This is a genomic window from Paenibacillus oenotherae (assembly GCF_019443105.1).
In the GTDB taxonomy this organism is placed as follows: Bacteria; Bacillota; Bacilli; order Paenibacillales; family Paenibacillaceae; genus Paenibacillus_Z; species Paenibacillus_Z oenotherae.
In genome coordinates, this window is sequence record NZ_JAHZIJ010000001.1 from 57,672 (window position 1) to 173,014 (window position 115,343).

A 115,343-nucleotide genomic window follows, 5' to 3' on the forward strand; every position below is an offset into this window, starting at 1 on the left:
CAGCTCAACAATAGCGTCATAGTCAAACGGATCATCCAGCATGACATCATTAATCATGATGGTTGGTGTTTGTTTTACTTTGAAATTGCGAACCAGGTCCTCGTCAATGGTAACCTGAGGTTGCGTTGCTAAAGTTTCAATATCGCTTTTCAGCTTAGCCATATCGATGCCTGGTTGGATTGTTTGTGCGACCTCCAGCATCTTGTTCACAGTTACCCAATTGCTTTCCACATCAGGCTGGGCTCTGAACAAAGCTTCGTGGAACGGCCAAAAAGCTTCAGGATTTTGCGCAAGCACCGATTCCGCAGCAAGCGAGCTCATTCTCGACTCTTCACCGTGGAACAACACATTAATGAAAGAAAAATTAGCTTTACCAGTATCTACATAATCCTTCACAAGCTTAGGATAAATTTGCTCGCCCCAGTATTTGCAGGATGGGCACTTGTAATCTCCGAACTCGTATATTGTAACCTTTGCATCCTTGTTGCCAAGGAGCGGTTGACCCGTGAGCTCAGGCGCATTATCAAAAGATTGATACTTACCCGCTTCTTTCGACATCTGATTCAATACGAACAATGTGACGATCAGTGCAATAACAATAAGTGTAAAAATAACTAAATTGCGCGATTTGGCTTGTTTTTTTGCCATTAAGTACCTCTCCTATTTGATATTGTTGTCATGCGATGAAAGCCTGATACTTGTGTGGGGGGATATTTCGCCATCTTGCACAGACATTTTATCACAAAATCGATCACAATGTGTGAATGTATGATGACAAACTGCTAATTCTTGCACTTTCTTTCCCCGTTCACACAATCAGGTGCTGTTAGTATCCGGATATATGTCGGCTATTTTTTCTTTTGGCCATTATCCCTTTCGCTCAGAATCATATTTTTCACTTCTTTTCAGCAAAGAGGTTCGTACAAACCTGAGAATCACCCATTTCACCGGAGGTCTCACAACGCTCGTTCTAATTTGTTGGAACGGTTCGAAGCTTGAACGGGGATCGTACAGTTGAACATTGTAAAATGATGGTTGACGTTAATTTTTTTGGGCGAAGGCTTGATCAGAGAACATATGTTTGGTAAAATACAAATAGGAACACACGTTCTTTTCGGTTCTGGTTTAATAGCGGGGCAAACGAACCATCAATTCTCGTAACACGAGATTTATGCGTGAAGGGGCGAGTATGAGAATGACACAACTGAACTTTGAGGAGTTTTGTAATCATTTTCATAACGAGAAGGCATGCTTTGAGGTATTATACAGGGCCAAGTGGCCCAGTGGATTCTGCTGCGTACGATGCGGACATCGGAATGCCTCTTTAATTTGCACTCGCAGATTGCCTCTTTACGAATGCCTTGGCTGCGGCTATCAGGCTTCACTTATCACAGGAACTATTATGGAGGGCAGCCGCACACCTCTGCATAAGTGGTTTCAGGCCATATTTCTTCTTGCATCGCCGGATGCCTCTACTAACGCAGTCAAACTCTCTTCCATTATTAAAGTTACCTACAAAACTGCCTGGTTGATTATGCATAAAATACGTTTCGCCATGAGCCAGGCCACTGCACATGAATTGCTGACTGGAATCGTGCGAGTGAACGCAGCTGTTTATGGTAAACCCTACAACCCGACCGTTAATCGCCATCCTCAGGAGCATCCTCTCCTAGTCGGCGCATCCATTAGTCCGCATGGTGAAATAACCCATGTAAAAATGATGCAGCTTCAATCCGCGCATCTTTCGCCTAATGGTATTCTTCGTTCTGGCACTGCCCATTTTGTGGAGCGCCATGTGGAGGCTTCATCTGACGTAACTGTCGAGACCAAGCGTTATAATCTTCGGGGCCATCAACCATTGATACAATGGTGCAGAAGAGCAAGCAATTGGATGAAAGACGTCTACCACGGCATCGGCCCGAAACACCTTCAAGTATATTTGGATGAGTTTTGTTACCGTTTGAACCATACACTGCGACACGAATCAGCTTTTGAGCCTCTATTCAAACAATGTGCGACAACTGCTCCCATCACATACGCCCGGTTAACTCGCAACCATTCATGTCCGCGCCGGATTCAACTTTCTGCAGTGGCGGCGTGATTTTTAACGGCATACCAGAAATTCAAAAATACTTATCACTTCACTACAAGTGCACTACAAGCGCACCACAAGCACTAATGCTATGCAAGTTGCGCAGCCATAATATAACTGCATTCGCTCAATCTGAGTCAAGGGGATAATGGACAAAGGCCACAAAAAACTGCTATCCCCCACCCGCTCAGGTATAAAAAGAGCCTCCTTCCGACCATCCTAAATAAGAGGAGGGGGGGTGAACAATATGGCTAAAGATGTGTTATGTGAAGTAAACTCATGCAAGTATTGGGCGGCAGGTAATAACTGCAACGCTTCCTCGATCTATGTCGTCAGCAACCGAGGAAAGCAAGCAAGCCACTCTGAAGAAACAGATTGTAAAACATTCGAATCAAAAATTTAATTAACCGTTTGCGCTCGCCAACTTTAGCTTAATTGTACTGCTGACGAGCTGTCTTTTCCCGAAGACAGCTCGTCCCTTCTTTTATGTAGTATAACCAGGAGTGATAATTATTATCAGTGAGAATGATGGGAGGTGTACGAATTGAGCGACACACATGAATTTGTGGAGAAGGTAAAGGATACACAGAAGAAAGATCAGAAGAACCGGGAGCACTATGGCAAAGGAACTCCTTCCTCGAAGCTCCCTTCCAAACAGCATAGCAACAACCCCTAAGTTACAATCTGCCACTATAGATCGCGTAATGCTTTCTTGGTGGCTTCCTTCACTACACACAGAAAGTAATCATGGAGTCCTGCCTCGTGATACAATGTATAGTAGCTTCAAATTCAATAGGGGGTATGATCATGGGTCTCATTATTAAGAGATTAGTGACCTCTCAGCAACTGATTGATTGGAAGGAGTCTTTCGTTGATCATAGCGTTCAGAGAACAGAACAATATTACGAAGGCTGTTTTAATGAAAATAGTAGCGGAGCACGATTAACTTTATTAGCTTATTGGAATATGACGATTGCAGGCTGCGCACATGTTATGTTTGATACAGATTACCCTTTTTTTCAGAGCAATCACATTCCTGAGATTAATGATCTGCTTGTATTCCCCGAATATCGCAAACAAGGAATTGCTAATGAGCTTCTGGAGCAGTTAGAGAACCACGTCGCAAGAAGCCATCAACGAGTCGGTATTGGAGTCGGTCTCAATAAGGATTATGGTGCAGCGCAAAGGATCTATTGCAGAAGAGGCTACATACCTGATGGCCATGGGGTCATCTATCAGAATGAAGAAGTCAATGCAGGCGCAACTGTTACGGTCAGCGATGAACTCATCTTCTATATGGTGAAAGAACTCAATTAAACAAGAGCGCCAGAAAATTCCCCGACGCTCTCGCTTTACTCCTGTTAAACCCCCACTTTCCAGGAGGTATACCAATCCTGAATCTCTGCCGTTGGCTGATAGCCGAGCTCCTCAGACATGATTCTGTGCAGCTGCTCGTACTGCTTTTCAACTAATGCTATATCTCCCAGTTTCATATATAGCTTCATCAAAGCAAAATGAATTTGCTCCGCATGAGGAAAATTGTCCACAATTCGGCTGTAGAGGATGATCGCTTCTGACAGCCGGTTCGCGGCGCTTAACCAATCCGCAATTTCTTTGACATGCTTGTGCCAGATAATCCTCATGCGGAGACGTTCGCTCTCTGCCCATGCATAATCATAGTCAGCCAAATAATCACCTGCGTACATCTCCGCCAGCTTAAGATGCGAATCAATGGTGGCAGCCGAGATCGGCGGCGCTTCTTCGATTCCCCGCTCCCACAGCTCCGTATCCAATCTAAGGTTCGGAATCTCCATCTTATATCCATTTTCATTGCTCGTAATGATACATTTTATGCCGATAGAGGTTATTGTCTTCCGAATTTGATAGATAGCCGTATACAGCTGCGTATATCCCCGCTTGTAATCAACCTCCGGCCACAGCGTCTCCAGCAAAATATCTTTGCGTATGAGCTGACCATGCCGCAACAGCAGCAATGCAAACAGCTCCTGCGCTTTATTCGTGCGCCATCGGATCGGTTCCCATTTGCCCCCCTCATATTCCAGCTCCATTCGCTGAAAACAATGAAATAATGGCGCTTCTGGAATCTTCAACCCATCGGATGCCGTAAATCGGGATTTCACCAGCCGGTGCCTTAGCGATATTTGCTCGCTTACCCTCTCTACTGTCCGCGTAAGCCTCTCTAACGCCACCGGTTTCAATAAGTAATCGATCGCGTTCAGCTCGAATGCTTTAATCGCATATTCATCATATCCGGTTACAAACACAATTTGAACCTCTGGCTGCACACTCTGGATAGCCTCCGCCAACGCAATTCCGTTCTGTCCAGGCATCTCAATGTCGAGAAAAACAACATCCACAACCTGTCTCGATACCGCTTGCAGCGCTGACTCCGCATTCATCAACTCCAGAACGATATCAATGCCGCCAACTTTCTCCAGCTGTCTACTTAGTATGCTAAGCGCCAGCTTCTCGTCATCAACTAGCATGGCTCTCACCCTCGTCCACCTCATCTTTATATGGGATTCCGACTCCATTATGCTCGTCCAGGTATTTCCTTCTTTACTTTTCGGCACATGTCCGCATTTTTATGAATTCAAACAACAGAAAAATTGAAAACCATTAACATTATAAGACATATTTTGTTTATTTCGAACTTTATTTTCATAACATGGCGGGAAAATTTCAGAAATTGTTCAGATCTGAATGATACCATGGTCACGCTCCGCGTCTGATTGTCACAGTTGTGCCCAAGGGAGGTGGATCATTCGCACAGAAAGGCAATTTGGATGCGCACGAATCTATTAGTTTATGGAGGAAAAGTATGAGACGAAAGTGGTTTGCGGGGTTCATTGCATTTACAGTATTTCTTCAACTGGTATCTCAGATGCTGAGCAATCCTGTCTTGGCCGCAGGAGAACACAAGTTCACGGGAGCGTTAAGTTTTTCTTTCGCTACGGACAATAAGGAGCTGGCAGTTAATCAATCTGTTGACGCCGTTCTCGGTAAAAAAACTGTGCTTGATGTCACGGTTACGAATAACGATGCAAGCCAGTGGGCCTATAATGTAGGCATTGAACTGACATTGCCGGACGGACTGGAGGTTAGTGACGATAATGCTATTAAGCCTTCAAGCATTACGGCCGATTCCGTAGAGGTGCAGAAAGCCTACTGGCGGGATCTAAAGGATCTCGCACCCGGAGAATCCTATACATTCCCCGTTATGATTCATGCACGGGAGCAATACCGGTATTTGAGCGGCAAAGGCAACGTGCCTTTCGGCATTCAGCCTGAAGTAGGCGTAGCGGCATACGCAAGTGATGATGCCCGTCAGCTTTATGAGCCAGTCGAGACAGCCAATGCCAGCGGACTGGTCAAATACCGCATCGTACCGTTTACGGTCAAGATTGAGGATGCAGGCAAGCATGTGAAAGGTGCTGGGCCGGATGCTGCTCCTCCCGGAAGTGGAGACGAATACGGCAAGTTCGATTGGACAATCACTATCGACAACAACACTCGGACTGCCTCTGCCTTCTCCACGTTCCGGAATGAGGTTAGCGGCTCCTTGGAGGCATACGATTACGATCTTGTACCAACCTCCGAAACCTTTGTATCAGGTAAGCGCAACGCCGCTTGGACAGGCTTGTCGGTCGGTGCAGGCGCAACGGAGGAAATCACCTTCAAAGCTGCTTTTCTCGAGAATACACCGGCCGGAACGTTGCTTGTTGATGGGACTACCGTAACCAGCTCCGTCATCTTTACCGCTGTTGTGGAAGGGTTCTCCCTAAGCGGAAGCACGGAGTATGCGGCAACGGCCAAGGACATCATCGTCATTAAGTCAGTCGATGTCGCGAACGCGGGGTACGGAGATACATTGACTTACAGTCTCGAAGTTGTAGCCAATGAATATTACGATGTCACCGATGTCCTTGTTACCGATACGATCGGTGACGGGCAGCTGTTCGGCAGCTATATCGGAATGGCCGGAGCTCCTGTCTCTCCTACCCGAAACCCGGATGGGACAACCAGTATCAGTTGGAATCTTGGTACGGTTGAGAAAGGAACATCCGTGTCTCTCGGTTATACGACCGATGTTGAATTGAACTGGGATACTGCCTATTCCAACGGACCTGTTTACGCCGGAGACTCTTTGCTCAATCATGTTGAAGTAACGGGTACAACCATTGGTAAATCAGGAAATGTGAGCGACAGCGATGAGACCGAGGTCGAAGTCAACACACCAAAAATTTCGGAACGCATCGTGCAAATCAACGGTACATCAGGGTTGGATTTGGATGAAGCCGATGTTACTGTCGGGGATACGCTTACTTTCGAGGTTAAGTATGATGCAGCCGGCATCAACGCGGATCAGCATGATGTAGTCGTATACAACTTCCTCCCGCTTGGCACTATGCCCGATTACGATGGGGACGGCGATGTCGATGCAGCCGATCTTGACCAGTACAAGCTTGGCGGCCTGGCCCCCAGCTATGATCCGGACAAGCTATTGCTAATATGGGATCTGGGCGAGCTCGATGATACCACGACAACACTTACAACCAATATCAAAGTGGTTGTTCTGGACAGCACTGACTATGTGGCGGCCGATAAGGGCGCAGAGAATCTGGTCAATCTCTCCTATCGCAACTCACCGTCGCAAATTGCCAGTGTACGCGCAGATGTGAAATTGCATTTCGTTGAGCCAGAGCTGTCTATTGAACGCTGGGTAGATTCAACGCCTGTCCCTGTCGGTGTTAATCCTCCTGTGACTGTCCATGGAGGCCAACAAGTCACCATAAAGGTAACGCTGACCAACAGCGGCGGATCGGATGCGTACAATGTAAGCTTCAAGGATCAGCTACCTTTGGAGTTGACTAATTTCAACCTGACATCAGGAACCGGCTGTTCGATCGCCGGAATGGAAATTATATGCAATCCAGCATCTCCGATTGCTACGGGCGGTTCTTTCACGCTTGTCTATACCGCGGATGTTATCGATCCTATCGGTTCTGCCCGGGAGATCCAGGAAGGCTCCGCAGTGACCTATGACGGGCAGCCAATCACTACCGGTATCTATCGGACTTATGAGACAATCGAGGATCTCCATACAACAATGCGGGGTTCCAAGGCTGCTATCACGAAAGCCTGGATTGACTCTGCTACAGGCAATCAGAATGATGTTCGTATCGGTGACTGGATCATCTATAAGATTGACGTCACAATTCCAGCGGATGTTGAAGCATACGACGGTCTTCTCACCGATAACCTTCCAACCAATCAGTCATTGGTCACCGTATTCGCTAATTACAATACCGGCACGAATACCGGTACAGAACTTGTTCCGGGTACAGGCATCGGCGAATATGACAATACAACGCCAGCATCCGTGAAGATTAAGTTCCCGGCTATTGCGGTGGAAAATACGACGTACACGTACTTCGTTAAAACGAAAGTCAACAAGATTACAACAGGCAATGAGGAAGTTCAGCAATCGAAGGCGCGGTTCAAATGGTTCGATAAGGCGACATCTGGGGAGCAGCAATATATCGACTCCTCCAATGCTTCTGTCACCGTTAAAAAGCCGAATCTTACTTCCTATGTAAAGGAGACTTCCAGCCCCTCCGATACTCCTGCTGCCATAACGATGGGCAAGGATGACATTACAGCGCTTACCTATAAGATTGTGAACAACGGTCTTAACGCGGCCTTTGACTTCACACCATCGGTGACGCTGAAGCCGGGCTTCGAGTTCGTAGATGCAGGAGGCAATCCTGATCCTGCAGGTGTTACCGGCGATATCAATTCCGGCTATACCAAGACCTACACGAAGCTCGACCTGAATGGCGGAGGCACAGCACAGTCCTATCATTTCCATGTGCGGCTCGTCGATTTGAAGGGTTCCGGCTCCTCTCATCCTGTGATAGGCAGAACTGGCGCGTATTATGCGACTCATGATGCCTACACCAATGATGTGGATGGGGACCCGGGCAATAACCCGACTGCTTTCGAGAAATTCGTTCAGCATCAAGCTCAAGGCATTGTAACAACACCTGCCGTCACGCTTGCGAATGTAATCGAAGCTACAAGCAACGGCAGCAGCCTCACCCAGATCCGTCCGGGAGATACGCTTGATTATACGTTGACCTTGACAGTACCGGAAGGTACGCAAGCCTACAACGTAACGGTCAGCGATCTTTTCCAGGCTGCTGACAACTTCGAGATTATTGGCTATACGGTTGATCCAAACGGAATGGCCACGCCGGATTCCGGCAACTGGAATGCTGGATTGTTCACTTATACGATAGGAGATGTGGATGCTTCAAGCAGCCAGCAGGTATTCAACATCACATTCCATATGCGGGCGAAGTCCGATGCTGACAAGCCTGCTCTTGGCAGCTACAGTACAACTGCGAAGGCTGAATGGTCCATAGACGACAGCAATCCATCCTTGACGGAAGCAACGGCGGATCAAACCACTACAATTGAAGTGATTGAACCAAGCGTCAGCATTGCGCCTAACCCGATCATTGATTCTGTCTTCTCGAATACGAATGAAATGATCGCTGTAAGCTTTACTTTAACGAACGCTGGCGATAGTGCGGCTTATGCTACTAAAGTTGAACTTCCAATCCCTGCTGGCCTGTCGATTGTAAATACAGCGGTTCATCCGATCTCGGACAGCGGTACGATTACAGGGGGTTCCATCTTCTGGGAAGGCTTAACCATCCCGGCAGGCGGCACCGAGATCATCAACTTCTATGCACAGCCGGGCACTCTGGGCGCCAGCACAGCAGATATTGAACTCGTGGCAACCCTTCTACAGTTCCAATCTACCCCTGCTGATCAGCCCGACCAGAATACGACTGTATTCGAACCGAACATGCCGGCAGAGCAGCATTTGTCGATTGCAGCGGTAGAGCTTGAGCATGTGCTGACCGCAACAACAAGCGGCGACCAAGGCAGCGTGCGTCCCGGAGATGAGCTGACCTATGAGCTGACGGTCGATATTCCTGGCGACAGTCCGGCTTATAACGTTATCCTTCGCAATACCGGACTAATCGAACAGACGATAAAGAACGTCACTGTCAACGGAACGGTCATAACGGCCGATGCCAACGGTGATTATCCGCTCGGCGATCTTGCCGTCGATACGATTGTGACAATTGTCACTCGTACGGCAACGAATACAAGCATCTCGCAAAATCCGTATGCAGCATCGCTGGAGCCCGCTATCACATATACGTCGGCGCCGGATAGTGTTGTGACGCATGATGTGACAGGAAGTGCCATTAGTACGGATGTCATCCAGCCGGACCTGTCCATTCTGCTTGACGCTGATGCAACGGCATTCACGGCAGTCGGCGACACGATCACCCTTTCAGTAGTGGTGGACAATGTGTACGGACTCAGCACAGCTTACAATTCAATCGTCAAAATCACAGTACCGGACGGCATTTCCATCCAGTCCGTTGGCAACAGCGGCAATCCGGCGGATACCGTTGCTTCTGACGACCAGAACGTGACTTGGACGATCGCCCCAATTCAAGTGAACGGGTCTCGCGTGATCACCTTCACGGTGACGGCTGATAACGAAACCGCGGTCGGCTCCGCATTTGATATTGAAGCGGCGATCATGCAGTACAATTCATTGCCGGACGGAAACGGCAAGTCGTATGGACCCGTGACGACGAATGAAATTGGCGTCGTTGTTCTCGGAAGCCACGTGCTGACAGGCCATGAAGCGGTATCGCTGACTGCCGGCAAGAGCAAGCAATTCGCCCATACGTTGAAAAATACAGGAGCAGGCAGCGACGAATTTGTCCTTACAGTCAATAGTCCCTTCCCTGCGGATCTGTATGCCGGGAATATCAAAATCGCCTCGGGCTCCCGTATTAACGGCGTTTGGGTATGGAGCAGCATTGCCAGCGGCTATGCAAGCAGCGGCCAAGTGCTTATCCCTGCGCAAGCGGGTCAAGCTCAGCCGCTAACGCTCGATGTTCATGTGCCGGAATCAACTCCATACGATAACAATACGGCACAACTCATTACAATGACTGCGGCAGCAGTCCATACCGCTTTGATCAGCTCTGTCCAGGATGAACTGACAGTTACAGGCATTCCGCTTGATGGATGGAGCGGTCATCAAAAGCGCGAGGACTGGGTCCTCCCTGTCTACGGACATGGCGACGGCGCCAAGCTTCAAGCGGTAACTGCTGTTGATGCAGCCGCAGTTACAGCCTACTATGCGAACGGCGAGATCAATAATGAGATCCAGCTTCATGTTACGAACTCGTCGAGCTATCTGGAGGACGGCTACAAGCAATGGAGCGGCATTACGATTCTGCCTGACAATATCGCTGCCGGGAGCAGAACCGTGACCTTCGTCACTTACAGCCATATCGGAGAGCGGTTGGAAAGCGACACACCGGAAGGGCCTGTCGGCAGCAATAATCCGTTTGTTGTCCAGGCTGATCTGAATGTCGATGGCCATATTACAGATGCTGTTACGAATAGCCCTCTGGCTGGAGTAATGGTCACATTGTATGATCCGCTCAACAAAGTTGCAGTAGCAACAACAACAGCAGATGAGAACGGCTATTACACCTTTGCTGATGTTGCGGTCAACGACTATGAAATTCGGGTGCAGGCAGTCGGCTATGCGGATTCTGCTATCGCTTTCTATGCACTGGCGGACAACGGCGCAGCAACAACTGTAACCGTTGATGTGGCTATGTCACCGTTCTACATTACACTAGAAGCGATACCAAGCACGCTGCTGGGCGATGGAATCGCTCGAACGAGCCTGATCGCAACAATCCGGGACAAGGACGGGAATCCGGTCGCTAATGCGCCCGTTACATTCGCTTCACCGCAAAATCGAGGCTCATTCCCCGATGGTGCGACCACAACGACAGATGCCAATGGACGCGCAGCATTGCCGTTCCAATCTGAAGCGATTACCGGCGCAGATTCCGTACGCTTCCCTGTCATCGTGACGGTGAACGATCCGCAGCGCGGTCTAAAAGCATCTGATCAGATCGTCATAACCTTTGATCCGGGAGCTGTATCCGGCATCGTTACCGAAATGATCGACGGTGTATCTGTACCTGTCAGCGGCGCCTTGATCAGTATTACCAAGGACTTCGACAATGACGGCAAGCTGGATTTCTCCGCGACTGCGGTAACGGGAGCAGACGGCAAATATTTGATCGCCGTACCGCGCGGTAATACCGTCTATGATTTGAGCGTTACGAAGCCCGTTAAGATTGGCGACAGCATGCAGCCTATCTCATTCCCTCAGACAGCGACAGTAGGTGTTGTCTCTGCGGCAGGCTATGAAGTCTTCCCGTCCAACGAGGCCATCAGCGGTGTTCTGCTCGCAGGCTCCAAAGAACGTGGAACTTCACAATTCGATCCCTCTCTATACAGCAAAATGATTGGTTATCTGCTGGATGAGAACGGCAATGTTGTGAAGGATGGAACTGGCAGCAGACTGCAATTCCCGATCAGCAGCAAAGGTGCATTTACAGCACAGAATTTGCCTGATGGCAAGTATAAGCTGGTCATTGCTTATGTATTCGATAGCAATAATGAAATCATTATCAATCAGAATGCCCTCGGCGGCTATCCGCCACTGGAAATTTCACGCAACGGCGAGATGAACATCACGCTGGAGCTGATTGATCCATACGGTACAGTCACCGATGCAGTTACCGGCCTGCCGATTGAAGGCGCGCATGTGGAGTTGTATTATGCCAATACACCGCGTAATATGGCTCATCCAGACGGACATAAGCCTAACACATTGGTTATGCTGCCGATTCTGGTCGGGTTCGCGCCTAACAACAATATCAATCCGCAGGATACGGACAGCAAGGGCGACTACGCCTACATGGTATACAGTGAGACAGATTATTATCTCGTCGTCACGAAGCCAGGTTATTACACGTATACAAGTCCGATGATTTCTGTCGAATTTGCCATCGTCCGCCACGACCTGCAAATGCAGCCGGTACCGGCGCCTGGTGCCATCCCGGCGTCCGTAACACCGATTGTTGTACCGCCTGCAGAACCGGGTGAGGCTAACCTTGCTGTAGAGCTGTATGCTGACCGGCCCTCCTATGCAGAGGGAGCGGCAATTACCTACACGATCGAATACTTGAACCGTACCAATGCTGCCGTCAAGGGCGCCTTCATTGAAGCGCAAATTCCTGCACATACCGTCATCAAGGATGCCATGGGCGGCAAAGTGACCGGAAATGTCATTCGCTTCGAGCTTGGCGATCTGGAGCCCGCTGCAAGCGGGAAGCTGTCATATAAGGTGACAGCTGCGACAGATCTGTCACAAGCTGAAGTATTGACAGACAATACGGCCATCATCGGAGCGGCAGCGAAGCTCGTTGAGCCCGAGGATGACCGTTCATCCATCAGGATTATGCTCTTCTCCTCCCGCTTCGGAGAGCAGCTGCACAAACGTTACACCAAAGGATATCCAAGCGGGAATTGGCTGCCTAACCGTTCCATTACCAGGGCGGAAATCGCAGCAATATTCGCAAGGATTATGAATCTCGAAGATACGGTGAAAGGAACCTCCTTCTATTCGGACGTTAAGTCCGGCTTCTGGGCTGCCGAATATATAGAAGCCGTATCTCGCGCAGGCCTGTTCAGCGGATATGCGAACAATGCCTTTAAGCCCGATCAGCCGATAACACGCGCTGAGCTTAGTGCCGTTATTTTCCGTTACTTGAAGCTGCAGGAAAGCGCACCTATCCAAACGCACTTCAAGGATACAGAAAGCAATTGGGCCAGCAATATGATCGAAGCGATCTATCGTCACCACATCATTACCGGCTATAAGGACGGCACGTTCAAGCCTAATGCCCTTATGATTCGCACAGAAGCCGTAACGATGATCAATCGTTTGCTGCATCGCGGCCCGCTGGCGAATGTCGAACAATCATTCCCGGATGTGCCTGAAACGCACTGGGCATTCGGACATGTGCAAGAAAGTGCAGTCACCCATCAATTCAACCGTCTTGCTGACGGCTCAGAATCGATGACCAAGCTTATCCCAGAGCCATTGTGGTAATCTCAGTCCACGGCAATACCAGCACGTAAAAAGCGCACGCTCTAAAACGATCCTCGATCGCTTTTAGAACGTGCGCTTTCTCTATTGCCGTCTGGCCGTATGTTCGCCGCAGCAGCTGTCTGATTATCGCTCAGAATGGCGGTTCATCATCACTGGATTCCGTCTCTTCCTGTTTCTTCCTTCCCACCTGCTCCAATACTTCCAGCAAATCCGGCGGCTGAAGCAGCTCGACCGGCGACATGCTGCGGTCAAATTGAAAGGCATCCCCTTCGATCAACGCAATATACCGCCCCTTATACACGGCAAAATGAATGGACTGGCCGAACTCTGACAACGGCCCTTTGACCGACACGCTGTCCAGCTTGAAGGCAACACTTAGATCCGGCTGGTGCTCCACTAGCCTCTCTGCCGCCGCAACGACCTGCTCCTGTGACCATTGCTCCTGCAGCTCCCGCTTCTCGCTGGCAGCCCATACCTCATAGCGGCCTGCCTCCTGCTCCCGCTCCTCGCCTTCCTGTCCTTGCCACTTGTCCTCCATATATTCATGAACCATCGTGAGAACCTGTTCGCTCATCAGCTCCGGCATCGCCTTCTCATAGCTGACGAATCGCAGAAAATCCTCGAAATACCGGGCATGAGACGCTTGGTGGATTTTGAGCTCCCAAGGCTCCAGCATGCCTTCCTCCGGCATAAGCGGGTATTGGATCGACTTCATATTGCGGGCGCTGATAGCCATCTCAACATGAGAGATCAGCTTCTTCTCATCGGCGATGCGGGCGATCTTGGGTTCAAAATCACACTTGAGCATGAACAGCAGCGGTTCGTCCGTATACTTATTGGGTGTTGCCTTCACAACAATGAATGCTCCGCCGCGAACAGCGGCTGCATCCATATATAACCGCACAAGCTCATCGGCAAAATCATGAAATTCATTGTTCGAATCAGCCTGGCGCAGACGCTGCAGCAAATTATAATTTGGATTGCTGTCCAGATCATACCCGGGTTCAACAATAAACCGTCCGATCTTCGTAGGCGCAGCTTCTGTGCTGGGATGACGCTCGGCCTTCCGCTTGCAGATCCGCTGAAATTCGCCATCGAGGAACGACTTGAGCTCACTCTCGGCATATTCTGATTGATCCAGCGTCTGAAAATGCTTGAACCCTTTGCCCGCTCCCTCTGCTCCATCCGCCTGTACAACGAAGAATGATAAATGATGCACGATAAAATCCATCTGTTCGCTTCCCCTTCACTACTTGGAAAATGACTTGCTGCACACGAGCCGGACAATGAGCCCCTATTCTCATACAAGGTCACGTCTTGCGGCCGGAGTCACTAGCATAGCATATTTACCGTTCATCCGGCGACTGCAGCTAAGCCTGCTGCTCCCATATGGCCAGCCGTTCCATAATTCTGCGTTTGCGGTACAGCATTGTGGCGGCCTCTGCAACATCCTTCAGCGTGCCGCGGTTAATAAAGGCCCCGAACAGCATGCCGGCTACCGGAATGAGCTGAAACAGCTTCTTCCAGCCGAAATTATCTCTATACGTCGCTACAACCTCCCGCCAGCCTTGAAGCTGGGAAGCCATCTGTCCATGCGTATCTGGCTTGCCGAACAGAGCGAGCTGCTCCAGTATCGCTTTCTTCCCGACGATATCGGAGGAGGCGAACTGCAGGCATTTAATAACAAACACACGCTCCTCCTTCAATTTGGGATTGTAGCCATAGCTGATTGCCACCTCTTGAATAACCTTCAAGGAGAGACCGAGAACAGCAGGAATATCGATGGCAAGCGTGAAAATCCCGCCGATCCCCGTTGTTGCCCCCTGCATAGTCGCCAAATTCGCGTTGCTTTGTCCATAATCATCTGCAGCCTTATTCATAACCGCAATCGGCAGCCGCGAAGCCTCATCCAGCGACTCTGCACCCAGCTTGCGCAGAACTGCCCCTTCCGAGATCAAATATTGTCCGCCTGTCTGCATATAACTGCCGATTTCATCAACCGCCTGGCCAATCTTTTGCTGAAGGATACGGGGGGTCAGCTTGTCCAGCAGCAGGAACGGCAGCCTGCCGAGCTTCTCCCAGAACCATAGATCCTTCTGCTCCCGCTCCCATTTGTCGATAACCTGCCAGGCCGCTTGCAGCTCACCCTTGGTCTCCGGCGGTGTCCACAGGACAACATCATTCGTATCGTTCGGAGCCTGCTCGTCCTGAGCCGTCGTACGCTCTATATCACGGTCAAAAAGATCCGGATTATGGTCGTTCCTATTGTTTGCCATATCCAATACCACTCCTTCTATTCATCTGCAGCTGCCATTTCAGAGGCTTCTCTTCGTTGTACGCATCGATCAAGCTTTGGACTCAATTATTTACACCTGCCCTGGCAACTGATCCCCTTCCAGCCGCAACAAAGGAGGCCCCCTGGTCATCATCACTGATAACCAGAAGGCCTCCTCTTATTGCCTATACGCCATATTATGGTCTAAGGCTGCCAAGTTACATTCACAGTGCCCGTTCCGCTAGATGGTGACGTGTACGTGTGATTAGCGCCGCCTTCCCATGTCGTAGTAGTGCTGTTCTTCTTGATGAACTTGTATTGCAGCGCTGTTCCCGCCGGCACACTGACATCGAAGTACCAGTTCGGATAGGCTTGAATGACCTGATTGAACATAGGGCCAATAGCTTTGGCTGGATCCCAGCCGCCGATCTCAGCAACATTGCCGACCAAGTAGACATTTTGGCCCAGGCTTGTTGTCGCATTATTCACGATGAAGCGGACAGTGACCTGCGCACCGCTCAAAACATTGTAATTATTGTAGATGTTGCTGTCCACGGATGAAGAATTGCGCACCTTCACATTATATTTGCCTGCGGCAACGGACGGCACCACCACTCTGATCTCCGTATCCTCCCATGAGGTGATGCTTCCGCCAGTGACCGCTGTTGCTCCGAAATAAACCGTTCCCTTCGTGGAACCGAACGCCCGCCCATTAATTGTAACCGTATCTCCCGGCTTGCCCATAGTCGGTCCGACGTGGCCGATAACCGGCGTCGTTTGGGTCGCGGCATAATGCCATACGCCGACTCCGCCTGCAGGCAGACTGAACGTCGTTACAGCCCCGCCGCTGCCTACCGTAATATTGCCGCTGTTCAGAATGCCGCCAAGCTGATCCGTATACGTGCCTGCTGGCAAGGAGGTAATAAGTCCGCTAATAGAAGCTGCGGTTGACAAGCTGCGGTTAATGGCAACGACTGCCACACTGCTGCCGAATTTGCGCTCGAAGACATAGACATCGTTATTAATCCAACGCTGCTGTGTGGAGCCGTAAGCCATAGCCGGATTCGATTTGCGAAGCGGCGCGAGCTTTTTAATGACATTAAATGCTGTGCTTGATGTAGAGAACGAAGGCATCTTCGCACGGTTGTCCGGATCGGCATTGCCTGTCAAATAATGCTCAGAGCCGTAATAAATCGCAGGCACACCGCGGGATGTCAGCGTGAGCGCCAGTGCCTGCTCCAGCTTCCGGTTATTCGCCCCGGAGACCTGGAAGCGCGGCAGGTCATGATTATCGATGAAGGTAACCTGGTCGTTAATATGCGTATACTGGGTCGCCGTGCTGGACAGCATGCTGTCCAGTCCATACATATTGTCAGTACCGTCACGCAATACTTCGCGCACTTTCTGCCCGAACTGGAAGTCCAGCAGACTCATGCCGGAGTCATTGGCAAACGCGATGTTATTCGGATCGGCGTCATTCGTACCGAGGAACCATTCACCGAACGTGAAGACCGGCTTATAGCCATAGATCGAGGCCATCCAGTTCTTCTGCCAGCCTGACGGCATATGCTTGACCGCATCGACGCGGATGCCATCGATTCCCAGATCAAGCCAGACCTTGATCGCATCCTTGAAATACGTATCCATCGTGCTGTTGTTATGATTAATATCAGCAAGATCATACAGATTTTTGTAGATGCCGTTCTCCAGCGAGGAGAAGTCCGTACCGAGATTATGGTGGAAATAACCGTTCGTATCATTCGTATAGCCGCCAAGCAGAGTCCCGTTGTCATACAGCTTGCCGTTCTCTGCAAACGCCGGCTGCGACTCGGACGCCGGTGACGTGTGGTTAGGCGCAAAGTCGATGACGATCTTGATGTCCTTCGCATGGGCGGCACTGATCAAATTCTGGAAATCGGTGATCGTGCCATAATACGGATTTGTTTTCTTGAAATCCCTGCCCCAATAGCCGTGATAGGAGGTATTATCGACACCGGAATAAGTGATGACCGAATAAATATTCTCGACAGGCTGCGAAATCCATAGAGCGGTAATACCCATATCCGTAAAATAATTGGCATTGATCTTGTCGATAATCCCCTGCCAATCCCCGCCGCAGTACAGCTTCGTGCTCACACAAGTCGAAGAGAAAGCTGAGCCGGATGGATTGTTGGAGGGATTGCCGTCATGGAACCGATCCGTAAATATTTGGTAAATGACATCTGTAGAAAAGTTTTGCTTGTTCAGGACCGAAGTATCCGGTGAAGCGTAAGCGGTTTCAAAATTGCCGACAGGAAGTAAAGTCCCTGCTGTGAGGGATACTGTTAGCGTGAACGCAACGAGAAGGTTCTTCAATTTGGATTTCATCAATTTAGCCACCTTTCGAATTTAGAATCGTTTCGTACTGCGTTGCACTCGATCCATTGAGCCGCTTGCTCCACCTCCATACAGGGCTTCCCAAATGCAAACAACCCCGGAAATCTCGTACATGAGATCCCGGGGTTGCTTCTAAACCTTCCGGTTTAAAAAGGCAGCGCCCTCAGATTAGTTTGTTATTCATGCTGATGTCAAATCCGATTCACAACATGCAGCAAAGTGCTGCACTTGAGGTCATGAACCTGATTCTCCTACATTGTAGATGCCTTTTTCTTCAATCGTAAATAGGTCGAACGGAGTGATTATTCTGACAACTAAACCATTTATTTCGTTCGAATTTCCTAATCTCTATATTCAGTCCCATTCAAAAGCATTCCTGCCTAAAGCAGCCCGGTCAACGGCCCGCAGTGAAGCAGCTCCAGCTTGTGAAGTGCCCGTGTACAGCCAACATACAGCAGCTTGGCATCATTGGAGCTGTAGCTTTCAGCATCCGCATCGGCGATCAGCACAGCGTCGAATTCAAGGCCTTTGGCCAGATAGACGGGAACGATCGTAAGACCGCCGCCATAAGTGGGCTGTCTGCGCTCAACAAGCGAAGCTTCAATGCCTGCTTTGGCCAGATGCCCGGCAATGATATCACAGGAGCTCGCAGTCCGTCCCAGAATCGCAATCGTTTTGTAGCTGCCCTCCTGCTGCCACTCCCGGACAATGTCTGCAATCCGCTGCAGCCGATCAGCCTCCGTAGCAGCTGATCTCACTATAACAGGCTCGCCACTGCGAAATACAGGAACGGCAGGCTTTACCCCTGCCCCCATACTGCCAAGAACCCGATTGGCAAAATCGATTATTTCCATCGTCGAGCGGTAGCTGCGGTCCAGCTCATAATATCCGGTATCATCCGCATTGAATAAAGCCGTTAATTCCGTCCAGCTATGAATGCCTGCATAGCCGTGAATACCCTGCTGCAAATCGCCAAGAACCGTCATCGACGGCTGCCGTTGGCACAGTTTGAGCGTTTCTAGCTGGAAGGGGGAGTAATCCTGTGCCTCATCGATCACAACATGATCATAACGGGATTGCTCCAAGCCATACAATCGCAGCTGGATGTAGACGAGCGGAGCCAAATCCTCCGGCTGGGCTAAGCCTGATTGAATCCGCTTGACCGTTGCCGCTCTTTCTTTTGCAGACAGCATCTGAGCCTTCCCGGAACCTTTGAGCAATGCCAGATACAGCTGTGGCGCGGTGAAAGCAGCGATCTTCTTGCCATATGCGTTCAGCTTGGCGTTCGCCTTGCTCTTAAGCTTGCTGTCCGTATAACGGCGCGTCTTCCACTCCGATTCGAACCAACGTTTTATACGGCTTACAAGACGCTCGCGGCGGCGCATAACAGGCTCTTCTTTATCATCGGTGGCGAGCCATTCCTTCATCGTATGGGGATAAAGAACCATGCCCTCTACCGGCTCAAAGGGAGCTGCAGGCAGCAGCGCTGCTTCGGTTTCGGCTATTATAAGGTCAATAGCTTGCTTGAAGGCCAAGCCTCCCTTGATCCGGGGAACTGCTTGTTCAATCTCCTCTGCGGTACGCGGCTGCTCGAACCAATACTCCATCGCATCCACGGTATCATCCAGTCTAATCGTGTGCTGAAGCTGGTCAAGCGCCCATTCCACATAGGTTGTTTGCACAATATCGCCTACACCGAGCTCAGGCAGCACGCCTGAAATATAGTCGAGAAACATCCGGTTCGGCGCAAAAATAACCATTCGTTCAGCATGGATGCGTCCTGCATAGCGGTACAGCAAATAAGCAAGCCGGTGAAGGGCTACCGTTGTCTTGCCGCTTCCGGCCACACCTTGAATAAATACGGCTCTGTTCTTCTCTGTTCGAATAATGAGATCCTGCTCCTGCTGAATCGTGGAGACGATATCTCTTAGCTTGTTGTCCTTGCTCTCGCCAAGGCGGTACAGCAGAAACTCGTCCGTAACCGTCTCATCCGCCTGCCCGCGGACATAGCTGTCCACAATGCGTTCAAGCTTGCTCTGCCGAACCATCAGGTTGCGCTTCAGATGCACGGTTCCATCAATCTCGCCCTCTGGCGATTCATAGGATACCGGAGCTTCCCCGCCGCTGAAGGCATAGTACAAGCTGGCAACAGGGGCTCGCCAATCGACGACAAGCAGTTGATTCGTCGCTTCATGTGCTACACCGGCTTTACCGATGTACAACGGGCTCGGAGCTTCCTGGGCAGTCTCTTGGAAATCCAGCCGCCCGAAATAAGGCTCGCGCTCTGCAACCTCCAATCTCTGCTTGCGCTGCTCGCGCTGCAGATCCAGCATCTGTTCCGTAAAATCATCGCCTGTGTAACGCGGGCCTATAGCGCGAAGCTGGTTCTGAATGTGCTGAAGCACGTCGTCCAGCCGCTTCGCTTCGTCTTGAAAGGCACTTTGAGTAGTCAAATCAGTTACCTCCCTCTGCGACTGCAAGACGCATGGAATCAAGCGGCATTCGTAGGCTGAGAGTAGAAAAACAGCCAGCGAAAGCCGCATTCTCATGCGGCTTGGTCGGATGATATGAATAATGGCAGTTCGTGCAGCTTACCAGCACGGATGAACAATATATCATACCGGGATGGGGCAGTCAATGCATGCCAGCTGTTACAATATTGCGGCCGCTCCGTCATCCCCTAAGATGATCTAATTCATAGACTTGAACAAAATGTAAAGGATGCCGATATGGAGCAGCAGCATGACGGGCAGCCCGAGCGCGAATGCGGCATGCTTCGTCTTATGGCGCAGCAGCCGAAGAGCAAGCCATCCGCCCAGAGCCCCGCCTGCGGCGCTCCATCCAAGCAGCTTTCTCTCCGGAATACGGCGTCCCCTGCCGCGTTTTGCCCGGTCTTTATCGCTGCGCATCATTAGAAATACTGCCGCATTGACCAGAATTAAGTAGCATGCGGCGAGCACCGTAATCGCATTATCAGGCACATCTATTCCTCCGATCATGGATGGGATTGTGAATAAACCAGTACATCTTCTAAGCTAAGATCCGAAGGGTCCTCCCTATACTCGCGGCTTTGCGCGGTTGGTCGGTGCCGCCTCCAGCGGGTTATCCGGCCAATAATGTTTGGGATATCGGCCTTTTAGATCCTTTTTAACCTCAAAGTAAGTCTGCTGCCAGAAGTTGGCCAAATCCTTGGTCACCTGAACCGGACGATGTGCAGGCGAGAGCAGATGAATCGTCAAGGGCAGCCTGCCCCCCGCAATTCTCGGCGTCTGCTGCAGCCCGAACAGCTCCTGAAGTCGGACGGCAAGCACAGGGGCTTCCGGGTCACTGTAATCCAGCGGAATACGGGAGCCGCTAGGCACTGTCCAATGAGTCGGCACCTCTTCATCAAGCTGCTGCCGCTGCTGCCAAGTAAGTCTGCTCGTTACAATATCGATCATGTTCAATCGGCCAAGATCATTGCGGCTTCTCATCCCGCCAATAAAGGGCGCCAGCCAGTCCGGCATCGTCGCAAGCAGCGTATCCTCGGACAAGTCGGGCCAATCCCCGGGATGATGCGCGTGCATGAGCCCGATGCGCTCCTGCAGCTGCCTGGATTGCCGCGACCAAGGAAGTATATCGAGACCTTGCTCGGCGATGCCTTCCATAAGCGCTTCTCTGATGGAATCCGGATCGGCCTCCGTCATATGCCCTTCCTTTACAATCAAGGAGCCAAGACGCAATCTGCGGCGAGCCCGCACCGATTGAGCCGTCCGTTCCCATCTCACATCCGATTCCCATTGGAGCTGATCGGAACAATATTGTTCGAGCTCGGCAAGGGTGATCGGCGCAGCCAGCACAATGCGGCTGTCAGCTCCCGTATCCTCAAGGTCCGCCGCCACAACGTACGGCTCCCCCGATAACGGCTGCAGCTCCGGCACAATCGCGCCGCGGCCGCTCCGCAGCAGGAACCTCCCGTCCCCGCGCCTCTGCGCGATCCGGTCGGGATAAGCCAGCGCCAGCAAAATGCCGCAGCACCCGGCATCCCGCTTCGCGCCTCCGTCCGGCCGAATGCCGGCCGCACGCATCCACTCCCGGGCTTCGGCAGCTATCCGCCTGCCTGCCGCCTCATCGAGCTCCGCTCCCGGCGCGCGGCCATGCAGCGCGTTGAGCCGCAGCCGCATGTCAACGCTGCGGCTGCTGCGCAGCGGGTCGCGGTCGCTCAGCAGCGCCGCCAGCTCGCAGGCGGCGGCGCCAAAGCCAAGCCCATCCGCGGCCAGCACCATATGGGCAAGCCGCGGGTGCATGCCAAGCGCCGCCATCGCCGTGCCATGGGGCGTCGGCTTGCCTTCCGCCTCCAGAGCGCCCAGCGCGCGCAGCAGCTCGCGCGCCTGCGCATAGGCTCCTGCGGGCGGCGCAATCAGCCATGCCAGCTCCGCAGGATCGACAATGCCCCAGATTGCCAGCTCCAGAGCCAGCGGAGCCAGATCCGCGCCAAGCAGTTCCGGATCGCTAGCCGGCTGCAGCTGCCGATGCTCGTCCTCCGTCCATAGCCGGTAGCAGACGCCGGGCGCTTCTCTTCCGGCGCGGCCGCGCCGCTGATCGGCGGATGCGATGGACACGGCCACTGTTTCAAGCCGTGCCATGCCCGTGCGCGGAGAGAATCGCGGCACCCGGCTCAGGCCGCAGTCCACGACAATCCGCACCCCTCGAACGGTGACGCTGGACTCCGCTATCGAGGTAGCGAGCACAACTTTCCGCTCTCCAGGGGCTCCGGCGGCAACGGCCATATCCTGCGCCTCCGCCGTTAACCCGCCATAGAGCGGAACAACGCGAATACCGCCGCCCTTGAGCGCGGCGGCATTCCCCAGCAACCCCTGCAAGCGGCGAATCTCCCCCGCCCCTGGCAGAAATACAAGGATATCGCCCTCATTCCGGCCGATTGCCTCTATAACGGTTTGTACCGCCCTCTCCTCCAGGCGGCCTGCCGCTCTTTTCGCCGCATAGATGGTCTCGACGGGATAGGCCTTCCCTTCACAGGCGATAATGGGCGCATCCCCCAGCAATTCCGACACAGGCTCCGCTTCCAGTGTTGCAGACATGACCAGCAGGCGCAGATCCTCCCTGAGCACGGACTGTGCCTGCAAGCACAGCGCCAGGCCCAGATCGGAGTGCAGATGCCGTTCATGAAACTCATCAAATATTACAATTCCGACCCCTTCCAAAGCCGGATCACTTTGCAGCATACGGGTCAATACACCCTCAGTAACAACTTCAATGCGCGTATCCGGCCCGACCCTCGTATCCATCCGCACCCGATAGCCGACCGTTCCGCCAACCCGCTCGCCCAGAGAATCAGCCATATAGCGTGCTGCAGCGCGGGCGGCCAGCCGCCGCGGCTCCAGCATGAGAATCCGCTGTCCGCCAAGCCATGGCGAATTCAGCAGCGCCAGCGGCACGCGCGTCGTCTTGCCCGCCCCCGGAGAGGCGACCAGAACAGCATTATGATGCCTGGATAAGCTGTCCAGCAGCTCGGGCAATTTAGCATCTATCGGTAATTGCAGCTCCTCCATCCCTTGCTCTCCTTTAACCGTCCATAATTGCTCAACAGAAACACAACTTCTATTATAGTAACTTTTCGGCTGAAGAGATAGCTGATCGGCATCGGCATACGCATCGGCAGTCATTGCCCGTCATAATCGCACATTTCCAATAGAGAATACTTACATCATAAAAAGCATCTTCCAAAGAAGATGCCTGATTGATTACCTGTCTATGAGCAGTCCCCTCTGCAGTGGATCGCCCCTAACGACGAACATTCCTGCAAAAATGCATCTCCCACACGTTCGAGCCCGTTAAAAAGCGAATGCACGCCAAAGTGCATCTTTCTACTCGTTCCAAGCCCGTCCAAGAGCGAATGCCTGCCAAAGAGCAGGTATTCCACCGTATTTGGCCCTAACAACCGTTTTCGTCTCTTAATTCCTGCATGATCGCAGGCATTCCGCGTTTTACAGCGTCTTTTAGTCAGAAATCCTGCACTTACGCAGGCTTCCATCACTGAGCACCGTCATATCGCCCGGCTTCACAACAGCCTGACCAGCTTCCAAGAAGATGCTATTTTATGGAAATTTATTGCTATTTCTTTAAATTTCTCGTAATTTCTATCGTTTTCTACTATCTCTACTGTTTCTGCTGATCTCTAATGTTCTCTACTATCTCTACTATCTCTACTATCTCTACTTTCTCTACTATCTCTACTATTCTCTCTACTATCTCTACTGCTTTCTCTTCACTGCTCTCCTTGCGTCGCCGTCGATTCGTATACCGTCCTATAAACCATATTGCCGATGGCATTGCCGATTGTCGTTGCTGCTCCCGCATACGCATGAACCGCGCCGAAGCGCTGCGATTGACTGGCTCCGATGATGATCGCATCTGTAGTTGTGCCGGTTGCCCCCCGCCCGTTGTCCGGATCGGTAATTCCGAGATCCGTTAGAGCTGCCGTCTTCGCCTCTGTCGCAGTAATTACAGCATTGACCATAGCCGATGGCGTCATGCTGCCGTCAATGAACAGCATAATATTGATCGTCCCTGGTTTGTACGCAGAGAATACTTCCCGGCTCATCCCCGATCTCGCTGCATTTCCAGTACCTGATGTCGCGATGCAAACAATATTGAAGCGGTCGCCCTCGGCTTCCGCGATAGAGGCATGCGTCAGCTTGGCCGCTGTCAGCAGACCAATCGTGGAGGAGGGTGAATAACCCCACTCCCTCAGCATGGACCTTACATCATCGGCAGGATCATTGCCGTAATAGCTAACGGGAACCTTCCAGTTGACAAAGCTGTCCCCGTGACCGAACCCGCCCCCATACACCGCGCTGCTCAGTGTCTGCAACGGCTCGTGCAATTGAACGCCGATTCTGTCATCCACAAATTCCACCGACAGGCCCGGCCACAGAAGTGATTCGTACCGTCCGTTTCCGCTTCGGAACGGCTGGGTCATCGCTGGGCCGCCTCCAGTCCCATTATCTCTTTCAGGAGCCTGATGTCAACATGCTCGCGCACATGCTTCGCCAGTCTCTGGAAGGATTGCTCCCGGCGCTCCTGCACGCGGGTACCGACCGGAATCTCTGACCATCCAAGGTCTCGGCGCATGCGGTTCAGCCAGCCTCTCCGGAGATCGTCATTATGAAGCACGCCATGGAGGAAAGTCCCCCACACTCGTCCATCCTCCGACACACAGCCTTCCTCATAACTCGCGTTTGCGTGCGCCTCTTGATCCCCCTGCTCTCCGCTTCTATCCTCTACCCGTGAATTGCACAATCGAAAAGGACGCCTGGCCGCAACAGCCAAGCCCTCTGCTTCGCCACTGCTCCAATCATGCAGCCACTGCACCTCACCCATGTGGATCTCATAGCCATCAACGGCATATTCACCAGCCATCCCGGGCAGCTTCGCCGAGCCTGCTACACGCTCAGTTCTTTTCTCCGCTGCGAAGGTCACCTGAAACGGAAACCAGCCAAAGCCTTCCGTCACATCAAGATTGGATTCCGTATGAAGCGGATCAAGCATGCGCATCCCCATCATTTCATAGCCGCCGCAAATACCGACCGCATGGCCGCCATCGCGCACATGCCGCTCCAAGCGGCTGGCAAGCCCGCTCGAGTGCAGATACAGCAGATCGTCCACTGCATTTTTGCTGCCGGGAATAATAACAGCATCCGGGGTGCCCCATTGCCCTTCATTCGTGACGAAGCGCAGCTCCACATCGGGCTCGAAGCGCAGTGGATCAACATCGGTAAAATTCGAGATATGCGGCAGCCGAAGTACTGCAATGTCAAGTATTTTCTCCTTATGACCGCTTCCGTCAGAGGAATCTGAAGCAGTCGCGGCAGAAGCCGAAATCGCCGTATCAAGCGACAGCGAATCCTCATCCTCCAGGCCCACATCCGGCAAATACGGCACAACGCCAAGCACCGGCTTGCCGGTTCGCTCCTCCAGCCAGTCCAGTCCGGGCTGCAGCAGGGTTACATCACCGCGAAATTTATTGACGATGAAGCCGCATACCCGATCCCGCTCATGAGGCTCCAGCAGCTCCAGCGTGCCTACAATGGAGGCGAACATGCCGCCACGGTCAATATCCGCTACGAGCACAACAGGGGCATCCGCCCAGCCGGCAGCATTCATATTGACGATATCACGGCTTTTCAGATTGATCTCCGCCGGGCTTCCCGCCCCTTCCAGAACGACAACGTCATACGACGAGCGCAGATTGGCAAGTGCTGCCTTCACGATGACAGATGCTTCTGCCAGCACCTTCTCCCGGTAAACCCGCGCAGCGAAATCACCCAGCGGCTTGCCATGCACAACAACCTGGGAAACCATATCCTTCTTCGGCTTCAGCAGAATCGGATTCATATCCGTTGTCGCCAGAATACCGCACGCATCCGCCTGCATCCCCTGTGCACGGCCAATTTCCTTCCCGTCCCAGGTAACATAGGAATTGAGCGACATATTCTGCGATTTGAAAGGGGCCACCCGATAGCCCTCCTCGGTCAAAATGCGGCATAGAGCAGCGGTTATAATACTTTTGCCAACGTCAGAGGCCGTTCCCTGCACCATGATCGTCCGGGCAATAGTGGGTGATGTCAGGTTCATTCTAAGCCTTCCCCTCTGTGTCGCTATTGGGCTGCAGCAGGTCCCGCAGCGCTTGAAGCAATTTAACATTATCCTCCCGCAGCCGGACTGCCAATCGGCAGTATGAAGCATCCAGCCCTTGGAACCGTGAGGCATCGCGGATCAGAATCCCCCGTGAACCTAGCGCTTGCTGCAGTGAGCCCGCTGTCCAGCCGTAATGCGGCGGAATCGATACAAGCAAGTAATTGGCGGCGCTCTCATGCACCTCAAGTCCGATAGAGGATAGTCCATCTCCCAGCCATTGCCGCTCCGCAGCAACATAATGCAGAGTGGAACGGCTGTATTCATGCTCCTCAAGCACCGCCTCGCCAATGGCCTGTGCCAGCGAATTGACGCTCCAAGGTATTTGCAGCTTCTGCAGCGCACTGATGAGCTCCGGCGTTCCAACCATATAGCCGACTCTAATGCCCGGAATCGCATAGAACTTCGTCATCGAACGGATAACAAACAGCCGCTCATGCGCTGCAGCTTCCTTCACCAAACTGTATGTATCTCCTTCAGGAACGAAATCCATGAAAGCCTCGTCGATTACGACCCGTTCCCCTTCATGCAGCAATAAACGAATAATGGCTGGATCAACAAGCTTTCCCGTCGGATTGTTCGGCGAACCGAAAAACCAGAGCGTAGTTCCTCCCTCTATGCCTGCCTCACGAAGAGAAGCCAGCTTGCCGCGTACCATTTGTTCCGTCAAGCGAAACTCATTATCGGCCTTCAGCACAATTGCAGCTATGCTGCTTCCGCTCTTCTCAGCGGCATCGCCATACTCGACAAAACACGGCTGGGCAAGAATCGTATGGGCGGGACGAAGCAGCCGACACACAAGGTCAATCAGCTCTGCCGCACCGTTGCCTACAAGAATATTGGAGGACTCAACCCCATGATGCCTCGCCAGCTTGCCGCGCAGCCCGCGCACTGCCGGATCGGGATAATGACGGATCATCTCCCCGTAACGCCCTAACAGCTCGGCTACACACGGCGGCGGTCCGAAGGGATTCATATTCGCGCTGAAATCAATAAAATCATCGGCAACATCGCCATAAAGCTCTTGTGCTGTCAACAAATCACCGCCGTGACCGAATCGTTCCAGCATGAAGCAGCACTCCTTTATCCGCATAATTGTTCCACGCCCTCGACACTACGGCATTAGCCATAATACGCTTAGCAAAAGAACGGATTCCAAAATTTCATTCAAGGCGCCGTACGTATCGCCCGTGAGTCCGCCAAGCTTGCGGCTCAGCCATATCGTAACGAGCAGGCCCGTCATCACCGTGATGACGGCCTGGACAGCAGTAATGGCCAGGAAGGAGGACAAGGGTATATCCAGCACCGCATAGCCGGCGGCAAGGATTCCGGCATGCAGCACGATCATGCCCAAGAGCTGCCCGTATCCAACCTCGGCGAACATTGCCGCAAGCCCTTCCTTGGGCCTTGCGAACGGCCACATTCCAATAGCAATTACAATCCACAGCCTGCTGTACATGCAAGCAGCCGCAACAAGAGGCGCTGCCGCTGTCCATTCTCCCCCGTCAAGCAAAGTCGCTATAACCGAGAATTTGAACAGCAGCAGCAGCAGGGCTGCAATAACACCCATCGCTCCTACGCGGCTATCCTTCATAATGTCCAGCATCCGCTCGCGTGTCCGGTGACTGAGCACACCATCTGCCGTATCCATCAGTCCGTCCAGATGAAGCGCTCCGCTTAATGCGATCCATAGAACCAGCAATAGAACAGCCGCCGGCATGGGAGGAACATAAGCGGCGAGCAGCCACCCTGCGCAGCCTGTTATACCGCCTATAACAGCTCCGACAAGCGGATAATACACAACACTGCGCGCCAATATTTGAGGCGTGAACGGTATGGACACCGGCACCGGCACTCTGGTCATCAGTTGAAAAGCGCAGCCAACAGCTTGTAGCTGTCCCATTAACGCACGATAAACCATGCAGCAAGCACCCCCGTTAGCAGCAGCAGACTGGTCAGGTATAAGAGCTTGACCATCCTAATAATATCAAGCGGCTCAAGCTCCCTGAGCGGCCATCCCAAGCGGGCCCGCTCGCTTGCTTGGCCGAAATAGACATTGATGCCTCCAAGCTCAATTCCAATTGCCCCGGCAGCAGCCGATTCCGGAATTCCGCTGTTGGGACTTGGATGGCGATGGGCAAAATGCCTTATGGCTCGCAGCGCCCTGCCAGCAGATAAGCCCGGTGTCAGCAGTGCAGACACCGCAAGCAGCACTCCGCTCAGCCTGGCTGGAATATAATTCAGCACATCATCCAGACGTGCGGATGCCCATCCGAAATGAAGATAACGGTCATTGCGGTATCCGACCATGGAATCCAATGTATTCCCGGCACGGTACAGCATCGCAAGCGGCGCGCCGCCAAGCAATGCGAAGAGCAGGGGCGAGATGAACGCATCGACGATATTTTCCGCTACAGTCTCGATTGCCGCCCGTGCAGCATCTCTTTCATTCATCGCCGCCGTATCCCTGCTCACAATATAGGACGTATAGGTTCTTGCTTCTGCCAGATTGCCTGCTGCCAGGGGCCGATAGACGAGCATTGCGGCATCCTTGAGCCCTTTGACAGCTATAGTTGTCGATATAAACCACGCCGTAACCGCATATCCGAGCCAAGGGTGTATCGCCTGTGCCAGCCCTGTCACAGCCCAAAGCGCCGCAAAGGCACATGTCGTGACGGTCAGTGCCAGGACAATGCCCCGCCGCTTAAGCTGAGCAGGTCCCAGCACTTGTCCTGCAGGCCGAAGCAGCAGCTCCAGGCGGCTGATTAATTTGCCGATATGGATGACAGGATGCGTCGGCCATCTCGGATCGCCTATGATCCAATCGATGACGATTGCCGCTGAGATGAGCAGCAGCAGTTCGGGAAGCGAGTAGAAGATCATGCATCCTCCAAACGGAAGGCATGAGCCTTCAAATCCAATGGAAAACCGGCAACGACAAGATAAGCTTCTCCGCAAGCAGCCGCAAGACCGCGATTCAGCCTCCCGGCTTCATCACGAAACCGGCGGCCAAGCGCATAAGCGGGTACGATTCCGCTCCCAACCTCGTTGGTCACGAGGAACAAAGGGCTGCTGCAGCCCGACACAGCATCGATAAGATCATCGATTACGTCCTTCAATTCCAGGCGGCCGGGCTGTGCGGCAGACGTTTCATTGTGAGGGGTCTCGCTCTGCAGCATATCGGCGCTCTGCTTTGTGTTCAGTTCCGCGTTCTGTTCCGCGTTCTGCTCCATACTCTGCCCCTGAGGCGGCACCGCCTCCGCTTCCTCCAGCGGCTCCAGACGAAGCAGCCAGTTCGTAAGCCAGAGCGTCAGACAATCGACAACAATGGCAGGACGAGCACCGCCCTGCACTGCTGCCGCTTCCTGATCCAATCGCCGGATCGCTGCTGCCAGCTCGAAGGGCTCCTCGACCGTCCGCCAAGGGAAGCCGGAAGCTGCGCGGACTTCTTGATGCCGTCCAATGCGCTCCCTCATCTCATCATCCCATGCCTGCGAGGTCGCGATATAGACTCCGCTTGCCGCGCTTCGCATGGCATAACGCTCGGCGAAGTCGCTTTTTCCGCTTCGCGCCCCGCCTGTTATAAATACTTTCATTATCGAGCCTCCCGAACAAAGATCCCAAGGAAACTGGTTATAATATATGCCCTAGCCGCGCGATACCCCGGCGCTTTCGAAGGTCGCCATCTCGCGCATAATGCGCAGAGCCGCATCAATAATCGGGAAGCAGAGCACCGCTCCCGTTCCTTCGCCAAGCCGCATGTCCAGGTGAATGACCGGCGACAGTCCGATAACTTCCAGCAGCTTCCGGTGCCCCTGCTCATGGGACAAATGCGAGCCCAGCATATAAGCCGATGATTGCGGCGACAAGGCGGCAGCAACCAATGCCGCAGCCGAGGAAATAAAACCGTCCACAACAACCGGGCACCGCTCTGCCGCCGCGCCAAGTATAACGCCGACAAGTCCGGCGATCTCAAGGCCACCCACTTTGGAGAGCGTGTCAATCGGATCAAGCCTGTTCGGCTCGTTGCGCGCAATGGCCCGCTGCACAACCCCAATTTTATGCTGCCTGCGCTCCTCATTGATCCCGGTTCCCAGCCCCACAGCGTCCTCGACGCTTATGCCTGCCAGAACTGTACACAAGGCTGCGCTTGCCGTTGTGTTGCCGATGCCCATCTCGCCTGTTGCGAACATGCGGTACCCTTGTCCAGCCAGCTCCTTGACGATATCCGCCCCGGCGACAATAGCAGCAATCGCTTCTTCGCGCGTCATCGCCGATTCACGTGTCATATTCGCCGTCCCCCTGCGCACCTTGCGCTGGATCAGCCGCTCATCATCCAGATCGGCATTGACGCCAATATCGACGCAGTACACGTCCGCCCCGGCGCCTCTGGCCAGCACATTGACAGCCGCTCCGCCCGCCAGAAAGTTAAGTACCATCTGCGGCGTAACCTCAGCCGGAAATGCGCTGACGCCTTCTTCGCATACTCCATGATCCCCTGCCATAACAACCACCGCTCGCTTGGACAGGTCTGCGCTCACTTCGCCTGTTATTCCGGCAATCTGGCTGGCGATCTCCTCCAGCCTGCCAAGGCTGCCCGGCGGCTTCGTCAGGCTGTTCAAGCGTTGATGCGCGTCCTCCACCGCTTCCCCATTCAACGGTTCAATCCGGGCAATAATAGACTTCAATACCGCTTCGCTCATTTATTTCGCTTCCTCTCTATCTTTATCCTACGCCATCTCAGAAAGTTTCGCCCGGCTGAAGCAGCAGCTGCGGCACTCCAGTAGCCGGATGCGGCAGAACGACCGCCCTCGCTCTGAATACCCGCTGGATAAGCTCTGGTACGACCACCATGGAAGGAGGCCCGAACGCCTCCACACAGCCCTCGTTCAATACAAGCAATTCATCGCAATAATGCGCAGCCAGATTCAAATCATGCAGGACAGCGACAACCGTCATGCTCCGCTCCCGCTGCCAGCTCTTGACGGTATCGAGCAGCTGCACCTGATACCCGATATCGAGATAGGTGGTAGGCTCATCGAGCAGCAGCAGCCGCGGCTCCTGAACCATTACCTTGGCTAGCGCAACGCGCTGGCGTTCGCCGCCGCTAAGCTCGTCGATGCGCCGATGTTGAAGCTCCAGCAGCCCCATCGCCGCCAAAGCATCGTCAATCAGCGCCTCGACATCCTTTTTCTCCTCGCCAAGCCAGTTCTGGAACGGAAATCGGCCCATCATAATAACTTCCCTGACATTGAAGCCGGCAGAGGCCAGCCCGCCCTGCTGCAGCACTGCCAGCCACTTGGCCAGCTCCTTGCGCCCGTAAGAGTCAGCAGTCCTTCCTTCCAGCCGGACCTCGCCCGATGTTGGCGATTCCACACCTGACAGCAGACGGATAAGCGTCGATTTGCCGACCCCGTTAGGCCCGATGATGCCGTACATCCGGCCCGCTTCCATAGTGAAGCTGATATCCTTCAGAATCGTCGTTTTTCCTATCGTTTTTTCCAGATGCTGTACCTCAATCATGACGACCCTCCCTGCTGAACCTTGCGCCGATATAACAGGTAAGCGAAGAATGGCGCGCCGATCAGGGCAGTGACAACGCCGAGCGATATTTCTTTGGGACTTAGCGCCATTCTTGCAAGCGTATCTGCCCACAGCAGATAAATGCCGCCGCCAATTGCCGATAACGGGATTAGAATGCGGTAATCCGGCCCCACAAGCAGCCGCAGCATATGCGGCACGACCAGGCCGACAAAGCCGACAACACCTGCGATAGAGACAGCAGCAGCCGTCAGCAGCGTTGATGTTATGAGTACAATCAGCTTCGTTCGTTCCACATTAATCCCCATATGCGCCGCATGCCTCTCCCCGAATACAAACAGATTGAGCGGCTGCGCGTAACGCAGCAGTATGGGCAATCCAACGATCAGGAAAGGCAGCACCACTTGCGAATGCTCCCAGCCGCGGGCACTCAAGCTGCCCAGCAGCCAGAACATAATTTCATTCACAACGCCCTGTGACAGCGACACCATGAAGGTTACGAAAGCGCCGAGAAAAGCCTGGACGATGACACCGGATAGAATCAAGGTCTCAATATTCATGACGCCTCGGGCGCGAGCCAGCGCAAAGACGATTACTAACGCTATAATGCCGGTGAAGAAAGCGACGATGGGCACAGACCATATTCCGACAACGGTCTGATAACCGAATAGAATGAGAAAAGCCGCTCCGACTGAGCAGCCTGAAGCGACACCTAACGTAAAGGGATCTGCCAGCGGATTGCGGAGCACGCCTTGGAAGCCCGCTCCTGCGAGCGATAAGCAGGCGCCTACCAGTATGGCCAGCAGAATGCGGGACAGCCTTAGTTCCGTTACAATCGCGATCGAGCCGGCATCCCATTGGCCGGCACCTCCGTCCATCCAGGGAAGCTGGTGAACAAGTATGCCCCATACGTCGTTTATCGGCAAGCCCGACGATCCGATTGACAAACTTATAACGATAGATGCGGCAAGGAGGAGCAGGGCTGCTCCTCCATACATGAAAAGTTTAAGTTTCATTATTATTTGACAAGATCAGGATGCAGCTTCTTCGCAACTTCCAGCAGACCATCAGCAAGGCGCGGGCCTACGCGAACAAGCGGATCTTGCGCCACCTCGAACATTTGATTGTTTTTTCTGGCGTTAATCGTATCCCAGCCCGGACGCTTCTCGATCTCCGTCAGAATAGGGTTCGCTTCGCCTTCCTTCACTGTCATCGTTGCATAGATAATAACGTCCGGATTCGACTTAATGACCTGCTCGGGATCGATCTGATACCAGCTTGGCTGATCCGCAACATTCGTCCCGCCAGCAATCGTCAGCAGCTCGTCCAGAAATTCGCCCTTGCCAACTGTGTAGCCAGGAGAGAATTCCAAATATACTTTCGGCTTCGGCGCGTCCTTGACGGCCTCGGTTACCTCTGTCCGCACATCCTGCATATGCTTGGCAACTTCTTCAGCCTTCTCCGATTGATTCATAATAACGCCGATTTGCCTTACTTTCTCGATGACTGCATCATAGGTCTTGGGATCTGACGCGTAGACGTTCAGCTTCAGATCACGCAGCTTGGCAATAACGGGAGCGTTCATCGTGGAGGATGCCAGCACCAGGTCAGGCTTCAGGCCGACAATCGCTTCAATATTCGCTTCCATTCCGCCGATCTTCGTCTTGGTCGCCGCATCTTCAGGGTAGTTCGAATAATCGTCAACACCGACAATCGCCTCTCCCCCGCCAATCGCATATACAAGTTCTGTCTCGCTTGGAACCAGCGTTACGATCCGCGCAGGAGCCTGCTCGAACGTAACCTCTGTGCCTGTAGCATCCGTCAGCTTCAACGGATAGACGGTGCCAGCCTGTACTGCGTTGCCTTCATCCGCCTTATTGCCTTGCGCGGTTGCCGGTTCTTCCACGCCCGTCCCCTTATTATTTCCTTTGCTGCCGCAGGCTGCTGTCACAATCAACATCGCTGCCATCAGCATTAGGAGACTGACTTTTAACCATTTCATTTGTTTCATCTCTACCATCCACTCCTAGTATACTAAAATAATGAAACACAAAAAAAAGCACTTCCGACCCAAGTGTCAGAAATGCTTCAAGTTCCTAAGAACAACGGCTGCGCATAGAATCGCCGGTCCGGCCCGTGCCGAATCCTTAATCGAGTCCAAGTCTTAGCCAATCTCCAACACCTCCCTAACTCCACGTAGGTAGCGTTTACCGAAACAGGCAGGTCTCCTGACTTAGAGCCAGCAGCAATCGTCTTCCCGAATCGTCCATTCAGTGACATGCGCGATTGCCGTGTTGTCGAACCAGAACAGGCTCCAGCCTTGCGGCGGCTGCCCTTGATCGACGCTCTTTACAGTGGCGGGTCCGTGCCGGTATTGCACCGGTCTTCCCTATTAAGCCGAAATCAGCATGTCCCGGAAGGACATCATCATTTCGACACCTGTTTCTACCCTATTCAATTATGCACCTGTAACTATATCATCCCCCTTTCTGCTTGTCTATACAAAATATCCGCATTAGCGGGGTCTTTTGTGCTCCTCTGCCGCATACCTGTAGAGAGTGGTTTTTTTGTTGCCCTGGCTGCAGCAGTACCGAGATCGCGATTCAGAACAGGAGGAGAAAATCAATGAATAGCAGAAAAAAGCTGACTACCGCAAGCACGACGGCTGTTCTAGCCGCGGCGGCAGTAATTGCCGTCATTCGTGCCCAGGCTGGAGCGGCTGAAGCAACACCTCCGGTCGTCACACAGACGGTCGAAGGCATGAATGCGCAAATCAAGCTGGGTACATACCCGGCTAAAATATTGCAAAACAACGCGTTCACCGTCACCTTAACGGATCAGGACGGCCTGCCTGTCGTAGACTCCAAGCTCGATGTCGTTCTTTCGATGCCGAGCATGCTGTGCGGTGACGCTGCATTTGATTTAAAGGAAGTGTCGCCTGGCGTCTACGAGGGCGAGATGATCCCGATCATGACCGGCATATGGGAGGCAACAGTGACCGCCGAGCTGGACGGCAGCAGCACAACCTTCACCCGCAAGGTGAAGGCGGAGCGGTAACACCGCCCGCCGTTCTATTGCGATACGGCTTTACCACAGCCATGGCGACAGACTCGGCACCATGCCGTTAGCGGCCAGCCCCCTCATAATAGCAAGCAGCCCGACGAGTGCAGCCGCAGCCGTTCCCGCGTACCGCATAACCCGCCGCCACCGTTTATGAGCGCGCCCGACAAACAGCCCGACAAGCGCAAGCGCCGGAAACGTCGCAAAGCCGAACAAAGCCATTATGGCCGCCCCCTTCCATACGGAGCCGGAGGCGGCCGCATTCATTTGCATCGCATAGGTCAATCCGCATGGCAGGAATCCGAAAGACAATCCGGCAGCAGCAACATGAACCGCATCCCTCCGCCCCGAGCTTCCTCCTCCCGCATTCAGCTTGCGATGCAGAAAAGCGGTCCAAGCCCCCATGAAGGGCAGCTGGAACCGCCGCCACAGCCAGAGCAGCACGAACAGACCGCCTGCAATGGAGGCCAGCCCCTGCATGCCTGCCAAATCTCCTGCAATATCTACAAAAGAGCCTGCCGCTCCCATGGCTGCGCCAAGCACGCTGTAGGAAACAATCCGCCCCGCATTATAGAGCAGAGCGGCTCTTCGGGAGGATATGCCGGATTGCATCGATACCGTGGACACAATGCCGCCGCACATCGCGATGCAGTGAGGAGCGCTGAACAGACCCGTCAATATGACGAGTCCCCAGTCCTGTCCTGCCATCATCTCGCCCCCCGCCGTTCCACTGCACGCCGCAGTTGATTACCCAGTCGCAATGCGTTGCCAACAACCGATATGGAGCTTAGCGCCATAGCAGTGCCTGCCATCCATGGCTTCAAGCCTCCGAAAGCCGCGAACGGAATAATGACGGCATTATAGAGAAAGGCAAAGGCCAGGTTCTGCCGAATATTGCGCAAGGTTAAGCCGCTAATATGCAGCGCATCAACAATACCGGTCAATCTCGCCTGTACTAATGTAAAATGTCCTGCCTGAAGAGCTGCCTCTGTCCCGCCCCCCATCGTGAAGCTAATATTTGCGGCTGCCAGAGCAGGCGCATCATTCCATCCGTCTCCCGCCATCCCTACAACATGCCCCTCCTCCTGCAGCCGCTGAATCAGCTCCACCTTCTGATGGGGCGTCATGGACGCATGCACCTCGGCAATGCCTGCAGCCTTGCCCGCATAAGCTGCCGGAGAAGAATGGTCCCCTGTCGCCAGAAGTACAGCAACTCCCTCGGCTTGAAGAGCCGCGACCGCTTCCTTGGAGGATCTCTTCAAAGAATCAGCGAAAGCCATAGCACCGACACATCTGCCGTCGATAGCGATATAGATAACAGTCTCGCCAGCCGCTTCCTGCCTGCTGGCAAATTGCTGCTCCGTCCGTCCCGGCTCCCAGCCTTGTCCTGCGCCGTATCGGGCGCTTCCGACCTCGACGCGCTTTCCCTCCACTATCGCCTCTACCCCCAGGCCCGGACTTGACCGGAACGCCGAAGCTGGGGGAACGGTGAGACCTGCCAGTCTGGCGGCCTCTGCTGTAGCATCGGCATAGGGATGCTGAGAGCCTGCTTCAACGGCGGCGGCGGCACGAAGCAGCGAAGCAGCGGAGCCATACGAAGCCGACATCCCGGTTAGTGACGGCTTCCCTTCCGTCAGCGTGCCGGTCTTATCGATCACAATCGTATCCAACTGGGCAAGCCGCTCCAACGCTCCCGCTTCTTTAAGCACAATGCCCCGTCGAGCCAGCTTGCCGGAAGCCAGCACAAGCGAGATCGGCGCTGCCAGCCCCAACGCGCATGGACAAGCCGCAAGCAGTACAGCCAGCGCATGAACCGCTGCGGTTGCTGCGTCTCCGGGCTTCAGCACCAGCAGCCAGAGAAGCATCGTAACCAATGACAGCACAATCATAACGGGAACGAAAATGGCGGCAAGCCGGTCAACCTTTCTTCCAATCGTCGATTTGGTCGCCTGGGCTTGCCGGGTCAGAGCAGCAATGCGGCCCAGCAGCGTGTCGCCTTGAGTGGCTTTCACGCGAACAAGCAGCTCTGCTCCCCCGCGAACCATCGTGCCGGCGAAGACAGCATCTCCTTCCGACTTCATGACCGGCATACTTTCGCCCGTCAAGAACGACTCGTCAACCATGGCATGGCCCTCAACCACATAACCGTCCACGGGAATCAGTCGCTCAACCTCTGCAATAATCTGTTCTCCGGCCTCGATCTGCTGGAGCGGAATACGCTGCCTGCTCCCGCTTCGCACCACCACAGCATCGCGGGACTGAAGCTCGGCATAACCCTCGCTCTCCCGCATAACACGCTCTGAGGCTGCCGCCTCAAGCAGCTTGCCCAGCAGCACAGCCGAGATGACCACAGCAGAGGTTTCAAAGTACAGCGGCAAGCCTGCCAGCATCGCATAATAGCTGTAGCCGAAAGCAGCAGTCGTCCCTACTGCGACAAGCACATCCATGTTAGCGGAGCGTTCGCGCAGCGCATAGTAAGCCCGAAAATAAAACGGCATTCCGATATAAAATTGCACAATCGCCGCCAGCCCGAATTGCAGCAGCGGACTCTGCAGGAGCAGCGGCACCGGCACATTCTGCAGCCATGAATAATGATGCGCCATTGCCCACAGGAGCGGCAGTGTCAGCAGCGCCGCCAGCAGGAATCGGGCCAGCAGCGCACCCTGTTCATTGTCATCGCTTCCGCCATGCCCGCCAAAAGGTGCCGCTCCAAAGCCAAGCCGTGTGATCGCATCAACGATCCCCTTTGTCGTTGCGATATGGGGCGCATAACGAATATTAGCCGACCTCGCCGCATAATGAACCGATATTTCGGTTACGCCCTCCATTCTCCCGACAACCTTCTCTATTCTGGCGGCACAGGCCGTGCAGCTCATCCCTTGTATCCGCAAATCGAGCCATTCAGCTCCATCCTGCTTATTCCCCACCTGCATCCCTCCTGCCAGCAGGGGCTACCGCCCGTCTTTAATAGCCCTCGTTTCACTATATGGCTGACAGGCTTCCTGCATGATACTTTCCTTGTACAAACAATCCTGCCGGTGTTCGCAATAATAAAAGGCACCGGAGCTCGATACGAACCCCAATGCCTCAATCGCAATTCTCTACTCCATGTGGGGCAAAAAAAGACTGTCCGAAAGAATCAGTACTAAATGATGCAAAAAAATGCTTCCAAAACCACTAAAAACTAAAAAGTGGGACTGGAAGCATCTTTTCGTTGTATATAGAGACTTGAGCAGGGACTCCAATAAATCGCCGGGCCGAGAGCTCGCAGCTTACCTAGCCCATTAAGATTTCCCCCGCCCGTTGCCTCTCCCCTTCCCCAAGTGTGGTTAGATGGCAGCGTGACGGAGTAAGAAGCCTGCGAATGTGCATGAATTTCGGTTACAAGACACTATAATGGTTAAATTCCTGCGATCAGGCATGAATTTGGGGAAGAATCGGCCGTTAAGGAGAAACTGAGGTGAAATGCCTGCACGCTGGCAGGCATTTCACCTTCATGGGGCAAGAAACGAGCAAATACATGCCGTTTTGCATGTTTCGCCCAGCTCGCATCTCGCTTGCCTCTTTTCTCCGTACCGCGCCCGCCTCCCGGCGGTGTTGGTCTGTCAATTAATCGCCTTCTGCCACATCACCAGGCCAGCTCAGCATGCCGCCAACCATATTAACGACCTCATAGCCTTGAGTAGCCAAATAATCGCAAGCTTTGCCGCTCCGGTTGCCGCTTCGGCATACCATGTAGAAGGGCTCCTCCAATCCGTTAAGCTCGCCCACTCGTTCAACGAATTGCGATAACGGAATATGGCGCGCCTGCGCAATATGGCCGGACTGCCATTCATCCAGCTCCCGCACATCAATTACGCTCAGCTTTTCCCCTTCACGAAGCCGGGTTTCCAGTTCAGAGGCCGTTATTTCACCGTACATACAGGAACATCTCCTTCAATATAAGCTGGATTTCAATTTCGTTAAGGAACAGGCTTGCGAAGAAGGTTTAGCACTCCTGCCCGCAAGCGCATCCCCATAAACGAAGCTCTCTCTGCATTTTACATTTGCACAAAGGACGTGTCCAGCACAAGACCGCATATCAGCGTTTTGTCCGGTTTTTGGCAGCCAGCAGCCTGTTGATCGATTTGCCCGCTTCAGCAGTATCTGTCGAGGCCCGGCCTGGATCAGCGGCAGCAGGCTTGCGGTTCAGCGCCTTCTGCTCCTCGACGTGTTGCGGGTGCCCGCTGCTCTCCACCCTCTCGCTCCTGTCCATAAACGGCCGTGATGAACGGGCGGCTTCCTGCTCCCTCGGCGCGTCCTTGTCCGGTGATCCGCTCTGCAAATGCGCATGCTCATGCCGGCTCGAAGTCGATCCAGCTCCTCTTCCATAGAAGGCACCTATCCGGCTCTTGCGCTCCGCAAGTCTGTCTACCGCTGCTGGTCTATCGGACCTGTCATGCCGTTGCCGAGCTGGGCGCCACAGACGCTGCTTCACATGCACCGCTGCTGCTGTCAGCCTTTCCCAGGAAATGGAGACACGCCGGATTGCTATGTCCATAATCCACAGCAGCAGCGCAGCAATCAGGAGCGACCGTGTCGCATCAACGTACTGGCGGCTGGTTGTTCTCTCTGCCTGGAAGGCTTCCTCCGGCCTGCTGATATCCAATATACGGCCTCCAGTCAGTGCAGCCAGCTTCTCCAGCTTGGCATTCCCGTCTCCCTTGGCAATCCGATACTCTTGCGAATACGGAATGACAAATCCGGCCAAGGTTCCCTTCTCAGCAGACTGCTCCGCTCCTGAGCCTGCGTTTCCCGGAGATATACGCGCCACATAAGCGCCGGGAGCAGCAGCCGGAAGCGTAACCTCATACTCGCCCGGCGAGACCGGAATGGCGGATAGCCGCTCCGTGCGCCCTGAATCATCCGTCACATCAAGCTGCAGCCCTGATGAGCCTGTTATTTCGGTACCGGAAGCTGATATTTGAAGCTTCGCTTCACTGCCTTCCACAGCAGCAGCAATGTAATAGGGATCTGAAGCGAACTGGGGGAAGGTCCATTTTACCCATTGTGTGAACAGCTCCGGGAATTTCGCCCATTCCACCCAATTGCGGGACCATTTGCCTGTCAAATCGCTTGTCCATGCTACACTGCGTCCTGAACCATACTGCCAGCGCGCCAGCAGCGGGTCGCCATCCGGGGTCAGCAGAATGCTCTCCGCTGTCTCTTTGGCTGTCGTCGCTATGTAGGCCTGAATCTCAGGCACTCCATCCGACAACGATGCCGCCCAGTCGCCAGCCCGGCCGATTGCCGGGATAAACGGTTTGTTAACGATGTAGGTACGTGACATCAGAACCGCCTCACGGCTGAAAATAGCAGGCAGCGTGCTCTCGTCATCCGTAAAATAATACCGCCCTTTCGCAGCCTCAGCGAGCGACTGCAGCAGCGCCGTATCTGCACCATTGCCGATCGCGACGGTGGAAAGCGTAATTTGATTCTCTGTCATCGCTTGTGTCAGGGCCCCATAACCCGGATTGCTGGCAGATTGGCCGTCTGTGAGCATAATAATATGCTTGCGCTGGGTATCCACATCGAGCATCGCCTTGTAAGCTGAATTCAGCGAGCTGTAAATCTCCGTTCCGCCGCTAGCGTTTATCCCTTGAATGCTCTCGATAACCGCCGGCTTGTCATCGAGCTTGGTCGGCGCAACGACCCACCATGGAGTCTGATCGAAAGCAAGTACGCCAACCGTATCCTGCTCCCTCATCAGCTCAACCGTACGCATAGCCGCTTCCTTGGCAAGCTCGATATTCTCGCCGCTCATACTTCCTGACTTGTCGATTACAAGAATGAGTCCCAATGACGGAAGCTGCCGTTTTCCTTTCAGCTCCATATAGACGGGCAGCGCCCGTTCGACCGGAGTTTTGAAATAACCGCCGAGCCCATAGCTGTCCTCGCCTCCGACCTTAACGAGGCCGATTCCGTAGTCAGAGACAGCCTTGGCCAGCCATTCCATCGGTTTAGCGGCAATTCTCGTAGCGGGAACATTGTTCAAGACGATGCTGTCATACCGCGTATAGTCAGCCAGCTCCTGCGACAGCTGCTCCGGAAGAATCGTCTCCGTCCGGATATGCGAGGCTCGCAGGGCGGAGATAATATTGCCCGAGCTGCCTTGCTTTCCCTCCACTACAAGAACGGCAGGCGGCCCGCTGACACGGCTGTATGCGTATCCGCTATTGTTCTCCGCTTGCTCGTCACCGGCTGTGAACAGCTCGGCCCGATAGCGGTGAAAGCCCGTTCCGGCAGCCACGCTCTGCAGCAAGAACCGGTTATCGCCGCGTTCCAAAGCAACGGGCTGCGTCACCAGCTCAACATTATCCTCGTACAGCCGCAATTCGGCTTGTCCGGCGAATGTGCTTGAAACGGCAATCTCGAAGCTGAATTTCTCCGCTTGCTTGAGTGACTTCGGCAATTCCAGCCGCTCAATCGCCGCATCCTTGCGCTCCGGCGGCACAATCGGCAGCACATCAACCGCAATGCCCCGGTCATGCAGCAGACGGCCCTTTCGCAGCAAATTGCCCACATTCTCTTCACCATCGGATAGAAGCACGATTCTCCCGCCACCAGAACCAAGCATGCCGGAAGCCAGCTGAAGGCCCTGTGAGAGGTTGCTGTAATGCTGGCTCAAGACCGTTCGGAATGGAAAGGGAGCGCCCTCCGCTGCAGAGCCCCGCGCAGCGGACAAGGATTGCTCCACCAAAGCATCCAGACCGACGGCAACGACTGCCGCCCGGTCGTCGGATTCCTTGGTTTCCACAGCATTAGCGATCCATTGCCCTGCCGCTTTATCCCCCTTCATGCTGGCAGAACGATCCGCAACAAAGACGACATCACGCGAAGAGTGGGTCAGATAGGGGGAGAAGCCTGCGGCGATCATAATCATGATCAGCGTGATCAGAGCCCGCAGCCCTACAGCCGCATGTTTTCTGGCTCCGGTCAAACGGAGCGTTGAACGGTACATCCACCACAACATGCCGGCCCATGGAACGAGCAGAAGCAGCAGCCAGGGATGCTCAAACTGTACGCCCACGACTGAACACCCCCCATTCCAATGTCATTACAGCGAGCAGAAGGAGCGCAATCCAGCGGACAAGCGATTCTGCAACTTGTGATTCCTTGCTTTCACGCATCGAGGAGGCCGAGCCCTTCTGTGCTTCTGCCGCGCCGGAAGCAAGCACCAGCGGTTTGTCCGATTGCTGCAGCAGCTCGCGTTGATCCAAGGAAACGGCCGCATAACGGCTGGCAATGATGTTGTCGTCCTCATCCTGTTCCACGAAGCGGTACAAGCCGGGAATCGCCGGAGCTATCTGGGAGGAGGCCAGTCCTGCCTCGCTACTCTCAACGACCGGACTGCTGGAAGCATTGACATAGCGCTCCAATCCCGGGGCGTGCTCGACGGGCTCCCATGACGCGCTTGCAGTGCCGCTGGCATAATCAATATCTATGGCAGCCCCAGCCTGAACCTCGCCAAGCTGCTGTACCCCGCCTCCGCTCATCCACTGGGCTGCTTGTGCGGCCAGAATCGGAAATTCCGGCCGCAGCGGCAGATCCGAATCATGGGGATCGAATGTAAACAGCAGCTTCGGCTTGCCTCCTTCTTTACCGGCATATACAGCAGGATAACCGCCATATTTTACAATCGGCTCTCCCCAATTGACGGCATCTGTCTGTACCAGCTTCGAGATGTGCGTATCCGCGAGGGATAGGAATCGGGTTATCTCATGCTCCTGCAGCTCGACCCCGCTATGACCGGGCTGAACGGCATGATCGCCCTCCGAGAGAGGCGAAGATGGGCTCAGCATCCGCCAGACCGGCTTGCTGGCGAGCAGCTCGCGCCATTGCGGGGATGCAAGCTCGTCATCTCCGATACCGTCGATAACGACCCAATCGACAGCCTCCTTGGTATCCTGCTGAGGCTCGAATACTGCGGGATCAGCCGCCGTCGTGCGGACTCCCGCCAATTGCAGCGCCTTGTCGAGAAAGAGATTTCCTTTCGTCACAAGAAGTGCCGTCTGTTCCTTCGAGGCCGACGAGAAGCGGAACAGCGCATTATCAGCCGTGTAGCTGTCTGCTGTTTCCTCCAGCTGCGCCTTGTATACCTCCGCTTCCGGCAGACCGCCGACAGCAACACTTGCCCACTCCCCGGCGTCAACATTCGCTGAGGCTTCCGCAACCGGAGCAGCGCCTCCATCCGCGTAGATTCCAATGTTCATCCGGGCTGGCTTGCTGCTGTCATTGCGAAGAGTTATGACCGCTTGCTCATAGCCCGGCTGCGCCGGATCAGCTCTCAACCCGAAGGCGGCTACTGCAAAATTCCCGCTTTGCACGCCATTCACCTTCACAATTTCAACCGGAGATTGAATAACCAGACCTGCGGCAGCTGCCGCATCAGGCCAGCTTCCATCTGTAATTACAATCATCTTGCCTGAGGGCCCGCCTTGGCCGCCGACTTCACGAAGCAGCGCGTCCGCCATAGAGACCGCAGCCGCTCCGTCTGCCTCTTCGAAGGTTGGCGTCAATTGCTTAACGGCCTCCAGAAGCAGCTCTTGATTGTGTTCACGCAGCGCGATCAATTGCGGATCTTGTCCGGTTGCAATGAGCGTAACGCCTTCCCCTGCATGCTCTTCAATCCATTGCAGTGCCGCTGATTGCGCAAGCTCAAACTTGGTGCCGGCCCCCGCAACCGGTCCACCTCCTGCGGCAGGCTGGGCTAATCCCGTCATGCTGGCCGAACGATCCAGAACGATGACGACATGTCCTTTCGCTCCCGGCGATTGCCATATGCCAGGGTTCATGAGCGCCACTACAAGCAGTGCTGCGGCCAGCAGCTGAAGCAAGAGGAGCAGCGAGCTTCGGAGCTTCTGCCAGGGACGGTTCGCCTCCTGTTCTTTGAGCGCCCGGTTCCAGAGCAAATGGCTGGATATTTCCGTATCGATATACGTTCGCTTTAGCATATAGAGAAGTGCGATAAGCGGCAGCGACAAGGCAAACCAAAGCGACGCCAGCGATTGGAAAATCATGACTCCGTCTCCTTTCCGTAATCAGTCATCGCAATAAACCGGACTCCTGCAGCAGCCGCAGGGCAGCTTGCTCGATCGGAATTCCGCTATCGACGAGAAGATAGGCCGCTCCCCGCTGTCTGCAATAGGTCCGGATAGCCGCGCAATGATCGTCCACTGCTCGTTTATAGGCTTGCAGCACCCCTGCGCCGATCGCAACGTCCTTCCCTGTCTGCTGCTCGCTGTCAATCAGCTTCAGCTCTCCTTGGAGCTGCGGGCGAAGCTCCCCCGGCGATAAAATATGTACAAATACAACCTCTTGGCCCGCTCCGGCCAAGGCGCTGATCGTCCGCTCAATGCCGTGTTCATACAAACCGTCCGTGAACAGCCACGCTTGTCCCGCACGTCCCGGCAGCCCTGCAGCAGACACAATTGCAGATGACAAATCATCGCTGCCGTCATGATCGGCAGCATGCTGTTGTTCACCGTCAGCCGCCGCTGCGGTCAGAAAGTCGATCAATCGCAGTGTGCTGGCCCTGCCCCGCAGCGGCGGCAGCTCCTCCGTGATGGAGCGGGTGAACAGTTTCACACTGACCCGGTCCTCGCCCGCAAGAGCGACATAACCAACCGCCGCCGCAAGGCGCAGCGCGTAACGGAGCTTGTTGTCATCCGGCGGGGGATTGCCCGCTCCCGCAGCTAATGGTAACGGCCTGGTGCTGCGGCCGCCTGCAAGCGATAAGCTGCCATCAAAGGACATGGAGCGGGAAATATCAATATACATATGAACATGAAGCTCCTGTTCATCCCAATATTGACGGACAAAGGCACGACCGGATCTTCCGTACACATTCCAATCGATGCGGCGAATATCATCTCCCGGGACATAAGGCCGATAATCAGCGAATTCTAATGAGCTGCCCAGCGAGCGCGAGCGCCTCTTGCCTTGTATCGTGCCGCGAATACGGCTCCTCGCGACGATAGACAGTCGGCTGAGCCGCTCCAGCAGAGCCGGATCGAGCAGCGGCTCCCGCCCTTTTTGATCCCCTGTTAGGCCCTCCCTATCCTTGCTGTTCATCGCTGCAATTCCAATGTATCGAGAATCGTTCCAATTATGGCATCGGTCCGTATCCCCATTGCCTGCCCCTCATATCCAAGCACGATGCGGTGGCGAAGCGCAGGCACAGCGATCATTCGAATGTCCTGCCAGGAAACATGGAGCCTGCCGGATGACAATGCCCTTACCTTGCTTGCGGCTATGATAGATTGAATGCCTCGCGGCCCGCCGCCGTACCGGACAACCTGCTTCACAAGATCGGGAGCGTCTGCTTCACCGGGATGCGTCATCATGAGCAGCTTGACCGCCAGATCGAGGATTTCATCGGATACGAGCACTTCCTTGGCGAAAGCTTGCAGCTTCATCAGTTCAGCCGCAGCCAATACACGGTTCGCGCTTTCCCACGAAGCGGCGGTCGTCCGCTGCACAATTAATTTCAACTCTTCGCGAGAGGGGTAAGTGACATCGAGCTTTAACATGAACCGATCAAGCTGCGCTTCCGGGAGCGGATAAGTTCCTTCCTGCTCCAGCGGGTTCTGCGTAGCCAGCACAAAGAACGGCTTGGGCAGCTCATGTGTCTCTCCGCCTGCTGTTACCGTCTTCTCCTGCATCGCTTCCAGCAGAGCGCTCTGCGTCTTGGGCGTCGCCCTGTTAATTTCGTCAGCGAGGACGATGTTGCCGAAGATCGGTCCCCGCTGGAACCGGTATGCCGTCTCGCCTTTCGCACCGAACTCAACCAGGTTCGTGCCTGTTATATCAGCTGGCATCAGATCCGGCGTAAATTGAATTCTGGAGAAATCCAGGTCAAGCGTATCCGCTATCGTCCGGACAAGCATCGTCTTTCCAAGACCCGGTATTCCTTCCAGCAGAACGTGCCCTCCGGCAATAACCGCCCAAAGAAGCTGCTCAACAACTTCATTCTGGCCTACGATGACACGGCCGATCTCCTGCTTCACAGCATCGATAGTCTCCATTGCCCATACGACCTGCTCTTTCGATTGCAGCATCACTTCACCTCTTCTATTAGCTCCATTCGTCTAGCGATTAGGCTGAATTTCTTCAAAATAATCACGTACCCGCTGCTGCATGCTCTGCGGCAGCTCATTGCGTGAGAGCGCCTGCTTGGCATCCGCAGCATACTCCGTGTACACATCTTCATAAGGACGGGAGACACCATCTGCTATTGGAGACTCTCCGCCTGTCTGTATTTGCCCTCCTGTTGAAGGGCCGCTGTCATTCTGAACGTTGCCCGACCCTTTCAATGACCGCGGGGTTGTGACCAAATGCCGGCTTCCTATGCCTGTGCCGGCTCCGGCTCCACCCGAGCCGCCGCCCGATCCCGAGCCGGAGCCACTTCCAGATCCTGAACCGCTCCCTGAACCAGAACCGGAGCCGCTTCCAGATCCTGAACCACTCCCTGATCCCGATCCGGAGCCACTTCCAGATCCTGAACCACTCCCTGATCCTGAGCCGGAACCACTTCCAGTACCCGAGCCTGTGCCTTGACCCGAACCCGTGCCTTGGCCAGCGCCTTGACCTGAGCCTTGATTAGCCCCCGCGCCCTGTCCGGTGCTTGACCCTTGTCCAGTCCCCGGCTCTTGACTTCCGCTGGCGCCAGCGCCTGATGCACCGCCGGCTGCTCCATTGGCCTGGCCTGAGGGCGCGCCGCCGCCTGACGATCCGGCCAAGCCCGCAAGCGGCTGGCCGCTCTCACCCAGCTGGCCCGCCATCGCCTGGGCCAGCGCTGCCGCTTCGCCCTGCGACAGCTCGCGGTCCAGTGCCTGCTCCAGCGCGGCGAGCGCATCGCCTTCGCCCTGACCTTCGGCCGGGTCCGATTGCTCCCCGGCCTCCAGCGCTTGCCGCGCCGCATTCTCCAGCGCCTCGCGAAGCTCGGCGCTGTCCTCCGGCGTTGCTGCGGCCGCGCGCTCCAGCTCCGCCGCAAGCGCTTCGCGCTCTTGCGGCGACAGCCGCTTCATCGCCCGGCCCATCGCATCGAGCGATGATTTCGCCCCCGAAGCGTCACGCTTCGCCAACGCTTCACCGAGCTCCCGCAGCTGCGGACTATCCTGCAGCGCAGCCGCCGTTGAATCGAGCCGCTCCAGCGCTTCAGACGCTTCTGCGGCCAGCTTCTCAAGCTCGCGCTTCGCGGCATCCAGCGCCAGCAGCGCATCTCGCGGATCATCCAGCTTCTCCATCCGCTCTTGAAGCCTGTCGATTGGCTCGCGAAATGCCTTCTTTGCCCCGTCTGGCAGCTTGTTCTCCTCCAGCTTGGCAACCATCTCGTCGGCGCTATCCTGAAGCTGCGACATCTCTTCCTTCAGAGCTGCAATGGCTGCCGCCTTCTCGTCCATTTCATTGGGCAGCAGCACCAATAAGGCAGCGGCTGTCAAGCCAGCCAGCACGCCTGCGGCATATCGCTTATTGTGCCGCAGCCGCGGCAGCGGCAAATTCTGCTTTATGGACTCCGTGTAGCCTGCGGCAGCTTCAGCCGCATCCTCACGCTGCATCAGCACAATTGGCGAGCAGCTCTCAAGTCCGCCAAGCGCCGTGCCTACCGCATCATGCGCACTGCCGCGATCCATCTCCCTGGCAGCCATCATCTGTGGAACACCGCGCACCAAAGCCACTCCCGCAGCGGCCGCAAGTCCCAGCAGCGCAGCCGACAGTGCCAGTTCCTTTGCATACAGCAGCGGCCACAACCGGCTGGCGCCGAGCAGAAGCAGTGCTGGCCCTATGCCTGCAAGCAGACCGGCAGCACTGTACCTGATGACGCGCAGCAGAAGAAGACGACGCTGCACTTGTTTTACATGTTGAAGCAGACGCTGAGTCCCCTCCATGCGCTCACCCTCCTCTTCTGATCCTGCGATGCTCGCCGCACGCGAGCTTACCCTTTGCCATTCCCGCTGCGCTTATAGCGCGGCCTGATATAGCGAATCGCCATCACAATAGCGATGATCGCAACGGCGCTATAGAAGAGGAGAAACTCCTGCCACAGGGCAATTGGCGGGGGTGTGCTCCCGCCTCTCGTCATGAAGACCTGTTCCGTTATGCTGTCATCGAAAATGCTAAACATAGCGGCAACCGGATTCCAGGCGGCAATATGCCCGATCCAGCCGTAGTCTGCCGGATTGTAGCCTGTCCCGCTGTTGCGCTGCGTCATCTCCATAACTTGACTCATCAGCAGATAGAGGAATCCTGTCCCGGCAAAGATAAACAAGGTGGCGCCATAAGTGACAATTACCGAGACCATCGTCCTTTTGAACAGCGTGGAGAAGAGGATGCCCAATGAACCAAGGACAACCATAACAAAGGTAAAGAACAGGAATACGAGCAGAAGCTGCTTGGGCGATATGCCGCCATACAAGAACACAACGCTGTATACCGGCAAAGTCGAAATGACGAGCAGCAGCATGAAGCTCAGGGAAGAGAACAGCTTGCTCAGTATAATCGTCGTCGAACTTTGCTGGGTGGTGAGAAGCAGATTGAGCGTCTGCTTCTCCCTCTCTCCGCTAATTACGCCCGCAGTCAATCCCGGCGCCATGAAGGCAACCAGTCCCAGCTGGACTACACATATGAAATAGAACATGAGGCGGCTCTGGCTGGGGTCAAAGCTGTTCGAGCTCCCGCTCGGCATGACGGTCATAATATAAATAAAACCAAAGGTCATCGCCCCGATAACGAATAAATAGAAGAACAGCGCCCACATGGCGCGCGATGTGCGCATACGGAGACGAAATTCCTTGTCCAAGACGGGATTAATGAGCTTGGAGCGCCAATGTCGCAGACCGCCGCCAGCTTGAATTTGACTCATACGACGTTCTCGCCACCTTTCGTAATTTCCAGGAAGACATCTTCCAGATTCGTCTGCGCCTCGCTGAACGACACAACACGGTAGCCGCTTGATATAAGTCCCATTAGCAATGCCGCCTGCTCTTCATCCTGTCCTTCATAATGGACATGAATGCCCTGTTCATCACGCAGCAGTCGTCCTACGAGCGGCTGATCCCTCAAGAAGCTCTCCGCCTCATCAAGACGGTCCAGAAGCCGGACATACAATACCCGCTTGACCCGCAGCTTGCTTTGAATATCAGAAATGTTGCCGCGGGCAACCATGCTCCCATGCTCAATAACGCCGATCTCATCCACCATCTCAGCCAGCTCAGGCAAAATATGCGACGAAATAATTATCGTCTTGCCCATTGCCTTTAGCTCCTTCAAAATTTCCCGCATCTCGATCCGCGCTCTGGGATCAAGCCCGGAAGCCGGTTCATCAAGGATGAGCAGATCAGGATCATGGACAAGGCAGCGAGCCAGACAGAGCCGCTGCTTCATCCCCCGTGACAATGTATCGACATAGGCATCCTTTTTGTCCGACAGATTGACAAGTTCCAGCAGCTGCGGTATCAGCTCTTCGCGCTCCGCCTTGGGAATTCCGTAGCTTGCGCCGTAGAAGTGCAGGTACTCTATCGTTTTGAACTGATCATAGACTCCGAAGAAATCCGGCATATAGCCGATCCGCTTGCGCACCTCCTTGGGATGCTGCGTAACATCGAAGCCGCCCACCTTGACTGTACCGGAGGTTGGCGCTGCAAGCGTTGCAAGTATGGACATCGTTGTTGACTTGCCCGCTCCGTTCGGTCCGACAAAACCAAAGACACAGCCTTTGGCAATCGTCAGATCAATTCCTTTTACCGCCTGGAATGATCCGAATGTCTTTGTCAGCCCCTCAATCTCTATCATTGGCGCCTCCATCAGTGCGTCACCTTCCCTTCCAGTCCGATTTGCGGGAACATCGTCTCATATTGGTTCTCGTCCAGCACATCGATCTTCATGCGCACAGTACGATCCTTGGTTATAAATTGCTGCGGCGCTTTCAGCTCCCAGCTCATTGCATTCCCCGTCATTGCCAGCCATTTGCCCTGCTTCTCATTCCATATCGACAAGGTCATGCCAGCAAGGTTAGCATTTAACAGTGGTTGTTGAACCTGCAGCAAGTCGTATTGAACCTTATCGATGCTCGGCAGGAGATAGCTGATAACAACCTCTCCCTGCGCAACAACAACCCGACCGTCAGGCCGTGACTCCATGCCCTTCATCGTGGTGGATTCCATACTGGGGACAAGCATGCCCGTTGGAATACGAACCTTATTGCCCTGTACGATATCCAGTGCCACCTTCTGTGCCCATAGCGTGACACGATCACTTTTCACATTGGCCCCATTCACTTGAAGCGCTGGCTCTGTATCCTTGCTGTATCCGACGACTGTAAGCTCATTCCTTCCATTCGACTGTCCGGCATTCAACAAGGTGGATGAATATGCGTTGGTCAAAATTCTTTCACGCTGGCGATCATCCTGAGTACTGTTTGGATAAGGAAAGATCATTCCGCCAAAATCCAGATATGACTGCGGGTTGCCTGCTGCTGAGGCTGGAATGAGCGCTCTGCCGGATTGTCCGATTGCCAGCTCTCCTATCTTCACAACTTGTCCGTTCCATATCAAATGAACATCCGTCAGGTCTGTCCGCAGCTTGTTCGTTACCAGAAGCACAGTCCCTTTATCTGATTCCTCGAATGCCGTTTCCAGTTGCCCGGTATCGGCTACAGCAGCATTGTCCATATACGTGCCCCGTGTTGACCAATAGGAAACATCATTCCAGCGGATGTCCGTTTCCTGATCCTTCCTCGTCGCCACCTGCAGGGAGTCATCCTCAAGCTGGGAGATCCCGCCTCCGAAGCCATTATCGCTTTGATACGGCATTAGCGCTTGCGGAGTGTTGAAGGTTACGCGAACATCGCCGCCTGTCGGCACAAATACAGAGGAAGCGCCGAATTGCACCCCATCCCCCGCGCCACTTAGCGCCACGACACGCACAGTATGCGCAAGCGTCTTGCTTTTGTCGCTGGCACCAACGAAGAATACGGCAACCGAGCAAATAATCGCAATGGAAGGAATAATCCACCATGCCCATTCACGACGATCCAGCCGCTTTAGTAAAAGAAACAGCAGCGGGGCAGCAACAAATATATAAATAAGAAATAAATATAAGAGCGTCATAAAATGCGGGCTTTTAATAGAAGGGAATTTATTCACCGCATTTTGGAAATCCCAGTAAGGGCCATACCCCATGTTGCTATGTATCATGCCTCCAGGTTGAAAGCTCTGCAATTGGCTCCCCATCAGCTTGGCCCACAGCGCCGCACTTCCACCCCATGATGACATCGGCTCAAGCGCAGGATCAAATGCGACATACAGCACTTCACCCAGACCTAACGAGCGCTTGGCTGCTAGAATAACACCCTTCTCCTCCAGCAGCACTTCGCCTTCCGCCAGTGTCGCGGCGGAAACCGTAAGCGGTTCATTCAACGGGAGCTTCTTGCTGCCGATGTACGGCGTCAGTTCATCCCCTATATTCAGCGTTGTCGTCCCTTGTACTGCAACCGGGGCAATGGATTGAAAGGGCGAGGCTGTCTTCTCATAACCGGCCCCGCCGGAGAGGATGAGCATTCCCCCTTCCTTCACCCATTGCGTAATCGCATCTCCTTGGGCTTCACTCAAGCTTGCTCCGGATATATCATTCAACAGCAGCGCATCCAGCGTATCAAGCTGCAATGAATCATAAGGCAGCTTCCCCGGATCAACGTTGACCGTCTTAATGGAATAACCCTTCTGATTCAGTGTCGGCATGAAATTCAAAGTGTCCGGATCACGCGCGACAATTCCGATCATATTGCTTTGCGATATAGTGCCAGACAAGAAATGATTGCCGAGCAGCTTGACCGTTTTACCGTTTTCAGCAGAGCCTTCAAAGAAACGAACCAGGTTATTCCTTTCACCGAGCTGGCTGCTAGGAATAGCCAGGGACAAGGAAATAGGTGTATCTATCGGCAAATCTGCTTTGACCGAATAATCCATCTTCTGGCCATTCCAATTCGATTGAACCGAAACGACAAGCTCACCGGACAATTCCCTTCCGGTACGGTTCGTCAGCGTAAAATAAGCCGGGAACCAGCGCCCCTCTTTCATCTCCCCCTGATAGCCGGCACTGCTTTGTATTTCGATTCCTGCCTCTGTCTCTGCTGCAGCAGTCCCCGCAGGCAGCACTAGCAACAAAGTCAGCCAGAAGGCCAGCGAAAGCAATGCTAATTTTTGAGCCATATTTCTAATGTAAGGCTTCACAACGGTACTCCCTTCTGCAATTGGTTTCCTAATTTTAACGATACTGGGGTTATAAAAGTTTCGATATGCACAATAAAAAAACGGACTGGCAAGGCTCCTCCCTTGCCAATCCGTATGCTTGACACTTTATGCGGTCAGCCGCTATAGCCATTAAATCCGAACTGCTGTACCGCTTACCGCAACCATCAGCATGCCATCACGGATAACCTCATAATCGATGTCGATGCCTACGATTGCATTTGCTCCAAGACGCGAGGCGTTGCTGGACATTTCGTTAAATGCCACATCACGCGCCTCTTTCAGCTTGGATTCATACGCCCCTGATCTGCCTCCAACGATGTCGGTAATAGAAGCGAACAAATCACGTACGATGTTCGCCCCCATAATCGCTTCTCCAGTAACAACGCCCAAATAATCATGCACAGGACGCCCTTCAATTGCAGGTGTAGTTGAGAAAATCATTCATATGCCTCCTTAAAATTTCTTAAACCCTCCATTGGCGGAGGTAGTATTCCCATTATTGCAGGACGTCATCCGAGCCATTCCTGCTGCACATCGGCAAGCCAGCATTGCAAGTGCTGACCATATCCAGAAGAAGAGCAGCCAGATCATTTCATTGTAACGGTGAATATCCTCTAGGGAGATCATACGATTATTTTCAAGCAGCCATGCCAATAATTTCATATGCACAGGCTCGTAGCTGATCATAGCAGCCGATAAGAGCAATAGAATGACGACCGCTGCTTTCAGCTTCCGACTGCGGGCTGCGATGTACAATAGAGAGGCAACGAACAAGCCGAACAAAGCGGCAGATAGCGGAGCTACAATCCATACCCCCGTATCAATCGGACCATGGCCTGCCAGCAGCTTGCCTGCCAGCATCAACAGAGCTGTAAGGGCAAAAGTGAGCCACAATTGTGCCGCCGCTCCGCTTCTTGCCGCGGGCTTCTGCCCAGTGCAATCCGACCTGCGCCAGCGCAAATACCTGTACATCAACCATCCCGATGGAATAAGCAATCCAATTAACGAGGTCGCATATTGCAGCCAATGGTAGATAGCCTCACCCGCTACTGCAGTGTAGAGGAACGGGAAGAGCTTGACGAAAACACCGCTGGAATGCGTCCAGCTGTCCATAAATAGATGCGTCAGGAATCCAATAAATAGTGAACCGATAAAGACCAGCCACTCCCGCGCGGAACGAAGCTGCCATGCTCCCAGCTCCTGCTGAACGAACCGGTCGACTCCTCCTCTGACTGGCATAAACAGAGGCAGGACAGGCTTAATAATGCTGTGGAAAGCAAAAGCTAATGTTATGCATAATGGCAGGCACATGAATAAAAATCCCGAGAAGAAATGACCAATTGAACGGTACGGCTCCATAGCAATAAAATATTCCATGTCCGGCGCCATACTTCCCAGTACAAGCCCGGTGACGCTTAGCCATTTGGGTGCCAAGCGGCGCAGGGGAACCGCATACAACGGATGCGAGAATGTGAAGGGCATCCCTTACCTCCTGCACGCAGGATCATATTCAGCTAACCTGCTAATCAATTTGTCCAAATTTGCTTAACGGCCATAAACGGAAGATCGCACGGCCCTCAATGCTCGTCAGCGGAATCGCGCCAATCGTCCGGCTGTCCTCGCTTCTCATCCGATTATCGCCCATTACGAATACGGAATCAGCAGGTACCGTGAAAGGGAATGCCACACTGCTTGGAAGAGTCTCTCCCCGCACATACGGTTCTTCCAGCAGCGTATCATTGATATATACCTTGCCATCTCTTAAGTCCAGCACATCGCCGGCAAGGCCGATGACCCTTTTAATGAGACGCTTATCTGCTTCAGGTCCATTAATAATAACAATCTCGCCCCGTTCAGGGGAATAAAAATGATACGTGATCTTGTCCTCAATGAGACGCTGTCCCTCATATAACGTGCCCTGCATGGACACATTGCGAACTTCTGTCTGGGCGAAAGCATAGTTCTGGATTAATAGGGCTGCGACGACTGCAACGGACAAGGAAACACCCCAGTCACGAAGCTCGCGCACCCACTTCTTCTGCGGCTGCTGCTCGGTTTGAATGCTCATCATATGCTCTCCCTTCATCTGCTTAAAATTTAAATTCCACGATCTGTAATTAATAACGATTCAGCCCATAATAAAGTTTCTCTTGCATCCATAATCGGCCAAAAAAAATATTGAACCCCCCAACTACTTGCGATAAAGTGAGTAGATTGATGATTCAACTACAGAGGAGTGGGACGATTGTCGCAGGATAGCACGAAAGCCATGAAACACGCGCCTTCAATTGCAGCAACCAGGCTCGACCATCTTGTTTTCGTTATTGTAACACTGCTCTATTGGACGAATATGTATATCTATGTTCCGATCTTGCCTCCATATATGCAAGAAAGCGGCTATTCCGCCATGCTGATCGGCATCGTGCTCGGAAGCTATGGCTTCACGCAGATGCTCATTCGATTCCCGCTTGGCTTATTGTCTGACAAGCTCCACAAGCGCAAGCCCTTTCTGATGATCGGCATGCTGTCAGGCGCTCTCAGCTGCTATCTGTTTACTATGCCAGATTCCTGGCTCTGGCCGCTGGCCGGACGAATGATGTCAGGTGTCTGCGCATCTGCCTGGGTAGCATTCACCGTTCTGTATGCCGCCTACTATGCATCCAACGAAGCAACCAAAGCAATGAGCAACATAAGCTTTCTAACCGTGGGCGGACAGCTGATCGGCATGACGCTTAGCGGATGGCTCAGTGATACGTTTGACTGGAATGCTGCTTTCATTGCCGGAATCGGGATCGGGCTGGCCGGCTTCCTGCTTGTACTGGCGGTCAAGGAGCCGAAGGGTGGCGTCGCCCGTGCGCCAATCTCGCTTCACCATCTGGGCGAGGTCGTACGCACTCCTTCTCTGATCCGGGTATCCATTCTGTCAATTCTGGGCCATTGCGTGCTATTCATTACAATGTTCGGCTTTACCCCGCTTAAAGCAACTGAGCTGGGTGCGGATAGCGGGCAGCTTACGCTCGTCGTAATCGCCTTCATGATTCCTCACGCGATTGCCTCCCTGCTTGCAGGCAGAACGCTTGCTCCACGATTCGGAACATGGAACATTACTGCACTGGGTTTTGTCCTGAGCGCCATATGTACTGTTTCCATCATTTATTCAGACTCGCTCTCCATGCTGATTGTTACACAAGCTGTCAATGGATTTGCCCAAGGCCTGTATCTCCCACTGCTGCTTGGCATGGCTATTCAACCCTTCGAAATGAACAAGCGCGCCACGGCCATGGGCTTCTATCAGGCGGTCTATTCCATCGGCATGTTCGCCGGACCTTTTCTCGCCGGTTTCATGAATGAAGGCTTCGGCCTGGACAGCGGCTTCTGGCTCGGAGGCGCGTTTGCTGCAGCAGCTCTACTCTTAACGTTGAAATGGAAAGGGACTTCGTAAGCCAGGCAATCCCGAATCAAGCTCTACAAGGATAGCCGGTATATTGCCAGTACATCCCCTTGATCGAGTTTGCGGAAGTTGCCTCGCGGCCCGCGTGCCGTCGCTTGCGCCGCCATGGCCTCCAGATGCTCATCGCCAATTCCATAGTCGGCCAGCCTTGACGGGGCGCCGATTGAAGTCCAGAAATCGCGGAGAGCCTTGATGCCTGCCTCTGCGATTTCCCGGTCGCTCCTGCCTTCTTCCTGAACGCCAAACACCTGAACCGCGAACTGGCGGAAACGTGGAAGATAGTCGTCCATCACATAGCTCATCCAGTTGGGGAACAGAATCGCCAGCCCGCCACCGTGCGGTATATCATAGACCGCGGACAATACATGCTCCATATCGTGATTGGCCCAATCCCCGGTGATCCCCATCGAAAGCACATTATTGAGCGCCATTGTCCCGCAATATAGAATCGTTTCGCGATGCTGAAGATTCGCAAGATCATTAACAAGCAGCGGCGCAGTCGCAATCACTGTCCTGAGAATCGTTTCACAGAAGCCATCCTGAACAGGCGTGTGCGGGTCACGGTGAAAATATTGCTCGAACACATGCGACATAATATCAGCCATGCCGTAAACCGTATGATCCTTAGGTGTAGTCACGGTAAACGCAGGATCAAGGATAGAGAATGCCGGATATACATGCGGACTGCCCCAGCCATGCTTCTCCTTCGTTTCTTCGTTTGATATAACGGAGTTGGCGTTCATCTCCGAACCGGTCGCAGCAAGCGTAAGTACCGTACCGAGAGGAAGTGCGGATTGAACCGGAACCTTGTTCGTCACTACATCCCAGAAATCTCCCTGGTAATGAGCGCCGGCAGCAATTGCCTTGCCGCAGTCCAACGTGCTTCCGCCTCCTACAGCCAGCACCCAATCGATCCGATGCTGCCTGCATAACTCGGCGCCCCTGTTAACAGTCGTTACCCTTGGATTCGGCTCCACGCCGCCAAGCTCGGTCACTTCACAGCCAGCTCCGTGCAGCAGCTCCAGAACACGATCATAGAGCCCGCTTCTCTTAATGCTGCCGCCCCCGTAGATTAATAGTACATACTTGCCGTATTTCCGAGCCTCGGATGTCAATTTCGCAAGCTGCCCACTGCCGAAATGAAGCCTCGTTGGATTATGGAACGTGAATGCTTTCATTGTCATGATCCGCCTCTCAAATGAAAATTTTGTTTCCTGCCTTCAACCCGTCGCTATACAAAACAAGTTTAACAAAATAGAGATCAAGAGTAAAAAAATCACCTGCCGAGCGTACAGGCAGATGATTCTTATGACCACGATTCAATTATTCAATACAATCCTCAGGTTCTTCCGCAGGAGCCGCGTCCTCCATATTAACCTTGTCCGCTACCGTATCACGAATAACAGCGACAACGGTTTGCAGCAAGTAGTTAATATCTGCCTGGCTCTGTTGAAATTCGGAAATGATCGGGATCTCGTCGAGCTGATCCTGCAGTTCTTCGATTTCTTTCTCGATCTTGGTCACCATTTCCGCATTCTTGAAAGTCGTTTCGAACGCAACGATCTCTTTTTGCTTCTTCTTCATTTGAGCGATTAAGCCTTGTACCCGTTCATTGCCTTGAATTTGCTTCTCGGCACGTTGATATTGCTGCACTTCCTCCGAAGTGAACAGCATCTCGGCCAGCTCTTTCGTCTTCGCCATGATGTCAGCTCTAACGATAATATCCTTCGTATGAAACTTGGGAACGCCGCACCCTTCGCCATGCTCGTGGTCGTGGTGATCGTGATCATGATTATGCTTCGTTGTTGTTTGTTCGTTCGCCATAATATCTCCCTCTCGCCGCTAGCCTGGTTGCATAGCCGCTTCATTTCATTGAACTTCTGTTACGAGACCGCTTCCTGCCGTTCCGGTGCATCGATTGGCTCACCTTTAATATACCAGGTTTGGGTTTCGGTAACACGAACATGTACGAATTGGCCGATCCACTCCTGCGGTCCTTCCAGATGAACAAGCTTATTGGTGCGGGTCCGGCCCGACAATACATTCGGATTATTCTTGCTCTGACCCTCTACAAGCACTTCAAACACTTGGCCTGTCAGCTTCTCATGCGCTTCCTTGCTAAGCTCGGCTATGAGCGCATTCAAGCGCTGCAGCCGTTTCTTCTTGATGTCTTCAGGAACATTATCATCCATCTCGGCAGCCGGCGTACCCGCACGGGGCGAATAGATATAGGTATAAGCAGAATGGAAGCCGACTTCTCTCATCAATGACAGCGTATCCTCGAACTGCTCCTCCGTTTCCCCTGGAAAACCGACGATAACGTCAGTGGTCAACACAGCATCCGGGATCGCTCGCCTGATTCTGCCCACAAGCTCAAGGAACATCTCCCGCGAATATTTGCGGCTCATCCGTTTCAGCACTTCCGTGCTGCCTGATTGTACCGGCAGGTGGATATGCTCAACAAGATTGCCTCTCTTCGCCAGCACCTCAATCAGATGGTCGTCGAAATCACGCGGGTGACTGGTCGTAAACCGGATACGGGGAATATCGATCTTCGACATATCATGCATCAGATCGCCGAAGCGGTATTCGATATCCTCAAAATCCTTGCCGTATGCGTTGACATTCTGGCCAAGCAATGTAATCTCCTTGAAGCCCTGCCGGGCCAGATCACGCACCTCGCTTATAACATCCTCAGGCCGGCGGCTCCGCTCCTTGCCCCTTGTATAAGGGACGATGCAATACGTGCAGAACTTGTCACAGCCATACATAATGTTGACCCATGCCCGCATGCCTTCCCTTTTCTTAGGCAGGTTCTCAATGATATCGCCTTCCTTCGACCATACCTCGACAACCATTTCTTTGCCGAACATGGCATCCTGAAGCAAATGCGGCAAACGATGAATATTATGCGTCCCGAATATAAGATCAACGAAGGAATGCTTCTGCATAATGCGCCCGACAACCGACTCTTCCTGCGACATGCAGCCGCAAACGCCAAGAATCAGTTCAGGCTTCTCCAGCTTGAGATGCTTCAGATGGCCCAATTCACCGAACACCTTGTCCTCCGCATTCTCCCGAACTGCGCAAGTGTTGAGCAGAATAACATCGGCTATATCGCGATCCTCTGTCGCCGTATAACCCATTGCCTCGAACATGCCCCTCATAACTTCCGTATCATGCTCATTCATCTGGCATCCGTACGTATAAATCACATAATATTTGCCCTTCCCGAAATCTCTCATTTCCTCTGGAATAGCAAAATCGTAATGAACTTGAATGTCTTCTTTTCCTCGTTGCTTTTCTTCTCTATAATTGGGTGCAGAATTTATTTGGATATTCCGACCTTTAATGCGATATGTAGTTTTGCCCTCTTCTTGGCTTAACACTTTCGCATCTGAGAAGTCAAAGTATTTGGAGTAATCGTTCACCTTGTCGGATTTTAAGTCCGATGGATTATTATTCCCCTTTGACATGTCTAATATCACTTCCCTCTATACTAAAATGAAGCTCCCTATTGTTTTTAACCTAATATAAAATTATAGCACAAATGGCACCACTTAATCCATCTGAGCACTCATCTCCAACATGTTACAGGTTGAAGGAATTTCACCTTTAGAATAGTAACGAATTGCTTTTCCTTTTTCCTTGGCATATTCAATCTCTCTTTTAGTGCTGCTTCCAATGTAACCATTCCTATCAATCACGAATATTTCATCCGAAATATCAATTTTTCTAAAATGCAGATCTCCAAGTAATTCAGCTTGTTTCTCAGTTATTTCAAACCCTTCACTCTGCTCATAACTAATATTTTCCAAACAAAGAAATGACCGACAAGATTTTAGCTTATCAGTCATTTTATTGTTTTATCAACTATGCGGGCCATGATTCATTAGCGTCAAATGGCAAATCAAGTTCATAATGATGAAGATGTTGACGCAAGCGTTCAAATTGAAGTTCTAGCGGAGCCTGATTCAGATTCTTTCGCAAGCTTGTAAATCTCTTCCTGCATATATTGGACGAATAATGCAAGGTACTGACTCTTATACAAAGCCGTGGGCACCGTGGCTTCGCTATACTCATCCAGGCTATGCTGCACGAGCTCTCGGAATTCAGTTGGAAGGTTATTCAACCCCCACTCACCGCCCTCCCGTTTCGAAGCGATGCCGCCCTCTCTAAGATAGAACAGCACTCTGCATAGATTTAAAGTATAGTACATGGCTGAATTCTGGATATGTTGGGCCGCATCCTCAATATCATACAGAATCGCCTTCAGATACAACTGCCGGTCAACAGGCGGAATGACCTCCCTCAGCGGCTTGCCGAACAACCGGATACCCCGGTGATAAGCAATGACAAGCTGTGCAGCCAGATCCGGGTCATTAACGCCCCCGCAGACATAATGCTCATCCTTCTCATATTTCTCCCTATGAAAGTCGGAATAATGGAATTCAATCGGGGTGGGATAACAGAGGTTTTGCAAGTTCTCGTCGAGAACAATGGTTAATTCTACCCCTCTCGTATTAGCCATCCCAGCATGAATGGCAAGAAGCCCTTTTGCTATTGCCTTGCAATGGTCCTGTGTGAGCCGCGTATCGATAACAACTAACAGATCAATATCACTTTTATAAGGATTGAAGCAGCCCATCGCCAAAGAACCATGAACATATATACCGACCAGCTTATCGCTCATTTCTCTCTTGAACAACGCAATGATGCTGTTTAATACATCCTGAACTTCCATCGAAACTTCCTCCGTATTGCTGATACCATATCTACTGATATATAGAATCAGCATTAATCCCCATTCAGAATCCATTCCATCGCAGCGGGGAAGCGCTCTCTCCAGTCAGGCTCGATATGCTTGCCATCCTGATCAATGATCAGCTTTTTTCTATCTTTGGATACACCTTTTTCCTCCAGCAGTTGAAGCATGCTCTCGTTATCACGTACAACATTTACGAACTGCTCCTCTTCCTTGGCCCCAATATCGAGATAGAACCGTGAGGCAGCCAAGCGATCAGAAGACAAGCTGTTCACATGCACGAAGAATGCTCCTCTGCCTATTTCGTATACAGTGGAAAATGCCATAATATTACCGAATACATCGGGTCTCTCCAATCCAGCAAAGAGGGAAATGTAACCACCCAGCGAGCTTCCGGAGATGTAGGTATGGCCTGGATCTGATTGGGTTCTGTAATGCTTGTCTATGTATGGCTTAAGCTCGTTAGCCAAAAATTCAACATACTTTCCGCCGTTATTGAAAGGAGTATATTCATCGAGCCTGCTGTCTCCGCCATTATCGATCCCGACAACAATCATGTGATAATCCGGATTCTTCGCAGCTAACCGCTCCATCGTCTCATCAATACCCCACTCCCCCGAGAAAGAGGTACTGTCATCAAACAAGTTCTGCCCATCATGCATGTAGAGAACAGGATAGTTGGCATTGCTTTCATTATAATTCGGCGGCAAATACACCCAGATCCTTCGCAATGTGTTGAGAGACAGCATGGGGAATTCCTCTGCGATCGTGACATTGCCGACAATCGTATGCTTTGCGTCTGATGGCAGCACTTTTCTCCAATCCTTAAAGGATATTTCATCTACCACAGGAGCAGCGCTCACCTGCTTCGAACTATTCTCCTTCTTAATACTGGCCTCACTCTCCTGCATGCAGCCTGCAGTAATGGCAGCCAGCAGCACCCATATAAGAGTAAAACGAAACTTGCTCTTCAAAACTTTCACTTAAACCCGCTCCTTGGTGACTTATCATATTTTATGGAATAAACTCAATTACATAATTATAGCAAATTGCTCAAATAAAAAGAAGAGACATCGAAGCAGCTGCTCCATGTCTCTTCCCTCTTTGTTCTGTTAACCGATAATTTCTGCTGTATCGCCTGTTGCAGCACCTGCTGCATTCGCTTCATCGGTATCGATATGCATATCCAGTGCAAAATCAGGTGATACACGGGCAATAACGTGCTCAAGCACAACCCCGCGTTCGCCATGAAGCCGGACAGACAGCCGCTGCTTGTCCGCGATCCCCCACCGCTCGGCATCGCTCGTATGGAAGTGTATATGTCTGGCGGCCACAATGACCCCTTCCTGAATCGTCACTTCACCTGCGGGCCCTTTAATGGTGATGCCGGCTGAACCAGCAATATCCCCTGATTCTCTTACGGGAGGATTGATACCAAGGGCGAATGCATCTGTGCGGGACACCTCAAGCTGCGTGCGCCCCCGTGTCGGACCCAATATTCGAACCTTTGGAAAACCACCTTTAGGACCGATGACCGCAACTGTCTCATTCGCTGCGTATTGCCCCGGCTGCGATAACGGCTTCATCTCAGTCAAGGCTGCTCCCTTGCCGAATAAAATCTCCACATGCTCCTGGGATAAGTGAATATGTCTGGCGGAAACGCCTACAGGTACGGTTTTCATCAGTTCATCGTCCTCTCGTGCGAATGGATTTAGTCGTCCCTTAGTACAGGAGTGTTAAAAGGCATACAGTCCGGAGACCGTATGCCTTGAGATCCTAGACAAGGATACTATTATTTGAATTCAGCTACCAGCTTGTCGAAGTGCTCAGGAGACAACGTAAGATCTTGGTTGGCAAGACCCTTCTCTTGGAAGCCGACAACGAGATCCTCGTACGATTTGCGTTCTTTGTTCTGGTAGATAAGGCCTGTCAGCATACCGTTCGTTTCCATGATCTTGTTCATTGCCGCAATCCGGTTCGTAGGATCGTAATCAGGGAATTGCTCCAGATTAACGATGTTCTCCTTGAACCAGTCGTACGTGTTCACTTTGTTGAATGTAACGCACGGGCTGAATACGTTGATAAGCGAGAAGCCTTTATGCTTCAAGCCTTCTTCGATCAACAATGTCAATTGCTTCAAATCCGTGGAGAAGGATTGTGCAACGAAAGTTGCGCCAGCAGACATTGCGATCTCGAGCGGGGAAAGCGTAGACTCGATCGAACCTTCCGGCGTCGATTTGGTCTTGAAGCCTTCCGCACTGCGCGGTGATGTTTGACCTTTAGTCAAGCCATAGATCTGGTTATCCATAACGATATAAGTAATATCCAGGTTGCGGCGAATCGCATGAACAGTATGACCCATACCGATTGCGAAGCCATCGCCATCGCCACCGGAGGCAATAACCGTCAGCTCGCGGTTGGCAAGCTTCACGCCTTGAGCGATTGGCAGAGCGCGGCCATGAATACCGTGCAGGCCGTAAGCATTGATATAACCGGAGATCCGGCCGGAACAGCCGATACCGGAGATGACTGCTAGACTTTCCGGTTCAAGACCTACGTTAGCCGCTGCGCGTTGAATCGCTGCTTGAACGGAGAAGTCTCCACAGCCTGGGCACCAGTTAGGTTTAACGTTATTACGAAACTCTTTAAATGTTGCCATCTTAGCTCAACTCCTTGCAAGCTTTATAGACATCGGAAGGCAGGAACGGATTACCGTCATATTTCAATACGCTGCTGATTTTCTCAGCTTGGCCCACATGCAGTTTCACTTGCGCTGCCAGTTGAGCAGTAGCGTTGTTCTCCAGAATAACCACTTTCTTCGCGTTGTCCATGTAAGACTTCACAAGATCAGTCGGGAACGGATGAATTTGACGAATTGTAATGTGGTTCGTTTTCAGTCCATCCTTCTCAAGACGAGTTCTTGCTTCGTCAATCGTTCCTCCGGTTGAGCCCATGCCGATGACCAGAATATCGGCCGACTCATGAGGAGCGTCAACACGGACAGCATCACGGATGTACATGCCGTTCAGCTTCGTAAGACGTTTGTCCATCATCTTCTGACGGTTAACGGAGTTCTCCGAAGGACGGCCGGTTTCGTCATGCTCAACGCCTGTTACGTGGTGAAGACCGCCTTTATCACCTGGGATTACACGGGGTGATACACCGTCTTCAGTTAGCTCATAACGTTTGAACAGCTGATGGGTTTCAAGCTCTGGCAGCTCACGAACGAGCTTGCCGCGATTGATTGCAATCTCGTCCAGCACAAGCGCTTCACAGGATTGCTTGCCAAGCGAGAGCTGAAGATCCGTCATAATAATAACAGGCACCTGATATTGCTCAGCCAGGTTGAAAGCTTCAATCGTGTCATAGAAGCAGTCTTCGATGGAAGCCGGCGCAATGACAATCTTAGGAATCTCGCCATGCGTGCCGTATACCATTGCATTAAGGTCAGACTGCTCTTGCTTCGTCGGCAAGCCTGTTGAAGGGCCTCCACGCTGCGTATTGACGATAACAAGCGGCGTTTCCGTCATTCCCGCAAGGCCGATTGCTTCCATCATCAGCGCAAGACCAGGACCGGCGGATGCCGTCATCGTCCGGACGCCGGCATAGTTAGCGCCGATTGCCATCGTTACAGCAGCAATCTCGTCCTCTGTTTGTACGACCGTACCACCAAGCGGCGGCAGCTTCTTGATCAAATATTCCATAATCTCGGATGCAGGTGTGATCGGATAGGCTGACATTAGACGACATCCGCCCGCTACCGCACCGAGTCCAATTCCTTCGTTACCGATCATGAACAGCTTCTGCTTGCCATCAGCAGGATCCAGCTGGAATTCTTCGATCGGACCGCCAGCAAGCTCAAGCACGAAATCCGCGCCGCGCTTAACCGCTTCAACGTTCTTCTCTACGATTGCAGCGCCCTTGCGTCCGAACTCTTCTTCTACCGCTTTGTTGAACACGTCCAGCGGAAGACCCAGAAGCGCCCATGACGCGCCTGATGCTACCATGTTCTTCATCAGCGAGGTTCCAAGATCTTCAGCGATGGAAGTGATTGGTACCGGGAAGAGCCGTGCATTGATCCCTTCAGGCAGTACAGGATTGAATTTTGCGTCTGCTACGACAACTCCGCCAGCGCGAAGCTCGTGTGCATTAAGATCGATGCTTTCCTGGTCGAATGCAACCAGAATGTCCAGATCGTCGGATATTGCACGAATCGGATGTGTGCTGATTCGAATTTTGTTATTAGTGTGGCCACCTTTGATACGGGATGAGAAATGACGATATCCGTACAAATAATAGCCAAGCCGGTTGAGCGCTGTAGAGAAAATACGGTCCGTACTTTCTACGCCTTCCCCTTGTTGACCCCCGATCTTCCAAGACAATTGACTGATCAAAATGTCCATCTCCTCTTTTTAGGTAAACATATCTCGACATTATACTACATAATAAATAAAAGTTTTCAATGATCAAATAAATTTTATGACTCCGGGTCTTAAAAAGCAAGGTATAAAAGCTATTTTTCACATAGTTCTTTTCGATTGAATCCATATCAGAAAGAGATCAAAGAATTCCCTGCTTTAATTCGGGAGATACGTTGTCAAAAACCGGTAAGTATTCTCAGCAAAAATAGCTTTCACCTGCTCGTCAGAATACCGTTTTACGAGACTGTCATACAAATTATATACCTCGCCGGGATGGGACAGACCAACAACATGGTTATCAATACCGTCGAAATCGGATCCGAGCATCAGATGATTGGCGCCGCCAAGCCCGCAAATATGCTCTACATGTCGCAATACATCGTCTACGCCGGCCTTCCCGTCCGCTCTGACAAACTGCGGCACATAGGTAAGACCGATTAACCCGTCCATAGCGATTATAGCGCGGACCTGATCATCGCACAGATTGCGGGGATGGCTGCAAATCGTCTGCGTATTGGAATGCGACGCAATGAGAGGGCGCTTCGTCACGTCCGCCATATCCCAGAATGACTGCTGGGACAGGTGGGACACATCCAACAGTATACCCAATTTATTGCATTCTTCTACAAAAGAACGCCCTTTGCCTGTCAGGCCGCCCCCTCGGGGCTCCATTGCCCCATCAGCGCCCCAGTTGGCGTTATTCCACGTTAAACCTACCGCACGCAGCCCAAGCTCGAACAGAACGCGAAGAAGCGCCAAATCGCCTTGGAGGCCGTCTGCGCCCTCAAGCGAGAGCAAGGCGCCGATCTCGCCATTCTCTCTGGCAATGCGCATGTCCTCCGGCCCTCTCACAAAACGCATACCGGGCGCGGCAACTATTTTGCGGTGAAAAAGGTCAATGCTGTGCAGAATCGGCACCACCGTCTTCTCCATCCGTTCAGGGATGTAGATCGCGAACGTCTGGAGCAGCGCTCTTGCATGGCGCAGCCGCGGCAATGTTACGTCAAGCTTGTTCGTCTCATCGTCTGCGAACGACAGTTCGGGATTATCCAGCAGCTTCCACAGCACATCACAATGAAAATCAGCAGTCCGATAACCGTTCATGAGCAGCATCCCTCCGAATACTTTAGTGCGCGCAAAAAAACCTGTCTACAAAGCCGTAAACAGGTCCACTATTCTTCTTCCATCTGCACGTGTACTATCTGGGCTCAACGATGAGCTTAATAGCGGTACGATCTTCTCCGTCAATGACAATATCCGTGAAAGCAGGGATACAGATAAGGTCTACCCCGCTCGGAGCCACAAACCCACGAGCAATGGCTACAGCTTTAATCGCTTGGTTCAACGCACCAGCCCCGATTGCCTGCAATTCGGCCGCACCGCGTTCACGTAATACACCGGCCAGCGCCCCTGCAACGGAATTTGGATTAGACTTTGCTGAAACTTTTAATACATTTACGTCCATGTAAAGTACCTCCTCGGGATTGATGGATGGATACCACTATTTAGATAGTATTCGAGAGAGGGGAGAAAATTCCTTCTTTCTGAGCAACACTTTACAAACTGTTCCGAATTGCGAGAATTTTCAAAGTTTCATACATGGGGTCTACATCATCAGCCAATCGGTTTCAGTCAGCCGGATTTTTTGAATCCGCTTGGCCGAGCCCGTCGATTCATCAATGTCTACAAGCACGGCGTGGAAATGCCAATTGCCTTCATCTACGACGAACCTCGTTGGCAGCTGCGTCTTGAACTTGTGTATGACAGCCGTCCTTTCCATGCCCAGCACACCATCCATGGGACCTACCATGCCGACATCAGTCAGATAAGCCGTACCGCTTGGCAGAATCCGATCGTCATTCGTCTGGACATGTGTATGTGTACCCACTACAAGCGATACTGAACCATCCAAATACCAGCCCATAGCAATTTTCTCCGAAGTCGCCTCCGCATGAAAATCAACCAGAATGCATTTTGTTTTGGAACGCATCTCCTCGATCAGCTCATCAGCCTTGCGGAAGGGACAATCGATCGGTGGAAGAAAGGTGCGCCCCTGCAAATTGATAATTGCAAGCTCCTTGCCATTCGCTTTAATGACCGCTGCTCCTTGTCCCGGCGCCTCCTCAGAAAAGTTAGCAGGACGCACAAGCCTTGGTTGATCATCGATCCATTCGAAAATATCTTTGTTGTCCCATGTATGGTTACCCATCGTAATGCCATGGACGCCTGCATCGAACAGCTCTTTCACGATGGCAGCTGTAATCCCCCGGCCTGCCGCGGCGTTCTCGCCATTGGCAATTACGATATGCGGGTTGTATTTGCTTATAAGTGAAGGCAGAACCTTCTTGACGGCGGTGCGGCCCACATTGCCCACAATATCGCCGATAAATAACACGTTCATCTCATAACCTCACCTAAATAGAATAGAAAAGTGGCTGACAGGCAGCCACTTTACTGGTTTATTGCAGATTTAATTATTTGGCGTATTCAACCGCTCGCGTCTCACGAATAACCGTTACTTTAATATGTCCCGGATAATCGAGTTCGCCCTCGATCTTCTTCGTAATATCGCGGGCTAAGCGGAATGCTTCCGTATCGTCGATTTTGTCCGGCTGTACCATAACGCGAACTTCGCGCCCAGCCTGGATTGCGTATGATTTCTCAACGCCCTCGAACGATTCCGAGATGTCTTCCAGCTTCTCCAGACGTTTGATATACGTTTCGAGCGTTTCTCTCCGTGCTCCCGGACGCGCTGCCGACAATGCGTCTGCTGCGCCGACCAGCATGGCGATGACCGATGTCGCTTCGCAATCGCCGTGATGGGATGCGATACTGTTGATAACGACCGGATGCTCCTTGTACTTCTTCGCCAGCTCCACACCGATTTCAACATGGGAGCCTTCCACCTCATGGTCAAGCGCCTTACCGATGTCATGCAGCAAGCCGGAACGTTTCGCAAGCGTAATGTCTTCGCCAAGCTCTGCTGCCATCAGACCCGTTAAATAAGCAACCTCCATGGAGTGCTTCAATACATTCTGACCATAACTCGTCCGATATTTCAGGCGGCCCAAAATTTTGATCAGATCTGGATGTAAACCATGAACGCCAACCTCGAATGTTGCTTGCTCCCCATATTCGCGGATTCGTTCGTCCACTTCTTTGCGAGATTTCTCGACCATCTCTTCGATGCGTGCAGGATGGATACGACCATCTGCAACCAGCTTCTCGAGTGATGTACGGGCAATTTCGCGGCGAATAGGATCGAAACCGGACAAGATGACCGCTTCCGGTGTATCGTCGATAATGAGATCGATACCGGTCAACGTCTCCAAAGCGCGAATGTTGCGGCCTTCACGTCCGATAATGCGGCCTTTCATCTCTTCATTAGGCAGTGCGACAACAGAAACCGTTGTCTCAGCCACATGATCCGCTGCACACCGTTGGATGGCAAGCGAGATGATGTCACGCGCTTTTTTGTCAGCTTCTTCCTTCGCTTGCTGCTCGATCTCTTTAATCATCTGAGCGGTTTCATGACGAACTTCCTGCTCGACGTTATTGAGAATAATTTGTTTCGCATCTTCCATTGTCAAGTTCGAAATACGCTCCAACTCTTGAAGCTGCTGCTTGTAGAGTGAATCGATCTGATCTTGTGTCTCTTCGATCCGCTTCTCTTTGTTGGCTACTTGTTCTTCTTTGCGTTCAAGCGCTTCTATCTTTTTATCCAACGACTCTTCCTTCTGAAGGAGCCGTCTCTCAAGACGCTGTACCTCATTACGACGCTCACGAATATCTTTATCAGCCTCGGTACGGAGCTTGTGGACTTCGTCTTTCGCTTCGACGACCGTTTCTTTCTTAAGCGCCTCCGCTTCCTTCCTTGCATTATCAATGATTTGCGTAGCGGCTTGCTCAGCGCTGGAAATTTTGGCCTCGGCGATTGACTTTCGAATAAAGTAACCGATCCCAAAGAAAATAACGCCAACAACGAGAGTGATCGGGATCCAGAACCCAATGCCCATGTTCTCACCTCCTCGTTGCATTCACCATAGCAAACGCTTGTGACGATATTTTGTTTTACAGCCGGTTGTTAACCCGATTCATTCATTAAAATTTGACGAAAAAAATCGTTTCGAATCAATTTTTGGAAGGAAAATCGATTCTATAAAGAAAGTATACAGGATCATTTTATCTTTTGTGAAAATCAATTGTCAAGCGCGGGACCCTCTTCGTCCAGCCTTTCCGCCTCAATAGCCGCTCCAAGAGCCTGTTTCACAACATCGCTCGGAAACCCTCTGCGCAGCAAAAAGGCCATCAGCTTGCGTTTGCGGTCACGGCTCTCCCCCTTCACATGCGGCCATTTCTTAATCGCGGCGCGTGTCGCCGCTTCCCTCTCCGCTTCTCTATCGAGGTTATCCGCCGCTTCCTTCGCCGTCGTCTTAGCGATTCCCCGCTGCTCCAGCTCCTGGCGAAGCAGCCTTCGTCCCTTCAACTGAGTGCGCATCCGCTGCGAAGCAAATCGGTTCGCATAGGAATCATCATCCACCAAACGCTCCTGCTGCAGACGCTCGAGCGCCTTCTCGCAAGCCGCTTCCTCTATTCCCTTGCGCGCCAAATAGCGGATGATCTCCTTGCTTGTACGCGGCCTCGCACCCAAATATGACAGCGCAAGTACGTATACGCGATGATCGCTGTCTTCTTCTGTTATTTGTCTCAACTCGTCGATAAGAATCTCTCTGCCTTTGAGCAGCCGGTAACGGATCAACAGATCCTCATGAACCGATGTCAACGGCTCCCTGCTGCCATTGACATACAGCAAGTAGCGTTGTTTCTCCTTGGGATGTCCCTCAACAGCAGTAATAAGCAATGCTTCGTCTTCTCTGCCTGCTCCTGTATCCGTCATAGACATCATTCCCCCTTTGCTGCACTTTCCTGAATGACCGATACGGTACAAATCGCTGCTGCAACAGACCATATTGTAACAGAAAAAGCACCTTCTCAGGTGCTTTTTCGGAGATCAGTATCGTAAAGAACGCATTCCGCTTATTCCAGATCGAAATCGTCTTCATCCTCATCTTCACTGAATCCGCCAGCGCCAAGAGAAGCGCCTGCTGCAACATTGCAAGCATCACGGATTTGTTTCTCAATCGTTGCTGAAATTTCCACATGATCTTTCAGAAACTGCTTAGCATTCTCACGGCCTTGACCAAGTCGCTCACCGTTGAACGAGAACCATGCTCCGCTCTTCTGGACAATATCCATCTCTACCCCGATATCGACGATGCTTCCTTCTTTGGAGATGCCTTCGCCATACATAATATCGATCTCCGCTTGTTTGAACGGCGGAGCTACCTTATTCTTAACGACTTTAATACGAGTGCGGTTACCGACCATATCATTGCCCTGCTTGATCGTCTCGATACGGCGAACATCCAGACGAACGCTGGAATAGAACTTCAATGCCCGGCCGCCCGGTGTCGTCTCCGGGTTGCCGAACATAACGCCGACCTTCTCCCGCAGTTGGTTGATAAAAATCGCAATTGTCTTCGATTTGCTGATTGCCCCGGACAGCTTGCGGAGCGCTTGCGACATCAGCCGCGCTTGCAGACCAACGTGCGAATCACCCATGTCGCCCTCAATCTCCGCTTTCGGTACGAGTGCTGCAACGGAGTCGATAACGATAATATCAACAGCGCCGCTTCGAACGAGCGCCTCCGCAATCTCCAGCGCTTGCTCGCCAGTATCAGGCTGGGAGAGCAGCAATTCATCAATGTTAACCCCAAGCTTGCCGGCATATGCGGGATCAAGAGCATGCTCCGCATCGATAAAGGCAGCTTGTCCGCCCGCACGCTGTGCCTCCGCAATCGCGTGCAGCGCAACCGTGGTCTTACCGGACGATTCTGGTCCGTATACTTCGATGATTCGGCCTCTAGGCAATCCGCCGATGCCAAGTGCAATATCTAATGCAAGGGAACCGCTGGATACGGTCTCGACTGTGAGCTGTGCGGACTCCCCAAGCTTCATAATGGAACCTTTACCGAATTGTTTCTCTATTTGGCGTAATGCCATTTCAAGTGCAGCGCGACGATCTGCCAACGAATCCACATCCTTCATTCATTTATAATATTATGATACCTTGTTTCGTTCCCGTTGACAAGACTTTTTACGAACATATATTCTTATTTCTCTCATCGGCCAATGAGCATAAAAAAAGAACCGCAGCAAAGTAATCTTCGCCACGGTTCTTCCGTTAACTAATGTCGATTATAGACGATATCCCCAGAATTGACAAGCCATTTCTTGCTTTTTCCGGCATTATACATGAGTCTTAGTGCCTAATCTGTTCATTATTCCCTGTTCTCAAGCCGCTGCCAGAGCCGGTACAATGCCGATTTCGCCGCCCTAAGCCGAATAATATCGCGGCTTCCGCTCAATTTCGCAGTATGTACGATGGTCTGCTTGCCGCGTTCAGCAATTCCGAAGTAGACGAGCCCGACAGGCTTCCCTTCCGATTCCGAAGGTCCGGCAACGCCAGTTAGCGATACGCCAAAATCACAATCGGTCAGCTCGCGCACCCGTTCAGCCATAAGCGCTGCTGTCGACTCACTGATAGCTCCCGGCGCATCTGTTCCCTCAAGCTGTGTCATGGGCACGCCAAGCAGCTTGTGCTTCATCATGTTCGTATACGTCACGACACCGCCCACAAATTCACCGCTGCTGCCCGGAATGTTCGTTATAAGCTCCGCAAGCAGACCGCCGGTGACACTCTCCGCGCTGGCCAGCTGGCGCCTTGAGGATCGCAATATGCGCACGATAGCTTCCTCCAGCGGAATATCCTCGTTTGCATACAAATGCTGCCCGACTCGTTCCTTAATCTGGTCCTCCGCAGCATCAAGACGTCCTGCAGCCTCGTCTGCCGAGATCGCCTTAGTGGAAACGCGTATCGCTACCTCGCCTTCCTTCGCATAGGGAGCTATCGTAGGGTCGCTTTGCCCCTCGATCAAGTCAAGCAGCGCTTGCTCCAGGCTGGACTCTCCAATGCCGGCAAATTTCAGCACCCTTGAGTAGAGCCGCCGCTCTTCTCCGGCAATGGAGCGGATCCATTCTTTGGCCGGGCCGTTAAACATCGGCTTCATCTCACGTGGGGGTCCAGGCAGAAGGACATAATGGGTTCCATCATGGCTTAGCGCGTTGCCTACTGCGAGCCCCGCATCGTTAACAAGCGGGCTGCTCCCTTGGATACAGTTCGCCTGTCTGCGGTTGCTCTCCACCATATGCATGCCGCGGGATGAGAACAAGGACTCGATCTTGGCCATAGAAGGCTCATGGATTTCAATTTCTCTGCCCAAATAACGCGCTAGAGCATCCTTGGTCAAATCATCCTGGGTCGGACCAAGCCCGCCTGTAAACACAATCAGCTCGGCGCGCGAACGGGCCAGTTCGATCGCTTGGTGTATACGTCCGGCATTGTCCCCGACAACCGTCTGAAAATAAACATCAATGCCAATATCAGCGAGACCTTGCGATAGATAGGTTGCATTTGTATTGACCGTTTGACCAAGAAGCAGCTCGGTTCCCACGGCGATGATTTCTGCGCGCATATAACAGCTCCATTTCTGCGTGTATTGAATGCAAGAACAATCTAGAATCTATACGGTAAGCAAAAGCACCATTCCTTAATCAAGAAGGAATGATGCTTTGTCGGACCAGCACCGTGTCATTACGAAAGCTGTATAATATCTTTATTCTTAAGAAAATAATCAATGCCTGAGTATACCGTTATCAGAGCAGCAACCCAGCTTGCAATAAGATCGAAACGGAAGTCAAGAAATGCAAACGGAAAATTATTCAGAAGCAGCGCGATAATCATCGTAATCTGAACAGCCGTCTTCCACTTGCCCCACTTGCTCGCCGCAAGCACGACTCCCTCCAGAAGGGCGATCTGGCGCAATCCCGTCACCGCGAACTCACGGCTTATAATAACAATAACGATCCACGCATCAATCCGATCCATCTGAAGAAGCGATATAAGGACAGCAGCGACGAGCAGCTTATCTGCCAGCGGATCCAGCAGCTTGCCCAGATTCGTAACGATCTTCCGCTTTCTGGCGATGTAGCCGTCAAGTCCGTCCGTGCTGGCCGCTATAATGAATATAACTGTGGCCACGACCTGATTCCATGTGATGGTGAAATCTGAAATGACGAGCGGCCCCAGATCGACATTAATAAGCAGCAGGACGATTATCGGTACCAGAACAATACGAACGATCGTAATTCGATTGGCTAAATTCACCTCAGCCCCTCCCCGGACATATCAAACTCATAAGCATGCGTTACCCGCACCTTCTGAATTTCGCCGATTCCCACTGTGCAGTTGGAGATAAACACCTCTCCGTCAATTTCAGGGGCATCATATGGCGAACGTCCGATATATACATCGCTTCGGCCATCATAGCGTTCTACCAGCACATCAATCTCACGGCCAATGTACTTGCCGCTATTATCCTTGGATACTTCACGTTGAATTTCCATCAGCGTGTTGGAGCGCCATTCCTTTACATCATCCGGGACTTGATCCGGCAGACGCACGGCAGGCGTATCTTCTTCATTGGAGTAAGTGAATACCCCAAGACGGTCGAACTTCATCTCGCGCACAAAATCACACAGCCGCTGGAAGTCTTCCTCTGTCTCGCCCGGGAATCCGACAATAATCGAGGTGCGCAGCGCTACATCCGGAATACGAGACCGGATTTTGGCGACCAGCTCGCGAGTATCCCGTTGACGTCCGGGACGGCGCATTCTCTTCAGAATGGAGTCCTCACTGTGCTGAAGCGGCATATCGATATAATTGCATACCTTTGAGTTGGATGCTATTGTGTCGATCAGTTCGTCGGTGAAGAAGCCCGGATAAGCATAATGAAGCCGTACCCATGCAATCCCCTCGACCTCGCTCACACGGTTCAACAGCTCAGGCAGCATGAATTTGTCATACAAATCCGTACCGTAGTTTGTTGAATCCTGCGCGATCAGACTTACTTCCTTGACGCCCTGAGACGCCAACTGCTGCACCTCATGCACGATAGAGTCAATGGAACGGCTGCGGAACTTGCCCCGCATGATCGGTATAGAGCAGAATGTGCAGGCATTGTCGCAGCCCTCGGCAATCTTGACATATGCTGTATATCTTGGCGTAGTGACAAGTCTTGGCAGCTTCTGATCGTAATCGAATGCCGGATTGCCGACCTTCATCGGCTTCTTCCCGTTAAGCGCTTCGTCCACGATATCTGTAATATGGTGAAAATCACCTGTGCCAACAATGCCGTCTATCTCCGGCATCTCTTCCATCAGCTGCTGTTTATAGCGCTGTGTCAAGCAACCTGACACAATAAGCGCCTTGAGCCGCGCTGTTTGCTTGAGCTCTGCCATATCAAGAATCGTATTGACCGATTCTTCCTTAGCCGCATCTATAAACCCGCATGTATTAACGATGATCACTGTCGCGTCATCGGCTTGATCAACTAAATGATAACCGCGCTCATGAATCAATCCGGACATTATCTCCGAATCCACAAGATTCTTCTCGCAGCCAAGTGTTACTACTTTTACTCTTTCAGTCATTGCTGTATCCCCCAGATCTACTCCGTAAAGCTATCGTTACAAGTATAATACAAGCTCTAATCTGCTGTCAAAATAGGAAAAAGTCCCATAAACCGCTGCGTTTCATGCTAGAATAGGGACTTCCGCCATATGAAGTAAAGGATTCACTAACGATAGTTTGTGAATTGAAGCTCTATTTGCAAGTCAGCTCCGCGCAGAAGTGCCATCACCGCCTGCAGGTCATCACGGCTCTTCCCGGTTATCCGAATCTGATCGCCCTGAATTTGACTTTTTACTTTAAGCTTGGAATCGCGTATGAGAATATTGATCTTCTTCGAGATATCCTGTTCGATTCCTTGCTTCAATGTAATGCGCTGTCTGACCGTTGCAGCTGAAGCGCCTTCAATCTTGCCGTACTCCAGATTTTTGATCGGAACACCGCGCTTGATCATCTTGGACTGCAGAATATCGATAACATTCTTCAGCTTATACTCATCATCGGAGACGACAACAAGCACATCATTCTCAAGCTTAATGCTGCTCTTGCTGCCCTTGAAGTCAAAGCGGGTTTCGATCTCCTTCTCTGCCTGTGTAATCGCATTAACCAGTTCCTGCATGTCTACCTTGGATACGATATCGAATGAACTTTCTGAACTCATGTATGTAGCAACTCCTTTTTTCCCATCTCTTTCATGTCACGTATTATAACCGAAAAGATAACACAAGAAAAGGCATCCGCTTCATTCGCAATGGATGCCTCGCATAGTTCGCCTAAATGGTGCGTGAATTGTCACAATTCGTATCAGGTGCTTGGAACCGCATCCGCCGCGACATCAACCTGCAATTTGCGGGGGCCTGATTTGTTGCCATCATCAATGACAACGCCATCTATCGACACTTCCACCAAATCCGCACGTCCCACATTCACAAAGACCGGTCCATCCACCTCGAACGACTTGGTATCGCCATCCTGCAACGATTCAGAAAGGAGCGATTCGCCTTTGCTATTCGTCTTCTTCACGCCGATCCAGCAAGCGCCTCCCGATACCTTAAGCTCTAGCTTATGTGTGCCGCTCGTGGATATCTCATAGTAATCCGTACGGCCTGAGCTGCGCTTCAGCGTCACTGTCGCCGCTGCAACAGGCGGTGTTACAGGATCTGGCTCCGGCGTAACAACATCCGGCTCTTTCGCCGTATTATTGCCCCCGGTATTGTTCGTTTTGTCCGTATTGCTCTTGTTGTCCGTATTATTCTTGTTAGGCTCTGGCTGCTTGGTTTCATCAGTGATCTTGGACTGGTCTGCCGAATCCGTATTCTCATCACCCGGCTTGTTAATGGCAAACACATAAACAACGACAACAATGAGCAGCAGGAATGACCACATCAGAGTTCTAAAGCCCCATCTGCTCCACCTGTCGGAACTTTGGGTTCGAGCCCGCCTAGGGCGCTGCATGGGTTCTGCAACTTGTTCGGCGACAGGCGCCGGCACTTCATTATTGTACAGACGCAGCACTTCCTCGGCATCCAGGCCAACCGCCTCTGAGTAGTTCTTCACGAATGCCCTTACATAAAAAGTACCCGGCAAGACGTTATAGTTGCCTTCCTCGATCGCTTCCAAGTAACGCTTTTGTATCTTTGTCAAGTCTTGAATGTCATCCAGCGTCATTTTGCGCTGCTCACGCGCTTTGCGGAGCAAGGCGCCCAAATCTGACATGACCACACCTCCTGTTCAGTTGGATTCCTTCTAGAAATCGTTATACCCCGTTGTAAAGGTTTCATACGAAATTTCTTCATCAGGTGTGTTGCGCAATTCAATAATATAATCAAAAGTGCTGTAGTCATACGAGGATTCCTTAATAAAAATATCAGGATGCTCAATGACCTTCGTGCAGGGCATAGCCATAATTTCTTGAAGAAGAGCATAATGCTTCTCATTCGAGCGCATTGTGCTTACTATGCCGTCAATAATGAAAATATTATTGTCATTCAGCTCTTCATCAGAAAGCTGGCTGCGCACCGTTTGCCTGAGCAAAGTGGAGGAGATAAACGTCCAGCGCTTATTGGAACACACGCTGCCGGCAATAATCGACTCCGTTTTCCCTACTCGCGGCATTCCTCTCAACCCAATGACTTGATTGCCCTCCCTCTTGAACACCTCTCCCAAAAAATCAACAAGCAATCCTAGCTCGTCGCGGGTAAAACGGAACGTTTTGCGATCATCGGAGTCTCGTTCAATATATCGGCCATGACGAACGGCCAGTATGTCTACCAGCTTGGGCTCGCGCAATTTCAGCACCGTTATGTTATCGACTTTCTTCAACATTCTTCCCAAAATTTCGATTTTCTCATCATCGTTGGTCTGGAGCAGCATACCGCGCGTCCGGTTCTCAACCCCATTAATCGTTACAATGTTAACCTCCAGCATGCCAAGCAGTGAAGCTATGTCCCCCAGCAAACCCGGACGGTTCTTGTAAATCTTATATTCCATATACCACTGTTTGACTTCCATGAGACACCCCACCTGGGAATATTGATAGATATTTGACTTTATGTATGACCAATGCAGGATGCAGCTTTCAAAAAAACTATTCTACAATATACACCAAATTCCTGCAAGACAAACAGAAAACATTGCAGAAAAGCCTCCTTCTCGGGAGGCCTTTCTGCTTCGAAGCACTACGATTGTTGAACAAGCTTGACCATCAGCCTGGCAATCGTCTTTTTCTCCTCTTCATCGCCGATATCCCAAAGTTCCTTCAGAACGCGTTCCTGTTCGTTTTTGGGATCGACCTTCTCATCCAGGAAGGAGCCGATCTCGAAAGCAAGCTTTGAAATCGTTTCTTCATTCAAACCGATGTTCTCAGCTTGTTTCACCCGATCAGCCAAAAATTGCTTCCATGTGTCGAAATTAGTGAGGACAGTTGTCATCTTCGCTAACGCCTCCTTTGCGTGTTGGCCGTTATCCGGCAACAATCGTATTGTACACGCAAAGCGCTCTTCTTATACGACGAAAATGCCGTTCAGAAAGTTTTGGGCGAAACTGTCCGTTATGTGTGCCAGCCGCCATTAGGACTAATGATCTGTCCCGTTATATAGGCAGACTCCGGCAATGCCAAAAAATAGACCAAGGATGCAATCTCATCCGGTTGAGCGAGGCGGCCTGCAGGAATCTCCGATTCCAGCGCTGATTTCTCCTCGGCGTTCAAGTTGTCCAGCATGACCGTATCAACAGCACCCGGCGCAACGGCATTGACCGTTACATGGGATGGCGCAAGCTCCTTGGCAAGCGCCTTCGTAAACGCGTTCATGCCGCCTTTGGTTGTGGAGTACAGCACTTCACAGGATGCTCCCGACAGTCCCCAGATCGAGGACACATTAATAATACGCCCGAACCGCTGAGCGATCATCGCCGGCATAAATATTTGGGTGCATAGAAACATGCCCTTCAAATTAACCGCCATCACATCGTCCCATGTCTCTTCCGTCACATCAGAAAGCATGCTGTAATGCGCAATACCGGCATTATTGACAATAACGTCCGGCACGAGACCGCTAAGCTCAAGCTTCTCCCTCATCCGCAGCAGCTGCTCCTTGGAGCGAAGATCCGCTGACACGGTCATTACATTCGCCGCTCCCAGACGCATGCAAGTGCGTGCCGTTTCGTTAGCCGCTTCATGCGCCTGATTGTAATGAATGACGACGCTCATGCTCTCCGCGGCGAAGCGGCGCGCAATTGCCGCTCCGATCCCCCGGCTTCCCCCCGTCACAAGCACCGTCATTTCCTTTAATGTTTTCACTATCCCTCTTTGGCGACGATGGATACACTCATCCGGCCCCAGTCAAAATGCTCGCGCATCCGCTTGTTGGCCTCCGCCAGCGTCAAGCTCTCGTAGATGGGGAGCAGCTTGAATAGATCCGCGCCACGGAACCGGTATCGCGTATACTCTCCGGCTATCGCCTCAGGGGAATTGAGCATGCGAAGGTATCCGCCGATTTTCTTCTTCTTCGTTCTCTCGAACGACTGTGCATTCAATCCGCTGGCACAAGCTTTATCAATCGCTTCTCGCAGCCGCGCAGCAAGCAGGTCAGGATCGCGCGTCTCGCCGCCGATAACAGAGAAAGCGTAATCCTCGCTGCTGTTGAACTCGTGGCCAAAGGAATCCGATATAAGATTATCATCATACAGCTCATGATAGATCGGCGAGCTTGACCCAAGCAGCGAATCAAGCATCAGCTTGGTCAGCAGTTCTGTTCTAAGCAGCACGTCCGGCTGCAGCGGCTCGCGATTCTCTTTGAAGCCGATCAGGCATTTAGGCAATGATACCGGCAGCACCGCTGTTTTGCGGGGCAGCTTGACAGAAGCCGGCTCCGGATCGAAGAAGCGGGAGATCGGCCCCTGCGGCTCAAAGGATTTGCGTGCCTGGTTATTGCGAATAAGCTCCATGACATGAAGCGGCTTAACGCCTCCAACGATAAACAGAAACATGTTGGACGGGTGGTAGAAGGTTTCATAGCAGCTGTACAACGTTTCTTTGTCAATCTGGCGAATAGATTCCGCAGTGCCGGCAATATCGATATGGATCGGATGAACGTGGTACAGCGCGTCAATAAGGCCGAAATAGACACGCCAATCCGCATTATCCCTGTACATATTGATCTCCTGCTCAATAATGCCCTTCTCCTTCTCCACATTCTCGTCCGTGAAATAAGGATTCTGGACAAAATCAAGAAGCGTTTCCAGATTCGCATCGATCTGCTCCGTAGCAGAGAATAAATAAACGGTCCGGTCAAAGCTGGTGAAGGCATTCGCCGAAGCTCCTTGGGAGGCGAAAGTTGCGAAAATATCGCCGGTTGGCTCCTCGAACATTTTGTGCTCAAGAAAATGCGCTATGCCATCCGGTACTGTAATAGGCGCTCCATTGCCGACGGCGAAGCGGTTATCGATAGAGCCATATCGTGTTGCGAAGGTTGCGTATGTTTTGCTGAAGCCTTCTTTGGGAAGAACGACAACTTCAAGACCATTCGGCATAACTTCGCGATATAAGGTTTCCTGAACTCCCGGATACGCTAATGTCTCCATACGCTATCCCTCCTTCCCGTCACGCAAGAAATAGATCGTATCCAGCTCGACCTTGCGCGCTACAGCAGCAATCTGTTCCGCAGTAACCGCTTCAACCTGCTGCAGCAGCTCGTCTGCCGACCGTTCTTTGCCGGATAGGATGGCATTAAAATCAAAGCTGATCATTTCATTCGCCGAATCCTTCAGCTCGCGCAAATGATTCGCAATCATGGCCTTTGTCTGATTCATCTCCAAATCGCTGTATTGCCCCGAGCGCATACTTTCCAGTTGCTTCTCAATAATGTCTGTTGCTTTGTCGAAATTCGCGATTTCGATACCCGATTGAATGGTGCATATGCCTTTGTGACCGTCAAACCGGGAGGCTGCGTAGTAAGCGAGACTCGCCTTCTCCCGCACATTCAAGAAGAGCTTGGAGTGTGGATAGCCGCCAAGAATGCCGTTGTACATCAGAGCAGCCGGATAATCGTCGTCCCCATAGGAGGTGTTGATCCGCAGCCCCATATTGAGCTTGCCCTGGCTGACATCCATCCGCTCAATAACGGTACGCACCTTGTCCGGAGCGCTTGCAGGGGGAGTGATGGCATAGGGAGAAGGCTCGCCTCCGTCCAGACGGAAGGTGCGCGAAATAATAGCCTTCACTTCTTCAAGCGTTGTATCACCGACAACATAGAGGTCAAATGCCGCTTGGGACAGCCAGTTGCGGTATGCAGCCGTTAACGACTCCGCTGTAATTCCGTCTATATCGTCAAACTGTCCCAGCGCATGCAGCCGGAACGGCTCATTATGGCACATTTCTTCAATACAGCGCTCTGCGGCGTAACGAATTTTATCGTTCACAATCGCTTCCATCCGTTTGCGCAGCGTCACCTTCTCTGCGTCTACGTACTTCGCCTTCAGCCGCTTGCCGTCATCAGTCGCCGGATCAGTCAGCACTTCTCCAAGCAGCTTCAAAGAAGCTGCTAACAGCGGCTCGTTGGAGGAAACGAAACGATCGTTGATCACATCCATGCGGAACTGTACGATCTGTGAATCGCCGCGTTTATAGACATCAAAGCCAAAGCCGGCGCCGTACAAGTTATCCAGGCGCTCGCGAAACGCTATTGTTTCTGGTGTTTCGGCCGTACCGCGCCGCAGCACGAACGGAATCAAGGCGACAGGCGTCACCGTTTCTTCCTTCAACGGCAAGCCTGCATACAATGAGATAGAGAACGTCTTGAATCGCTGTGTCGGCAGTACATGCAGACGTATGCGGTGAAGCTGTCCTCGTTGAAATTGGGATTTGCTCACGCTATAGCTTCCCCTTCCGCTCCGATTTATAGAGTAAATCTATTCCATTTTCCAATGATCTATTCCATTCTAACTGATCGGAAATGGAAGAAGCAACCCGCGTCAACAAGCGGGCTGCTTCCAGTGGCTGCTACATGCAAAAAATATGCTTCCCGATCGTCTTGACCTGCGGACGTGTCCAAATCCATTTGGACGTTGCCGTTACCGGATTGAAATAGTAGATGCAGCCGCCAGTTGGATCATAGCCGTTAATCGCATCCTGCACTGCTTTGCTGGCACTTTCATTCGGCGTCAGCCAGATCTGGCCGTCTGCTACTGCAGTAAACGCACCAGGCTGAAAGATGACGCCCGAAATCGAATTGGGAAAGCTCGGCGACTTGAGCCGGTTCAGAATAACAGCAGCAACTGCTACCTGCCCGACATACGGCTCGCCGCGGGCTTCTCCGTATACTGCGTTAGCCATCAGCTTCAAATCATTGGCGGACAAGCCCAGCTTCGTAGATTTGGACAGCGATGTGCCGCCCCCTGTCGATTCTGCTTTTGGCTTGCTGGCTGCGCCCGTGTTCTTGCCTCCTGAGCTCGCCGAAGGCGGCAAATCCGCAGCTGTAGGGCGCCAGCTCTTCGTCGCTTCCCACAGCTTCAGCTTCGTCTTCGCGGCGACAATACCGTCCGCCTTCATGCCGAACTCGCCCTGAAACCATTTTACTGCCTTCAGAGTTGCCCATCCATACTGCCCGTCAATCTTGCCTTTGAAGAAACCCAGATGCTTGAGACGGCCTTGCAGCTCATAGACATCCTTGCCTGCGGAGCCTACCTTCAATGTTGCGCTGCTAAAAGTTTCCGCCGTTTGCCCGTCGCCCGTATGTTTCAGCGTAAACGCTCCGAACAACAGGAGGACAATGACAATAGTCACCGAAATTAGTCGATTTCTCATTTAAGTAATCTGCCTTTCCCTTGCCCTTGCAAGTGGTTTTGCAAAGCAAACGATGCTTGATACTAGTATGAGAAATGACATTGCCTTCTATGCACGATTTTGTATTAAGAGCTAATCTTTCCTGCGTCATATTGATCCAGCGTAAGAAGAACTTCCCTCGGCTTGCTGCCTTCATATGGCCCGATAATATGCTTGGCCTCCATCTGATCGATCAGACGGGCAGCTCTTGTATAACCGATCCGCATCCGGCGCTGGAGCAGGGAAACTGATGCCTGCTTGGCCTCAAGAACGATCCGGACAGCCTGATCGAACAGCTCGTCCTGCATTTCATCGACCTCTTGAGCGCTATCGTCAATTTCCGGTACGAGATCCTCTTTGTATTCGGCCTCGCCCTGCTCTCGGGAAAAGCTTACGACCGCCTCCACTTCACCATCGGAGAGGAACGCGCCCTGAACCCTGATCGGCTTCGACATTCCTACCGGCAGGAAGAGCATATCGCCGCGGCCAAGCAGCTTCTCCGCCCCTACCATATCAAGAATGGTCCGGGAATCGACCTGCGAGGATACGCCGAAGGCGATCCGCGACGGAATGTTTGCTTTGATGACGCCTGTAATAACATCTACTGACGGCCGCTGTGTCGCTATAATAAGATGAATGCCCGCGGCTCGCGCCATTTGCGCAAGTCGGCAGATCGCATCCTCAACATCATTAGCCGCAACCATCATCAGATCGGCGAGCTCGTCCACGATAACGACGATGAAAGGCAATACAGCAGCAGGATTGTCCGCCATCAGGTTGTTGTAGCCCTCGATGTTGCGTGTGCCCGATTTGGAGAACATCTCATATCTTTTCTCCATCTCGACCACAATCTTTTTCAATGCAAGCGAAGCCCTTCTAGGGTCTGTTACGACAGGTGCAAGCAAATGCGGGATGCCATTATACATATTCAGCTCGACCATCTTAGGGTCGATCATCAGAAATTTAACCTCATCCGGTCTGGCTTTATACAGAATGCTTGTAATGATACCGTTAATACATACTGATTTGCCTGAGCCTGTTGCCCCTGCAACAAGCAAGTGAGGCATCTTCGCCAGATTGCCGACAATCGGCTGGCCCGAAATATCTCTGCCGAATGAGATGGACAGTCTCGACGGCGCATTCAGGAATGACGGTGTCTCCATTACTTCCCGCATCGTCACAACAGATACCTCGTTATTCGGCACTTCAATCCCGATTGCCGATTTGCCCGGTATCGGCGCCTCCATCCGAATGTCCTTGGCCGCAAGCGCCAGCGCGATGTCATCCGTCAGTCCAACGATACGGCTGACCTTAACGCCTGTTGCGGGCTGCACCTCATATCGCGTAACAGCCGGCCCCCGGACAACGTCAAGCACCTTTGCACGTACTCCGAAGCTCTCAAGCGTTGCCTCCAGCTTGCGCCTGGAATCATTGGCGTCCGACATATCGCCAGCCCGGCCGCTGGCCCCTGGCTTGGCAAGCAAGGACAGCGGAGGAAGCTGATAAGGCTTCTCCGAAGGTACTCGGCTTGCAGCTGCTGCTGCGGGAGCGGGCTGGGAGAGCGCTTCGCTTTGCTCCATTGCAGGACTGCTGTCCGCTGCTGCCGGCAACTCATAATCATCAGCTTCATCCGGCACATATTCGTCCTCTTCAACTGGGAACGGCTCATATGGCGGGGACTCCGGATTCTCGTCCGTGCTCTGGCTCTCTGCATTGTGCGGATACTCTTCTCGCCATGGAAGGACATCATCATCCGGTTGATCCGGAAGTGAGGCATTCGGGCTATCATGATATCCCTGCCAGTCATGCTCTTCCTCATCCTCGTCGCCATCCATCCATTGTGGCTGACGACGAGCTTGAGATGATTCCGACATTCGCTCTTCATCCATCAGCCACTCGCTGTCTCTTCCTTCCTGCAATTCCGCTTCAGGCTCGGGCGAATCGCTAAACCATGAGAAGAAACGCGCACGGCGCCCGCGCGAGCGAGGCTGCTGCCCATAATCGTCATCTTCATCATCCAGATCTTGATCCAGAACAACCGGATTCCCTCTCCCGTTCGCAGCTCTTGGTGCTGCTCCCGCACCAACTGGCGCTGCTGCCGGTCTCCTGGCAATCAGCTTGGCACGAAGCAAGGAGAACAATCGTCCGCCTCGATGGCGAATCATTCGGGCTATGTCCACATAAGATTTGCCGGTCATAAGCATGATGGATATGGCAAACATCACAATCATCACAAACTTGGAGGCAAAGTATCCGAACAACCAGTACAATAGCGTATATTGGATGGCGCCCGCATAACCGCCGCTTACCGAATGCTCCACCATCGTCACTTCATCAGTTGGCGGCGCTTCCAATAACGCTCCCCGCACATCACTGCCAAGCTCATGCATAATATAGCCCGCAGTCAAGCCATCTGTTGGCTCTGTCTTCTGATCCATGACCGCGATAGAGCTGTAAAGCGTGCATGCCAGCACGAACAACAGCAGACCTGTCTTCCGGTTGGACCAGCCAGACGGCCATGCGCGTTTAACCATAACGACCAAGCCGATGTAGATGCCGACTAAAGCAAGTACAAAATAAAACTTGCCCAGAAGAAGACCAAACAGCTTGGACAAGGAACGTCCCACCGTGGCCTCTCCTGAAAGTGCAATCACCGACAATGTAATAAGCAGAATGCCATACACTTCATATTTAAGATTCGCTGCAAGCGAGTTTTTCTTCTTTCGTCTTCGTTTCGCCAACTTCGTCACCTCTGGTTGCCATTATACCATAGGTGCAATCCAATGTTTACTACTTGGCCGCTGCAGGCCCCAATGCGATGACAGTTCCGGGGGCAAGCTCCGGGCGAAGATAGGCATCCAGCGGACATTCCATCAGCCGGACTATTCGTCCCGTTCCTGGAGTCAGCATCTCTACCTGCATACGGACATCACCAATGACAATATCCAGATACGCTTCTCTCTCCTCATGGATCCCGTCAAACACTAATTCCAAAGGAATATTCGTATAGAGCGTCATTGCGGCAGCCCTCCCATTCCACTACGCTTGCGTTCCTCTATATATCCATTCAGCTCCCGTAGCGCTTGACCCAGGCCCCCTACAGCATCGATTAATCCGTGCTTCACGGCATCCACACCGATCACAGTGGTTCCGATATCGCGTGTCAGCTCCCCCGTCTTGAACATGAGTTCCTTGAACCGTTCCTCGGTAATATTAGAATGCGAGGTAACAAAGCGGACGACCCGCTCCTGCATTTTATCCAAATAATCGAAGGTCTGAGGGACTCCAATAATAAGTCCATTGAGACGAATCGGATGAATCGTCATCGTCGCTGTTTCCGCAATAAACGATTTATTGCCGGCAACCGCAATCGGTACCCCGATGGAATGACCGCCACCGAGCACAAGCGTCACTGTCGGCTTCGTTAGCGAGGAGATCATCTCTGCAATGGCAAGCCCTGCCTCCACATCGCCTCCGACCGTATTCAAGACGATGAAAATCCCTTCAATCTTGGGATTCTGTTCTGCAGCTACAAGCTGTGGAATAATATGCTCATATTTAGTCGTTTTGTTCTGCGGCGGCAGCACCAGATGGCCTTCGACCTGTCCGATTATCGACATGCAGAATATATTAGACTCCCCTTGCGGCGTCATAGTCTGACCAAGCTGTTGAATCGTATCTACAACCGGATTGATGCCTTTGCGCTCTTCACTCGGCATCGGCTGCTCCATTGTATTGTCTCTTGTTTCTTCCCACATCGTGCTTCCTCCTTCATTCTCAATCCATTATTTTTCGTGCGAAGCAACAATCCGGCGGTATTCTCCTCAAGTGAGCAAGTATCTCGGCTCTCATAGTATGGAAAAACGTTGTCGATTTATACAAGCTTATGAGGAAATAAGACAATAAAAAACGGCTCCCTCTCTTCCGGACTAACCGGTAAGGAGGAAACCGTTTCATTGAAATGTCTATACTTCCATAATAATCGGCAAAATCATCGGGCGGCGGCGCGTTTGTTCGTACAGGAAGCGGCCAAGCGCATCCTTCACATTCGTCTTAAGCGATGCCCATTCATTCACTTTATCGTTCATCAATTTATGAAGCGTCGTCGTTACGATGCGATTGGCTTCTTCAAGAAGGCCTTCCGATTCACGCACATAAACGAAGCCGCGCGAAATAATGTCCGGACCGGAAAGAATCGTGCCATCCTGCTTGCTAAGTGTAACGACAACAACGAGGATACCGTCCTGCGACAATAATTTGCGGTCACGAAGTACGATATTGCCGACATCGCCGACACCCAAACCGTCGATAAGCACGTTGCCTGCAGGCACTTTGCTGCCTTTACGAGCAGCTCCGCCTTGCACTTCGACTGTATCGCCATTGTCGATAATAAAGATATTCTCTTTCTCAATGCCAACTGCTTCCGCCAGCAAGGCGTGTTGACGCTGCATGCGGTACTCGCCGTGGATCGGAATAAAATATTTTGGCCTGATCAGATTAAGCATCAGCTTCAATTCTTCCTGGCTGCCGTGACCGGATACGTGAACGCCGGATACAGAACCAGGACCATAGATCACATTCGCTCCAAGACGGAACAGCTCGTCTACTGTACGGCCAACATGGCGTTCATTGCCAGGGATTGGCGTAGCGGCAATGATGACCGTATCACCAGGCAAAATATCTACTTTACGGTGCGTTGAACGTGCCATGCGCGTTAAAGCGGACATCGGCTCGCCTTGGCTGCCTGTCGATAGAATGGCAACGCGGTCTGCAGCCATCTTGTTCACTTCTTCAGGCTCGATGATCATGCCTTCCGGAATGATGAGGTAGCCGAGCTCAGAAGCAATGGATACAACATTAACCATACTGCGGCCAACTACAGCAATTTTGCGTTTCGTTGCCATTGCAGCATTAACGACCTGTTGAATCCGGTGAACGTTCGAAGCGAAGGTTGCAACGACGACACGCTGCGTAGCTTTGCGGAAAATATCCTCCAGCTCAACTCCGATCTTGCTCTCAGATGGCGTGTAGCCAGGGCGTTCAGCATTCGTGCTATCAGACAGCAGCGCAACTACGCCGCGTCTTCCGATATCGGCAATACGTTGAAGATCCGCATATTGATCGTTGACTGGTGTGTGATCGAATTTGAAGTCACCCGTATGTACAACGGTTCCTTCTGGCGTGTCCAGGCATACACCGAGGGAGTCTGGTATGCTGTGGTTAGTTTTGAAGAAAGAAGCGCGAATGGAGCCGAGCTCCAGTTCTGTATCGGCATTAATAAGAATGCGTTTGGTTTCGCCAAGCAAGCCCGCTTCCTTCAGCTTGCCTTCGATAAGACCAAGCGTAAGCTTCGTCCCGTATACAGGCACATTGAGATGCTTGAGAACATAAGGCAAGCCGCCGATATGATCCTCATGACCGTGTGTAATAAGAATTGCTCTTACTTTATCCCGATTATCTGTTAAATAAGTAATGTCCGGAATTACGATATCAATACCGAGCATGTCCTCCTCGGGGAATTTCAATCCGGAATCAACAACAACAATGTCGTTGCCGTACTGAATAACATACATATTCTTTCCGATTTCACCGACGCCGCCCAGTGCAAAAATAAGCAGCTTATCCTGGTTGTTCTTCTTAGACAAGTGTATCTATCCTCCTAATAGTATCGCGAAGCAATGACAGCTGTATTGAAACGCTTACTTCCAGTGCGTTAAATTCATTATCCCTGACATTAGCATTCGCTATCTTCAAATTGATGATTCTTCAGTATGAAAGCCGCAAAAAATCGAAGCTGTGAAAATAATCGACAGCCATTACGCTTTATAGTCGTTAAGTGGTGTTATAGGACTCCGCTCCAACACCTTACTAACATTACCAAATATTTGCCGCACACCGTCACTTGAGAACATTATACATGATTGAAAATACGAAATACAAGTCATCCGTCAAATCAGCCTGCAAAAAGAAATAACCGATGCGGCGCACCGGTTATAGTCTAGTGCAACTATTGCCATGTCTTCCCTACATCAATAACTGTTCCAGCAGAGCTGTTTCTTCAGCGGATGCTTCAACAAGGGGAAGACGAACACCGCCTACAGGCACGCCGCGAAGAGCAAGTGCGGCCTTCACAAGAACAGGATTCGGAACAGGATACGGTAGCTCGAACAATCCTTTCAGGATTGGAAAACATTTACCGTGCAGGCGTGCAGCTTCTGCAACATTCCCGTCAACATATGCAGTAATCATCCGTTTCAAGTCGCTGCCCACGATATGGCTTGCAACGCTTACCAGACCATAGCCGCCTACAGCAAGCACAGGAAGAGCCGCGCTGTCATCGCCGCTGTAGACGCGGAAGCCTTCTGGAGCGCCTGCAACAAGCGCTGTAACTTGATCCGTTGATGCACATTCCTTCGTTGCGATAATATTCGGAATTGCCGCAAGGCGAAGTGTTGTTTCGACCGACATGCTCACAACGGTGCGGGAAGGCACGTTGTAAAGCATAACCGGGAGCTGCGTCGATTCTGCTATCGCTTTGAAATGTCTGTAGATGCCTTCTTGGCTGGGCCTGCTGTAATAAGGAACGACAAGCAGTATGCCATCAACACCACTTTGCCCGGCAATTTGAGTCAGATGAATGGAATGTGCCGTATCATTGCTGCCTGTCCCCGCAATGACTTTGCTCCGGCCGCGCGCGCGCTCTACAACAAACTTGAACAACGCCGCCTTCTCTTCGTCCGTTACGGTCGGCGATTCACCGGTTGTCCCGGATACGACGAGGCTGTCGCTCTGCTGCTCTTCAATTAAGTAATCAACCAACCGGCCTGTTGCATCCCAGTCAATTGCACCGTCTGCGTCAAACGGAGTAACCATTGCGGTAATCAATCTTCCGAATTCCATCTAGACTCCTCCTAAATGTTTTGCGAAGCAAACCGGCTTCGTAAGTAAGCATTAACTTCGTTTTGCGAAGCAAAACTGGCTTCGCAAGTGTATACATTTCTATCGCGCTGGTCTGCGTGGTGCCACTATAACAGGAGCAAACCAATGCGATAAGTAATATTCGTTATCGTTCATGAAGCGCGAACTTGGCGTGGAGCGCGCGCAGCGCGTCAGCCATATAGCTCTCCTTCACAAGTACCCAAATTGTCGTATTCGAATCTGCCGATTGAAGAATCGGTATTGATTGCTCGGTAAGCGCTTCAACAATTCTGGCCATTATTCCCGGAACACCATTCATTCCTCCGCCAATGACCGAAATTTTCGCGCAGCCGTTCACAGCTATTGGCGTGTATCCGATCCTTTGCAGCACAGATACAGCTTCGCTTGCATCGTGGTCGAATACGGTATATACCGCTCCGCCTGGTGTTACATTGATGAAATCAACACTAATATGATGGCGTGCCATCGCTTGGAATACTTGAAGCTGCACATCCGTATGGCCCTCTTGGGCATGAACCGTAATTTGTGTAATTCCGTTGACATGCGCCACTCCTGTTACATGTCGATCACGAACTGCTGCGGCATGCACAGCATCAATCGCATCTGTCACAAGCGTGCCTTCATCTTCTGAGAAGGTCGAGCGCACACGAAGCGGGATTTTGGCCTGCTGTGCAATCTCGACCGCCCTGGGATGAATAACTTTGGCGCCCAGACGGGCCATATTGCATATTTCGGCATAGCCAACCACTGATAATGGACGGGCATCTGCAACAATTCGCGGATCTGCTGTCAGAATCCCGTTGACATCGGTATAAATATCCACTTGCTCCGCATGAAGAGCAGCGCCCAGCGCTGTAGCAGATGTATCGCTGCCGCCTCTGCCCAGTGTGGTCAGCTGACCGGATTCCGTCTTTCCCTGAAAGCCGGTAACGATAACAACTTTATCTTCATGCAAATGACGAAGAACGGTCTCGGTCCGTATTTCAAGAATACGGGCCCGGCCGAATTGGTTGTCTGTCATAATTCCTGCTTCTCCACCTGTTAGCGCAACAGCTGGAATCGAAGCAGCCTGCAGAAGACCGCACAGCATAACAGCAGAGATAATCTCTCCGCAGCCGAGCAGCAGGTCACGCTCCCGCGAAGGGAGCGAATCGCCCGTGCCGGGGATAAGAGAAAGCAATGTATCTGTCGCATAGGGATCACCGCTGCGCCCCATTGCAGAGACGACAACGACAAGTTTATATTGCCGTTGCCGCTCTCTGCGAATATGGCGAAGCACGAATTGACGCGCTTCACTGGTAGACAGCGATGTTCCACCGAATTTCTGAACGAGGATGCGCATGGTCAAACCTCCGTTTCCTTGCTTCAAGAAGCTGAAGGATCGTTGCGTTTGACAACCCGCTCTAATTGTATGCTTTATTTCTGACCAATAGCAATATATTCAGCAATTTGTACGGCATTCCATGCAGCGCCTTTGAGCAGATTGTCCGAAACGATCCACATGTTAAGACCGCGTGAGGAGCCCAGATCGCGACGAAGACGTCCGACAAATACATCCGGCTTGCCCGTTGCATCCGAAGCCAGCGGATATTGCTGGCCAGCAGGGTCGTCAACCAGCGTAACGCCAGGAGCATCCTTCAACAGCTTGCTAACGTCCTCTAACTCATAGTCATTCTTCAATTCCACATAAACGGACTCTGAATGTCCATTCACAACTGGGATACGCACACAGGTAGCTGTAACATCAATAGACTCGTCGCCCATAATTTTTTTCGTCTCGCGTACCATCTTCATCTCTTCCAGCGTATACCCGTTCTCCGTAAACTTATCGATTTGCGGAATCGCATTGAATGCGATTTGATGCTTCACTGGAAGCGCCCCTACCGGCAAAATCTCTGGCTTCACTTCATTGCCATCAAGAATTTCGCGCGTCTGGCGGTGAAGCTCGTCGATCGCACGGCTGCCTGCGCCGGATACCGCTTGGTAGGTCGATACGATAATCCGCGAGATGCCATAACGGTCATACAGCGGTTTGAGCGCCGCAACCATCTGGATCGTGGAGCAATTGGGATTGGCGATCAATCCTTTATGTTCACTTACTTTATCAATATTCACCTCTGGCACAACAAGCGGTGTTTCTGGATCCATGCGGAAAGCGTTCGTGTTGTCTATACAAACAGCACCATGCTCGATGGCATGAGGCGCAAGCGCCTTCGTCACATCGCCGCCAGCACTGAACAATGCGATCTCAACACCTTTAAAGCTATCCGGCGTCGCTTCTTCAACCGTAAGCTCCTGACCCTTGAACAAGATCTTCGTGCCTGCTGAGCGTGCAGATGACAGCAGCTTCAACTGGGCAATCGGAAAGTTTCTTTTCTCAAGCAGACCAATAATTTGTTCTCCTACTGCGCCTGTTGCCCCTACTACAGCAACGTTAAACAATTTCTGATTCGACATTGTGTCTTCCCCTCTCAAAAATCAAACTTATGTCAAGGATTGCTCCATTTGCATACGTGATAAATAATGAGACGCCATGATTACCCTATTAATATTGAAACCGTTCGATAAGCAGCGGCTGAAGCTGTTTGCCCTGAAGGGCAGCTTCACAAGCCTCAGGCACAAGATCCATCTTCGCTACAAGCGAATTCGGCTTGCCCTGCGGATTATCCTGTCCGAACGGAACAAAATAAACATTCTTGCACACTAGCAATCTAGCAATATTAGCCGCATTCAGACCTAATCCATCATTCGTTGAAATGGCCAGTACGAGCGGGCGCTGATTGCGCAATTGAGCCTTGGCAGCCATCAGTACCGGGCTGTCTGTCATTGCATTGGCCAGCTTGCTTGTCGTATTGCCCGTACACGGCGCAATAACGAGAACATCCAGAAGCTTGGATGGGCCTAACGGCTCTGCTTCAACAATTGTAGAGATCAGATCATTGCCTGTAATCGCCTTGAGCTGTGTCTGCCATTGTTCCGATGTGCCGAATCGTGTATCTGTCGTCATAATCGTGCTCGTTACGATGGGCACTACATTAGCCCCATGATCCACGAAACGCTTAATAACAGGCATTACTTCCGCAAACGTGCAATGCGAGCCGGACAGTGCATAACCGACCGTTTTACCTTGCCATGTCATTGCTCATTCCCCCGTAACCTGGAATCTTCCATAATCAGTCGACTAAGACAGTCCGCTATGATGCGTCCAGCGGTTTTGGGTGCGACGATACCTGGTAGACCGGGGGCGAGCAACGCTTTAATGCCCCGCTTCTCAGCAAAGCGAAAATCCGTCCCGCCCGGCTTGGAAGCGAGGTCGATAATAACCGCTCGCGAAGGCAAATTTGCGATAATTTGCGCTGTGACTATCATAGTCGGAATTGTATTAAAAAGCAAGTCAATATTACTCACAGCCTGCGGCAGTTGTTTGATATAGAAGGGCTCAAAGCCCATCTCATCCGCCCTGGCGTAATGCTCCTCGCGGCGTACTCCTGCCTTTACTTTTGCCCCCAGCCCCCGCAATGTTCGCGCTAACGTCAAGCCGGTCCGGCCAAGTCCAAGCACCATGCAAGTAGAACCGTGAATCGTAATATCGGTGTTCTGTATCGCCATCATAACGGCCCCTTCTGCCGTAGGGATGGAGTTGTAAATTGCGACATCATCCCGGTCGAACAACTCGATCAATCCAATGCCATGCTTCTCGCACAGCTGCCGCAAGTAAGGCTTCGCCATACCTGCATAGATTTTGCAGTGCTTGGGCAGCAGCCCTACTTGCTCATCTGTCAATACAAGCTCCCGGTCACTAAAAACGGCTATGATCCGCCCATCGTCATCCGTCCCTACCGCCGGCAGTATGAGTGCATCCGCTCCATGAAACAAATCATCACTCATCTCTGCACGCACAGCTCCGTCCAGCGGCGTATGAAGCTGTTCAAAGCCCGCAACCGTAACCATTGCGTCCAGCTCTGTAAGCTTGCGAATGACTTCAAGCTGACGAGCATCACCACCGAGCAGCACGACCCCAATCCCTGTCAGCATAGGCTGTCACTCCTTTCTTACTGCAATCGGCACGCACACTCCGAGCTATTGTGGTTCGATTGTCAGTCTGCCCATCCGGATATAGACCATCTTATGCGTGCGCCCAGAGCGGGGTGAAAATGAAATCAGCTTGCTAATCCAATCGATGAGGCGGCGATTGCCATCCAGCAGCGTACCGCTTGGCGGGAAGGCGGACAAAACATGCGAAACAGCAGCTTTTTTTTCGATTCTGACCCCATGAAGGTGAAATGCCTGCCGGAGTGCATGTATGTCACCTTTGTTTCTCCTTAACGGCCGATTCTCGCTCAAATTCATGCATCATCGCAGGAATTCTACCATGATGACGTCTTGTAACCGAAATTCATGCACATTCGCAGGCTTCTTACTCCGTCACGCTGCCTTCTAACCACTTGGAGGAAGGGGTTTCCCCATATACAACAAAAAAAAGATGCTTCCAGCCCCACTTTTAGTGGTTTTGGAGGCATCCCTACACATCATTTGGGACTGACTCATTGGATACTGGACTTTTCGAACAGCCCCTGCGTTTTTTATTTGTAAATGGAAGAATTGTTCTGGAGAAGCGCAGCGCTCGCCTTTGTCCCCGGATCTCAACCGTTAATAACGGTGAAATTCAAGAAATCCGGGGACAACAGCGATCGGAAGAACAATATGCTACACTCCCGTATGACCAAAGCCGCCAGCGCCACGAACCGTTTCGGGCAGCTCCTCTACTTCGGAGATTGAGACAGCTGGAACAAGTCCGAAGAGCATCTGAGCGATTCGTTCGCCCCGCTCAATGGTGAAGGGCTCCGTTCCCAGATTGACCAGCAGCACCTTCACCTCGCCGCGATAATCCGCATCGATCGTTCCGGGTGAATTCAGGCATGTGATGCCATGTTTGTACGCAAGTCCGCTCCGCGGACGAATCTGAGCCTCAAGCTCTCCCGGCATCGCCATCGAGAAGCCCGTCGGAATGAGCTTTCTCTCCCCCGGCGATAGCGTAACCGGCTCGGATACTGCTGCATGCAGGTCGAAGCCTGCTGCAAGTTCGGACATTTTGCGAGGAAGCTGAATATCCTCATTGCCTGGCAAACGTTTAAACAATACTGGAAACAAGACTATCCCTCCCAAGGTTCGCTACTGCTTTATCATTGCTGCCCACCATCGCTACCGCGAAAGGAACCGATAACATTCGCTTGGTCACATCGCTTATATCGCTCATCTTCACCGAATCGATCCGCGCCAGCATCTCATCCAGCGTATAATGCTTGCCCAGCATCAGCTCGTTCTTGCCCTGACGGTTCATAAGACTGCTGGTGCTCTCAAGACTAAGGATCAAGCTGCCTTTAAGCTGCTCCTTGCCTCTATGAAGCTCCTCATCGGTAAGTCCTTTAACTGCAAGCTCATGCAGCTGCTCCAAGGTGGAATCCAGCACTTCCTTTGTCTGCTTGGGCGCTGTGCCGGCGTAGATCGTGAACAGGCCGCTGTCCGCATATGAGGTATGATAGGAATAGACGGAATATGCGAGCCCGCGCTTCTCGCGAATTTCCTGGAACAGGCGCGAGCTCATTCCACCGCCGATTGCATTGTTAAGCAAGATCATCGCATAGATCTGCGGGTCGGCAATAGAGCAGCCCGGAAATGTCAGACAGATATGATTCTGTTCTGTTTTCTTCTTATGGAACAAGTAAGCTCCATTGAACTGCGGCGCCACAATTGCACTCTCGCTCCCCTTGTTCTTGAACGCGCCGAAATGCCGCTCCAGCAATTCCAGCAGTGCGCTCTCCTCCACATTGCCTGCAACGCTGATGACCGTATTGTCAATGCGGTAGTTATCCTTCATATAGCCGCGCAGCGCATCTCCATCCATCGCGGATAAACGTTCCTCCAGGCCAAGTATGGAGTAAGCAAGCGGATGTTCGCCATACGATGCCCGCGAAGCTTCATCATGCACTTTATCATCCGGCGTATCCTCGTACATCGCGATTTCTTCCAAAATAACGTTTTTCTCCTTGCCGAGCTCTGTTGCGTCCAGCTGCGACTCGAAGAACATATCCGCGAGTGCATCCACTGCAAGCGGCAAATGCTGATCCAATACCTTGGCAAAATAACAGGTATATTCCTTGGCGGTAAATGCGTTAACATTGCCTCCGATGCCATCAAATAAATCGGCAATGTCCTTCGCGCTGCGGCGGGCTGTTCCTTTAAACAGCATGTGCTCGATAAAATGAGTGATGCCGTTATTCTCCAGCGATTCGTTGCGCGAGCCTGCCTTCACCCAAATGCCGAATGCTACTGAACGGCAGGTCGGGATATATTCCACAACCACACGCAACCCATTGCTAAGTGTATAGTTATTCACCGCGGTTTCCTCCTAAGCGATCCAAAACTGAATATGATACCAGCACTTGCTCCAAAATCAATGCTTTCACTATAACAAAATTACAGTCCCGCCTCAACCAACGGCACTCGATCGGACGACAGCGTATCGGATACAGTGCCAAGTGATAGCCCCTTTTGCTTAATTGCTCTAATCATCCCTTCAAGCGCCTGGCTTGAGGAATCGGTCGGGTGCATCAGTATGAGCGAGCCTGCTGTTACCCGGTTTTTTATTTTATTAATGACTGCCCAGGCCGGGGGATGCTGCCAATCTACTGTATCAAGCGTCCAAAGCACCGTCCTCAGCCCCTGCTCGGCAGCTACCTTTACAGTCATCCCATTGTAATCCCCAGATGGCGGAGCGAACCAGCGGTTGGTCACCTGCAGCGTCGATTGCAGCAGCTTTTCCGTCTTGGCAATCTGATTGTAAGCTGCTTGACGATCCAGCTTGCTCATATCCGGATGGGAGTAGGCATGGTTGGACATCTCATGGCCATGAGCTTGAATATTGCGCGCTGCATCAGCATTCTTCTTAAGCCAGGAACCGTCCAGGAAAAAGGTTGCTTTCACATTCTCCTTATCCAATATGTTCAACATCGGCTCCAAGTACTCATTGCCCCAAGCGACGTTAATCATGAGCGCGACCATTGGCTTGTCAGGATTGCCTCTATAGATGGGATGGACACCAAGATCGGATAGCTGTACGCGGGGAGGAATCTCCTTGTATATGTATCGTATCTGCGCATCCGGAGGTGAAGCCTTCATCAACTGGTAAGTACGCTCCACATCTACCTCCAGACCGTTATAGCCCGGGATCGCTTTCCAAATCCGATCCAGCCGCGCATCAACGGGAGCAATGCGGCGCTTGGCGGCTTCCGCCTCAATCCGTTCCAGAAGAGAATCCTTGCTCTTAGGATCGCTGTTCCAACCCGCCATTACTTCCCTGGACTCACCCTGTTTAAGCGCCCATACATAATCCGCCACATCTTCATTGAGCTGAACCGTCAGCAGCAGTCCGCACATCATAATTCCCATTACTAATGCCATTCTCAGCTTCATCACTTCACCCCCTCTTCATCATCCTATTATGGCTCGGACAACATTATGAGGAGAGGGCCGACAAAACAAAAAGAGACAGATGGAATCTGGCTCTTTCTACTCTTGATGGAGCGGGATACGCTCACGTTCCCACGCTGCCCTATTATTGTTGTGCAGGTACTTCGGAAGTCAACACTGCTTTGCGTGACAAATTAATGCGGCCTTGAGCGTCGATTTCCGTTACTTTCACCGTAATTTGATCGCCGATCTTGAGTACGTCCTCCACCTTCGCAACACGTTCTGTAGAAACTTGCGAGATGTGAACAAGTCCGTCCTTATTCGGCAAAATTTCAACGAAGCAGCCGAATTTCTCAATGCGCTTGACCGTACCGAGGTAAATCTCGCCGACAACTACCTCGCGCACGATACCTTCAATGATTTGCTTCGCACGCTCGTTGGCCTCTGCGTTTGAAGAAGCAATGAAGACGGTACCGTCCTGCTCGATATCGATTTTGACGCCGGTTTCGTCAATGATTTTGTTAATGATTTTGCCGCCTGCACCGATAACATCACGGATTTTGTCCGGATTAATGCGCATGATGACAATTTTAGGCGCATACTGCGACAGACTTTTGCGAGGCTGATCCATAACTTCGGTCATCTTGCCAAGAATGTGCATCCGGCCAACGCGGGCCTGCTCCAATGCTTCCGCAAGAATCGCGCGATCGATGCCATTGATTTTGATATCCATCTGAATGGCTGTGACGCCCTCAGGTGTGCCAGCGACCTTGAAGTCCATATCTCCCAAGTGATCCTCCATGCCTTGAATATCCGAGAGAATCGAGAAATGATCGCCGTCCTTGATCAGACCCATTGCAATACCTGCAACCGGCGCTTTGATCGGAACACCGGCATCCATCATAGCAAGCGTGCTTGCGCAGATGCTCGCCTGGCTTGTAGAACCGTTCGATTCCAGCACTTCAGATACAAGGCGAATCGTGTACGGGAAGTCCGTTTCCGATGGAATAACCTTGGAAAGCGCACGTTCACCAAGCGCACCATGACCGATTTCGCGGCGGCCCGGCGGACGAAGCGGTCTTGCTTCACCAACGCTGAATGGCGGGAAGTTATAATGATGCATGAATCGCTTCGTCTCCGCAAGATCGATGCCGTCGAGAATTTGCACATCGCCTAGTGCGCCGAGTGTACAAATACTGAGTGCTTGCGTCTGTCCGCGTGTAAACAAGCCGGAGCCATGTGTGCGCGGGAGCAACGAAACATCGCAATCAATCGGACGAATTTCGCTCAATGCTCGTCCATCCGGGCGAACCTTATCATGCGTGATCAAACGACGGACTTCTTCCTTCACGATATCGTAAAGAACTTCCTTCACATCACCGAGCAGCTCAGGCGTCTCCGCATACTGCAGCTCAAAATGATCGACAGCCTCAGCATTAACCGCATCTATAGCATCCTGACGCGCATGTTTCTCCTGAATGCGAACCGCTTCAACGAGACGACCCGAAGCAAAGGCACGAACCGCTTCGTTGACCTCCTCGTTCACGGCATGAAGCTTCACTTCCATTTTCTCCTTGCCAGCAAGTCCAACAAGCTCTTCAATCGTCGTCACGATTTTCTTGATTTCCTCATGGCCGAACATAATGGCTTCGAGCATAACGGATTCAGGCACCTCGCTAGCTTCAGCCTCAACCATCATGATCGCATCCTTCGTACCGGACACAACGACATAAATGTCGCTTTTGCTCTCTTGCTCAACCGTTGGGTTAATAATAAACTGTCCGTCAATACGGCCAACTGCAACACCGCCGATTGGTCCGTTGAACGGCAAATCGGAGATGGACAGCGCTGCGGAAGTTCCGATCATCGCCGCCATCTCTGGTGAACAATCCTGATCCACACTCATTACAATGTTGGCGACCTGCACCTCGTTGCGGAATCCGTCTGGGAACAGCGGACGAATCGGACGGTCTGTCAGACGGCTGGCCAGAATGGCCTTCTCGCTTGGGCGTCCTTCACGTTTAATGAAACCGCCAGGAATTTTACCAACCGCATAGAGACGCTCCTCATAGTTAACGGTAAGCGGGAAAAAATCCAGATTTTTAGGCTCGCTTGACGCAACAACCGTACATAGTATAACGGTTTCGCCATACTTGACCGTTACGGCTGCATTTGCTTGCTTGGCAAGGCGTCCCGTCTCAAGAACAAGCGGGCGTCCACCAAGTGTCATTTCAACACGTTGCAACATAGAGCTCCTCCTCATTAAAGCCTTCAAGACGCATATCGCGCTCCGGCTCATCATTTTGTCTTGCTACATATCTGTATAAGAGATAAAAGAAAAGCCCCCATTGGAGCTGTTCTTCAACATTCATTACCGCTGAACACAAGTATGTAATCCTATTCATTTACAAAAAGCAACCCGGAGCAGCCACTCCGGTAAACCCCGGACGGCTGAACAACCAGGTTGCTTTTAGAACCGCATCTCTTATCGGCGAAGACCGAGCTTTTCGATCAATGCGCTATAACGTTTAACGTCTTTGTTCTTGAGGTATGCCAGCAGTTTACGGCGCTGACCTACCATCTTGAGCAGACCGCGGCGGGAGTGGTGATCTTTCTTGTGCTCCCGAAAGTGATCCGTCAAATTGACGATGTTATGCGTCAGGATAGCGATTTGAACTTCCGGAGAACCGGTATCGTTCGCATGAGTCTTGTGCTCATCAATCAGTTGTTGTTTACGCTCTTGAGTAAGTGCCATCCTTGTTCACCTCCTTCTATCATAATCGCCGTTAGCCTCGCCTCCGTCGGTGAGAACAGACAGGCCAAGCTAAGGTTCAGTGCGCTGTCATTGAAGAACAGGTCTCCAACACCACGCAACGTCTAAGAGTATATCATACCCGTCTATAAGAAGTAAATGGAGTCCGTGTTATTTGTATGCCGACAGAACCGCTCTCGCTTGCAAAGCATCGGATTTGATCTGGGCAATCAGCTCATCGACAGAGCCGAACTTCTTTTCTGCACGGAGAAAAGAAATGAATTGCAGCGTCAAGTCTCTGCCGTATAGATCACCAGTATAGTCAAACAGATGCGCTTCCATAACCGGCCTCGGCAATTTATCGTGAAAAGTGGGCTTCACCCCGATATTCAGCACACCGGAAACCCGCTTGCCATCAACTTCGGTCATAATTGCATAGACACCTTGCCTAGGCGTTACATAAGCTCCGCCAGGTTCAATGTTGGCAGTCGGGAAGCCGATTGTCCGTCCTCTGCCTTCACCATGAACGACAGTTCCGGTAACCGAGTACGGATCGCCCAGAAGCCGTTCCGCTATCTCCGGATGGCCTTCGGCAAGCGCTTCGCGAATAAGCGTGCTGCTCACTTTCCGTTCATCCATCATCAGCGGTTCGATGACCTCGACGGCAATATCCGGCTCACCAAGAACCCGTAATGTATCGGTCTTGCCTGATCCCCGTGTTCCGAAGGAAAAGTCAAAGCCGACAATCGCCTTCTTCACTTGCAGCGGACGCAGCACGTTATCAACAAAATCTGCCGGAGACACTGCCGCAAATGCAAGATCGAAATGGACAATATAGACAACGTCCACGCCAAGTTTGCGGAATCGCTCCACTTTATCCTCAAGCGGTGTCAAACAGGTCAAATATTGATTGCCTTGTCCCAGCACTTCCTTGGGATGGGGGTGAAAGGTCATAACTGCCGACTGCAGGCCAGACGCGCGAGCCGCTTCAATGGAACGCCGGATGACATTCTGATGTCCCCGATGCACACCATCGAAGTGGCCTATGGCGAGTGTCTTAGGAACAGCGGCACTCGCTTGCTCTGACTGAATTATCGGATATTGTAAAGGGATGATTTCCACTTCTGTCACACCTGCTTTATAAGCTTACGTTTTTTAGACGGGCGTAAATACTTTTACCGGCTTCAAGGAGTCGGAATTGTCTTCCACCTCGAACAGACCGAGGAACAAACCGTCCTCGCCATACAATCGAACAAGCTCATCCTGTCTGGAAGGCTGCAGCCCCTGAACCAAGTCCAATGAAATGCGCTTGCCCTGAAAAGCATGCCGTGCTGTCTCGGCATTCACTTTGCCGCTAGGCAAATAATCCAGCGCTGCATCCGGGGGCATGAGCCGGCTCGCGAGCTCGCCGCTTGCTTGAAGCTCTTCAATCTCTTCCAGCGTCAGGCAATTCTCCGCTGTGAAGCCTGCTGACATCGTCCGTGTCAGCTTAGCCATAGCAGCCGGTACTCCGAGCGCTCTGCCGATGTCAACGCACAGCGTTCTAATGTATGTTCCTTTGGAACAGGTTACCGAGAATGAAATCCGGGGATGAGGCACATTCAGCTCCATCTGCTGAAGCTCCAGCTTGTGGATGGTTACCTGGCGAGATTTGCGCTCAATGACCTGCCCTTCGCGTGCGAGCTCATAGAGCCGTTTGCCATCAACCTTCACCGCGGAATACATGGGTGGTACCTGTTCAATGATGCCAATGAAGGAAGCCAGCACACGCTTGATTTCCGGCTCTGAAATAACGACCTGCGCTACTTCAGCGATTACGTTGCCAGTCAAATCCTCCGTGTCCGTAGCCTGTCCAAGCTGCAGCACCGCTTCATAAGCCTTGGGGCGCTCCTGCAAATATTCAACCATCCGTGTTGAACGGCCGATGCAGAGCGGCAGCACCCCTGTCACTTCGGGGTCCAGCGTGCCGGTATGCCCGATACGCTTCACACGAATCAGCCTTCTTACTTTTGCAACGACGTCATGAGAGGTCCAGCCCGCAGGCTTCCAAACGGCTAAAATTCCGTCCATCGTCATGAGCCAAGCGCCTTTCGCACCGTATCGATAACTGCTGTGATTGCTTCTGATATAGGTCCGTTCAATTTGCAGCCGGCAGCTCTTACATGCCCGCCGCCGCCAAACGTTTGTGCGATTGCCGCAACATCCGCTTGACCGACTGAACGCATGCTTACTTTGACATCGCCGTTCTCTGTTTCCTTGAACAAAATACCGACCTCAACGCCTTCAACGTTGCGGGCATAGTTGACGAGTCCTTCCAGATCATCGCCAATTGCGCCAGTCTCCGCCATATCCGCATAAGCGATATAGATCCAGGCGATCCGGTTGTCCGCTGAGAACGACAGCCGGTTTAGCCCGCGCTGCAGCAGCAAGAGCTGGGATTTCGTCATCCGCTCCAGCAGATGATCTGCGATCCAATGTCCCTGCACATCCTGTTCAAGCATACGTGATGCAATACGCATGACAGAAGCATTCGTATTGGAATAACGGAATCCGCCTGTATCGGTCAACAGTCCGGTGTAAATCGCAGTAGCCACTTCCTGATCGAACGGAATTTCGGCATATTCGATCAGATCATGCAGAATCTCGACTGTAGCCGCAGCGTCTGTCCGAATGAGATTAACAGTCCCGAAATCATCATTCGTCGGATGGTGGTCAATGTTGAGAAGCGGGATCCCCTCAGGAAAAGAGCCCGCAACGAGGCCGATGCGCCGGAAATCGGCACAATCGACCGCGATGATGGCATCATACGCTGTAGGGGGTTCCTCTTCATTGAATGTCATGATCGTACCGGAGGCTTCCATATAGGCAAGCCTTGAAGGAACGGTTCCCTCATTGATGAGAACCGCTGCCTTCCCAAGCTGCTTCAGCAGCCAGCCTACGGTCAAGGTAGAGCTGATTGCATCACCGTCAGGCTGAACGTGGGATACAACCAGAAATCGTTCCGCACTGCGGATGAAGGCCAATGCGTCTTCCAGCTTATTCTTGTACTGGGCAGCAAATGCTGCCTCATGCCGCGCCATTATTGGTCACCGCTACCGCTGTTGATCTTCTCCAGAAGCGATTCAATCCGGCTGCCGTATTCAATACTGCTGTCAAATTTGAAGATCAGCTCTGGCGTGTGGCGGAAACGGATGCGCTTGCCAAGCTCGGAACGGATATAGCCTGATCCCCGGCCGAGCGCCTTCAACGTCTCTTCCTTCTGCTCGTCACTGCCCAACACGCTTAGAAACACCCGTGCCTGGGACAGATCATTGGTCATCTCAACTCCAGTAACGGTAATGAAACCGATACGCGGATCCTTGAGCTCCTGCTGAATAATAACGCTTAGTTCTTTCTTAATTTGTTCGCCTACACGTCCTACGCGAATTTTGGCCATAGGTAATCACCTCTCTACTGTCTCCATAACGTAGGCCTCAATCGTGTCTCCCTCTTTCAGATCGTTGAACTTATCCAGCGTAATTCCGCACTCATAGCCTTGTGCGACTTCCTTGGCATCGTCCTTGTACCGTTTGAGCGATTCGATTTCTCCTTCATATACGACAATTCCGTTGCGGATCAAGCGTGCTTTCGCCGAACGGGTAATTTTGCCGGATGTAACCATACAACCTGCAATGGAGCCAACCTTAGTAACTTTGAAGATGTTGCGAATCTCGGCATGGCCGATAACAACTTCCTTGTAAATAGGATCAAGCATCCCTTTCATCGCATGCTCGATCTCGTCAATCACGTTATAGATAACGTTGTGATGACGAATGTCAACCTTCTCCTGCTCAGCTGTTGCTTTCGCCTGCGGCTCAGGACGAACATTAAAGCCGATGACGATTGCATTGGAGGCCGATGCCAGGATGATATCGGATTCAGTAATCGCACCTACACCGCTGTGGATAATCTTCACCTGAACGCCTTGAATATCGATCTTCGCCAACGAGCCTTTAAGCGCTTCTGAAGAACCTTGAACGTCCGCTTTAATGATTACGTTCAAGTCTTTAATTTCACCTTCAACGATATGTTTATACAGGTCATCTAATGTTATGCGCGTGTGCGTGCCCAGCTCTGTCTGACGATGCTTGGTTGCACGCCGTTCAGCGATAGCCCGCGCTTTGCGCTCATCCTCAAATACGAGGAACGGATCGCCTGCGTGAGGCACCTCCGTCAAACCTGTAATTTCGATCGGTGTGCTCGGCCCTGCTTCCTTGAGCCTGCGTCCCTTGTCATTCACCATTGCACGGACACGTCCGAAGCAGTTGCCCGCTACGAATGCATCACCAATCTTAAGTGTGCCGTGCTGCACGAGTATACGGGCAACCGGACCTTTTCCTTTATCAAGCTCTGCCTCGATAACAGTACCGCGAGCGCGTTTGTCCGGGTTCGCTTTGTAGTCGTTAACCTCAGCTACGAGCAGAATCATCTCAAGCAGATCCTCAAGGCCGATACGCTGCTTGGCGGATACGTTGACGAAAATCGTGTCGCCTCCCCACTCCTCAGGGACCAGCTCATATTCCGTCAGCTCTTGTTTTATTTTATCCGGATTCGCTTCCGGTTTATCGATTTTGTTCACAGCGACGATGATCGGTACGCCTGCAGCCTTCGCATGGGCGATCGCTTCCACTGTCTGCGGCATGACGCCGTCGTCAGCAGCAACAACGATGATTGTAATATCCGTTACCTGTGCTCCGCGCGCACGCATGAGCGTAAACGCTTCGTGGCCCGGTGTATCCAGGAACGTAATTTTCTTCTGGTTGATCTCAACCTGGTAAGCACCGATATGCTGGGTAATACCGCCAGCCTCGCCGCTTGTTACACTCGTTTTGCGAATCGCGTCAAGCAAGGTTGTTTTACCGTGGTCAACGTGACCCATAATGGTAACAACAGGCGGACGCGTTACGAGATCCTCGTCTTCATCCGTCTCTTCAATCGTTTCGAAGTGATCCTCTTCTACCGGGATTTTCACTTCAACCTCAACGCCATATTCCGTTGCGATCAGTTGAACGGTATCCAGATCGACCTCTTGGTTGATTGTTGCCATTACGCCAAGCATAATGAGCTTCTTAATCACCTCAGAGGCATCCTTATGAAGCAATTTTGCCAAATCACCGACGGTCATCGTGCCCCGAACAATGATCTTCTTAGGCGTATTATCGATTTTCTCCTTGAATACTTGCGGCTGACCGCCTCTGCCCCGCTGATTCTTGCCGCCACGGTTGTTGCCGCCCTTGAAGTTGCCCGTTCTGTTATCTTCAAAGCGCTTGCCGCCGCCCGGCTTGGATGAAGTTCTTCTCTTATCGTCGCCGCCGCCAGATGCAGAACGCGAATCGAACGAGCGTCCTTGCCCCCCTCCGCTGCGATTGGCATCCGGACGCTGACCGCCCTGGCCGACTCCTTGACCGCCGCCTTGACCGAAGCGCTGGCCGCCGCCTTGTTGACCTTGGCCTGCAGGACGCTGGCCGCCTTGGCCCTGGCCGCCGCTTGGACGCTGGCCGCCTTGACCGCCGCTGCCTTGGCCATAGCGTTGTCCGCCTTGGCTGTTGCCTTGGCCTTGACCGCCGCTTGGACGCTGGCCGCCCTGGCCGCCGCTGCCTTGACCATAGCGCTGACCGCCTTGACCCTGGCCGCCGCTTGGACGTTGTCCGCCTTGACCGCCGCTGCCTTGGCCATAGCGTTGTCCGCCTTGGCTGTTACCTTGGCCTTGACCGCCGCTAGGGCGCTGGCCGCCTTGGCCGCTGTTATTGCCTTGCTGAGCCGGACGCTGCTGCTGTCCCGCATTAGGCTGTGAAGTATTTGTCGTGCTTGCTTGCGATTCATTGCTGGACGATTGCGTCGTTGTCGATTGTGTTGCTTCAACTTGCTGTGAGGTATTTGATTGCGGTTTCGTTGTATTCATACTCCCCTGCTGTTCCTGATTATTTTTGTTAACCTGTCCTTGCTGTGGCTTCCGCTCCAGCTGTTGTCCTGCTTGACGATTCGTAGATTGCGTCGATTGTGTCGATGCAGATACGGTTGCATTCTCTTGTGCGCGCTTGGCTGCCGCAGTCGTCTTAATGTCACGGAAGAAGCCTTCAACCTTGTTAACCATCTCGTTCTCCATGACACTCATATGATTATTAACCGGAAGATTAAGCCGCTTCAGAATCGTAATAATCTCTTTGCTGCTCATATTGAGCGATTTGGCATATTCATAGACGCGCAATTTGTCCTTATTGTCTTTGCTGTCTTGTTGTTTAGTCAATATACTCCACCTCCGTAGGTTGGGTTAAGCTTCGTGTTATGCTAGCCGAGAATCCTGCGTCAGTAACCGCGATAAGCACGCGCTCCGACTTCCCGATTGCCTCCCCTAGCGATATCCGATCGAACGCTTCAACAAGCTTCACATTGTAGGTGCTGCATTTGTCCCGATACTTCTTCTTTGTATTATCTGAAGCATCGCCAGCTAATATGACAAGCCGGGCTTTGCCCTGCTTCACGGTCTTCAGCACAGTCTCGTCGCCAGTGACCAGCTTGCCTGCCCTCATTGCCATACCGAGCAGCGATAATGCCTTATGCTTCATCATCGTCATCATTCCGATCTCTGCTCGCGATGAATGTATCCTGAACTTTAATGAATTCCCGCTCTAATCCATCATATATGTCTTCGCCAACCGTTTGCTTGAGCGCACGATCAAGCGATTTTGCCTTTTTGGCGAGCTTGAAGCACTCTACCTTGCCGCACAAGTAGGCGCCGCGTCCGGCTTTCTTGCCTGTCAGATCGATGAGCACCTCTTCATCGGGCGTCCGCACAACGCGAATCAGCTCTTTCTTGGACATCATCTCTTGGCAGGCTACACATTTGCGAAGCGGAATTTTTCTCGGCCTCATCGTTCATCCCTCCTTAACGCTTAGACGTCACCCCTGCCTATAAAATCGCTGGTGTCCGCTAATCGATTGAGACGGAATCCTGATGCATCGTGCTCATTGGCGACTTAGGACGGCCATATTCCTGCTCGGCCTGCGTCTCGCTCTTAATATCGATTTTCCAACCGGTCAGCTTCGCAGCCAGACGGGCGTTCTGCCCTTTAATACCAATAGCCAGCGACAACTGATAGTCCGGAACGATAACCCGTGCCATCTTCTCTTGCTCATAAACGATAACCTCAATCACCTTCGAAGGACTGAGCGCGTTCGCAACATATTCCTCCACGTTCTCGGACCAGCGGACGATGTCGATCTTCTCGCCCTTCAGCTCGTTCACAATGGTCTGCACACGCATCCCCTTCTGCCCTACGCAGGAGCCGACAGGATCAACCTCATCATTGCGCGAATGAACCGCGATCTTGGAGCGGAAGCCCGCTTCTCTGGCCACGGAGCGGATCTCTACTACTCCGTCGTAAATTTCCGGCACTTCCAGCTCGAACAGACGCTTGAGTAGCCCGGGATGCGTACGGGACAAGAAGATTTGCGGGCCCTTGGTCGTGTTTTCGACTTTGGTTATAAATGATTTCACACGATCGCCATGCTTGAACTTGTCAGTAGGCATCAATTCAGTAAGCGGCAATACTGCCTCTACCTTGCCCAGATCTATGAACAGGTTCCGCACATCCTGGCGCTGCACAATGCCGTTGACAATATCTTCTTCCTTGTCAATAAACGCATTATAGATCAAGCCGCGCTCAGCCTCGCGGATGCGCTGGGTAACAACCTGCTTGGCTGTTTGCGCAGCAATTCGGCCAAAGTCACGCGGTGTAACCTCAATCTCGGCGATATCGTCGAGCTGATAATGCGGGTTCAATTCTCTGGATGCTTCCACAGATATCTCAAGCCGCGGGTCAAGTACCTCTTCAACAACCGTTTTGCGTGCGTATACTTTGATTACCCCGTTAAAGCGGTTAATATCAACCCGTACATTCTGGGCGGTATTGAAATTGCGTTTGTAGCTGGAGATCAGAGCCGCCTCGATTGCTTCTAATAATATATCTTTACTGATGCCCTTTTCTCTTTCGATTTCCGACAGCGCTTCAATAAAATCCATGCTCATTGGAACAATGTTCCCCCTTTCAAAATGGTTCCTGTCTTCTTAGAAAATAATAGCCAAGCGGGCGCTTGCCACCTTAGCGTAAGGTATTGCATGCTGCTTCTTCCCAATCCCGATAACAACCTGCTCGCCGTCGAACGACAGGAGCGTGCCTTCAAACTCCTTCAAGCCGCCGATAGGCTCATACGTTGTGACAAACACATGCTTGCCAACCGCCTTGCGGACATCTTCCGGCTTCTTCAACGGGCGCTCCGCCCCAGGTGATGAGACCTCGAGAAAATAAGCATCCGTGATGGGATCGTTCTCATCCAGCTTGAGACTTAGAACTTCACTAATACGGCCGCAATCATCGATATCAATGCCGCCTTCTTTATCAACAAACACGCGAAGGAAAAAGTTGCCGCCTTCCTTCACGTATTCGACATCGACAAGCTCAAAGCCATTCTCATCTAGATATGGTCGTACCATCTCTTCGACGACGGTTTTGATATTTGCTGTGCTCAAATATGTACCCCCCACTGCAACTGTCAGCCGCGCTATGCGCATTTGATCATGTCAGAGCATAATGTCAATTCACATTTCACAAGTAAAAAGATGTGGACAAAACGTAAAGAGTGGGTTTCCCCACTCTTCTGCGAAAAAGTCGTATCATCAGCATTGCCAGAAAAATTATACCATAACCATAGTGTGCTGACAACAAATGAATTGCTTTCATCGCCAGCGCCATCTCTTAATTCTAGAATAATGAGAGCTGATTGGACTCAGGAAGTCCCCGGAAACAGCCCATAGAAGCGAGCACTTCCACAATCGTTTTCGATGCTTTCGACTTCTGCTGAAAGTCCTCAACGGACAAAAATTCACCATGATCCCTTGCCCCGGCTATGTTGCGCGCCGCGTTCTCACCGACACCTGCAATCGCTGCGAAAGGAGGAATAAGCGATGTGCCGTCGATAATGAAGCGCGTAGCGTCGGAACGATACAGATCGACCGGCTTGAAGGAGAAGCCGCGGGCTGTCATCTCAAGCGCCATCTCCAGAAGAGAGATCGAGTTCTTCTCTTTGGGCAGCGCCTGGAATCCCTTGGCTTCAATCTCGACAATCTTGCGCAGAATCGCATCGTATCCCTGGCACAGCAGCTCCAGATCAAAGTCCTCCGCCCTTACGCTGAAATAGGTCGCATAATAAGCGATCGGATGGTAGAGCTTGAAGAAGGCTGTCCGAACCGCCGAGATTACGTATGCGGCGGCATGCGCCTTAGGGAACATGTATTCAATCTTGAGGCAGGAGTCAATGTACCATTGCGGCACCTTGCACTGCTTCATCTCCTCGATCCATTCGGGAGTAAGCCCCTTGCCCTTACGCACGCTCTCTGTAATTTTGAATGCCAGACCTGCATCCATTCCGGCTTTATAGATCAGGAACAGCATGATATCGTCACGGCAGCCGATTACGGTCTTGATCGTACAGGTCCGATTCTTAATCAGCTCCTGGGCATTGCCAAGCCAAACGCCAGTACCATGGGACAGCCCGGAAATTTGGAGCAGGTCGGCAAAGGTGGCCGGCTTCGTCTCCTCAAGCATCTGGCGGACGAATTTGGTTCCCATCTCCGGCACGCCGTAGGTTGCAACAGAGGTGCGGATTTTGTCCGGGGCAACACCGAGTGATTCCGTCGAATTGAACATGCTCATCACCTTGGGATCATTCATCGGGATTGTCGTGGGATCTACGCCCGTCAAATCCTGCAGCATCCGCATCATAGTCGGATCATCATGTCCCAGTATATCGAGCTTGAGCAGGTTCGCATCGAAAGCATGATAGTCAAAATGGGTTGTTTTCCATTCCGCACTCGTATCATCAGCCGGGAATTGCACCGGTGTAATATCCTCGACCTCGATATAATCAGGCACGACGACAATCCCCCCGGGATGCTGGCCGGTACTACGCTTTACGCCCGTACAGCCGTTAGCCAAGCGGGACAGCTCGGCTCCCCGCCACTTCTTGCCCTTGGATTCCTCATACTTTTTGGCAAATCCGAATGCGGTTTTTTCGGCAACCGTACCGATTGTGCCTGCACGGAATACATTTTTGTCTCCGAACAGCACCTTCGTATAGTTATGGGCTTGCGGCTGGTATTCACCGGAAAAGTTAAGATCGATATCGGGAACCTTGTCGCCCTTAAATCCAAGGAACGTCTCGAACGGGATATCCTGCCCCTCGCCCTTGAGCGGCTTGCCGCAGTCCGGACAAATTTTGTCCGGCAGGTCGAATCCGCTCGGATAGCTGCCGTCAAGGAACCATTCGCTATATTTGCACGCTTCATTCAGGCAGGTATAATGCGCTGGAAGCGGGTTAACCTCTGATATGCCAAGGAACGTAGCAACGACCGAGGAGCCGACAGAGCCCCGGGAGCCGACCAGATAACCGTCTTGATTCGATTTCTTAACCAGCCTCTCCGAGATGAGATAGTTGGCAGAGAATCCGAACTTGATAATCGGTACGAGCTCCTTCTCCAGACGTTGCACGACAACATCCGGCAGCGGCTCGCCATATTGCTTCTTCGCCGTATCGTAGCAGGTGCTCCGAATTTCTTCATCCGCGCCATCAATGATCGGTGTAAACAGCTTGTCCGGGAACATCTCGAACGGCTCGAATCTCTCAGCAAGCTCATTCGTATTCTTCACTACGACCTCATGCGCCCTGGCTTCTCCAAGAAAGGCGAACTCCGCCAGCATCTCCTTCGTCGTACGGAAATGGGCATCCGGCTTCTGGATGTCCTTGAGCGGGCTAAAGCCGGTAATCCCATGTATCGTAATATCCCGGAAGATCTTCTCCCGCTGACGCAAATAATGAACATTGCCTGTCGCGATCACCGGCTTGCCTAGCTTGTCGCCAATCTCGCATACGCGGCGGAGCGCGCCTTCGATTTCGGCGCGGCTGGCAACGAAGCCTTTGTCAACCAGATGCATGTAGAAGCATACAGGCTGAATCTCCAGCACATCGTAGTAACGGGCAACTTCCTCCGCTTCCTCCACCGATTTGTTCATTACCGTCTCGAAGAACTCGCCCTTCTCGCAGCCTGAGATGATCAGCAGCCCTTCGCGCAGCTCGCTCAGCTTGCTTTTGGGAATGCAGGCAACACGTTTGAAATGCTCGGTATGGGAGAGCGATACCAGCTTGAACAGGTTCTTCTTGCCGACCGCATTCAGCGCATAGATGCAGCAGTGAAACGGACGCGAGTTGGAGAAATCCAGCCCGACATAATCGTTCAGCATATGAAGCCCTGTCACGTTCCGCTGCGCCGCATCGCCAACAAGTCCCATGAGCACGCCGCCGAGCGCAATGGAGTCATCGATCGCGCGGTGATGATTCTCCAGACTGATCTTATATTTATCCGATAATGTATTAAGACGGTGATTCTTCATTGACGGATGCAGGAACCGCGCCAGCTCAAGCGTATCCAGCACCGGATTGCGCAGCTCCGGAATTCCGTAAGCCTTGCAGGCTACCTGGATAAAACCCATATCAAAGCGGGCGTTATGAGCGACAAGCACCGCATCCCCAATAAAGTCCACAAATTCATGAAGCTTAGGCTCCAGCTCCGGCGCATCCCTGACCATATCATTCGTAATATTCGTCAGCTGCTGAATATTGTAAGGAATGTCCTCATGCGGATTAATGAAGGTGGAGAAACGATCAATCTCTTTGCCATCCTGGATTTTGACCCCGGCCAGCTCAATGATCTTATTGTTAATGACCGATAATCCGGTCGTCTCGATATCGAATACCACATAGACCGCTGTCAGCAATTGTTCCTCGCGTGAATTCATAACCATAGGGATCGCATCGTTTACGACATTCGCTTCCAAGCCGAACATCACTTTAATGTCATGCTTCTTCGCCGCTTTGGCCGCATCCGGGTAACATTGCACATTGCTGTGATCGGTAATTGCGATCGCCTTGTGCCCCCACTTGGCTGCCTGCTTCACGTATTCGCCGATTGGCGTTATGCCATCCATCGTGCTCATCGTGGAATGCAGATGGAATTCTACCCGCTTCTCCTCCGCATCATCCTTCTCTTCCTTAGGCGCAACAACCTCATGAAGATCGGACGGCATCATAACAAGCTCAGGCTCCTGCATGAACCGGTCATATTCCACTCTTCCGCGTGCCTTGATCCATTTGCCATTGGCAAGCTGGCTCAGCACCTTTACATCATCCTTCGTCTTCCCGAACATCTTCATGGCGATGGAATCCGTAAAGTCCGTTATATTAAAGGTGAACAGCGTGCTTCCATTGCGCAGCTCCTTCACGTCCAGTCCGAAAACTGTACCTTGAACGGTCACCTTCTTCTCTTCCTCAATCACATTCATGATGGGAACCGCTTCTTCACGAATGTCATAGCCCACGACGAGACGAACCTCGCCTTCTTCGACCGGCGGCGCTTCAGCTGCCGCACTGCTCATCATCTGCTGGATGACCTCGCGCTCGGCAAGATCCCGCTGCTGCGCGAACTGCTCGTATACCTCTTGACTTGACTCGCCAATCGTCAGCTTCATCCGGCACGCACGATGAAACTGCTGCTGGAAGAAGGCAACCGCCAGCTCATCCATCTTCTTCTTGCGGGCAAGCTCCAGCCCCATCTCATCCAGCATCGCCAGCGTAATGAGGTCGTTCTCGATCTCCATCCGGGCCTTGCCCAGCCATCCATTGACAGAAGCGTTATTCTGCTGCACCCATTCTACGAAAGTCGGCCAATATTCGCGTACCAGCTGCTCGGTTTCCACGGCATCTTCATAGATGAAACGAAATGAAACCTCTGCAAGATGTGCAAATTTGGCCCGCACAGACCGGCAAAAAACACCAAAAGCCGGTAAAGGAACCAAAGACGTTTTGCGTATGCAAAACGTCCATTCCCGGTTGCTCCGGCTTACGATCACTTGGTCAATATAACCATCCCCAAAATGCTCCTCCACAAGTCCCTGTGGCAATTCGGCCTGCTTCAGCAGCAGCTCGAAGCGCTGCCGCTTATCTCCGGTTTGGTTCATTGTTTCCTCCCCCAAGAAGAAAAGTTAGCCGCCCTGCACAAGCTCGTTGCGAGCTCGATACCGGGACGGCAACAAAAATTTCTCCCCTTATTGCTAATCAATATGCACGCGCAAATACGACAGTGTGCGCTGCTTTTTCTTCACAAACAAGACATTTGGTCTTCTTCTCGGCCGGTTGATAAGGAATGTTGCGGCTCGTAGCGCCAGTCTCTTCCTTGACTTGGCGTTCACAGGCATCGGAACCACACCAGCCTGCAAGCACAAAGCCCCTCTTCTCTTCCATCATCGCCTTCATCTCATCCAGCGTCTCAACAGAATGCGAATGATCCGCACGGAACTGCTTCGCACGCTCGAACATATCGGCCTGGATCTCTGCAAGCATCCGTTCAACCTCTGCTGTAAGGTCAGCTTGCGCTACGACACGCTTCTCTCCGGAAATGCGCGAGACGAGAACCACTTGTCCATTCTCCATATCACGCGGTCCAAGCTCAAGACGAAGCGGAACGCCGCGCATCTCGTATTCATTGAATTTCCAGCCTGGGCTGACATCGCTGCGGTCATCGACCTTAACCCGTATGCCCGACTTCTTAAGCTCAGCGTACAGTTCATCCACACGGCCAACCACCTGCTCGCGCGTCTTGGGAGGCCCGATCGGAATCATAATCACTTGAGTCGGCGCAACCTTGGGAGGCAGTGCAAGACCACGGTCATCCCCATGTACCATAATAAGCGCACCCAGCAATCGTGTCGATACCCCCCATGAAGTCGTATGCGCGAATTGCTGGGTATTCTCACGGTCAAGGAATTTAATATCGAAGGCTACCGCAAAATTTGTTCCGAGATAATGGGAGGTGCCTGCCTGAACAGCACGGCCGTCCTTCATCATCGCTTCAATGGAATACGTATCAACAGCGCCGGCAAACTTCTCTGATGGCGTCTTCTGGCCGACGATAACTGGAATCGCCAGGAAGTTCTCCGCGAATTCTGTGTAGATCTGCAGCATTTGATTCGTTTCCTGCCGCGCCTCTTCTTCCGTCTCATGAGCCGTATGGCCTTCCTGCCAGAGGAATTCAGTCGTGCGCAGGAATGGCAGCGTTCGTTTCTCCCAGCGTACGACGTTCGCCCACTGGTTAATTAACAGGGGCAGATCGCGATAGGATTGAATCCATTTGGAATACATATGTCCGATAATCGTCTCGGAGGTCGGGCGAATAGCCAGACGCTCTTCGAGCTTCTCCCCACCGGCTTCCGTAACCCACGGCAGCTCGGGATTGAACCCTTCTACGTGCTCCTTCTCCTTCTGGAAGAAGCTCTCCGGGATGAACATCGGGAAATAGGCATTGCGATGGCCCGTCTCCTTGAACATCCGATCCAGCTCATCCTTCATATACTCCCAGATTTCAAAGCCTTCCGGACGGAATACGATACAGCCGCGTACCGGCGAATAATCCATTAATTCCGCTTTCTTAATAACATCGATGTACCATCTTGAGAAATCTTCGCCTTGCGGCGTTATTTCGGTAACAAATTGCTTCTCTTTCGACATGACCGACTATTACTCCCCTCTAACCAATCGCAGAATATCATTGTAAGTTACGGCTAGCATGAGCAGCATCAACAGGGCAAAGCCGATAAAATGCACCATGCTCTCGCGGTTCGGATTAACCGGCTTGCGGCGAACCGCTTCAAGTCCAAGGAACAGCAAACGGCTTCCATCCAGTGCCGGAATAGGGAGCAGGTTGAATATTCCAAGATATAAGCTAAGCAGAGCCGCCCATCTGGTGAGCTCAGTAAAGCCTTGTGCCGCGATCTCTCCCGTAACCTGTGCGGTCCGGACAGGGCCGCCTAAATCATCCAGCTTGAAATCACCGATAATCAGCTTCTTGAATCCTTCAAAAATACTGATTGTCATTTGCTTCATATACCAACCTGATTCCTCGAATGTCTCCAGGAAGGTTGCAGGCCTCGTCGGATATGCGGGCCCCACGCCTACTTTCCCGATGCCCGTTGTCTCTTCCGGCTTAGGCGTAATGGTCAGCTCAAGCTGCTGATTGTCGCGAATTACCGTCCACTTCTGAGGTGAATTCGGCGACTTTTTGATCATATCAACCATCTTCTCCGCATCAATCCCAATCGGGACACCATCGATGGCTTGAATGACATCGCCTTCCTGGAGTCCCGCAGCGGCAGCCGGCATTTCCTTATCGAGATAGCCGACTAGCAGACGATCAGGATTCTCCATCGGAACGCCATGCATCGTAATGTACAGCGCGAATAAAACAAACGCAAGCACAAAGTTCATAACCGGTCCGGCAACAATCGCAAGCGAACGCTGGCCGACCGTCTTGCTGCCAAACTGGCGATCCAGTGGAGCAATTTGAGTCTCTTTGCCTTTTGCAATGAGAAGCGCTGCAGGGTGAACGGGATACGTCTCCGAAATACCGTCAGATACGAGCGTTAACTGGAGCTTCTTCTCAATATCAATGGATTGCACCTCGCCGCGGATCACATTGGAGCGTTCCTCAAGCCGGTCCAGATAGAAGCGCGTAACCGCATTCTTCGCAAGCCGCACTGCTATAGTCTGGCCCGGCTGGACTTCGACAAGTTCGGGATCTTCACCCGCCATGCGGACAAAACCGCCGGCAGGAATCAAGCGGAGTGTATAGCGTGTTTCCCCGCGTTTGACAGAAAATAGCTTGGGACCAAATCCGATTGCGAATTCTCTGACGAGAATGCCCGCACGCTTGGCAAAGTAATAATGACCCCACTCATGGATCGTCACTATTACAAAAAAGACGAGTACCGTCATTAAGACGACTTGAATCATATGCATCGTTATAGAGCCTCCTGTTTCGTAACGGCTTGTACTTAGATTATCATTATTCTCCCGTTCGATACAAGAGAACCAGGGGTCTAGATCATTGCCGCTTCTTTTCTAGCCCATGCGTCAACCTCTGCAATTGCCGCTACGTCAGGAAGATCTGTGATGCCATGTTTGCCCAGAACCTCTTCAATAATCCGTTCAATATCCAGAAAAGTAATGGCTCCTTCAAGGAAGCGGGCCACTGCCGTCTCATTCGCCGCATT

General features: G+C 52.1%; 92 protein-coding genes and 1 riboswitch (2 of these 93 cut by a window edge). Of the genes, 7 read left to right on the forward strand and 85 right to left on the reverse strand.

The features are described from left to right. Positions 1-648, reverse strand: the 5' portion of a protein-coding gene (locus K0T92_RS00275) for a DsbA family protein (protein ID WP_219870424.1). The gene continues 18 nt to the left of window position 1, outside the view; the window shows 648 of its 666 coding nt (coding positions 1-648); the start codon lies at positions 646-648; the stop codon falls past the left edge of the window. A 547-nt stretch (positions 649-1,195) separates the two neighbouring features. On the opposite strand from K0T92_RS00275, the gene K0T92_RS00280 reads away from it, so the two are divergent. The 4 genes from K0T92_RS00280 to K0T92_RS00295 all read left to right on the forward strand — a co-directional run bounded on the left by K0T92_RS00280 (position 1,196) and on the right by K0T92_RS00295 (position 3,409). Beyond that, positions 1,196-2,101, forward strand: coding sequence for an IS1595 family transposase (locus K0T92_RS00280; protein ID WP_219870425.1), 906 nt, complete (start codon positions 1,196-1,198; stop codon positions 2,099-2,101). A gap of 238 nt (positions 2,102-2,339) precedes the next feature. Beyond that, the gene (locus tag K0T92_RS00285; protein WP_219870426.1) at positions 2,340-2,495 is read left to right on the forward strand and encodes a DUF1540 domain-containing protein; all 156 of its coding nucleotides are present in this window, start codon (positions 2,340-2,342) and stop codon (positions 2,493-2,495) included. 132 nt (positions 2,496-2,627) lie between these two features. Further along, positions 2,628-2,768: a DUF4023 domain-containing protein gene (locus tag K0T92_RS00290; protein WP_425517597.1), complete on the forward strand. Its 141-nt coding sequence runs from the start codon at positions 2,628-2,630 to the stop codon at positions 2,766-2,768. Between the two features lie 131 nt (positions 2,769-2,899). After that, positions 2,900-3,409: a GNAT family N-acetyltransferase gene (locus K0T92_RS00295; protein ID WP_219870428.1), complete on the forward strand. Its 510-nt coding sequence runs from the start codon at positions 2,900-2,902 to the stop codon at positions 3,407-3,409. A gap of 44 nt (positions 3,410-3,453) precedes the next feature. On the opposite strand, the gene K0T92_RS00300 is transcribed toward K0T92_RS00295, so the two are convergent. Beyond that, entirely contained in the window at positions 3,454-4,599 is a 1,146-nt protein-coding gene (locus tag K0T92_RS00300) for a response regulator (RefSeq protein WP_246627825.1), read from the reverse strand. 335 nt (positions 4,600-4,934) lie between these two features. On the opposite strand from K0T92_RS00300, the gene K0T92_RS00305 reads away from it, so the two are divergent. Further along, the gene (locus tag K0T92_RS00305) at positions 4,935-13,199 is read left to right on the forward strand and encodes a carboxypeptidase regulatory-like domain-containing protein (RefSeq protein ID WP_219870430.1); all 8,265 of its coding nucleotides are present in this window, start codon (positions 4,935-4,937) and stop codon (positions 13,197-13,199) included. A 130-nt stretch (positions 13,200-13,329) separates the two neighbouring features. Here K0T92_RS00305 and K0T92_RS00310 read toward each other — a convergent pair whose 3' ends face one another. The 16 genes from K0T92_RS00310 to K0T92_RS00385 all read right to left on the reverse strand — a co-directional run bounded on the left by K0T92_RS00310 (position 13,330) and on the right by K0T92_RS00385 (position 34,099). Then, the gene (locus K0T92_RS00310) at positions 13,330-14,430 is read right to left on the reverse strand and encodes a DUF3900 domain-containing protein (RefSeq protein WP_219870431.1); all 1,101 of its coding nucleotides are present in this window, start codon (positions 14,428-14,430) and stop codon (positions 13,330-13,332) included. Positions 14,431-14,569: 139 nt separating this feature from the next. Next, entirely contained in the window at positions 14,570-15,475 is a 906-nt protein-coding gene (locus K0T92_RS00315; RefSeq protein WP_219870432.1) for an EcsC family protein, read from the reverse strand. Between the two features lie 203 nt (positions 15,476-15,678). Continuing rightward, positions 15,679-17,841: an alpha-amylase family glycosyl hydrolase gene (locus K0T92_RS00320; protein WP_219870433.1), complete on the reverse strand. Its 2,163-nt coding sequence runs from the start codon at positions 17,839-17,841 to the stop codon at positions 15,679-15,681. 389 nt (positions 17,842-18,230) lie between these two features. Then, the gene (locus K0T92_RS00325; protein ID WP_246627773.1) at positions 18,231-20,303 is read right to left on the reverse strand and encodes a HelD family protein; all 2,073 of its coding nucleotides are present in this window, start codon (positions 20,301-20,303) and stop codon (positions 18,231-18,233) included. 237 nt (positions 20,304-20,540) lie between these two features. Beyond that, entirely contained in the window at positions 20,541-20,831 is a 291-nt protein-coding gene (locus K0T92_RS00330) for a DUF1294 domain-containing protein (RefSeq protein ID WP_343223603.1), read from the reverse strand. Positions 20,832-20,906: 75 nt separating this feature from the next. Next, entirely contained in the window at positions 20,907-23,402 is a 2,496-nt protein-coding gene (hrpB, locus tag K0T92_RS00335) for an ATP-dependent helicase HrpB (RefSeq protein ID WP_219870435.1), read from the reverse strand. A 716-nt stretch (positions 23,403-24,118) separates the two neighbouring features. After that, the gene (locus K0T92_RS00340) at positions 24,119-24,832 is read right to left on the reverse strand and encodes an adenosylcobinamide amidohydrolase (protein WP_219870436.1); all 714 of its coding nucleotides are present in this window, start codon (positions 24,830-24,832) and stop codon (positions 24,119-24,121) included. Beyond that, the gene (locus tag K0T92_RS00345) at positions 24,829-26,487 is read right to left on the reverse strand and encodes a cobyric acid synthase (protein WP_219870437.1); all 1,659 of its coding nucleotides are present in this window, start codon (positions 26,485-26,487) and stop codon (positions 24,829-24,831) included. Before K0T92_RS00345 ends, K0T92_RS00340 begins: the two co-directional genes overlap by 4 nt. A gap of 1 nt (position 26,488) precedes the next feature. Continuing rightward, positions 26,489-27,616: a threonine-phosphate decarboxylase CobD gene (cobD, locus tag K0T92_RS00350; protein WP_219870438.1), complete on the reverse strand. Its 1,128-nt coding sequence runs from the start codon at positions 27,614-27,616 to the stop codon at positions 26,489-26,491. Between the two features lie 45 nt (positions 27,617-27,661). Further along, positions 27,662-28,468: an adenosylcobinamide-GDP ribazoletransferase gene (gene cobS, locus K0T92_RS00355; protein WP_219870439.1), complete on the reverse strand. Its 807-nt coding sequence runs from the start codon at positions 28,466-28,468 to the stop codon at positions 27,662-27,664. Further along, positions 28,450-29,430 (reverse strand): adenosylcobinamide-phosphate synthase CbiB, encoded by a 981-nt coding sequence (cbiB, locus tag K0T92_RS00360; protein ID WP_219870440.1) that lies wholly within the window; start codon positions 29,428-29,430, stop codon positions 28,450-28,452. The genes cobS and cbiB overlap by 19 nt, the downstream gene beginning before the upstream one ends. Further along, positions 29,427-30,143 (reverse strand): bifunctional adenosylcobinamide kinase/adenosylcobinamide-phosphate guanylyltransferase, encoded by a 717-nt coding sequence (gene cobU, locus K0T92_RS00365; protein ID WP_219870441.1) that lies wholly within the window; start codon positions 30,141-30,143, stop codon positions 29,427-29,429. Before cobU ends, cbiB begins: the two co-directional genes overlap by 4 nt. Before the next feature lie 51 nt (positions 30,144-30,194). Then, complete coding sequence (cobT, locus tag K0T92_RS00370) at positions 30,195-31,250, reverse strand: nicotinate-nucleotide--dimethylbenzimidazole phosphoribosyltransferase (RefSeq protein WP_219870442.1); 1,056 nt, start codon at positions 31,248-31,250, stop codon at positions 30,195-30,197. Positions 31,251-31,287: 37 nt separating this feature from the next. Next, positions 31,288-32,070, reverse strand: a complete 783-nt coding sequence (locus tag K0T92_RS00375) for a heme ABC transporter ATP-binding protein (RefSeq protein ID WP_219870443.1) — start codon at positions 32,068-32,070, stop codon at positions 31,288-31,290. Beyond that, the gene (locus K0T92_RS00380; RefSeq protein ID WP_219870444.1) at positions 32,067-33,104 is read right to left on the reverse strand and encodes a FecCD family ABC transporter permease; all 1,038 of its coding nucleotides are present in this window, start codon (positions 33,102-33,104) and stop codon (positions 32,067-32,069) included. The genes K0T92_RS00375 and K0T92_RS00380 overlap by 4 nt, the downstream gene beginning before the upstream one ends. 2 nt (positions 33,105-33,106) lie before the next feature. Further along, on the reverse strand, positions 33,107-34,099 hold the full coding sequence (locus K0T92_RS00385) for an ABC transporter substrate-binding protein (protein WP_246627774.1): 993 nt from the start codon (positions 34,097-34,099) through the stop codon (positions 33,107-33,109). A gap of 201 nt (positions 34,100-34,300) precedes the next feature. Continuing rightward, positions 34,301-34,534: riboswitch (cobalamin riboswitch) on the reverse strand. Positions 34,535-34,713: 179 nt separating this feature from the next. Here K0T92_RS00385 and K0T92_RS00390 point away from each other — a divergent pair. Continuing rightward, positions 34,714-35,145, forward strand: a complete 432-nt coding sequence (locus tag K0T92_RS00390; protein ID WP_219870446.1) for a FixH family protein — start codon at positions 34,714-34,716, stop codon at positions 35,143-35,145. A gap of 30 nt (positions 35,146-35,175) precedes the next feature. Here the strand turns inward: K0T92_RS00390 and K0T92_RS00395 are convergent, their stop codons facing one another. The 14 genes from K0T92_RS00395 to lepB form a co-directional block, all read right to left on the reverse strand. Continuing rightward, positions 35,176-35,859 (reverse strand): sulfite exporter TauE/SafE family protein, encoded by a 684-nt coding sequence (locus K0T92_RS00395; protein ID WP_246627775.1) that lies wholly within the window; start codon positions 35,857-35,859, stop codon positions 35,176-35,178. Beyond that, a complete protein-coding gene (locus tag K0T92_RS00400) occupies positions 35,856-38,075 on the reverse strand; it encodes a heavy metal translocating P-type ATPase (protein WP_219870447.1) in 2,220 nt (739 codons plus the stop codon). Before K0T92_RS00400 ends, K0T92_RS00395 begins: the two co-directional genes overlap by 4 nt. Positions 38,076-38,757: 682 nt before the next feature. Beyond that, positions 38,758-39,069 (reverse strand): rhodanese-like domain-containing protein, encoded by a 312-nt coding sequence (locus tag K0T92_RS00405; protein ID WP_219870448.1) that lies wholly within the window; start codon positions 39,067-39,069, stop codon positions 38,758-38,760. Positions 39,070-39,229: 160 nt separating this feature from the next. Beyond that, positions 39,230-42,217, reverse strand: coding sequence for a VWA domain-containing protein (locus K0T92_RS25425; protein WP_219870449.1), 2,988 nt, complete (start codon positions 42,215-42,217; stop codon positions 39,230-39,232). Next, on the reverse strand, positions 42,201-44,207 hold the full coding sequence (locus tag K0T92_RS00415; protein ID WP_219870450.1) for a vWA domain-containing protein: 2,007 nt from the start codon (positions 44,205-44,207) through the stop codon (positions 42,201-42,203). Before K0T92_RS00415 ends, K0T92_RS25425 begins: the two co-directional genes overlap by 17 nt. 25 nt (positions 44,208-44,232) lie before the next feature. Beyond that, the gene (locus tag K0T92_RS00420; protein ID WP_219870451.1) at positions 44,233-45,261 is read right to left on the reverse strand and encodes a DUF58 domain-containing protein; all 1,029 of its coding nucleotides are present in this window, start codon (positions 45,259-45,261) and stop codon (positions 44,233-44,235) included. Next, complete coding sequence (locus tag K0T92_RS00425) at positions 45,258-46,247, reverse strand: AAA family ATPase (protein WP_219870452.1); 990 nt, start codon at positions 46,245-46,247, stop codon at positions 45,258-45,260. The genes K0T92_RS00420 and K0T92_RS00425 overlap by 4 nt, the downstream gene beginning before the upstream one ends. 30 nt (positions 46,248-46,277) lie before the next feature. Further along, positions 46,278-48,077, reverse strand: a complete 1,800-nt coding sequence (locus tag K0T92_RS00430) for a hypothetical protein (protein ID WP_219870453.1) — start codon at positions 48,075-48,077, stop codon at positions 46,278-46,280. 47 nt (positions 48,078-48,124) lie between these two features. After that, positions 48,125-49,051: an ABC transporter permease gene (locus K0T92_RS00435; RefSeq protein WP_219870454.1), complete on the reverse strand. Its 927-nt coding sequence runs from the start codon at positions 49,049-49,051 to the stop codon at positions 48,125-48,127. Beyond that, on the reverse strand, positions 49,048-49,980 hold the full coding sequence (locus K0T92_RS00440; RefSeq protein ID WP_219870455.1) for an ABC transporter ATP-binding protein: 933 nt from the start codon (positions 49,978-49,980) through the stop codon (positions 49,048-49,050). The genes K0T92_RS00435 and K0T92_RS00440 overlap by 4 nt, the downstream gene beginning before the upstream one ends. Positions 49,981-49,991: 11 nt before the next feature. Beyond that, on the reverse strand, positions 49,992-52,418 hold the full coding sequence (locus K0T92_RS00445) for a hypothetical protein (RefSeq protein ID WP_219870456.1): 2,427 nt from the start codon (positions 52,416-52,418) through the stop codon (positions 49,992-49,994). A 150-nt stretch (positions 52,419-52,568) separates the two neighbouring features. Then, a complete protein-coding gene (locus K0T92_RS00450; RefSeq protein ID WP_219870457.1) occupies positions 52,569-52,880 on the reverse strand; it encodes a heavy metal-binding domain-containing protein in 312 nt (103 codons plus the stop codon). Positions 52,881-52,892: 12 nt separating this feature from the next. Continuing rightward, positions 52,893-53,921 carry a DUF4184 family protein gene (locus tag K0T92_RS00455; RefSeq protein WP_219870458.1) on the reverse strand — a complete coding sequence of 343 codons (1,029 nt, stop codon included), beginning with the start codon at positions 53,919-53,921 and terminating at the stop codon, positions 52,893-52,895. 40 nt (positions 53,922-53,961) lie between these two features. Beyond that, positions 53,962-54,510 carry a signal peptidase I gene (gene lepB / locus K0T92_RS00460; RefSeq protein WP_246627776.1) on the reverse strand — a complete coding sequence of 183 codons (549 nt, stop codon included), beginning with the start codon at positions 54,508-54,510 and terminating at the stop codon, positions 53,962-53,964. A 174-nt stretch (positions 54,511-54,684) separates the two neighbouring features. Between lepB and K0T92_RS00465 the strand changes: the two genes are divergently transcribed. After that, positions 54,685-55,881: an MFS transporter gene (locus K0T92_RS00465; protein ID WP_246627777.1), complete on the forward strand. Its 1,197-nt coding sequence runs from the start codon at positions 54,685-54,687 to the stop codon at positions 55,879-55,881. A 23-nt stretch (positions 55,882-55,904) separates the two neighbouring features. On the opposite strand, the gene K0T92_RS00470 is transcribed toward K0T92_RS00465, so the two are convergent. The 53 genes from K0T92_RS00470 to K0T92_RS00730 form a co-directional block, all read right to left on the reverse strand. Continuing rightward, positions 55,905-57,068: an iron-containing alcohol dehydrogenase gene (locus K0T92_RS00470; RefSeq protein ID WP_219871145.1), complete on the reverse strand. Its 1,164-nt coding sequence runs from the start codon at positions 57,066-57,068 to the stop codon at positions 55,905-55,907. A gap of 145 nt (positions 57,069-57,213) precedes the next feature. Then, the gene (locus tag K0T92_RS00475) at positions 57,214-57,714 is read right to left on the reverse strand and encodes a YlbF/YmcA family competence regulator (protein ID WP_219870459.1); all 501 of its coding nucleotides are present in this window, start codon (positions 57,712-57,714) and stop codon (positions 57,214-57,216) included. A 59-nt stretch (positions 57,715-57,773) separates the two neighbouring features. Then, positions 57,774-59,366 carry a tRNA (N6-isopentenyl adenosine(37)-C2)-methylthiotransferase MiaB gene (gene miaB, locus K0T92_RS00480; RefSeq protein WP_219870460.1) on the reverse strand — a complete coding sequence of 531 codons (1,593 nt, stop codon included), beginning with the start codon at positions 59,364-59,366 and terminating at the stop codon, positions 57,774-57,776. Between the two features lie 84 nt (positions 59,367-59,450). After that, a complete protein-coding gene (locus K0T92_RS00485; RefSeq protein WP_219870461.1) occupies positions 59,451-59,708 on the reverse strand; it encodes a hypothetical protein in 258 nt (85 codons plus the stop codon). Positions 59,709-59,836: 128 nt separating this feature from the next. Then, on the reverse strand, positions 59,837-60,634 hold the full coding sequence (locus K0T92_RS00490) for an aminoglycoside adenylyltransferase domain-containing protein (protein ID WP_219870462.1): 798 nt from the start codon (positions 60,632-60,634) through the stop codon (positions 59,837-59,839). 53 nt (positions 60,635-60,687) lie between these two features. After that, positions 60,688-61,638: an alpha/beta hydrolase gene (locus K0T92_RS00495; protein ID WP_219870463.1), complete on the reverse strand. Its 951-nt coding sequence runs from the start codon at positions 61,636-61,638 to the stop codon at positions 60,688-60,690. Positions 61,639-61,767: 129 nt separating this feature from the next. Beyond that, positions 61,768-62,340, reverse strand: coding sequence for a phosphate propanoyltransferase (locus K0T92_RS00500; protein ID WP_219871146.1), 573 nt, complete (start codon positions 62,338-62,340; stop codon positions 61,768-61,770). Between the two features lie 107 nt (positions 62,341-62,447). Then, positions 62,448-63,314, reverse strand: a complete 867-nt coding sequence (locus K0T92_RS00505; protein WP_219870464.1) for a 2-oxoacid:ferredoxin oxidoreductase subunit beta — start codon at positions 63,312-63,314, stop codon at positions 62,448-62,450. Position 63,315: 1 nt separating this feature from the next. Continuing rightward, positions 63,316-65,049: a 2-oxoacid:acceptor oxidoreductase subunit alpha gene (locus K0T92_RS00510; RefSeq protein WP_219870465.1), complete on the reverse strand. Its 1,734-nt coding sequence runs from the start codon at positions 65,047-65,049 to the stop codon at positions 63,316-63,318. A 183-nt stretch (positions 65,050-65,232) separates the two neighbouring features. Beyond that, entirely contained in the window at positions 65,233-66,180 is a 948-nt protein-coding gene (locus tag K0T92_RS00515; protein WP_219870466.1) for a dipeptidase, read from the reverse strand. Positions 66,181-66,274: 94 nt separating this feature from the next. Then, entirely contained in the window at positions 66,275-66,541 is a 267-nt protein-coding gene (locus tag K0T92_RS00520) for a stage V sporulation protein S (protein WP_219870467.1), read from the reverse strand. Between the two features lie 141 nt (positions 66,542-66,682). Beyond that, positions 66,683-67,477, reverse strand: a complete 795-nt coding sequence (locus tag K0T92_RS00525) for a TIGR00282 family metallophosphoesterase (protein WP_219870468.1) — start codon at positions 67,475-67,477, stop codon at positions 66,683-66,685. 73 nt (positions 67,478-67,550) lie between these two features. Next, complete coding sequence (rny, locus tag K0T92_RS00530) at positions 67,551-69,092, reverse strand: ribonuclease Y (protein ID WP_219870469.1); 1,542 nt, start codon at positions 69,090-69,092, stop codon at positions 67,551-67,553. A 182-nt stretch (positions 69,093-69,274) separates the two neighbouring features. Beyond that, a complete protein-coding gene (locus K0T92_RS00535) occupies positions 69,275-69,973 on the reverse strand; it encodes a RecX family transcriptional regulator (RefSeq protein ID WP_219870470.1) in 699 nt (232 codons plus the stop codon). Between the two features lie 140 nt (positions 69,974-70,113). Further along, complete coding sequence (gene recA, locus K0T92_RS00540; RefSeq protein WP_219870471.1) at positions 70,114-71,166, reverse strand: recombinase RecA; 1,053 nt, start codon at positions 71,164-71,166, stop codon at positions 70,114-70,116. 251 nt (positions 71,167-71,417) lie between these two features. Then, positions 71,418-72,671, reverse strand: a complete 1,254-nt coding sequence (locus K0T92_RS00545) for a competence/damage-inducible protein A (RefSeq protein ID WP_219870472.1) — start codon at positions 72,669-72,671, stop codon at positions 71,418-71,420. A 119-nt stretch (positions 72,672-72,790) separates the two neighbouring features. Further along, positions 72,791-73,363: a CDP-diacylglycerol--glycerol-3-phosphate 3-phosphatidyltransferase gene (gene pgsA / locus K0T92_RS00550; protein ID WP_219870473.1), complete on the reverse strand. Its 573-nt coding sequence runs from the start codon at positions 73,361-73,363 to the stop codon at positions 72,791-72,793. Next, positions 73,360-74,688 carry a 30S ribosomal protein S12 methylthiotransferase RimO gene (rimO, locus tag K0T92_RS00555; protein WP_219870474.1) on the reverse strand — a complete coding sequence of 443 codons (1,329 nt, stop codon included), beginning with the start codon at positions 74,686-74,688 and terminating at the stop codon, positions 73,360-73,362. Before rimO ends, pgsA begins: the two co-directional genes overlap by 4 nt. A 146-nt stretch (positions 74,689-74,834) precedes the next feature. Next, a complete protein-coding gene (locus tag K0T92_RS00560; protein WP_219870475.1) occupies positions 74,835-75,326 on the reverse strand; it encodes a YajQ family cyclic di-GMP-binding protein in 492 nt (163 codons plus the stop codon). 143 nt (positions 75,327-75,469) lie between these two features. Beyond that, positions 75,470-76,381 (reverse strand): helix-turn-helix domain-containing protein, encoded by a 912-nt coding sequence (locus tag K0T92_RS00565; protein ID WP_219870476.1) that lies wholly within the window; start codon positions 76,379-76,381, stop codon positions 75,470-75,472. Between the two features lie 30 nt (positions 76,382-76,411). After that, positions 76,412-77,176 carry a DUF3388 domain-containing protein gene (locus K0T92_RS00570; protein ID WP_219870477.1) on the reverse strand — a complete coding sequence of 255 codons (765 nt, stop codon included), beginning with the start codon at positions 77,174-77,176 and terminating at the stop codon, positions 76,412-76,414. 167 nt (positions 77,177-77,343) lie between these two features. Beyond that, positions 77,344-77,595 (reverse strand): DUF3243 domain-containing protein, encoded by a 252-nt coding sequence (locus K0T92_RS00575; RefSeq protein ID WP_219870478.1) that lies wholly within the window; start codon positions 77,593-77,595, stop codon positions 77,344-77,346. Positions 77,596-77,714: 119 nt separating this feature from the next. Continuing rightward, positions 77,715-78,446 (reverse strand): elongation factor P 5-aminopentanone reductase, encoded by a 732-nt coding sequence (gene ymfI / locus K0T92_RS00580; protein WP_219871147.1) that lies wholly within the window; start codon positions 78,444-78,446, stop codon positions 77,715-77,717. 17 nt (positions 78,447-78,463) lie between these two features. Next, on the reverse strand, positions 78,464-79,747 hold the full coding sequence (gene yfmH / locus K0T92_RS00585) for an EF-P 5-aminopentanol modification-associated protein YfmH (protein WP_219870479.1): 1,284 nt from the start codon (positions 79,745-79,747) through the stop codon (positions 78,464-78,466). Between the two features lie 3 nt (positions 79,748-79,750). Beyond that, on the reverse strand, positions 79,751-81,034 hold the full coding sequence (gene yfmF / locus K0T92_RS00590) for an EF-P 5-aminopentanol modification-associated protein YfmF (RefSeq protein WP_219870480.1): 1,284 nt from the start codon (positions 81,032-81,034) through the stop codon (positions 79,751-79,753). 130 nt (positions 81,035-81,164) lie between these two features. Further along, complete coding sequence (sleB, locus tag K0T92_RS00595) at positions 81,165-81,968, reverse strand: spore cortex-lytic enzyme (RefSeq protein ID WP_219870481.1); 804 nt, start codon at positions 81,966-81,968, stop codon at positions 81,165-81,167. A 104-nt stretch (positions 81,969-82,072) separates the two neighbouring features. After that, on the reverse strand, positions 82,073-84,727 hold the full coding sequence (locus K0T92_RS00600; protein ID WP_246627779.1) for an FtsK/SpoIIIE family DNA translocase: 2,655 nt from the start codon (positions 84,725-84,727) through the stop codon (positions 82,073-82,075). A gap of 49 nt (positions 84,728-84,776) precedes the next feature. After that, positions 84,777-85,004, reverse strand: coding sequence for a YlzJ-like family protein (locus tag K0T92_RS00605; RefSeq protein WP_219870482.1), 228 nt, complete (start codon positions 85,002-85,004; stop codon positions 84,777-84,779). Further along, on the reverse strand, positions 85,001-85,717 hold the full coding sequence (locus tag K0T92_RS00610; RefSeq protein ID WP_219871149.1) for a ClpP family protease: 717 nt from the start codon (positions 85,715-85,717) through the stop codon (positions 85,001-85,003). The genes K0T92_RS00605 and K0T92_RS00610 overlap by 4 nt, the downstream gene beginning before the upstream one ends. Before the next feature lie 234 nt (positions 85,718-85,951). Continuing rightward, entirely contained in the window at positions 85,952-87,631 is a 1,680-nt protein-coding gene (locus K0T92_RS00615) for a ribonuclease J (RefSeq protein ID WP_219870483.1), read from the reverse strand. A gap of 379 nt (positions 87,632-88,010) precedes the next feature. After that, positions 88,011-88,886: a 4-hydroxy-tetrahydrodipicolinate synthase gene (dapA, locus tag K0T92_RS00620; RefSeq protein ID WP_219870484.1), complete on the reverse strand. Its 876-nt coding sequence runs from the start codon at positions 88,884-88,886 to the stop codon at positions 88,011-88,013. 163 nt (positions 88,887-89,049) lie between these two features. Next, entirely contained in the window at positions 89,050-90,267 is a 1,218-nt protein-coding gene (gene dapG, locus K0T92_RS00625) for an aspartate kinase (RefSeq protein WP_219870485.1), read from the reverse strand. Between the two features lie 74 nt (positions 90,268-90,341). Next, the gene (locus K0T92_RS00630; protein WP_219870486.1) at positions 90,342-91,382 is read right to left on the reverse strand and encodes an aspartate-semialdehyde dehydrogenase; all 1,041 of its coding nucleotides are present in this window, start codon (positions 91,380-91,382) and stop codon (positions 90,342-90,344) included. A gap of 88 nt (positions 91,383-91,470) precedes the next feature. Then, complete coding sequence (locus K0T92_RS00635; RefSeq protein ID WP_219870487.1) at positions 91,471-92,064, reverse strand: dipicolinate synthase subunit B; 594 nt, start codon at positions 92,062-92,064, stop codon at positions 91,471-91,473. Next, positions 92,061-92,960, reverse strand: a complete 900-nt coding sequence (gene dpsA, locus K0T92_RS00640; protein WP_219870488.1) for a dipicolinate synthase subunit DpsA — start codon at positions 92,958-92,960, stop codon at positions 92,061-92,063. Before dpsA ends, K0T92_RS00635 begins: the two co-directional genes overlap by 4 nt. A gap of 672 nt (positions 92,961-93,632) precedes the next feature. After that, positions 93,633-94,076 carry a dUTP diphosphatase gene (gene dut / locus K0T92_RS00645; protein WP_219870489.1) on the reverse strand — a complete coding sequence of 148 codons (444 nt, stop codon included), beginning with the start codon at positions 94,074-94,076 and terminating at the stop codon, positions 93,633-93,635. Next, entirely contained in the window at positions 94,057-95,322 is a 1,266-nt protein-coding gene (locus tag K0T92_RS00650) for a M16 family metallopeptidase (RefSeq protein ID WP_219870490.1), read from the reverse strand. Before K0T92_RS00650 ends, dut begins: the two co-directional genes overlap by 20 nt. 80 nt (positions 95,323-95,402) lie before the next feature. Then, complete coding sequence (locus K0T92_RS00655; protein ID WP_246627780.1) at positions 95,403-96,398, reverse strand: polysaccharide deacetylase family protein; 996 nt, start codon at positions 96,396-96,398, stop codon at positions 95,403-95,405. A gap of 142 nt (positions 96,399-96,540) precedes the next feature. Beyond that, the gene (gene pnp, locus K0T92_RS00660; RefSeq protein ID WP_219870491.1) at positions 96,541-98,643 is read right to left on the reverse strand and encodes a polyribonucleotide nucleotidyltransferase; all 2,103 of its coding nucleotides are present in this window, start codon (positions 98,641-98,643) and stop codon (positions 96,541-96,543) included. Positions 98,644-98,880: 237 nt separating this feature from the next. Then, positions 98,881-99,150 carry a 30S ribosomal protein S15 gene (gene rpsO / locus K0T92_RS00665; protein ID WP_219870492.1) on the reverse strand — a complete coding sequence of 90 codons (270 nt, stop codon included), beginning with the start codon at positions 99,148-99,150 and terminating at the stop codon, positions 98,881-98,883. Positions 99,151-99,318: 168 nt separating this feature from the next. Next, positions 99,319-100,269, reverse strand: coding sequence for a bifunctional riboflavin kinase/FAD synthetase (locus K0T92_RS00670; RefSeq protein WP_219870493.1), 951 nt, complete (start codon positions 100,267-100,269; stop codon positions 99,319-99,321). Between the two features lie 33 nt (positions 100,270-100,302). Next, on the reverse strand, positions 100,303-101,217 hold the full coding sequence (gene truB / locus K0T92_RS00675) for a tRNA pseudouridine(55) synthase TruB (protein WP_219871151.1): 915 nt from the start codon (positions 101,215-101,217) through the stop codon (positions 100,303-100,305). Positions 101,218-101,219: 2 nt separating this feature from the next. Beyond that, the gene (locus tag K0T92_RS00680; protein WP_219870494.1) at positions 101,220-102,227 is read right to left on the reverse strand and encodes a DHH family phosphoesterase; all 1,008 of its coding nucleotides are present in this window, start codon (positions 102,225-102,227) and stop codon (positions 101,220-101,222) included. Beyond that, the gene (gene rbfA / locus K0T92_RS00685; RefSeq protein ID WP_219870495.1) at positions 102,227-102,583 is read right to left on the reverse strand and encodes a 30S ribosome-binding factor RbfA; all 357 of its coding nucleotides are present in this window, start codon (positions 102,581-102,583) and stop codon (positions 102,227-102,229) included. The genes K0T92_RS00680 and rbfA overlap by 1 nt, the downstream gene beginning before the upstream one ends. 6 nt (positions 102,584-102,589) lie before the next feature. Continuing rightward, positions 102,590-105,433 carry a translation initiation factor IF-2 gene (infB, locus tag K0T92_RS00690; RefSeq protein ID WP_219870496.1) on the reverse strand — a complete coding sequence of 948 codons (2,844 nt, stop codon included), beginning with the start codon at positions 105,431-105,433 and terminating at the stop codon, positions 102,590-102,592. Beyond that, complete coding sequence (locus K0T92_RS00695) at positions 105,426-105,755, reverse strand: L7Ae/L30e/S12e/Gadd45 family ribosomal protein (RefSeq protein WP_219871152.1); 330 nt, start codon at positions 105,753-105,755, stop codon at positions 105,426-105,428. The genes infB and K0T92_RS00695 overlap by 8 nt, the downstream gene beginning before the upstream one ends. Continuing rightward, a complete protein-coding gene (gene rnpM / locus K0T92_RS00700) occupies positions 105,742-106,059 on the reverse strand; it encodes an RNase P modulator RnpM (RefSeq protein WP_219870497.1) in 318 nt (105 codons plus the stop codon). Before rnpM ends, K0T92_RS00695 begins: the two co-directional genes overlap by 14 nt. Before the next feature lie 58 nt (positions 106,060-106,117). Beyond that, complete coding sequence (gene nusA, locus K0T92_RS00705) at positions 106,118-107,215, reverse strand: transcription termination factor NusA (protein ID WP_219870498.1); 1,098 nt, start codon at positions 107,213-107,215, stop codon at positions 106,118-106,120. Between the two features lie 39 nt (positions 107,216-107,254). Then, positions 107,255-107,716, reverse strand: a complete 462-nt coding sequence (gene rimP, locus K0T92_RS00710) for a ribosome maturation factor RimP (RefSeq protein ID WP_219870499.1) — start codon at positions 107,714-107,716, stop codon at positions 107,255-107,257. 232 nt (positions 107,717-107,948) lie between these two features. After that, a complete protein-coding gene (locus K0T92_RS00715; RefSeq protein ID WP_219870500.1) occupies positions 107,949-112,256 on the reverse strand; it encodes a PolC-type DNA polymerase III in 4,308 nt (1,435 codons plus the stop codon). 97 nt (positions 112,257-112,353) lie between these two features. Beyond that, entirely contained in the window at positions 112,354-113,802 is a 1,449-nt protein-coding gene (proS, locus tag K0T92_RS00720; RefSeq protein WP_219870501.1) for a proline--tRNA ligase, read from the reverse strand. 9 nt (positions 113,803-113,811) lie between these two features. Then, positions 113,812-115,089 carry an RIP metalloprotease RseP gene (gene rseP, locus K0T92_RS00725; protein WP_219870502.1) on the reverse strand — a complete coding sequence of 426 codons (1,278 nt, stop codon included), beginning with the start codon at positions 115,087-115,089 and terminating at the stop codon, positions 113,812-113,814. 80 nt (positions 115,090-115,169) lie between these two features. Further along, positions 115,170-115,343 carry the end of a 1-deoxy-D-xylulose-5-phosphate reductoisomerase gene (locus K0T92_RS00730; RefSeq protein WP_219870503.1) on the reverse strand. It continues 966 nt past the right edge of the window, so the window shows 174 of its 1,140 coding nt (coding positions 967-1,140); the start codon falls outside the window, past its right edge — the gene reads right to left on this strand; the stop codon is at positions 115,170-115,172.

Coding starts and splice junctions, on each gene's coding strand:
- K0T92_RS00610 (WP_219871149.1), bottom strand. CDS start 85,717: ATGGAGCAGCCGATGCCGAGTGAAGAGCGCAAAGGCATCAATCCGGTT.
- rbfA (WP_219870495.1), bottom strand. CDS start 102,583: ATGGCCAAAATTCGCGTAGGACGTGTAGGCGAACAAATTAAGAAAGAA.
- dpsA (WP_219870488.1), bottom strand. CDS start 92,960: ATGCTGACAGGGATTGGGGTCGTGCTGCTCGGTGGTGATGCTCGTCAG.
- cobD (WP_219870438.1), bottom strand. CDS start 27,616: ATGCTGGAACGATTCGGTCACGGCGGTGATTTGTTGACAGCACAAGAG.
- K0T92_RS00440 (WP_219870455.1), bottom strand. CDS start 49,980: ATGATAGAGATTGAGGGGCTGACAAAGACATTCGGATCATTCCAGGCG.
- K0T92_RS00345 (WP_219870437.1), bottom strand. CDS start 26,487: ATGAACCTGACATCACCCACTATTGCCCGGACGATCATGGTGCAGGGA.
- K0T92_RS00655 (WP_246627780.1), bottom strand. CDS start 96,398: ATGAAGCTGAGAATGGCATTAGTAATGGGAATTATGATGTGCGGACTG.
- sleB (WP_219870481.1), bottom strand. CDS start 81,968: ATGAGAAATCGACTAATTTCGGTGACTATTGTCATTGTCCTCCTGTTG.
- K0T92_RS00315 (WP_219870432.1), bottom strand. CDS start 15,475: ATGGCAAACAATAGGAACGACCATAATCCGGATCTTTTTGACCGTGAT.
- nusA (WP_219870498.1), bottom strand. CDS start 107,215: ATGAGCATGGATTTTATTGAAGCGCTGTCGGAAATCGAAAGAGAAAAG.
- rseP (WP_219870502.1), bottom strand. CDS start 115,089: ATGCATATGATTCAAGTCGTCTTAATGACGGTACTCGTCTTTTTTGTA.
- K0T92_RS00305 (WP_219870430.1), top strand. CDS start 4,935: ATGAGACGAAAGTGGTTTGCGGGGTTCATTGCATTTACAGTATTTCTT.
- K0T92_RS00340 (WP_219870436.1), bottom strand. CDS start 24,832: ATGACCCAGCCGTTCCGAAGCGGAAACGGACGGTACGAATCACTTCTG.
- K0T92_RS00450 (WP_219870457.1), bottom strand. CDS start 52,880: ATGATTTTCTCAACTACACCTGCAATTGAAGGGCGTCCTGTGCATGAT.
- hrpB (WP_219870435.1), bottom strand. CDS start 23,402: ATGGAGGAGCTGCAATTACCGATAGATGCTAAATTGCCCGAGCTGCTG.
- rimO (WP_219870474.1), bottom strand. CDS start 74,688: ATGACTGAAAGAGTAAAAGTAGTAACACTTGGCTGCGAGAAGAATCTT.
- proS (WP_219870501.1), bottom strand. CDS start 113,802: ATGTCGAAAGAGAAGCAATTTGTTACCGAAATAACGCCGCAAGGCGAA.
- cbiB (WP_219870440.1), bottom strand. CDS start 29,430: ATGATCTTCTACTCGCTTCCCGAACTGCTGCTGCTCATCTCAGCGGCA.
- K0T92_RS00515 (WP_219870466.1), bottom strand. CDS start 66,180: ATGAACGGTTATCGGACTGCTGATTTTCATTGTGATGTGCTGTGGAAG.
- yfmH (WP_219870479.1), bottom strand. CDS start 79,747: ATGGAGACATTAGCGTATCCGGGAGTTCAGGAAACCTTATATCGCGAA.
- miaB (WP_219870460.1), bottom strand. CDS start 59,366: ATGTCAAAGGGGAATAATAATCCATCGGACTTAAAATCCGACAAGGTG.
- K0T92_RS00680 (WP_219870494.1), bottom strand. CDS start 102,227: ATGGCGCGGCATGAGGCAGCATTTGCTGCCCAGTACAAGAATAAGCTG.
- K0T92_RS00490 (WP_219870462.1), bottom strand. CDS start 60,634: ATGGAAGTTCAGGATGTATTAAACAGCATCATTGCGTTGTTCAAGAGA.
- K0T92_RS00310 (WP_219870431.1), bottom strand. CDS start 14,430: ATGGATTTTATCGTGCATCATTTATCATTCTTCGTTGTACAGGCGGAT.
- truB (WP_219871151.1), bottom strand. CDS start 101,217: ATGGACGGAATTTTAGCCGTTTGGAAGCCTGCGGGCTGGACCTCTCAT.
- K0T92_RS00560 (WP_219870475.1), bottom strand. CDS start 75,326: ATGAGTTCAGAAAGTTCATTCGATATCGTATCCAAGGTAGACATGCAG.
- cobT (WP_219870442.1), bottom strand. CDS start 31,250: ATGAGCGAAGCGGTATTGAAGTCTATTATTGCCCGGATTGAACCGTTG.
- dapA (WP_219870484.1), bottom strand. CDS start 88,886: ATGGAATTCGGAAGATTGATTACCGCAATGGTTACTCCGTTTGACGCA.
- K0T92_RS00635 (WP_219870487.1), bottom strand. CDS start 92,064: ATGACATGGCAAGGTAAAACGGTCGGTTATGCACTGTCCGGCTCGCAT.
- K0T92_RS00415 (WP_219870450.1), bottom strand. CDS start 44,207: ATGATTTTCCAATCGCTGGCGTCGCTTTGGTTTGCCTTGTCGCTGCCG.
- K0T92_RS00425 (WP_219870452.1), bottom strand. CDS start 46,247: ATGCTGCAATCGAAAGAGCAGGTCGTATGGGCAATGGAGACTATCGAT.
- K0T92_RS00695 (WP_219871152.1), bottom strand. CDS start 105,755: ATGATGAAGCATAAGGCATTATCGCTGCTCGGTATGGCAATGAGGGCA.
- K0T92_RS00570 (WP_219870477.1), bottom strand. CDS start 77,176: ATGGAAGTCAAACAGTGGTATATGGAATATAAGATTTACAAGAACCGT.
- K0T92_RS00420 (WP_219870451.1), bottom strand. CDS start 45,261: ATGAACAGCAAGGATAGGGAGGGCCTAACAGGGGATCAAAAAGGGCGG.
- K0T92_RS00535 (WP_219870470.1), bottom strand. CDS start 69,973: ATGACGGATACAGGAGCAGGCAGAGAAGACGAAGCATTGCTTATTACT.
- K0T92_RS00285 (WP_219870426.1), top strand. CDS start 2,340: ATGGCTAAAGATGTGTTATGTGAAGTAAACTCATGCAAGTATTGGGCG.
- K0T92_RS00435 (WP_219870454.1), bottom strand. CDS start 49,051: ATGAGTCAAATTCAAGCTGGCGGCGGTCTGCGACATTGGCGCTCCAAG.
- K0T92_RS00380 (WP_219870444.1), bottom strand. CDS start 33,104: ATGAAACTTAAACTTTTCATGTATGGAGGAGCAGCCCTGCTCCTCCTT.
- K0T92_RS00300 (WP_246627825.1), bottom strand. CDS start 4,599: ATGCTAGTTGATGACGAGAAGCTGGCGCTTAGCATACTAAGTAGACAG.
- dapG (WP_219870485.1), bottom strand. CDS start 90,267: ATGCGCATCCTCGTTCAGAAATTCGGTGGAACATCGCTGTCTACCAGT.
- cobS (WP_219870439.1), bottom strand. CDS start 28,468: ATGGTTTATCGTGCGTTAATGGGACAGCTACAAGCTGTTGGCTGCGCT.
- K0T92_RS00280 (WP_219870425.1), top strand. CDS start 1,196: ATGACACAACTGAACTTTGAGGAGTTTTGTAATCATTTTCATAACGAG.
- K0T92_RS00430 (WP_219870453.1), bottom strand. CDS start 48,077: ATGGAGGGGACTCAGCGTCTGCTTCAACATGTAAAACAAGTGCAGCGT.
- K0T92_RS00320 (WP_219870433.1), bottom strand. CDS start 17,841: ATGAAATCCAAATTGAAGAACCTTCTCGTTGCGTTCACGCTAACAGTA.
- rpsO (WP_219870492.1), bottom strand. CDS start 99,150: ATGGCACTTACTCAAGAGCGTAAACAACAACTGATTGATGAGCACAAG.
- rnpM (WP_219870497.1), bottom strand. CDS start 106,059: ATGAGGCCGAGAAAAATTCCGCTTCGCAAATGTGTAGCCTGCCAAGAG.
- K0T92_RS00475 (WP_219870459.1), bottom strand. CDS start 57,714: ATGGCGAACGAACAAACAACAACGAAGCATAATCATGATCACGATCAC.
- K0T92_RS00575 (WP_219870478.1), bottom strand. CDS start 77,595: ATGACAACTGTCCTCACTAATTTCGACACATGGAAGCAATTTTTGGCT.
- rny (WP_219870469.1), bottom strand. CDS start 69,092: ATGGGCATTGGGTTCTGGATCCCGATCACTCTCGTTGTTGGCGTTATT.
- K0T92_RS00385 (WP_246627774.1), bottom strand. CDS start 34,099: ATGAAACAAATGAAATGGTTAAAAGTCAGTCTCCTAATGCTGATGGCA.
- pnp (WP_219870491.1), bottom strand. CDS start 98,643: ATGTTGCAACGTGTTGAAATGACACTTGGTGGACGCCCGCTTGTTCTT.
- K0T92_RS00715 (WP_219870500.1), bottom strand. CDS start 112,256: ATGAACCAAACCGGAGATAAGCGGCAGCGCTTCGAGCTGCTGCTGAAG.
- lepB (WP_246627776.1), bottom strand. CDS start 54,510: ATGATGAGCATTCAAACCGAGCAGCAGCCGCAGAAGAAGTGGGTGCGC.
- K0T92_RS00520 (WP_219870467.1), bottom strand. CDS start 66,541: ATGGACGTAAATGTATTAAAAGTTTCAGCAAAGTCTAATCCAAATTCC.
- K0T92_RS00395 (WP_246627775.1), bottom strand. CDS start 35,859: ATGATGGCAGGACAGGACTGGGGACTCGTCATATTGACGGGTCTGTTC.
- ymfI (WP_219871147.1), bottom strand. CDS start 78,446: ATGACGGTGCTTGTGACGGGGGGAAGCCGGGGGATCGGAGCGGCAATT.
- K0T92_RS00375 (WP_219870443.1), bottom strand. CDS start 32,070: ATGATTGAGGTACAGCATCTGGAAAAAACGATAGGAAAAACGACGATT.
- K0T92_RS00525 (WP_219870468.1), bottom strand. CDS start 67,477: ATGAACGTGTTATTTATCGGCGATATTGTGGGCAATGTGGGCCGCACC.
- K0T92_RS00565 (WP_219870476.1), bottom strand. CDS start 76,381: ATGTCAGATTTGGGCGCCTTGCTCCGCAAAGCGCGTGAGCAGCGCAAA.
- cobU (WP_219870441.1), bottom strand. CDS start 30,143: ATGAAAGTATTTATAACAGGCGGGGCGCGAAGCGGAAAAAGCGACTTC.
- K0T92_RS00295 (WP_219870428.1), top strand. CDS start 2,900: ATGGGTCTCATTATTAAGAGATTAGTGACCTCTCAGCAACTGATTGAT.
- K0T92_RS00470 (WP_219871145.1), bottom strand. CDS start 57,068: ATGAAAGCATTCACGTTCCATAATCCAACGAGGCTTCATTTCGGCAGT.
- K0T92_RS00505 (WP_219870464.1), bottom strand. CDS start 63,314: ATGGCAACATTTAAAGAGTTTCGTAATAACGTTAAACCTAACTGGTGC.
- K0T92_RS00605 (WP_219870482.1), bottom strand. CDS start 85,004: ATGACGCTCTATACGAATATTCCTTTGGAATTAGTGTTTGACGGGATC.
- K0T92_RS00405 (WP_219870448.1), bottom strand. CDS start 39,069: ATGTACGGTGAAATAACGGCCTCTGAACTGGAAACCCGGCTTCGTGAA.
- K0T92_RS00545 (WP_219870472.1), bottom strand. CDS start 72,671: ATGCGCGCAGAAATCATCGCCGTGGGAACCGAGCTGCTTCTTGGTCAA.
- K0T92_RS00455 (WP_219870458.1), bottom strand. CDS start 53,921: ATGCCCTTCACATTCTCGCATCCGTTGTATGCGGTTCCCCTGCGCCGC.
- K0T92_RS00390 (WP_219870446.1), top strand. CDS start 34,714: ATGAATAGCAGAAAAAAGCTGACTACCGCAAGCACGACGGCTGTTCTA.
- K0T92_RS00630 (WP_219870486.1), bottom strand. CDS start 91,382: ATGTCGAATCAGAAATTGTTTAACGTTGCTGTAGTAGGGGCAACAGGC.